Annotated in this window: 109 protein-coding genes and 1 pseudogene (2 of these 110 only partly in view); 62 read left to right on the top strand and 48 right to left on the bottom strand. The window is 43.3% G+C overall.

All coding sequences use genetic code 11. The features are described from left to right. From aroQ to ACZIX4_RS09880, 4 genes are all read right to left on the bottom strand, one after another. Window positions 1-193, bottom strand: partial view of a type II 3-dehydroquinate dehydratase gene (gene aroQ / locus ACZIX4_RS09895; protein ID WP_463335470.1) — the 5' portion only. 224 nt of this gene lie to the left of the window's left edge; 193 of the gene's 417 nt are visible here — the first part of the coding sequence; the start codon lies at window positions 191-193; its stop codon lies beyond the left edge, outside the window. A 146-nt stretch (window positions 194-339) separates the two neighbouring features. Further along, window positions 340-888 (bottom strand): porin family protein, encoded by a 549-nt coding sequence (locus ACZIX4_RS09890; protein ID WP_463335469.1) that lies wholly within the window; start codon window positions 886-888, stop codon window positions 340-342. A 31-nt stretch (window positions 889-919) separates the two neighbouring features. Then, window positions 920-1,441, bottom strand: coding sequence for a porin family protein (locus ACZIX4_RS09885; RefSeq protein WP_463335468.1), 522 nt, complete (start codon window positions 1,439-1,441; stop codon window positions 920-922). 177 nt (window positions 1,442-1,618) lie between these two features. Continuing rightward, on the bottom strand, window positions 1,619-2,896 hold the full coding sequence (locus ACZIX4_RS09880) for a PQQ-dependent sugar dehydrogenase (protein ID WP_463335467.1): 1,278 nt from the start codon (window positions 2,894-2,896) through the stop codon (window positions 1,619-1,621). A gap of 188 nt (window positions 2,897-3,084) precedes the next feature. On the opposite strand from ACZIX4_RS09880, the gene hpt reads away from it, so the two are divergent. The 4 genes from hpt (at window position 3,085) to ACZIX4_RS09860 (ending at window position 6,350) form a co-directional block, all read left to right on the top strand. Continuing rightward, window positions 3,085-3,612 (top strand): hypoxanthine phosphoribosyltransferase, encoded by a 528-nt coding sequence (hpt, locus tag ACZIX4_RS09875; protein WP_463335466.1) that lies wholly within the window; start codon window positions 3,085-3,087, stop codon window positions 3,610-3,612. A gap of 27 nt (window positions 3,613-3,639) precedes the next feature. Continuing rightward, complete coding sequence (locus ACZIX4_RS09870; protein ID WP_463335465.1) at window positions 3,640-4,215, top strand: adenylate kinase; 576 nt, start codon at window positions 3,640-3,642, stop codon at window positions 4,213-4,215. A gap of 11 nt (window positions 4,216-4,226) precedes the next feature. Continuing rightward, window positions 4,227-5,504: a hemolysin family protein gene (locus ACZIX4_RS09865; protein WP_463335464.1), complete on the top strand. Its 1,278-nt coding sequence runs from the start codon at window positions 4,227-4,229 to the stop codon at window positions 5,502-5,504. Window positions 5,505-5,639: 135 nt separating this feature from the next. Beyond that, window positions 5,640-6,350, top strand: a complete 711-nt coding sequence (locus tag ACZIX4_RS09860) for a hypothetical protein (protein WP_463335463.1) — start codon at window positions 5,640-5,642, stop codon at window positions 6,348-6,350. A gap of 99 nt (window positions 6,351-6,449) precedes the next feature. On the opposite strand, the gene ACZIX4_RS09855 is transcribed toward ACZIX4_RS09860, so the two are convergent. The 4 genes from ACZIX4_RS09855 to ACZIX4_RS09840 form a co-directional block, all read right to left on the bottom strand. Beyond that, window positions 6,450-7,583, bottom strand: coding sequence for an aspartate aminotransferase family protein (locus ACZIX4_RS09855; protein WP_463335462.1), 1,134 nt, complete (start codon window positions 7,581-7,583; stop codon window positions 6,450-6,452). A 103-nt stretch (window positions 7,584-7,686) separates the two neighbouring features. Continuing rightward, window positions 7,687-8,664 carry an N-acetyl-gamma-glutamyl-phosphate reductase gene (gene argC / locus ACZIX4_RS09850; protein WP_463335461.1) on the bottom strand — a complete coding sequence of 326 codons (978 nt, stop codon included), beginning with the start codon at window positions 8,662-8,664 and terminating at the stop codon, window positions 7,687-7,689. Further along, window positions 8,657-9,853 (bottom strand): argininosuccinate synthase, encoded by a 1,197-nt coding sequence (locus ACZIX4_RS09845; protein ID WP_463335460.1) that lies wholly within the window; start codon window positions 9,851-9,853, stop codon window positions 8,657-8,659. Before ACZIX4_RS09845 ends, argC begins: the two co-directional genes overlap by 8 nt. Beyond that, window positions 9,846-10,484: a GNAT family N-acetyltransferase gene (locus tag ACZIX4_RS09840; RefSeq protein WP_463335459.1), complete on the bottom strand. Its 639-nt coding sequence runs from the start codon at window positions 10,482-10,484 to the stop codon at window positions 9,846-9,848. The genes ACZIX4_RS09845 and ACZIX4_RS09840 overlap by 8 nt, the downstream gene beginning before the upstream one ends. A 568-nt stretch (window positions 10,485-11,052) precedes the next feature. On the opposite strand from ACZIX4_RS09840, the gene ACZIX4_RS09835 reads away from it, so the two are divergent. Continuing rightward, window positions 11,053-11,862: a 1-acyl-sn-glycerol-3-phosphate acyltransferase gene (locus tag ACZIX4_RS09835; protein ID WP_463335458.1), complete on the top strand. Its 810-nt coding sequence runs from the start codon at window positions 11,053-11,055 to the stop codon at window positions 11,860-11,862. A gap of 101 nt (window positions 11,863-11,963) precedes the next feature. On the opposite strand, the gene fahA is transcribed toward ACZIX4_RS09835, so the two are convergent. Beyond that, the gene (gene fahA / locus ACZIX4_RS09830) at window positions 11,964-13,247 is read right to left on the bottom strand and encodes a fumarylacetoacetase (RefSeq protein ID WP_463335457.1); all 1,284 of its coding nucleotides are present in this window, start codon (window positions 13,245-13,247) and stop codon (window positions 11,964-11,966) included. Between the two features lie 121 nt (window positions 13,248-13,368). On the opposite strand from fahA, the gene glyA reads away from it, so the two are divergent. From glyA to ACZIX4_RS09815, 3 genes are all read left to right on the top strand, one after another. Then, window positions 13,369-14,643, top strand: coding sequence for a serine hydroxymethyltransferase (glyA, locus tag ACZIX4_RS09825; RefSeq protein WP_411409723.1), 1,275 nt, complete (start codon window positions 13,369-13,371; stop codon window positions 14,641-14,643). Window positions 14,644-14,821: 178 nt separating this feature from the next. After that, window positions 14,822-15,397, top strand: coding sequence for a Crp/Fnr family transcriptional regulator (locus tag ACZIX4_RS09820; protein ID WP_463335456.1), 576 nt, complete (start codon window positions 14,822-14,824; stop codon window positions 15,395-15,397). A gap of 74 nt (window positions 15,398-15,471) precedes the next feature. Continuing rightward, complete coding sequence (locus ACZIX4_RS09815) at window positions 15,472-15,918, top strand: DoxX family protein (protein WP_463335455.1); 447 nt, start codon at window positions 15,472-15,474, stop codon at window positions 15,916-15,918. Here ACZIX4_RS09815 and ACZIX4_RS09810 read toward each other — a convergent pair whose 3' ends face one another. Further along, window positions 15,919-17,112 (bottom strand): serine hydrolase domain-containing protein, encoded by a 1,194-nt coding sequence (locus ACZIX4_RS09810; RefSeq protein WP_463335454.1) that lies wholly within the window; start codon window positions 17,110-17,112, stop codon window positions 15,919-15,921. It lies immediately after the preceding gene. A 206-nt stretch (window positions 17,113-17,318) separates the two neighbouring features. Here ACZIX4_RS09810 and ACZIX4_RS09805 point away from each other — a divergent pair, with 206 nt between their 5' ends. From ACZIX4_RS09805 to ACZIX4_RS09760, 10 genes and pseudogenes are all read left to right on the top strand, one after another. Next, window positions 17,319-18,161 carry a 1,4-dihydroxy-2-naphthoyl-CoA synthase gene (locus ACZIX4_RS09805; RefSeq protein WP_411409727.1) on the top strand — a complete coding sequence of 281 codons (843 nt, stop codon included), beginning with the start codon at window positions 17,319-17,321 and terminating at the stop codon, window positions 18,159-18,161. A 124-nt stretch (window positions 18,162-18,285) separates the two neighbouring features. After that, window positions 18,286-18,885 carry a PH domain-containing protein gene (locus ACZIX4_RS09800; RefSeq protein ID WP_463335453.1) on the top strand — a complete coding sequence of 200 codons (600 nt, stop codon included), beginning with the start codon at window positions 18,286-18,288 and terminating at the stop codon, window positions 18,883-18,885. Then, window positions 18,857-20,365 (top strand): PH domain-containing protein, encoded by a 1,509-nt coding sequence (locus ACZIX4_RS09795; RefSeq protein WP_463335452.1) that lies wholly within the window; start codon window positions 18,857-18,859, stop codon window positions 20,363-20,365. The genes ACZIX4_RS09800 and ACZIX4_RS09795 overlap by 29 nt, the downstream gene beginning before the upstream one ends. 78 nt (window positions 20,366-20,443) lie before the next feature. Beyond that, window positions 20,444-21,349, top strand: a complete 906-nt coding sequence (gene menA, locus ACZIX4_RS09790; RefSeq protein ID WP_463335451.1) for a 1,4-dihydroxy-2-naphthoate octaprenyltransferase — start codon at window positions 20,444-20,446, stop codon at window positions 21,347-21,349. 71 nt (window positions 21,350-21,420) lie between these two features. Continuing rightward, entirely contained in the window at window positions 21,421-22,095 is a 675-nt protein-coding gene (locus ACZIX4_RS09785) for a metal-dependent hydrolase (protein WP_463335450.1), read from the top strand. 18 nt (window positions 22,096-22,113) lie between these two features. Next, window positions 22,114-22,485, top strand: a pseudogene (locus ACZIX4_RS09780) (four helix bundle protein). After that, complete coding sequence (locus tag ACZIX4_RS09775) at window positions 22,482-23,519, top strand: o-succinylbenzoate synthase (protein ID WP_463335449.1); 1,038 nt, start codon at window positions 22,482-22,484, stop codon at window positions 23,517-23,519. The pseudogene ACZIX4_RS09780 and the gene ACZIX4_RS09775 overlap by 4 nt, the downstream one beginning before the upstream one ends. A gap of 6 nt (window positions 23,520-23,525) precedes the next feature. Then, complete coding sequence (locus tag ACZIX4_RS09770) at window positions 23,526-24,152, top strand: matrixin family metalloprotease (protein ID WP_463335448.1); 627 nt, start codon at window positions 23,526-23,528, stop codon at window positions 24,150-24,152. A gap of 204 nt (window positions 24,153-24,356) precedes the next feature. Beyond that, window positions 24,357-26,267 carry an acetate--CoA ligase gene (acs, locus tag ACZIX4_RS09765; RefSeq protein WP_463335447.1) on the top strand — a complete coding sequence of 637 codons (1,911 nt, stop codon included), beginning with the start codon at window positions 24,357-24,359 and terminating at the stop codon, window positions 26,265-26,267. Between the two features lie 127 nt (window positions 26,268-26,394). Then, complete coding sequence (locus ACZIX4_RS09760) at window positions 26,395-29,088, top strand: PAS domain S-box protein (protein ID WP_463335446.1); 2,694 nt, start codon at window positions 26,395-26,397, stop codon at window positions 29,086-29,088. Between the two features lies 1 nt (window position 29,089). Here the strand turns inward: ACZIX4_RS09760 and ACZIX4_RS09755 are convergent, their stop codons facing one another. From ACZIX4_RS09755 to ACZIX4_RS09735, 5 genes are all read right to left on the bottom strand, one after another. Beyond that, window positions 29,090-29,683 (bottom strand): 3'-5' exonuclease, encoded by a 594-nt coding sequence (locus ACZIX4_RS09755; protein WP_463335445.1) that lies wholly within the window; start codon window positions 29,681-29,683, stop codon window positions 29,090-29,092. A 6-nt stretch (window positions 29,684-29,689) separates the two neighbouring features. Beyond that, the gene (locus ACZIX4_RS09750) at window positions 29,690-31,609 is read right to left on the bottom strand and encodes a DUF294 nucleotidyltransferase-like domain-containing protein (RefSeq protein ID WP_463335444.1); all 1,920 of its coding nucleotides are present in this window, start codon (window positions 31,607-31,609) and stop codon (window positions 29,690-29,692) included. A 301-nt stretch (window positions 31,610-31,910) separates the two neighbouring features. Further along, a complete protein-coding gene (locus tag ACZIX4_RS09745) occupies window positions 31,911-32,387 on the bottom strand; it encodes a hypothetical protein (protein WP_463335443.1) in 477 nt (158 codons plus the stop codon). An 11-nt stretch (window positions 32,388-32,398) separates the two neighbouring features. Next, a complete protein-coding gene (locus ACZIX4_RS09740) occupies window positions 32,399-32,665 on the bottom strand; it encodes a hypothetical protein (protein WP_463335442.1) in 267 nt (88 codons plus the stop codon). A 20-nt stretch (window positions 32,666-32,685) separates the two neighbouring features. Beyond that, complete coding sequence (locus tag ACZIX4_RS09735) at window positions 32,686-33,231, bottom strand: RNA polymerase sigma factor (protein WP_463335441.1); 546 nt, start codon at window positions 33,229-33,231, stop codon at window positions 32,686-32,688. A 156-nt stretch (window positions 33,232-33,387) separates the two neighbouring features. Between ACZIX4_RS09735 and ACZIX4_RS09730 the strand changes: the two genes are divergently transcribed. Next, window positions 33,388-34,602 carry a sterol desaturase family protein gene (locus tag ACZIX4_RS09730; protein ID WP_463335440.1) on the top strand — a complete coding sequence of 405 codons (1,215 nt, stop codon included), beginning with the start codon at window positions 33,388-33,390 and terminating at the stop codon, window positions 34,600-34,602. Between the two features lie 76 nt (window positions 34,603-34,678). Here the strand turns inward: ACZIX4_RS09730 and ygiD are convergent, their stop codons facing one another. The 5 genes from ygiD to ACZIX4_RS09705 form a co-directional block, all read right to left on the bottom strand. Beyond that, window positions 34,679-35,512, bottom strand: a complete 834-nt coding sequence (ygiD, locus tag ACZIX4_RS09725) for a 4,5-DOPA-extradiol-dioxygenase (RefSeq protein ID WP_463335439.1) — start codon at window positions 35,510-35,512, stop codon at window positions 34,679-34,681. Between the two features lie 525 nt (window positions 35,513-36,037). Then, the gene (locus ACZIX4_RS09720; RefSeq protein WP_463335438.1) at window positions 36,038-37,462 is read right to left on the bottom strand and encodes an L-serine ammonia-lyase; all 1,425 of its coding nucleotides are present in this window, start codon (window positions 37,460-37,462) and stop codon (window positions 36,038-36,040) included. Between the two features lie 119 nt (window positions 37,463-37,581). Further along, a complete protein-coding gene (locus ACZIX4_RS09715) occupies window positions 37,582-38,226 on the bottom strand; it encodes a GldM family protein (protein WP_463335437.1) in 645 nt (214 codons plus the stop codon). Between the two features lie 19 nt (window positions 38,227-38,245). Continuing rightward, the gene (locus tag ACZIX4_RS09710; protein ID WP_463335436.1) at window positions 38,246-39,046 is read right to left on the bottom strand and encodes an OmpA family protein; all 801 of its coding nucleotides are present in this window, start codon (window positions 39,044-39,046) and stop codon (window positions 38,246-38,248) included. A 121-nt stretch (window positions 39,047-39,167) separates the two neighbouring features. Continuing rightward, a complete protein-coding gene (locus tag ACZIX4_RS09705) occupies window positions 39,168-41,357 on the bottom strand; it encodes a glutamine synthetase III family protein (RefSeq protein WP_463335435.1) in 2,190 nt (729 codons plus the stop codon). A gap of 387 nt (window positions 41,358-41,744) precedes the next feature. On the opposite strand from ACZIX4_RS09705, the gene ACZIX4_RS09700 reads away from it, so the two are divergent. Further along, window positions 41,745-41,990 (top strand): hypothetical protein, encoded by a 246-nt coding sequence (locus ACZIX4_RS09700; RefSeq protein ID WP_463335434.1) that lies wholly within the window; start codon window positions 41,745-41,747, stop codon window positions 41,988-41,990. Between the two features lie 90 nt (window positions 41,991-42,080). Next, the gene (locus tag ACZIX4_RS09695; protein ID WP_463335433.1) at window positions 42,081-44,444 is read left to right on the top strand and encodes a glycosyltransferase; all 2,364 of its coding nucleotides are present in this window, start codon (window positions 42,081-42,083) and stop codon (window positions 44,442-44,444) included. A 75-nt stretch (window positions 44,445-44,519) separates the two neighbouring features. Here ACZIX4_RS09695 and ACZIX4_RS09690 read toward each other — a convergent pair whose 3' ends face one another. Continuing rightward, window positions 44,520-45,032, bottom strand: a complete 513-nt coding sequence (locus ACZIX4_RS09690; protein WP_463335432.1) for a hypothetical protein — start codon at window positions 45,030-45,032, stop codon at window positions 44,520-44,522. Between the two features lie 88 nt (window positions 45,033-45,120). On the opposite strand from ACZIX4_RS09690, the gene ACZIX4_RS09685 reads away from it, so the two are divergent. Continuing rightward, window positions 45,121-45,714 (top strand): DUF1543 domain-containing protein, encoded by a 594-nt coding sequence (locus tag ACZIX4_RS09685; RefSeq protein WP_463335431.1) that lies wholly within the window; start codon window positions 45,121-45,123, stop codon window positions 45,712-45,714. Between the two features lie 3 nt (window positions 45,715-45,717). Here ACZIX4_RS09685 and ACZIX4_RS09680 read toward each other — a convergent pair whose 3' ends face one another. Both ACZIX4_RS09680 and ACZIX4_RS09675 read right to left on the bottom strand, forming a co-directional pair. Then, complete coding sequence (locus ACZIX4_RS09680) at window positions 45,718-46,095, bottom strand: hypothetical protein (RefSeq protein WP_463335430.1); 378 nt, start codon at window positions 46,093-46,095, stop codon at window positions 45,718-45,720. A 19-nt stretch (window positions 46,096-46,114) separates the two neighbouring features. Beyond that, a complete protein-coding gene (locus ACZIX4_RS09675) occupies window positions 46,115-46,348 on the bottom strand; it encodes a hypothetical protein (RefSeq protein ID WP_463335429.1) in 234 nt (77 codons plus the stop codon). Between the two features lie 110 nt (window positions 46,349-46,458). On the opposite strand from ACZIX4_RS09675, the gene ACZIX4_RS09670 reads away from it, so the two are divergent. From ACZIX4_RS09670 to ACZIX4_RS09645, 6 genes are all read left to right on the top strand, one after another. Beyond that, on the top strand, window positions 46,459-47,223 hold the full coding sequence (locus ACZIX4_RS09670; RefSeq protein ID WP_463335428.1) for a Rossmann-like and DUF2520 domain-containing protein: 765 nt from the start codon (window positions 46,459-46,461) through the stop codon (window positions 47,221-47,223). Next, window positions 47,207-47,734, top strand: coding sequence for a KdsC family phosphatase (locus ACZIX4_RS09665; protein WP_463335427.1), 528 nt, complete (start codon window positions 47,207-47,209; stop codon window positions 47,732-47,734). Before ACZIX4_RS09670 ends, ACZIX4_RS09665 begins: the two co-directional genes overlap by 17 nt. Window positions 47,735-47,843: 109 nt before the next feature. Beyond that, entirely contained in the window at window positions 47,844-48,755 is a 912-nt protein-coding gene (locus tag ACZIX4_RS09660) for a UbiA prenyltransferase family protein (RefSeq protein WP_463335426.1), read from the top strand. Then, window positions 48,742-49,314 (top strand): Maf-like protein, encoded by a 573-nt coding sequence (locus tag ACZIX4_RS09655; RefSeq protein WP_463335425.1) that lies wholly within the window; start codon window positions 48,742-48,744, stop codon window positions 49,312-49,314. Before ACZIX4_RS09660 ends, ACZIX4_RS09655 begins: the two co-directional genes overlap by 14 nt. An 18-nt stretch (window positions 49,315-49,332) precedes the next feature. Next, window positions 49,333-49,854, top strand: a complete 522-nt coding sequence (locus ACZIX4_RS09650; protein ID WP_463335424.1) for a mechanosensitive ion channel domain-containing protein — start codon at window positions 49,333-49,335, stop codon at window positions 49,852-49,854. Window positions 49,855-49,894: 40 nt separating this feature from the next. Next, the gene (locus ACZIX4_RS09645) at window positions 49,895-51,034 is read left to right on the top strand and encodes an acyltransferase family protein (RefSeq protein WP_463335423.1); all 1,140 of its coding nucleotides are present in this window, start codon (window positions 49,895-49,897) and stop codon (window positions 51,032-51,034) included. A gap of 50 nt (window positions 51,035-51,084) precedes the next feature. On the opposite strand, the gene ACZIX4_RS09640 is transcribed toward ACZIX4_RS09645, so the two are convergent. Further along, a complete protein-coding gene (locus ACZIX4_RS09640; protein ID WP_463335422.1) occupies window positions 51,085-51,942 on the bottom strand; it encodes a DUF2911 domain-containing protein in 858 nt (285 codons plus the stop codon). 145 nt (window positions 51,943-52,087) lie between these two features. On the opposite strand from ACZIX4_RS09640, the gene ACZIX4_RS09635 reads away from it, so the two are divergent. Together ACZIX4_RS09635 and ACZIX4_RS09630 are read left to right on the top strand one after the other, a co-directional pair. Continuing rightward, window positions 52,088-52,552, top strand: a complete 465-nt coding sequence (locus tag ACZIX4_RS09635) for an SRPBCC family protein (RefSeq protein ID WP_463335421.1) — start codon at window positions 52,088-52,090, stop codon at window positions 52,550-52,552. A 3-nt stretch (window positions 52,553-52,555) separates the two neighbouring features. Beyond that, window positions 52,556-53,842: a cryptochrome/photolyase family protein gene (locus ACZIX4_RS09630; protein ID WP_463335420.1), complete on the top strand. Its 1,287-nt coding sequence runs from the start codon at window positions 52,556-52,558 to the stop codon at window positions 53,840-53,842. A gap of 57 nt (window positions 53,843-53,899) precedes the next feature. On the opposite strand, the gene ACZIX4_RS09625 is transcribed toward ACZIX4_RS09630, so the two are convergent. From ACZIX4_RS09625 to ACZIX4_RS09615, 3 genes are all read right to left on the bottom strand, one after another. Then, entirely contained in the window at window positions 53,900-54,556 is a 657-nt protein-coding gene (locus ACZIX4_RS09625) for an HAD family hydrolase (RefSeq protein WP_463335419.1), read from the bottom strand. 72 nt (window positions 54,557-54,628) lie between these two features. Next, entirely contained in the window at window positions 54,629-55,285 is a 657-nt protein-coding gene (locus ACZIX4_RS09620; RefSeq protein WP_463335418.1) for an HAD family hydrolase, read from the bottom strand. A gap of 79 nt (window positions 55,286-55,364) precedes the next feature. Further along, window positions 55,365-55,682 carry a four-helix bundle copper-binding protein gene (locus ACZIX4_RS09615; RefSeq protein ID WP_463335417.1) on the bottom strand — a complete coding sequence of 106 codons (318 nt, stop codon included), beginning with the start codon at window positions 55,680-55,682 and terminating at the stop codon, window positions 55,365-55,367. A 145-nt stretch (window positions 55,683-55,827) separates the two neighbouring features. Between ACZIX4_RS09615 and ACZIX4_RS09610 the strand changes: the two genes are divergently transcribed. The 3 genes from ACZIX4_RS09610 to ACZIX4_RS09600 are packed head-to-tail and all read left to right on the top strand — an operon-like array spanning window position 55,828 to window position 57,245. After that, window positions 55,828-56,370 (top strand): RNA polymerase sigma factor, encoded by a 543-nt coding sequence (locus tag ACZIX4_RS09610; protein ID WP_463335416.1) that lies wholly within the window; start codon window positions 55,828-55,830, stop codon window positions 56,368-56,370. Window positions 56,371-56,400: 30 nt separating this feature from the next. After that, window positions 56,401-56,796 carry a hypothetical protein gene (locus tag ACZIX4_RS09605; RefSeq protein WP_463335415.1) on the top strand — a complete coding sequence of 132 codons (396 nt, stop codon included), beginning with the start codon at window positions 56,401-56,403 and terminating at the stop codon, window positions 56,794-56,796. Window positions 56,797-56,798: 2 nt separating this feature from the next. Next, on the top strand, window positions 56,799-57,245 hold the full coding sequence (locus tag ACZIX4_RS09600) for a sensor of ECF-type sigma factor (protein WP_463335414.1): 447 nt from the start codon (window positions 56,799-56,801) through the stop codon (window positions 57,243-57,245). A 33-nt stretch (window positions 57,246-57,278) separates the two neighbouring features. On the opposite strand, the gene ACZIX4_RS09595 is transcribed toward ACZIX4_RS09600, so the two are convergent. Next, window positions 57,279-57,896, bottom strand: a complete 618-nt coding sequence (locus ACZIX4_RS09595) for a porin family protein (RefSeq protein WP_463335413.1) — start codon at window positions 57,894-57,896, stop codon at window positions 57,279-57,281. Between the two features lie 375 nt (window positions 57,897-58,271). Continuing rightward, entirely contained in the window at window positions 58,272-59,903 is a 1,632-nt protein-coding gene (locus ACZIX4_RS09590; protein WP_463335412.1) for an NADP-dependent glyceraldehyde-3-phosphate dehydrogenase, read from the bottom strand. Window positions 59,904-60,095: 192 nt separating this feature from the next. Between ACZIX4_RS09590 and ACZIX4_RS09585 the strand changes: the two genes are divergently transcribed. The 4 genes from ACZIX4_RS09585 to ACZIX4_RS09570 all read left to right on the top strand — a co-directional run bounded on the left by ACZIX4_RS09585 (window position 60,096) and on the right by ACZIX4_RS09570 (window position 65,281). Next, complete coding sequence (locus tag ACZIX4_RS09585; RefSeq protein ID WP_463335411.1) at window positions 60,096-60,944, top strand: aldose 1-epimerase family protein; 849 nt, start codon at window positions 60,096-60,098, stop codon at window positions 60,942-60,944. Between the two features lie 58 nt (window positions 60,945-61,002). Continuing rightward, entirely contained in the window at window positions 61,003-61,407 is a 405-nt protein-coding gene (locus tag ACZIX4_RS09580) for a hypothetical protein (protein ID WP_463335410.1), read from the top strand. Between the two features lie 71 nt (window positions 61,408-61,478). After that, a complete protein-coding gene (locus ACZIX4_RS09575; RefSeq protein ID WP_463335409.1) occupies window positions 61,479-62,543 on the top strand; it encodes a hypothetical protein in 1,065 nt (354 codons plus the stop codon). Window positions 62,544-62,647: 104 nt separating this feature from the next. Continuing rightward, entirely contained in the window at window positions 62,648-65,281 is a 2,634-nt protein-coding gene (locus ACZIX4_RS09570; RefSeq protein WP_463335408.1) for a DNA gyrase/topoisomerase IV subunit A, read from the top strand. Window positions 65,282-65,354: 73 nt separating this feature from the next. Here ACZIX4_RS09570 and ACZIX4_RS09565 read toward each other — a convergent pair whose 3' ends face one another. Both ACZIX4_RS09565 and ACZIX4_RS09560 read right to left on the bottom strand, forming a co-directional pair. Further along, complete coding sequence (locus ACZIX4_RS09565; protein ID WP_463335407.1) at window positions 65,355-66,665, bottom strand: glycosyltransferase family 4 protein; 1,311 nt, start codon at window positions 66,663-66,665, stop codon at window positions 65,355-65,357. Window positions 66,666-66,680: 15 nt separating this feature from the next. Then, window positions 66,681-69,218, bottom strand: a complete 2,538-nt coding sequence (locus tag ACZIX4_RS09560) for a YfhO family protein (RefSeq protein ID WP_463335406.1) — start codon at window positions 69,216-69,218, stop codon at window positions 66,681-66,683. Window positions 69,219-69,533: 315 nt separating this feature from the next. Here ACZIX4_RS09560 and ACZIX4_RS09555 point away from each other — a divergent pair, with 315 nt between their 5' ends. The 3 genes from ACZIX4_RS09555 to ACZIX4_RS09545 are packed head-to-tail and all read left to right on the top strand — an operon-like array spanning window position 69,534 to window position 72,857. Beyond that, window positions 69,534-69,968, top strand: a complete 435-nt coding sequence (locus ACZIX4_RS09555; RefSeq protein WP_463335405.1) for a response regulator — start codon at window positions 69,534-69,536, stop codon at window positions 69,966-69,968. Between the two features lie 8 nt (window positions 69,969-69,976). Continuing rightward, on the top strand, window positions 69,977-70,579 hold the full coding sequence (locus ACZIX4_RS09550; protein WP_463335404.1) for a biliverdin-producing heme oxygenase: 603 nt from the start codon (window positions 69,977-69,979) through the stop codon (window positions 70,577-70,579). A gap of 7 nt (window positions 70,580-70,586) precedes the next feature. Beyond that, window positions 70,587-72,857: an ATP-binding protein gene (locus ACZIX4_RS09545; RefSeq protein WP_463335403.1), complete on the top strand. Its 2,271-nt coding sequence runs from the start codon at window positions 70,587-70,589 to the stop codon at window positions 72,855-72,857. A gap of 52 nt (window positions 72,858-72,909) precedes the next feature. On the opposite strand, the gene ACZIX4_RS09540 is transcribed toward ACZIX4_RS09545, so the two are convergent. From ACZIX4_RS09540 to ACZIX4_RS09510, 7 genes are all read right to left on the bottom strand, one after another. Then, window positions 72,910-73,530 (bottom strand): hypothetical protein, encoded by a 621-nt coding sequence (locus ACZIX4_RS09540; protein WP_463335402.1) that lies wholly within the window; start codon window positions 73,528-73,530, stop codon window positions 72,910-72,912. 52 nt (window positions 73,531-73,582) lie between these two features. Beyond that, window positions 73,583-74,884 (bottom strand): glycoside hydrolase 5 family protein, encoded by a 1,302-nt coding sequence (locus tag ACZIX4_RS09535; RefSeq protein WP_463335401.1) that lies wholly within the window; start codon window positions 74,882-74,884, stop codon window positions 73,583-73,585. Between the two features lie 87 nt (window positions 74,885-74,971). Next, the gene (locus ACZIX4_RS09530; RefSeq protein ID WP_463335400.1) at window positions 74,972-76,192 is read right to left on the bottom strand and encodes a glycoside hydrolase family 26 protein; all 1,221 of its coding nucleotides are present in this window, start codon (window positions 76,190-76,192) and stop codon (window positions 74,972-74,974) included. A gap of 281 nt (window positions 76,193-76,473) precedes the next feature. After that, window positions 76,474-77,649 (bottom strand): AGE family epimerase/isomerase, encoded by a 1,176-nt coding sequence (locus ACZIX4_RS09525; protein WP_463335399.1) that lies wholly within the window; start codon window positions 77,647-77,649, stop codon window positions 76,474-76,476. Next, complete coding sequence (locus ACZIX4_RS09520; RefSeq protein WP_463335398.1) at window positions 77,649-78,836, bottom strand: glycoside hydrolase family 130 protein; 1,188 nt, start codon at window positions 78,834-78,836, stop codon at window positions 77,649-77,651. Before ACZIX4_RS09520 ends, ACZIX4_RS09525 begins: the two co-directional genes overlap by 1 nt. Window positions 78,837-78,881: 45 nt before the next feature. Then, the gene (locus ACZIX4_RS09515) at window positions 78,882-80,807 is read right to left on the bottom strand and encodes a sodium:solute symporter family protein (RefSeq protein WP_463335397.1); all 1,926 of its coding nucleotides are present in this window, start codon (window positions 80,805-80,807) and stop codon (window positions 78,882-78,884) included. A 28-nt stretch (window positions 80,808-80,835) separates the two neighbouring features. After that, on the bottom strand, window positions 80,836-81,993 hold the full coding sequence (locus ACZIX4_RS09510) for a glycoside hydrolase family 26 protein (RefSeq protein WP_463335396.1): 1,158 nt from the start codon (window positions 81,991-81,993) through the stop codon (window positions 80,836-80,838). A 190-nt stretch (window positions 81,994-82,183) separates the two neighbouring features. Between ACZIX4_RS09510 and ACZIX4_RS09505 the strand changes: the two genes are divergently transcribed. The 14 genes from ACZIX4_RS09505 to ACZIX4_RS09440 all read left to right on the top strand — a co-directional run bounded on the left by ACZIX4_RS09505 (window position 82,184) and on the right by ACZIX4_RS09440 (window position 98,482). Then, window positions 82,184-83,059: a helix-turn-helix domain-containing protein gene (locus ACZIX4_RS09505; RefSeq protein ID WP_463335395.1), complete on the top strand. Its 876-nt coding sequence runs from the start codon at window positions 82,184-82,186 to the stop codon at window positions 83,057-83,059. Window positions 83,060-83,358: 299 nt separating this feature from the next. Continuing rightward, window positions 83,359-86,526: a SusC/RagA family TonB-linked outer membrane protein gene (locus ACZIX4_RS09500; protein ID WP_463335394.1), complete on the top strand. Its 3,168-nt coding sequence runs from the start codon at window positions 83,359-83,361 to the stop codon at window positions 86,524-86,526. Between the two features lie 10 nt (window positions 86,527-86,536). Beyond that, on the top strand, window positions 86,537-88,144 hold the full coding sequence (locus ACZIX4_RS09495) for a RagB/SusD family nutrient uptake outer membrane protein (RefSeq protein ID WP_463335393.1): 1,608 nt from the start codon (window positions 86,537-86,539) through the stop codon (window positions 88,142-88,144). A gap of 20 nt (window positions 88,145-88,164) precedes the next feature. After that, the gene (locus tag ACZIX4_RS09490) at window positions 88,165-89,184 is read left to right on the top strand and encodes an IPT/TIG domain-containing protein (protein WP_463335392.1); all 1,020 of its coding nucleotides are present in this window, start codon (window positions 88,165-88,167) and stop codon (window positions 89,182-89,184) included. A 121-nt stretch (window positions 89,185-89,305) separates the two neighbouring features. Continuing rightward, on the top strand, window positions 89,306-90,298 hold the full coding sequence (gene mgrA / locus ACZIX4_RS09485) for an L-glyceraldehyde 3-phosphate reductase (RefSeq protein ID WP_463335391.1): 993 nt from the start codon (window positions 89,306-89,308) through the stop codon (window positions 90,296-90,298). A gap of 20 nt (window positions 90,299-90,318) precedes the next feature. After that, on the top strand, window positions 90,319-91,569 hold the full coding sequence (locus ACZIX4_RS09480; protein ID WP_463335390.1) for a glycoside hydrolase family 27 protein: 1,251 nt from the start codon (window positions 90,319-90,321) through the stop codon (window positions 91,567-91,569). A 2-nt stretch (window positions 91,570-91,571) separates the two neighbouring features. Then, on the top strand, window positions 91,572-92,537 hold the full coding sequence (locus tag ACZIX4_RS09475; protein ID WP_463335389.1) for a glycoside hydrolase family 5 protein: 966 nt from the start codon (window positions 91,572-91,574) through the stop codon (window positions 92,535-92,537). 171 nt (window positions 92,538-92,708) lie between these two features. Further along, complete coding sequence (locus ACZIX4_RS09470; protein WP_463335388.1) at window positions 92,709-93,818, top strand: hypothetical protein; 1,110 nt, start codon at window positions 92,709-92,711, stop codon at window positions 93,816-93,818. A gap of 220 nt (window positions 93,819-94,038) precedes the next feature. After that, window positions 94,039-95,376 carry a DEAD/DEAH box helicase gene (locus ACZIX4_RS09465; protein WP_463335387.1) on the top strand — a complete coding sequence of 446 codons (1,338 nt, stop codon included), beginning with the start codon at window positions 94,039-94,041 and terminating at the stop codon, window positions 95,374-95,376. Between the two features lie 58 nt (window positions 95,377-95,434). Further along, window positions 95,435-95,941 (top strand): hypothetical protein, encoded by a 507-nt coding sequence (locus ACZIX4_RS09460; protein ID WP_463335386.1) that lies wholly within the window; start codon window positions 95,435-95,437, stop codon window positions 95,939-95,941. 82 nt (window positions 95,942-96,023) lie between these two features. Next, window positions 96,024-96,335 carry a hypothetical protein gene (locus tag ACZIX4_RS09455; protein ID WP_463335385.1) on the top strand — a complete coding sequence of 104 codons (312 nt, stop codon included), beginning with the start codon at window positions 96,024-96,026 and terminating at the stop codon, window positions 96,333-96,335. Window positions 96,336-96,616: 281 nt separating this feature from the next. Further along, the gene (locus tag ACZIX4_RS09450; RefSeq protein ID WP_463335384.1) at window positions 96,617-97,279 is read left to right on the top strand and encodes an ATP-binding cassette domain-containing protein; all 663 of its coding nucleotides are present in this window, start codon (window positions 96,617-96,619) and stop codon (window positions 97,277-97,279) included. 8 nt (window positions 97,280-97,287) lie between these two features. Further along, window positions 97,288-98,127, top strand: coding sequence for an endonuclease/exonuclease/phosphatase family protein (locus ACZIX4_RS09445; protein WP_463335383.1), 840 nt, complete (start codon window positions 97,288-97,290; stop codon window positions 98,125-98,127). Window positions 98,128-98,131: 4 nt separating this feature from the next. Beyond that, window positions 98,132-98,482 carry a hypothetical protein gene (locus ACZIX4_RS09440; protein ID WP_463335382.1) on the top strand — a complete coding sequence of 117 codons (351 nt, stop codon included), beginning with the start codon at window positions 98,132-98,134 and terminating at the stop codon, window positions 98,480-98,482. 102 nt (window positions 98,483-98,584) lie between these two features. On the opposite strand, the gene ACZIX4_RS09435 is transcribed toward ACZIX4_RS09440, so the two are convergent. The 8 genes from ACZIX4_RS09435 to ACZIX4_RS09400 form a co-directional block, all read right to left on the bottom strand. Beyond that, complete coding sequence (locus ACZIX4_RS09435) at window positions 98,585-99,004, bottom strand: protease complex subunit PrcB family protein (RefSeq protein WP_463335381.1); 420 nt, start codon at window positions 99,002-99,004, stop codon at window positions 98,585-98,587. After that, complete coding sequence (gene bshA / locus ACZIX4_RS09430; protein WP_463335380.1) at window positions 99,001-100,131, bottom strand: N-acetyl-alpha-D-glucosaminyl L-malate synthase BshA; 1,131 nt, start codon at window positions 100,129-100,131, stop codon at window positions 99,001-99,003. Before bshA ends, ACZIX4_RS09435 begins: the two co-directional genes overlap by 4 nt. An 83-nt stretch (window positions 100,132-100,214) precedes the next feature. Continuing rightward, entirely contained in the window at window positions 100,215-100,682 is a 468-nt protein-coding gene (locus tag ACZIX4_RS09425) for a DUF1801 domain-containing protein (protein WP_463335379.1), read from the bottom strand. Window positions 100,683-100,709: 27 nt separating this feature from the next. Then, window positions 100,710-101,228, bottom strand: coding sequence for a DinB family protein (locus ACZIX4_RS09420; protein WP_463335378.1), 519 nt, complete (start codon window positions 101,226-101,228; stop codon window positions 100,710-100,712). A gap of 3 nt (window positions 101,229-101,231) precedes the next feature. Beyond that, a complete protein-coding gene (locus ACZIX4_RS09415; protein WP_463335377.1) occupies window positions 101,232-103,808 on the bottom strand; it encodes a phosphoenolpyruvate carboxylase in 2,577 nt (858 codons plus the stop codon). Between the two features lie 78 nt (window positions 103,809-103,886). Then, on the bottom strand, window positions 103,887-104,366 hold the full coding sequence (locus tag ACZIX4_RS09410) for an Lrp/AsnC family transcriptional regulator (protein WP_322626403.1): 480 nt from the start codon (window positions 104,364-104,366) through the stop codon (window positions 103,887-103,889). Window positions 104,367-104,442: 76 nt separating this feature from the next. Continuing rightward, a complete protein-coding gene (locus ACZIX4_RS09405) occupies window positions 104,443-105,606 on the bottom strand; it encodes a M14 family metallopeptidase (RefSeq protein ID WP_463335376.1) in 1,164 nt (387 codons plus the stop codon). Between the two features lie 323 nt (window positions 105,607-105,929). Continuing rightward, window positions 105,930-106,538, bottom strand: a complete 609-nt coding sequence (locus ACZIX4_RS09400) for an NUDIX hydrolase (protein WP_463335375.1) — start codon at window positions 106,536-106,538, stop codon at window positions 105,930-105,932. Between the two features lie 7 nt (window positions 106,539-106,545). On the opposite strand from ACZIX4_RS09400, the gene pyrE reads away from it, so the two are divergent. The 4 genes from pyrE to ACZIX4_RS09380 all read left to right on the top strand — a co-directional run bounded on the left by pyrE (window position 106,546) and on the right by ACZIX4_RS09380 (window position 108,961). Then, complete coding sequence (gene pyrE / locus ACZIX4_RS09395; RefSeq protein WP_463335374.1) at window positions 106,546-107,187, top strand: orotate phosphoribosyltransferase; 642 nt, start codon at window positions 106,546-106,548, stop codon at window positions 107,185-107,187. A 72-nt stretch (window positions 107,188-107,259) separates the two neighbouring features. Then, the gene (locus ACZIX4_RS09390; protein ID WP_463335373.1) at window positions 107,260-107,709 is read left to right on the top strand and encodes a hypothetical protein; all 450 of its coding nucleotides are present in this window, start codon (window positions 107,260-107,262) and stop codon (window positions 107,707-107,709) included. Window positions 107,710-107,718: 9 nt separating this feature from the next. Further along, window positions 107,719-108,111, top strand: coding sequence for an SRPBCC family protein (locus tag ACZIX4_RS09385; protein ID WP_463335372.1), 393 nt, complete (start codon window positions 107,719-107,721; stop codon window positions 108,109-108,111). 133 nt (window positions 108,112-108,244) lie between these two features. Beyond that, window positions 108,245-108,961, top strand: a complete 717-nt coding sequence (locus tag ACZIX4_RS09380; RefSeq protein ID WP_463335371.1) for a DUF4241 domain-containing protein — start codon at window positions 108,245-108,247, stop codon at window positions 108,959-108,961. Between the two features lie 33 nt (window positions 108,962-108,994). Here ACZIX4_RS09380 and ACZIX4_RS09375 read toward each other — a convergent pair whose 3' ends face one another. Further along, window positions 108,995-110,815 carry an acyltransferase family protein gene (locus ACZIX4_RS09375; RefSeq protein ID WP_463335370.1) on the bottom strand — a complete coding sequence of 607 codons (1,821 nt, stop codon included), beginning with the start codon at window positions 110,813-110,815 and terminating at the stop codon, window positions 108,995-108,997. A gap of 194 nt (window positions 110,816-111,009) precedes the next feature. On the opposite strand from ACZIX4_RS09375, the gene ACZIX4_RS09370 reads away from it, so the two are divergent. From ACZIX4_RS09370 to argH, 4 genes are read left to right on the top strand one after another with little or no spacing between them, the layout of a single operon-like run. Then, entirely contained in the window at window positions 111,010-111,963 is a 954-nt protein-coding gene (locus ACZIX4_RS09370) for an N-acetylornithine carbamoyltransferase (protein WP_463335369.1), read from the top strand. Then, window positions 111,950-112,738, top strand: a complete 789-nt coding sequence (gene argB, locus ACZIX4_RS09365; protein WP_463335368.1) for an acetylglutamate kinase — start codon at window positions 111,950-111,952, stop codon at window positions 112,736-112,738. Before ACZIX4_RS09370 ends, argB begins: the two co-directional genes overlap by 14 nt. 12 nt (window positions 112,739-112,750) lie before the next feature. Next, a complete protein-coding gene (locus ACZIX4_RS09360; protein ID WP_463335367.1) occupies window positions 112,751-113,848 on the top strand; it encodes a M20 family metallo-hydrolase in 1,098 nt (365 codons plus the stop codon). A 51-nt stretch (window positions 113,849-113,899) separates the two neighbouring features. Next, window positions 113,900-115,180, top strand: a complete 1,281-nt coding sequence (gene argH, locus ACZIX4_RS09355) for an argininosuccinate lyase (RefSeq protein ID WP_463335366.1) — start codon at window positions 113,900-113,902, stop codon at window positions 115,178-115,180. Here argH and ACZIX4_RS09350 read toward each other — a convergent pair. Next, window positions 115,175-115,343: the final stretch of a hypothetical protein gene (locus ACZIX4_RS09350; protein WP_463335365.1), read on the bottom strand. Its footprint extends 1,178 nt past the window's final position; 169 of the gene's 1,347 nt are visible here — the last part of the coding sequence; the start codon falls outside the window, past its right edge — the gene reads right to left on this strand; it ends in the stop codon at window positions 115,175-115,177. The genes argH and ACZIX4_RS09350 overlap by 6 nt on opposite strands.

Here is a 115,343-nt window from a genome sequence, read left to right as displayed (position 1 = left end):
AGCTAAAGCCTACATCCTGTATTTTGGTAATCAGTTCGCCTTCTATGTTACTCTGGTAATACTGCAGTTCCGTACCGGGGTACTTCTGTTGCAGGGTAGCAAAATAATCTTCAAAGGTGGTGCTACCGTATACTTCGGGTTCGCGTTTCCCCAGCAGGTTTAGGTTAGGGCCGTTAATAATTATAATCTTCATCTTTTCGTGTTTGCTTTTTGGTATAGTAAAGATAATTAACCGAAGAATTTTCTGTAGTTACCGTACAGAAAAATTTAACAGTTATCTCCATAAAAAAACGGACAGGTACAATCCCGTCCGTTTAATAAATATTGTTCTGAGCTTTCTTAGAAGAAATTATAGCCTACTGAAAGTTGGAATACACCGTTTTTAACATCTCCTGCATATAATTCACTATCAGGATTAGTATCGTTGATGTTTGTAAGACCAATAGTATAACGTGCCTGTACAAAAAGGCCTGCAATAATTTTTGCTTCTACACCACCCGCAAGTCCAAGATCGGTGCTTTTCGCCTTAAAGTCTTCAGTGTCCTTAGTAAGGAATGAAAACTGAGGTCCTGCTACGATACTTACCTTTTCAGGAAGTATATAAAATTTAGCCAATACCGGTACATTTACATAATCCAGTTTTAAATCGGTATCCTCAACTTTTGCCCCTTGTGAAGAGTAAATAGCCTCACCTTGTATAGAGAAGCTTGGTACAAGGTTTAGTTCCAGTACCGCACCTGCATGCCAGCTTGTAACACCGTCAGTGTTTACATCGTCACCGTTAAAGTTTGCAAAGTTAGCCCCGGCTTTAATACCGAAATCTACTCCCTGTGCCTGTGCAGTGTAGGCGCCCAGCACCATCATAGCTGCAATAAATAGTTTTTTCATAATTAATAGTCTTGGTTAAATATTGTTTTTATTAGAACATTATACCTACTGAAGCCTGTACTACAGAGTTTTTAATCTCAGCTGTATCGGCTACCTTTTTAGTACCACTTACATAGCGTGCCTGCAGGAAGATATTGTCTGTAACATAAAACTCAATACCTGCCGCCAGTGCAAAATCAAACGTTTGGCTGTCATAAGATTTAAAGTTGTCACTCTCATTAATCAGCATACCAAACTGTGGGCCTGCCTGTATGTTAAAGCCTGAGGTAGGGTATACCTTGAGCATCAATGGTACATTAAAATACCCCAGCTTTATCTTCTCGTCATCGGCTTTTGCTCCCTGTACTGAATACAGTAACTCCGGCTGGAATGAAAAATACTTCCCAAAATGGTTTTCGTATACCGCTCCAACATGGTAGCTGGTAAGTACGTTAAACCCATCGGCATCATCGCCCCTGAAGTTTGCAAAGTTAAAACCTCCCTTAATCCCAAACTGGGCATGCGCAGCCAAAGTGCATACTACAGCGGCCATTGTAAAAATAATTTTCTTCATGTATGTGTATTGGTTTACCTCGCAAAAGTAGAGAAAAGGAGTGTTAAAAAGAGAAACTTTAAAACGGATTTAACCACTATTGTTAAATTTTACAGAAAATTAGTAACCTGAAGAATTGCCATAAAAAAGTCCCGCAGGTTGTAACGCACTGCGGGACAAGGGGGGAGATGTTGGGAATTATTTTTTAAAGCTCACCTGCCACAGTGTGTTGCCGCTGTCGTCGTTTATCAGTAGCGAACCATCATTCATTACGGTAACATCTACAGGGCGGCCATAGCATTTGGCTTTGTTTTCGTCTGCAATAAAACCGGTAAGGAAATCTTCCGGCGGACCCGATGGGCTTCCGTCCTTAAACGGAATAAAGATTACTTTGTAACCGCTGAGCGTACTGCGGTTCCAGCTGCCGTGCTGGCCCACAAAAACGCCGTTGCGGTATTTTTCAGGGAATGCAGTGCCGGTATAAAACGCCAGCCCCAACGATGCCGTATGCGCACCCACGGGCACATCGGGCACTATGGCCGAAGCTACTTTATCCCTAGCCTGTTCTTTCAGCCTTGGGTCTTCTATCTGCCCGTAATAGGAGTAGGGCCAGCCGTAAAAGCCGCCTTCGCGCACGCCGGTTACATAATCGGGTACCAGCCCGTCGCCCAGTTCATCGCGTTCGTTTACGGCAGTCCACAACTGTTTGGTAACCGGGTTCCAGTCCATACCCACAGGGTTTCGCAACCCCGAAGCAAAAACCTTTTCACCCGAACCGTCAAGGTTTACTACTAGTATGTTGGCACGGCGGACTTCATTCTCCATACCGTTTTCGCCTACATTACTACCTGAACCTACCGATATGTATATCTGTTTGCCATCGGCGCTGGCCAGCAGGTTGCGCGTCCAGTGGTTGTTGTACCCACCGGCAGGTAGTTCCACTATTTTTTTACCTGTACCTTTTAGTTCGGTATCGCCTGCTTTATAGGCAAATTGGTACAAGCCATCGGTATTGGCTATATAAAAGCTGTTGCCCAGTACCAGCATACCGTAAGGCTGCTCAAGGTCTTGCGCAAAAACATAACGGGCTTCATAAGTACCGTTTTTATGCGCATCGCGGAACATGGTAATGCGGTCGGCACTCATAGCGGTACCACTTTCGGCTACAAAAATATCGCCGTTAGGGGCAATATAAGTATTGCGTGGATTCTTAAGTTCACCTGCAAATTTGGTTACGGTAAAACCCTGCGGCGCGGCAGGAGTTTCATCTTCAGGCCAGTCAATTATGGTGTTGCGTTTAGTAACACTCTCAGTACTATAGGGGGCAGGCAGCGTAAGCGGGCCTATGGCGGTTTGTACCGTAGTACTGCCTTCGGCCTGTGCGTCCTGTTTTTCTTCGCGGGTTATTTTCTTTTCCTGGCAGGCGGTAAGCAGGCACAGGGCAGTGAATAGTAGGGGAAGCGAAAGGTTTTTCATAAGCGGATATGGGCTCTTAAATTTTTTTCTTCAGTCATAAATTTACTGCCATAAGTGCATAACCTCTGTTAACTTATTGAAAATTAGACTTATTTTAACATTCATAAAATTATTACAAAATAGGGTAAGCAGTATAATCGGCTGTACTACAATTAGTATATTTGTAGCTTTAAAAACCAGCAAAAACAGTGATACAGCTTCACGATAAATATTTTGTGCCGTTTATACCGGCTGCCGAAATAGATACCCGGCTAAAAGCCCTTGCCACACAGGTGGAAAATGACCTTAAAGGTGAAGTCCCCGTGTTTGTGGGCGTGCTGAACGGGGCATTTATGGTGGTTTCAGATTTTGTAAAGCACTACAGCGCCAACTGCGAGGTAAGCTTTGTAAAGGTAGCCAGCTACGAGGGTACCGGCAGCACCGGCGAAGTAAAACAGCTTATCGGGCTGAACCAGAGCCTTGAAGGCCGTACTGTGGTAATCATAGAAGACATAGTAGATACCGGTAATACTGTAGAAGAGCTTGTAAAAATGTTTACCGATAAGGGTGTAAAACAGCTGAAAATAGCTACATTGTTCTTTAAGCCTGAAGCCTATACAAAAGACATTACACTGGATTATATCGGGTTTGAAATACCTAATAAATTTATAGTGGGCTATGGGCTGGACTATGACGGGCTGGGGCGTAACCTGCCTGAAGTATACCAATTGAAATAAAATACTCTAAACTTTATATAACACACGATGATTAATATTGTACTATTCGGAAAACCGGGTGCAGGTAAAGGTACCCAGGCAGAATTTCTAAAAGGGAAATACAACCTTACGCATATTTCTACAGGCGACGTTTTCCGGTTTAATATTAAAAACGAAACCGAACTGGGCAAACAGGCCAAAGCATTTATGGACAAAGGTGACCTGGTTCCGGATTCACTTACCATAAAAATGCTTGAAGACGAAGTAGCCAAGCACGAGGGTACTGCAGGCTTTTTGTTTGACGGCTTCCCACGTACCATACCACAGGCTGAAGCACTTGATGCATTCCTTATAAGCAAAGGCTGGCAGGTAGACGCTACTGTAGCACTTGAGGCTAATGATGAGATACTGGTACAACGCCTTTTAGAGCGCGGTAAAACCAGCGGCCGCCCGGACGACCAGGATGAAACCCTGATACGCAACCGCTACGAAGAATACAATAACAAAACTGCCCCACTGGCCGATTACTATAAGAAACAAGGAAAATTCTATGAAGTAGACGGTATAGGGAGTGTAGAAGAAGTTACCGAAAGGCTTGGCCTGGTAATTGACAGTCTTAACTAAATATTTCAGGATTGGAAATAGCCATAATATTATTCCTTATTATCCTTAACGGTGTGTTCTCCATGAGTGAGATTGCGCTTATTTCTGCGCGCAAGAACCGGTTGGAAACCGCTGCAAAAAAAGGCAATACGAGTGCACAGACCGCACTGGATCTTGCCAATGCACCTAACAAATTCCTGAGTACGGTACAGATAGGTATAACGCTTATAGGTATCCTTACGGGTATTTATTCGGGCGATAAAGTAACCGACGATGTACGTGTATTTATAGAAGGCATACCGGCACTGAAACCGTATGCCGATAACATTTCGGTAGGTATAGTAGTTGTTATCCTTACCTTCTTTTCACTGGTACTGGGTGAACTATTGCCTAAAAGGGTAGGGCTTACCTATCCTGAAAGTATAGCGAAGCTGGTGGCCGTGCCTATGAAATACATAAGCATTGTTACCGCACCGTTTATATGGCTGCTTACCGTAAGTACCGACGGGCTTATGAGGATATTCAACATACGCCCTACTGCCGACGGTAAAGTAACCGAAGAGGAAATCAAGGCCATAATAAAGGAAGGTACCGAAGGCGGCGAAGTGCAGGAAATAGAGCATGACATTATGGAGCGTGTTTTCCATATTGGCGACCGTAAAGTGAACTCGCTTATGACGCACCGTAAGTCGGTTAGTTACCTTACTGCTGATTTTGACAGGGAAAAGATACGTGAAGTAATGCTTGAAGAACTTCACAGTATGTATCCTGTAAGTGAAGGTAATAACCTTGACGAAGTTAAAGGGGTGGTACTGCTGAAGGATATTTTTGCCAACTTCGACCGTGAAGGTTTCAGGCTTAGCGATATCATTAAAGAACCAGTATATCTTATAGAACATACTTCGGCTTATAAGGCGTTGGAAATATTCAAAAAAACCAAGGTGCATTATGCCCTTGTTACTGACGAATACGGTGTTTTTCAGGGGGTGATAACCCTTAACGACATCCTTGAGGCACTGGTAGGTGATGCAGCCGACTTCTACGAAGATGAGTTTAAACTCGTTGCAGAAGGGGAAGGCACATGGCTGGTAGACGGGCATTATCCGCTGCACGATTTCCTTACGTATTTCGACTTGGATGAGCTTATCAATGAATATGAGGTAACCACAGTTAGCGGGCTTATAATGACTGAGTTAAGCTATATACCTAAAGAAGGTGAAAAGCTGCACTGGCACCTTTTTGAACTACAGGTGGTAGACATGGACGGTGTAAAAATAGATAAAGTACGTGTACGCTCGCTGAAAGAGTAAGCATATAGTATTTAATAAACAAAGTGGCGTAAACTTTTTAGCTCTAAAAAGTTTACGCCACTTTGTTTATTAAAATTATCGAAAAAATGTAAATTAGCATTACTACCAACGATATCCCTTAATCTAAAAAATGAAATGAACCGAAGACAAATAGAAGAGGGAGTTACTGAAGCTTTCAGTCAAAAAGTGTATAGCGAAGGTCTTACACTGAGAAACAAGAAGTTTATCAGGGATCACTATGCTGAATACGAATTCCGTATTGGAGAGCTGAAATATCGGTTTACGATTATCTTTATAAAGCCAAATTATATAAAGGCCTGTTTTTACCTGTCTGTCTACAGTGAACCTATAACTGAATTATACAATAAATTTTTATTAGATAATAAGCTCGATGAATTTCCTTTGGTAAAAATCAACCTGAACTCCCTAATGGTTCCGGAGAATAAAGCCGGAATTTATAATTCGCCCGATGAAGTTGATATTTATATCAATGAGCATCCTGTAGACAGCAAGGAAGCCCTTGAACGCATTGCTGATGAATTTTATAGCAAAGTGTTTCTGTTTGTTAAAAATGAAGTGGTACCAAGAACTGACTCTCTCAAAAAGATAGATTATCTTTTTAATACACTGCCTTATAAAAACAATAGTGCCGATAAGCCTGAATGGACAACTTTTGCGCCTTTTCTTCCCTCGCAGTTACTACGCGGATCTTTAATGGCAATTTTTACAGATAGGGCTGATAAGAACCAGCTCTTCGATAAATATCTTTCCTATGCCTCTAAATTTGCAACAGGGCAGAAAGAAGAAATTGATATTATGAGGCATGCTATTCAGGCAAGCCGTTAGAACTGTAATATTTGAGATAGCCTGTTTTTATTTTCAGGAAATAAGAGAGCCGCTAAATTAGCGGCTCTTACTTTTTATAACAGATATTATCAATTGTAACTATGCGGTTTGAAGCGCCTTTTTAAGCCCCTTAAAAAACACATCCACATCGGCCTTTGTTATTGAAAGGGGAGGGAGGATGCGCAACAGGTTCTTTTGCGATGCATTGCCTGTGAAGATATGCTCGTTGTATATCAGTTTCTTGCGAAGCTCTGTAACATCGTAGTCAAACTCAAGGCCAAGCATCAATCCACGGCCTTTTATATTTTTAACCTCAGGGATTTCAGCGGCTTTTTCTTTAAAGTAAGCACTGATTTCATTCACGTTGGCTATCAGGTTTTCTTTCTCGATGATATCCAGTACCGAAAGCGCAGCCGCACAAGCCAAGTGGTTACCGCCAAAGGTAGTACCCAGTATGCCGTACTTTGCTTCAAACTTAGGAGAAATCAGTATGCCGCCGATAGGGAAGCCATTACCCATACCTTTTGCAAGGCTTATGATATCCGGGGTAATGCCATGCCACTGGTGTGCAAAGAACTTACCCGAACGTCCGTAACCGCTTTGTATCTCATCAAGGATAAGCACAACATTATTGTCGTTACAGGCTTTTTCAATGGTTTTGAAGAACTCACTCGTAGCCTGGTCAAGGCCACCGACGCCTTGTATGCCTTCTATGATAACGCAACTTACATCGCCTTTAGTAATTTCTGCATTAAAAGCAGCTTCGTCGTTAAGCTCAAGGAATATTACTTCGTGACCTGCATTAACAGGTGCTATTATCGATGGGTTATCGGTAGCGGCAACCGCAGCAGAGGTACGCCCGTGGAATGCTTTTTTAAACGCTATGATCTTCTTTTTACCGTTGTGGAATGACGCAAGTTTCAGTGCGTTCTCATTGGCTTCAGCACCTGAATTACACAGGAAAAGTGTAAAATCAGCATAACCTGCAAGCTCCGGTAGTTTTTTACCAAGGGCTTCCTGTATAGGGTTTTCTATTGAGTTAGAATAAAATCCTATTTTGGCAACCTGCTCGCTTACTGCCTTTACATAATCAGGGTGCGAATGCCCGGCAGAAATTACGCCGTGGCCTCCGTAAAAATCCAGGTATTCCTGGCCTTTGTCGTCCCAAACTTTAGCCCCCAGCGCTTTTACCGGGGTAATGTTATATATGGGATATACGTTAAATAAACTCATGCTTTTAAGTTTATAGTTTGTTGTTTATAGTTCATTGTTGCTCATTCCAATCTCCCCCTTTGCTTCGCCAGTTCGCTTCGCTCGTGTGGGGGATAGGGGGCTTTTAAAACCCTGCCGCTTTCAGCTTCAGTCCGGTGGTTTCTTCCAGCCCGAACATCAGGTTCATGTTTTCAATCGCCTGTCCACTGGCGCCTTTCACAAGGTTATCTATTACCGATGTTATCAGCAACTGCTTGCCGTGTTGTTCCAGGCTGATAAAACAGTTGTTGGTTTGTAGGACCAACTTCATATTGATGCTGCTTGTAGTAACTTTTACAAACGGTTCGCCTGCATAATATTCGTTATACAGCTTCACAACCGATTCAAAATCAAGTGATACCTTAGTATACAGCGTAGCAAAAATACCACGTGCAAAATCGCCACGGTTAGGAATGAAAAGTACTTCATCATCAAAACCGTTTTGCAGTTGCTGAAGGCTTTGTACAATCTCGCCAAGGTGCTGGTGGTTAAACGCCTTATAGTGGCTCATGTTGCCCATCCTCCATGGGTGGTGTGACGTAGCCGATGGCATAACGCCTGCGCCCGTACTGCCCGTTGTAGCATTAACATGAACGGTATCAGCCAGCAAGTCATTTTTAGCCAGTGGTAGTAGTGCCAACTGTATCGCGGTAGCAAAACAGCCCGGATTGGCTATGTATTGAGCCAACTTTATTGCCTCACGGTTTAATTCCGGAAGTCCGTAAACAAAGGTTTTGCCATTAAACGCAGCGTCTTTTTCCAAACGGAAATCATTGCCTAAGTCGATAATTTTAGTTGAATCAGAAAAAGCATTGGCTTGCAGGAACGCAAGTGATTTACCATGCCCCAAGCACAGGAACACCATATCAACATCAGGGTTTACCGTATCGGTAAAATTAACGTCAAGCGTACCGTAAAGATCTTCGTGTACCGAAGCCACGGGGCTACCGGCATTGGTGGTACTGTACACAAAATCGATAGTGGCCTCAGGGTGATTGGCAAGTAAACGTAAAAGTTCGCCTGCTGTGTAACCGCTTCCGCCTATGATGCCTATCTTAATCATATTTTTCGTTGTTTACGTGCGCATAAATGTTTTGCGCATTGCCTACAATCTTAATGAAGCCTTTAGCATCATCAGCTGTCCAGGCATTGTTTACCTCACCGTATTGGCCAAAGCCACTGTTCATAAGGTCATGCTCTGACTCAATACCATCAAGTGAGAAGTGGTAAGGTTTAAGGCTTATGGTCACGGTTCCTGTTACAGTCTTCTGAGTATCCTCAAGGAACGTTTCTATGTTACGCATCACAGGGTCAAGGTATTGCCCCTCGTGGAACAGCATACCGTACCAGTTGCCCAGTTGCTCTTTCCAGTACTGCTGCCACTTGCCCAACGTATGTTTTTCAAGCAGGTGGTGCGCTTTAATGATGATAAGCGGAGCCGCAGCTTCAAAGCCTACACGGCCTTTAATACCGATAATGGTATCGCCCACGTGAATATCACGACCAATGGCAAATGCCGATGCAAGTGCTTCCAGCTTCTGTATATTTGTAGCAGGCTTGTCAAATTCGCCATTAAGGCCTACAAGCTCACCTTTTTCAAAGTGAAGGACAACTTTCTCCGCTTCTGTTTTTTGCAGTTGCGAAGGGTATGCCGAATCGGGTAGGGGCTGCCCTGAAGTAAGGGTTTCCTTACCGCCTACGCTGGTACCCCAGATACCTTTGTTGATAGAGTATTGGGCTTTTTCCCAGCTGTACTCCACACCGTTCTTTTGAAGGTATTCTACCTCTTCCTGGCGGGTAAGCTTCAGGTCGCGAATAGGGGTAATGATAGTCGTTTCCGGAGCTATGGTCTGGAACACCAGGTCAAAACGAATCTGGTCGTTACCGGCACCTGTACTACCATGCGAAATGGCCTCGGCACCAACTTTCTTGGCATAGCGTACTGTTTCCAGTGCCTGGAACACACGCTCTGCACTTACCGAAAGCGGGTAGGTATTGTTTTTAAGTACATTGCCATACACAAGGTATTTAATGGCTTTTTCGTAGTACTTGTCTATAATATCAAGGTTAAGGTGGTTAGCGCTGCCCAGTTCGTAAGCACGCTTTTCTATGGCCTGCAACTCTTCTTCGCCAAAGCCACCGGTATTAATAAGTATGGTATGCACTTCATACCCCAGTTCGTTCTTCAGGTACTTAAGGCAGTACGAGGTATCTAAGCCCCCGCTGTATGCCAAAACCACTTTTTTACTCATTTTCTTTGTCTTTTTTAAGAAAAAGTGCCTGTTTTATGCTTTTAAGGCGTGTCAGCACTTTTTGGTTAAAATCGTATTTGGAATCTTCTTGTTTGTTCTTTTTATCGGCAGGGTCATACAGCATCCCTGTACAAAGGCACATTTTGTACTCTTTGCGTTGCAGTATATCGTAGTTATTGCAGCCGCTGCACCCTTTCCAGAATGAAGGGTCATCGGTCAGTTCGCTGAAAGGTACGGGCTTGTAGCCCAACTCTGAGTTGATTTTCATCACGGCAAGACCAGTAGTGATACCGAATATCTTGGCGCCCGGGTATTTTTCCTGCGAGTAGTTAAAAACCTTTTCCTTAATCTTTTTGGCAAGGCCATGGTTACGGAAATCAGGGTGTACTATAAGGCCCGAATTGGCTACAAACTTGCCATGGCTCCAGCTTTCTATGTAGCAGAAACCGGCAAATTTGCCATCGCCTATGGCTATAACAGCGTCCTTATGCTTCATTTTTTCAATGATGTATTCAGGTGTACGCTTAGCAATACCGGTACCGCGCTGTATGGCAGACTCGTACATGGTATCTACGATTTCCTGCGCAAACTTGTAGTGCTCTTCTCCGGCTATTATAATAGATATATTCATTTCAGCTTAAGAAATAAAGTATATGAAAGTCAATAAAATAAATAGGATAGTTTCGTGGGATACGGGCAGGACGGACCCACCCAAAAATAAAGCAGACCGTTACGGCCTGAAGCGCCTCGGGCTCAGGAAAGAATTAAGGTTGCTGATATAAGCAAGTTCCCCAATTACAGACGATGTAAAAACAGTTGTTGTTTTCAATTCCTTATTAAAATAAAAATGAACACTAATTTGTAAGGGCGTTTCAGCTTTATTTACGGTTGCAAATGTAAACCATTTGAAAAAATATAAGGTTAATTTTTCTTCAAAATTTATACGTTTTGCAAATACCCCATAAAAAAGCCCCCTGCGCACTTTTCTGCAACATATTCCATACAAAAAGCGCTCCAAAAATGGAGTGAGTGTAAATTTTACTGATATTTATTTTGCAAAAAAGCGAAATGAACCGGAATTAAATTTGAAAAAATATTCCCGTACATATTGGTGTTGATAATGTAATGTTGGCATAACACGCTGATGTACAGTAAAAGTATATTTGCCGGATTAGAAAATTTTTATACACCGCAGGATTATGCTGATTACCAAAGAAAAATTCTCTGAAGCTGCCGGGCTTTGTAAAATACCCCTTCCGTGGCTGCCTTCTTACCTGATGAAAGTTTTGAAAATAAACGAATTAAATATGGTTGTAAAAGAAGCCGGAGACCTTGAAGGTGCTGATTTTTCAAGCCATGTATTGCATAAAATAGGTGTGAAAGTACACGTAGACGATGCCGGATTGCAGAACATCCCGGCCGATGGTGCATTTATAGCTATTGCAAACCATCCCTATGGCGGTATAGAGTCGTTGGCAATATTAACCACCATTGCCAAAATGCGCCCGGATACGCTGTATATGGGCAACTTCCTGCTGAAACAAATTCCAAATCTTGAAAAGAGCATCATTGCAGTAAACCCGTTTGAAAATATAAAAAACGCATCGAGTATCAGTGGTTTAAAATCTACATTCCAGATACTTAAAGACGGTACACCTGTAGCAATATTCCCCGCCGGTGAAGTTTCATCATACGACTTTAAAACAAAAAAGATTACCGACAGGGAGTGGCATCCTGCCGTTGGAAAAATAATCTGCAAAGCAGGTGTGCCTATCCTGCCGATATACTTTCATGGTAATAACGGGCTGTTTTTCAGCCTTCTGAAATCCATCCATCCTATGCTGCAAACGTCTAAACTAATCTCTGAGCTTTTTAATAAAAGGGGACATGTTTTAAAAATGACCATTGGAAAACCCATACTATTGACCGCTGAAGATACCAAAAACTTTAATCCTTCAGTATTACAGCAGCTCAGGGATGATTTGTATGCGCTTAAAAATCAGCAGTAAATCCTATCTCTTATAAAATAAAAACGCTCCTAAATGGAGCGTTTTTATTTTATGTTTTTCACGTTCTCAATGACGGACGTGAAGCAAGGCAATAATGAAAATTACTTCTTATAAACCGGTGGTAATAATTTACTGCTTACTTCACCAAAGCCTATCCTAACCGTATCATTTTGACAATACCCTCTCATAATGACAGTATCGCCGTCGTTTATAAACTTACGTTCGGTGCCGTCTTTTAGCGTAAGCGGGTTCTTGCCGCCCCAGGTAAGTTCCAGCATGGAGCCAAAGCTGTCCTCAGTAGGACCGCTTATTGTGCCGCTGCCCATAAGGTCGCCACTGTTTACGCGACAGCCGTTTACAGTGTGGTGCGCCAGCTGTTGTGCCATGCTCCAGTACATATACTTAAAGTTACTGTTGCTTATTACGGTTTCCTCAGCTTCTTCGGGCTGTATGGCTACCTGAAGATTAATGTCAAATGAATGCGCGCCTTCCTGTTGCAGGTATTCCAATGGTTTAGGGTCTTGTGCAGGGCCTTCGGTACGGAACGGCTCCAGCGCATCAAGCGTTACAATCCACGGAGAAACAGACGATGCAAAGTTTTTAGCAAGGAATGGCCCAAGCGGCACATATTCCCATTTCTGTATGTCGCGGGCACTCCAGTCGTTAAACAATACCAATCCAAAAATATGCTCCTCGGCTTCCTCTACAGGAACGCATTCGCCCATAATATTAGCATCGGTAGTAATAAACGCCATTTCCAACTCAAAATCTACCAGCTTACTCGGCCCGAAAACAGGCTGTGTTTCGCCGTTTGGCAATGTTTGTCCCATCGGCCTGTGCACCGGTATTCCCGACGGAACAATAGTAGACGAACGTCCGTGGTAGCCTACAGGCAGGTGCAGCCAGTTAGGCAGCAGTGCATTTTCAGGGTCGCGGAACATTTTACCTACATTGGTAGCGTGTTCCTTGCTGCTATAAAAGTCGGTATAATCACCAATCAGCACCGGTAATTGCATTTCAATATCCGAGATGTGGAATATTACCACTTCGCGGTGGGCTTCGTTATCTTTAAGCAGGGTATTGTTTTCATCAAAAATTTCGGCAATACGGTTACGCACCAAGCGCCATGTTTTTTTGCCGTCGCTTATAAAGTCGTTGAGCGTGTCCTGCATAAACATATCGTCGGTAAGTTCTATACCTTCAAAGTAATTAAGTTGTTGCAGGGCACCAAGGTCTATGGCAAAATCGCCTATGCGGGTACCTATGGTCACCACATCGTCTTTGGTGATGAATACACCAAAGGGAATGTTTTGTATGGGGAAATCACTGTCTTTCGGTACATTAAGCCAGGATTTTCTTGTCGGATCGTTTGCTGATAATGGCATATCGTTATATTGTGTTATTTGTATGTGTTAATGTTTTATCTTTTTACCAAATATACCTTTGTCTGATTTTAAACCAAACGTTTTTTGTACTTTTGACAACAAATTAACGAAAAATTATACAATGCAACGCGACGAACAAATTTTCGATTTAATCCTTGAAGAACAGGACAGGCAAATACATGGCTTAGAACTTATTGCTTCTGAGAACTTTGTAAGCGAACAGGTGATGGAAGCAGCCGGTTCTGTACTTACAAATAAATATGCCGAAGGCTATCCGGGCAAGCGCTACTACGGTGGCTGCGAGGTGGTAGACGTTATAGAGCAGATAGCCATAGACAGGGCTAAAGCCTTGTTTGGTGCTGAGTATGCTAACGTGCAGCCGCACAGCGGATCTCAGGCCAATGCCTCTGTGTTCCATGCATGCCTTAAGCCGGGTGATAAAATCCTTGGTTTCGACCTTTCTCACGGTGGGCACCTTACACACGGCAGCCCTGTAAACTTTTCAGGACGTTTGTACCAGACTGCTTTTTACGGTGTTGAAAAAGAAACAGGACGTCTTAACTACGATAAAATACAGGAAATAGCTACTGCCGAAAAACCGCAAATCATCATTGCCGGTGCTTCTGCATACAGCCGCGATATGGACTTTGCCCGTTTCAGGGAAATTGCTGACAGCGTAGGCGCTATCCTTCTTGCTGATATTTCTCACCCTGCCGGCCTTATCGCCAAAGGGCTTATGAACGACCCAATCCCTCATTGCCATATAGTAACTACTACTACACACAAAACCCTTCGCGGGCCACGTGGTGGTATGATCCTTATGGGCAAGGATTTTGAAAACCCATGGGGCCACAAAACCCCGAAAGGGGAGGTGCGTATGATGTCTGCATTGTTAGACCTTGCTGTATTCCCGGGTAACCAGGGCGGGCCGTTGGAGCACATTATTGCTGCCAAGGCTGTTGCTTTTGGTGAAGCCCTTTCTGATGAGTTTTTCCGTTATGCCATGCAGGTACAAAAGAATGCCAAAGTTATGGCAGATGCTTTTGTGAAGCTTGGTTATGACATCATCAGCGGCGGTACTGATAACCACATGATGCTTATCGACCTTCGTAATAAGAACATTACCGGTAAAGAGGCTGAAAACGCGCTTGTAAAGGCCGAAATCACCGTGAACAAAAACATGGTTCCGTTTGATGACAAGTCGCCATTCATTACTTCAGGTATCCGTGTAGGTACTGCTGCCATTACAACCCGTGGCCTTGTAGAAGCCGATATGGAAACTATAGTTGCCCTTATAGATAAGGTAATCACTAACCACACTAATGAAGAAGTGCTGGAAGAAGTAGCCGATTCTGTAAACGAAATGATGAGCGAAAGGCCTATCTTCGTATTCTAAATTTCAGTAAAATTAATAATGGGGTGTTGTCTCAAAAGTAGTGATTACTGGCGAGTGTTCCATTTCGACGATAGGAGAAATCTCTTTAATCAACATTTTTGAGATTTCTCCACTCCGCTACGCTGCGGTCGAAATGGAACTCTTGAGACAGCCCCTTTCTTACCTACCAACCACAATTATGCAAAAACTACAACAGCTTAAAAAAGCTATAGAGAGTTATTTTCCGCTTGATGAAGAGGCATGGCACCTTTTAGAGCCTATGCTGGAAATCAAAAAAATTAAAAAAGGCACCCAACTGGTTAAAGAAGGCGAAATCGAAGACAGTATCTATTTTTTGGTTTCGGGCATCAGCCGTAATTTTTTTATGCGGAATGAAAAAGAATATACTATTGAGTTCCATTTTGAAGACGAATTTGTAACAGGCTATTACTCTATTATTACCGGTGAGCCAAGTATTATTACAGTTGAAGTACTTACCGATACAGAGGTGATAATTTTCCCGTTTGACATTATCCGTTCCAATTACCTTACAATGGTAAAGGCGGCCAACTTTGGCAGGATTATCGCCGAAATGCAATATACAAAAAGGCTTAAAAAAGAGATGGACCTGTTAGCGCTTACTGCTGAGGAACGTTATTCTAAACTATTGCAACAAAGGCCGGAACTGGTTAAGAAAATTTCGGTAAAGCACCTGTCATCCTACTTGGGTATACAACCCGAAAGCCTGAGCCGTATACGTAAAAGTTATATGTAAAAAGCTAACATTTATCACTTTCAGGGAGGAAAATATTGCTGCATATTTGTGCCGACCCCCAATATCCCTTGAAAATGAAACCGTTCTTTTTACTTTTTACGGTATTTGCCGTATCTGTTTCAGCTTTTTATATTGCCACCGGCGATTTTAATGTAACCTTCAGTGGAAGGATTGCCCTTAGTATTATGCTTGTTTTTACAGCAATAGGCCACTTTAAATTTACCGATGGCATGGCGCTGATGATACCTGATTTTATCCCGCAGAAAAAACTTTTGGTTGTGCTTACCGGCGCCATAGAGATTGCATTTGCTATATTAATTATGGCAGATGCCACACGCTACTATGCCGCACTGGCACTACTCATGTTTTTAATAGTAATATTTCCGGCTAATATTAACGCTGCCTTTAAAACCGTAAACTACGAACAGGCCAACCATGAAGGTCCCGGCCCGTCGTATTTATTCTTCAGGATACCCATGCAGTTTGTACTGTTGTTTTGGGTGTATATCTTTTGCCTGTAGTTATTCCGCAGTGTCTTCCTTATCGGGCTTGATAGGATATTTACCGAATTGCGTAGACAGCTTCCATATTTTGTATGGCTTGTACGAAAAACGGTTGCTCAGCGCTATCATGGTTACGGTATCTTTTTTCAGGGTAACGTAGCTTGTAGTATTGCCATGCCACCAGCCGTTGTGGTAAAACAGCTTTTCGCCGCTTTCCCATTCATGCATTCGTATGCCAAGGCCATAATTACGCTCGCCTTTATGCTCGTAGCTGTATCCCTGGAAAACCTGCTTAAGTAATTTAGGGTTCAGGAATTTTTTAGAATAGGTAGCCATGTCAAATTTCAGCATGTCGCGCGGGGTAGAGTAGATATTTTTGTCCCCATATACATTATCCAGGAAATCATACCCATACAGTACACCGTTGCCTTTGTATGAAAATGATGCGCTGTCCTTGTCACGCTCATAATCGAACACATAGCTGTGCTTCATACCCAGTGGTTCAAAGATTACTTCGCGCATTACATCACGGTAATTTTTGTGGGTAATCTTTTCTATAACCAGTGCCAGGACTACATAGTTTGTATTACAGTAACCGAATTTTTTATCGGGTTTAAAGTAAAGGGCAAATTTATGCTCTGCCAGCAGGTTCAGTACATCCTGGTTGTTCATCATGTGGCGGTCCCATATTGCACGGTCGTCGGCAAAATAAGCGTAGTTAGGCAATCCGCTACGGTGGTTCAGCAGCATTTTTATGGTGATTTCCTCATACGGGAATTCCGGTAGTATGCTGTTTACTTTAGCATCAAGGTCGAGTTTACCCAAGTCAATAAGCTTCAGTACCACGGCCGCCGTTAGTACCTTACTTACCGAAGCCAGGTGCAGCGGGGTATCTTCGTTTATGGAACGCTTGTCACGGATGTTGGCATAGCCGCCGTATTTTTCAAACAATATTTGTCCGTTCTTGGCTATCAGTATACCGCCGCTAAGGTCGTTCTTTGGCCAAATCTTATTATAGTATTGCTGTGCCGCAAAATGCTTGTCGTTTTTATAGGCATTGCTCAGTTTCCTGAATTTAACAGACGGCGGGGTTATATGCAACACCGTATCGGGCTTGTTATCGTCTGTATTTTCTGCCAGTGGCTTGCTTTCCTGTTTGCAGGACATCAGTAAGCCGAGTAATATATAGGGTGTGTATCTTAAAATTTTCATGTTTCGTGCCAGGGGTCGAACCGCAAATATATAGAATCAATATATTTTTTTGCAATTTGTAAAGAAGCCTTTAACATTTAAAAAACACATTTTATTGTGTAAAATGCTATAACTTTTTGAATGGCAGTTGCTTTACTTTATGATATTTTTTTATTGCCACGGCAAAATAAAAAATGCCTAATTTTACGGGTAAATTTTAAAGACCAATGGATAAAATTAACTGGCAGACCGTAAGGGAATACGAAGATATAACCTATAAAAAATTTAACGGCGTAGCCCGTATAGCCTTTAACAGGCCCGATGTACGCAATGCTTTCCGCCCCAAAACCACTTCAGAACTTTATGATGCATTTTACGATGCGCAGGAAGACACTTCTATAGGTGTAATACTGCTGTCGGCAGAAGGCCCTTCAAGCAAGGACGGTATATATTCATTTTGCAGCGGCGGCGACCAGAAGGCACGCGGCCATCAGGGTTATGTAGGCGAAGACGGCTACCACAGGCTGAACATACTGGAAGTGCAGCGCCTTATCCGTTTTATGCCAAAGGTGGTTATTGCCGTAGTACCGGGTTGGGCAGTAGGCGGAGGCCACAGCCTGCACGTGGTGTGCGACCTTACCCTGGCCAGTAAAGAACACGCTATATTTAAACAGACCGATGCCGATGTTACCAGTTTCGACGGTGGCTATGGTTCGGCGTACCTTGCCAAAATGGTAGGGCAGAAGCGTGCCCGCGAAATTTTCTTCCTTGGCCGTAATTACAGCGCACAGGAGGCTTACGAAATGGGTATGGTGAATGCTGTTATCCCTCATGCCGAGCTTGAAGATACTGCTTACCAGTGGGCACAGGAAATACTGGATAAATCGCCTACATCTATAAAAATGCTGAAGTTTGCCTTTAACCTTACTGACGACGGTATGGTGGGCCAGCAGGTATTTGCCGGTGAGGCTACCCGCCTTACGTACATGACCGAAGAGGCCAAAGAAGGACGTGATGCATTCCTTGAAAAGAGGAAGCCTAACTTCCGTAATATTAAGTGGATACCATAATTAGTTATTGGTTGTCAGTTGCTGGTTGTTGGCCTTACTCAGGTGATTTCATGATTAAGCCTTCATCTGTATAGCTTCGAGTGAAGTTTCTATCAACTGACAACCAACAACTATCAACTAAACAATGAACTTGCAAAATTTTAGTAACGAAACCATAGATACCCTACAGCTTCCGCAATACCAGGATGCTGAGCTAACACCTGTGCACCCACAATACCTGAAGGTGGTGTGGGTTAATATTGCTGTGGCTTACGGTATCATAGCTATAGGGGCGGGGGTAGCCTTTTATTTTATAGAAGAGCTACAAGCGTACTGGCTTTATATTATGCTGGGGTATGCTTTGGTATTGGTTACCAACATCATTGTACAGGTAATCAACTTCCGTATTAAGGGCTTTGCTTTCCGTGAGCATGATGTAATTTACCGTAGCGGTGCCATAAGCACTACCACAACCATTATCCCGTATACAAGGGTACAGCACGTTGCTGAACATGAAGGTGTGGTATCGCGCATGCTCGGGCTTTCGTCTATAGAAATTTTTACAGCAGGCGGTGCAGGGAGCGATATCCGTATACCCGGGCTTGAAAAAGTACACGCGGCAGCCGTGAAGCAGCTTTTGGTAGGTAAAATAGAAAAAGATATGCAGAAAGCAGCACAGGATGACCTATATACTGCTGCTACCCATGATATAAACAATGAAAATACCCCTGCCGATGAAGTATGACTTTAGCAGGCCCCAGCGGCAATCGCTTATAGGTATACTCATTATGTCGGCCGATACGCTGCAAAGCAGTATCAGGGCGTTGTTCCCGTTGGTAGTGGTGTCGTTATTCCAGGGTAAGAACAAGTATTATTATGTTATTTTGGGCTTGATAATACTGGTCGGTGCGCTGGTGTCGGGTTATTTAAAGTACCGTAACTTCACCTTTTTCATAGACGAACCCAATAGGGAGCTGGTGGTACGAAAAGGTATTTTCAGTAAGACCCGTATAGCCATCCCGCTTAATAAGATACAGCAGGTAAATATTACGCAAAACCTGCTCCAAAAAATACTGAAAGTGCATGCCCTTCAGGTTGATACCGCAGGCAGCTCTAAAACGGAAGTCACGATTAAGGCCATGACAGAGCGTTATGCTTTGTTGCTTAAGGAAAGGTTGTTGCTCGATGCTCCTGTCGAAGACGACGATACCGGTACACAGGAAGTATTTGAGAAGAAGCACAAGCCATTCATCACTATAAGCTTTGCCAGCCTTTTAAAGACGGGTATTACCAGTAATTACATCCGTAGTTTTGGTATATTGCTGGCGTTTTTTATTTCTACCTGGCAGCATCTTGATGATTTCCTGAGGTTCAGCAATACTGACGACAGTTTCCTTGATGAATACTTTAATACCGCATTTTTAATCCGCTCTATAGCAGCGATTATAGTGGTAATACTGTTCATGACGCTTTTAGTGAACCTGGGGCGCACCATACTGCGTTTCTATGATTTTAAGGTGACCAAAGAGGACAATGCGCTGTTGCTTTCGCACGGGCTGATCAATACGCGAAACACCATCATCAGGCCAGAAAAGGTGCAGATAGTAACGGTGGGGCGCAACTTTTTCCAGAAGAAATTCAATATTAACGACCTGAAGATTAAGCAGGCATCCGACCTTGAAAAAAGCAGCGACCGCAGCAAGATGCAGATGGAAATACCCGGTGTGAACGATGCCGAGAAAGACGCGCTGCTACTGTTCCTGCTGGAAAAGATGCCGGAAAGAGGCTTTGAAGTAAGGCCGAATATACGTAAGGTGATATTTGAGGTATTTAAGTTCATACTGATTCCGGTAGCATTATTTTATGGGTATACCCAACTGATGCCTGAAGCAGGTGAAGCCTTAATTTTTGCACCATTTTATGTGCTGTTTGTTGGTATACTTATTTACTTTGCATTCACGAACAGCAGGCTGTTTATTTCGCCTGATTTCATCATCCGTAAACGTGGCGCCTGGGATGTGGACAATGATATACTGATGCCACACAAAATACAGGGCGTTAAACTGCAACAGTTCTTCTGGCAAAAGTGGAGCGATGTGGGTGTCATAAAACTATATACAGCGGGTGGGCATATCAGCTTTGGCCTGGCCAATTTTACACAACTGAACCGCCTTGCCAATTACTGGCTGTACCAGGTGGAGACCACGGAGAAGGAGTGGATGTAGTTGGTGGATGTGTTGATTTGTCTATTTGTTGATTCGTGAAGCATCATTTAAAATTTATAATTCAAAATAATTAAAGAAATGTCTAATGCAAAAGCGTGGTTTGAAGCCGCACGATTAAGGACACTGCCGCTATCGGTATCGGGGATACTGGTAGGGAGTTTTTACGCCATGAACCAGTTGGGTTACATCAATTGGGGAATACTGGCACTTTCATTGGTTACTACCCTTGGTTTACAGATACTTTCAAACTTTGCCAACGATTATGGTGACGGCGTTAAAGGGACTGACAACGAGCACCGTATAGGGCCGCAGCGCGCCATACAAAAAGGTTCCATCACGGTAGCTGATATGAAAAAGGGTATCATCATCACTTCTGTGCTTACGCTGATTGCAGCTGTAGTATTGATATATGTATCGTTCGGTAAAGAGAATTTCGGGTACTCGGTATTCTTTTTCCTGTTGGGGCTGGCAGCCATTGCAGCAGCCATCAAGTATACGGTAGGCAGTGGCGCTTACGGTTACAGGGGGCTTGGCGATGTATTCGTATTCATATTCTTCGGGCTGGTAAGCGTTATCGGCTGTTACTTTTTGTATACCAAAGCCATGAACCCGTTGGTGATACTACCTGCTGTTTCGGTTGGCCTGCTGAGTGTAGCGGTACTGAACCTTAACAACATGCGCGACCAGGTAAGTGATGCCATGAGCGGAAAAAACACCATCGTAGTAAAAATGGGCCCGAAAGTGGCCAAAATATACCACTATGCGGTAATAATTACAGCATTAGCATTAACCCTGGCTTTCGCAATACTGAACCACTTTAAGCCGGTGCAGTACATTTTCCTTATTGCATACATCCCGTTGTTGCTGCATGTGAAAACCGTAGTAAAAAATACCGAACCCCGCGACCTGGACCCTGAACTGAAGAAAGTTGCCCTAAGCACATTTTTACTTTCGGTACTGCTGTGCGTGGCAATGCAACTATAAAATTTATTTTAAATTTTAAATGTAAGCCCAGACAAATAAACAAATAGACAGATTAACAAATCCACATAACAATGAAAATTACTTTCTACGGACATGCCTCCCTTGGCATAGAAACAAACGGAAAACACATTATTGTAGACCCATACATTACGGCTAACGAACTGGCTGCACACATAGACATCAATACGCTTAAAGCTGACTATATACTGCTTACCCACGCCCACGGCGACCACGTGCTGGATGTTGAGGCCATAGCCCAAAACACCGGCGCTACCATAGTTTCGAATGCTGAAATAGCAACTTACTATGGCAAAAAAGGCTTTAATGTACACCCGATGAACCACGGCGGCAGCTGGCAGTTCGACTTTGGTAAGGTGAAGTATGTAAATGCCATCCACTCAAGCCAGTTCCCTGATGGTACCTACGGTGGTAACCAGGGTGGTTTTGTGATTGAAGCCGATAAAAATATCTACATAGCCGGTGATACTGCGCTTACATTTGATATGAAGCTGATACCGCTGCGCACCAAGCTGGATCTTGCTATATTGCCTTTAGGTTCAAACTTTACTATGGATGCCGAAGACGCGGTAATCGCTTCTGATTTTGTAGAATGCGATAATGTGCTTGGTTATCATTATGATACTTTCGGCTACATCAAAATTGATCATGAAGCTACTACAAAGCTTTTTGAAGATAAAGGAAAGAAACTTACGCTTCTTGAAATAGGCGATTCTATAGAATTATAAATTAATAATTACGAATTGATGAAGGAGAATCCTGTTCGCGATAAGAGCTATGCTTTTGCTATAAGAGTAGTAAATGCCTATAAATTTTTATGTGAACAACATAAAGAATATGTTCTTTCAAAACAGTTATTACGCTCAGGAGCTTCAATAGGAGCTAACATAGAGGAAGCTATAGGTGCGCAAAGCAGAAAAGATTTTTTAGCTAAATTGTAAATCTCTTACAAGGAAGCCCGTGAAAGTCAATATTGGATAAAACTCTTAAGAGATACAAATTATCTATCGGGCGAGCAAAGTGAAAGCCTGCTTGAAGATGCAGAAGAGCTGCTGAGAATTATTGGCAGTATCCAGAAGACAATTCGTAATTTGAAATTCTTAATTAATAATTCATGACCGCTTCGTATCAAAAATACGTACTAAATTTCAAGCGCCCGAGTGGTACATCGAGGGGAGTGATGACCACCAAGGAAACGTGGCTTATTATCCTTGAAGATAACGGTAAAAAAGGGATAGGGGAGTGCGGTATACTACGCGGGCTGAGTATAGACGACCGCCCCGATTACGAAGAAAAGTTGCAATGGGTCTGTGAAAACATCCATTTGGGTGAGGCGCAGCTTTGGAAGGTGTTAAAGGAATACCCGTCGATACAGTTTGGGTTGGAAACGGCCTTCCGTTCGCTTATGGCTGATAATCCTTATATATTGTTCCCGTCGGCATTTACAAAAGGGGAGGAGAACATCCCTATCAACGGGCTTGTATGGATGGGCGATGAAGCTTATATGAAGGAGCAGATTGAGGACAAACTGGCACAGGGATTCAGTTGTATAAAACTGAAAATAGGTGCCATTGATTTTGAGCGTGAGTTAAGCTTGCTGGAATTCATCCGTTCTAATTTTACCCCGGAGCAGATTGAAATACGCGTAGATGCAAATGGTGCTTTCAGTACGGAAGATGCATTGGAAAAACTAAACCGTTTGGCTCAGTACAGCCTCCACAGTATAGAACAGCCCATACGCCAGCACCAGGCAGATACAATGGCCGGACTTTGCAGTGTAACTCCTTTATCCATAGCGCTGGACGAAGAACTAATCGGTGTATTTGATTACGCAGATAAAGAAACATTATTGCAAAAAATAAAGCCGCAATACATTATACTGAAACCAAGCCTTGTGGGAGGTATCCATGGCTGTGATGAGTGGATAGCCCTGGCTGAAAAATACACTATCGGCTGGTGGATTACTTCTGCATTGGAAAGCAATATCGGGCTGAATGCTATTGCACAATACACCTTTACCAAAGGCAATCCTATGCCACAGGGACTGGGTACCGGTGCATTATATACTAATAATTTCGACAGCCCGCTGGTTGTACAGCACGGTGAACTACATTACGATACTTCATTACCCTGGGATGTAACTATATTTTAACCACCTATGCGGAGCCTGCTGATAATACTTTCAGTTTTATTGCTGGTTTCCTGCTCGGGCAGGGAAACGGTAAGCAATACTACTGTGGTAGGTATTTTGCCCTACAAAGGCTTCCCGAAAGAAAAGGTTGATTCCGTAAAGGCGGATATAGAAAAATATTACGGTGTTTCTGTGTGTGTGCTTAATGAAAAGCCACTGCCTGAAACGGCATTTATTAATATTAAGTCACCACGCTACAGGGCCGACAGCCTTATCCGCATACAGCTTCGGCAAAAACCGGACAGCATTGATTATATCATTGGCCTTACCCACAAAGACATTTCTGCACCCCGCTACGAAAACGGAAAGATAAAAGAACCCGTTTGGAAATATAATGATTTTGGCATTATGGGCCTCGGGTATCGTCCCGGTAAGAGTTGCGTGGTTTCTACTTTTCGGTTGAAAACAGCTGATAAACAACTGCATTTTACACGGCTTAAGAAAGTAGCATTGCATGAGTTGGGGCACAACTTCGGGCTGCCGCATTGTCCGAATAAAAAATGTGTAATGACCAGCGCTGCCGAAAAAATAAAGACCATAGACAATGCCAATCCATACCTGTGCGACAATTGCAAGGCAAAGGTTTTGAAATAGAAATGTGCCAAAACTACACCCTGTTTCGGGACAGTGCAGGACAGCCAATCCCAGTATTTTCATAACTTCGGAAATATTTGGCAAAAGCCGTATGTATTTTTTGCAAACAAATAATTTAAAGGGCATTTTTTTGCGTAAACATGCCCGAAGTATTGCAAAACCTTAATATATTTACGTAGGAATAAATAAAACTAAACGAACGCAATGAGCTATTATAAAGTAGACAACCTCGAACAATATTTCAAGCACTATAATAAATCCATACGCGAACCCCGCAAATTTTGGGACCGCATAGCTGATGAAAATTTTACCTGGTACCAAAAATGGGATAAGGTAGTGGAATTTGACATGCAGGAAGCTGATGTAAAGTGGTTTATCAATGCGAAAGTTAACATTACTAAAAACTGTATCGACCGCCACCTCGCCAAAAGGGGCAATAAAACGGCCATACTTTTTGAACCAAATGACCCTAACGAAGAAGCCCAGCACATTACGTATAATGAGTTGTATGACCGTGTAGCCAAAATGTCTAACGCGCTGCGCAGCCAAGGTATAAAAAAAGGGGACAGGGTATGTATTTACCTGCCCATGATACCTGAGCTTGCTATAAGCCTTTTGGCCTGTGCCCGTATCGGTGCGGTGCATACGGTGGTTTTTGCAGGTTTTTCTGAAGCGGCACTTGCAGCACGTATTAATGACTGCGAATGTAAAATGGTTATTACTTCAGACGGTGCTTACCGTGGTAGTAAAACAATAGATATTAAAGGTATTGTAGATGAAGCCCTGAAAACCTGCCCTACGGTAGAGAAAGTGCTTTTGGTAAAAAGGACAAATGCTGCCATAAATGTGGTGGAAGGCCGCGACCTGTGGCTGCAGCCGCTGCTTGATGCAGAAGAAGCCAACAGCGTTGCAGAAATTATGGATGCCGAAGACCCATTGTTTATATTGTATACTTCGGGTTCTACAGGCAAGCCGAAAGGTATGCTGCATACTACTGCAGGCTACATGGTATATTCTGCATATACGTTTAAGAATATTTTTGCTTACGAAGAAAACGATGTGTACTGGTGTACTGCCGATATCGGCTGGATTACAGGGCACTCGTACATAGTATACGGCCCGCTGCTTAACGGCGCTACAACCGTAATTTTTGAAGGAATACCTTCATTCCCTGATTTCGGGCGTTTCTGGGAAATTATAGACAAGCATAAAGTAACACAGTTTTACACTGCGCCTACAGCCATCCGTTCGCTTGCCAAAGAAGACTGGAAGTGGGTAGACGGGTACAACCTGTCTTCGCTTAAAGTAATCGGGTCGGTAGGGGAGCCTATAAATGAGGAAGCTTGGCACTGGTACAATGACCACGTGGGCAAAAAGAAAAGCCCTGTTGTAGATACCTGGTGGCAAACCGAAACCGGTGGTATCATGATTTCGCCTATACCGTTTGTAACACCTACCAAGCCTACGTATGCCACACTACCATTACCAGGTGTACAACCTGTACTAATGGATGAAAAGCGTAATGAAATTGAAGAAAACCAGGTTGCCGGCAGCCTGTGTATAAAATTCCCGTGGCCGGGTATGGCACGCACCATTTGGGGTGACCATAAGCGCTTTAAGGACACGTATTTCTCTACGTTCCCGGGTAAATATTTTACCGGAGACGGCGCCCTTCGAGATGAAGTGGGTTACTACCGTATTACCGGCCGTGTAGATGATGTTATCATCGTATCAGGCCACAATCTGGGTACTGCACCTATAGAAGATGCCATTAACGAACACCCATCTGTAGCGGAGTCTGCCATTGTAGGCTTCCCGCACGATGTGAAGGGTAATGCGCTTTACGGTTTCATCACACTGAAAGAAGCCGGTGCATGGCGTAACCAGGACAACCTTATAAAAGAGATTAACGAACACATATCGAGCCACATAGGCCCGATAGCCAAGCTGGATAAAATACAATTTGTAAACGGACTGCCGAAAACGCGTTCGGGTAAGATTATGAGGCGTATACTTCGTAAAATTGCCGAGGGTGATTTCTCTAACTTTGGCGATACTACCACACTGCTAAATCCTGAAGTGGTAGAAGAAATTAAAGAAGGACGTATCAAATAACCGGTACAAAAAATAATAGTGAAGCCACCGGAATACGGTGGCTTCTTTTTTATAGTTAATATGGTAATTAGGCAGGTATCATTTACTTTAAATAATTAAATTTGTTAGAAGCACTAACGTTAACCAAATGAAACTACCACATGTTTTTCCTCAGGATGCAGCGTCTTTTTTGGCCGCTTCAGGGATAGGTATGTGGCAATACGATGCTGAGGGTAGTGTTGTTAACCTTAATGACATTGCGAAAGCGTTATTTGGTGCAACTTCAAACGCAGTCCCTTTTGAACAATTTATTGGTAGCTCAATTTCTCTGAAAGATGAGATAAAGGCCCTGTTTCAAAACCACATGCCTGTTGAATTCCTGTCTGATACCATAAACGGTACCGTTTTGGTAAAAGGCAGCTATGACAGTACAACAGGTGCTTATCTTGGTACAATACAGAAATACCACCATACAGAATATTCCCCGCAAAAAGATAATTTCTACCGTTCGCTGGTAGAACAGGCTTCGGTAGCGACCAGCCTTTATGTAGGGCCTGAAATGAAAATTGAAATTGCCAATAACGTTATGCTTGGCTATTGGGGCAAAGGCAAAAGTATCCTCGGATTACCTCTGGCGGAAGCCCTGCCCGAGCTCGTAAGCCAGCCCTTCCTTGGCTTACTTGATAAAGTATACACTACCGGTATTGCCCACGAAGAAATTGAAGCTCCGGCACAACTTGTTGTAAACGGCATACTTGGCACCTATTACTTTGACTATACCTATAAACCGGTGCGTAACGAAAGGGGAGAGGTATTCGGGGTGATGAATATAGCGGTAGATGTTACTGAACGTGTACTCACCAAAAAGAAACAATATGAAAGCGAAGCGCTTTTCAGACAGGTTACAGAGCAAAGCCCCGTGGCCATCGGTTTTTTAAAGGGTGAGGAAATGCGGATAGGGTTGGCAAACGATACTTTGCTAAAAATTTGGGGCAAGGACAAAAGTGTTATCGGGCTGCCGCTTATTGAAGGATTGCCCGAAATAGAAGGGCAGGGGTTCACCGAACTTTTGATGGATGTTTTTACCTCAGGTAAAATTTATAAAGGTGATGCTGCTTTGGTAAAGCTGGAACATGAAAGTGTGCTAACTAATTTTTATGTCGACTTTACCTATTCGCCATTACGAAATGAAAAAGACGAAGTTTTCGGAGTATTGGTAGTAGCCAATGACGTTACCGAGCAAATAAGGGTTTTAAAAGAAATTGAAGCAAGCGAGGAAAAATTCAGATCGGTAATCTATTCAGCCCCGGCAGCGGTTGCGGTATTTAAAGGGCCTGATTTGATAGCAGATATTGCCAACGATGAGTTTCTACGCTTTACGGGCCGCAACAGGGAAGGCTTCATAGGCCGCCCATTGCTGGAAAGCATGCCCGAAATAAGAGGGCAGGAGTCGGTTAACCTTATGCGGGAAGTGTATACAAAAGGTATTAAAACCCATCACTTCGGGCGGCAGGTAAACATAATGCGCAATGGCGTGCTAACGCAAAACTTTTATAATGTAAGTTATTCGCCGCTATATGATGCTAATGGTAACATTTATGCAGTGCTGGATATTGCTATAGACGTTACCGAAACCATAAAAGCACAGGAGGCACTCCGCGAATCGGATGCTTCTCTTCGTGGCGCTATTGAACTGGCCGACCTTGGCACCTGGAGCCTTGACCCGGTGGCAGAGCGTTTTACCTATTCGACACGGCTTAAGGAATGGCTGGGGCTCGACGGCGAACCCGAAGTACTTGACGATTCCCTGAGCCAGCTGCATGTAATTGACCAGGAGCGTATCCGTCAGGCCGTATTTAAGGCTATTGATCCGGAAGGTGATGGCTCATTCAATGAAGAATTTAGCATAATTAACCGCATTAACGGCAATGAGCGTATACTGCACGCAGTAGGTAAAACTTTTTTCGATGAAAATGGTATACCATACCTGCTTACTGGTACCGCACAGGATATAACTTCGACAAAAATAATACAGTTGGCACTGGAAACACAGGTAAAGGAACGTACTGAAGCCCTGCAGCGTGCCAATTATGAACTGGAGGAAATTAACCAAAAACTGCTGAATACCAATCAGGAGTTGGAACAATATGCCTATGTAGCCAGCCACGACCTGCAGGAACCGCTTCGGAAGATCAGTATGTTCAGCAACCTGCTAAAAGAACGTGATGCCGATAAGCGTAATGAAGTAACCATTGACAAAATCATTGCAGCATCGCAACGAATGTCATTGCTTATAAAAGACCTGCTGGAATTCTCGCGGCTTATACAACCTAATACGCGTTTTGTACCGGTAGACCTGAACCAGATGGTGCAAACCGTGACCCATGATTTTGAATTGCTTATTGAAGAAAAAGGCGCTTCAGTTATTACAGAAACACTTCCGGTAATTGATGCTGTTCCGTTGCAAATGAATCAGTTATTATACAACCTGATGGGTAATGCCCTTAAATTTACAGCGCCGGGTATAACACCGGTAATAAGGATTTCGGCTACACCGGTTAGTCCTGAAGAAGCTGCACTATACATTAAAACCCCTATGCAGGTAAGTTACTTTAAAATATGCATTGCAGACAACGGTATAGGTATTGAGGAACAATACCAAAAGCAGATTTTTGAAGTGTTTAAAAGATTACATTCCCGTTCAGAATATTCGGGGAGTGGAATAGGGCTTGCGCTTTGCCGCCGTATTGTAAATAACCATAGTGGCAGTATTTCTATACAGTCTGCCCCGGGAAGCGGTACCACATTTTCCATCTACCTGCCGCAGCACCAAAACCTGTAACTTATATTTTCAGTATTGATTTTAGTTTAATGAAAATCAATGCCGTAGTATACGCATTCCCCCATGAACTGTTTCGGTCAGCTTTATCTATTTTGAGTCCGTCACAAAGTTCATCAAGTGTAAATTTAGCATCATCGTCATTAATACCTTTCCAACGCTTAAAAAGCACACTGGTATCCATTACTTCATTTTTCAGACGTCCAAGGTCAAGGCGTTTTAGAGCCTGGTTAATCATCTCGATATCAAGGTTGATATTGTTACCCACAAGTGTAGCATCACCTATAAAATTAAGCAGCTGTATCATAGCCTCAGCTTCCACAACAGGTTCGCTTTCCGTTTTTAAAACAGTGTTAGCTGTATTGTTTTGCTTCGGGTTGATAAGGGTAACATACAGGAAGTCACCCACGGCAATGCCGTTATCTACAATACCAAGTGCTCCTATAGAAAGTATAGTATCTTCTTTCCAGTCCAATCCGGTGCTTTCCACATCGAAAACCACGTAGCGCTTCTTTTTATGTGGTGTTTCGTTATCGAAAAGCGACGCATAATTTTTCCAGAATTGTGGGCTGTTGCCTGTAAGCCATTCAAATGCCATAAATTATCAGCTTAGGTAAGTTAGCGAAAAACGGTTCTTAATCATATCCTGTACATCGGCAATAGGCTGGAAGCTGTTCTTAAGCTTGGCCTTATCCGTCTTGGAAAGTTCATTTATATTAATATACTTACCGTTAGAATCGTTCAGTAATCCATCCTCGGTACGGAAACGTTGAAGGGTATTAAAAGCTTCAGCACATTCTTCAAACAGGTCGGCATGCTGCGGTTCCAGTTCTGCCAGCTTCATAAAACGCTGGTAAGTATTGGTAATCTCGATAAGCCCTTGGCTCAAAGCTAACAATCGTCCTGCATCTACCAACGGCTTTATAGCACGGGTTTTTATATCGAACAAGTCTTTGTGTTCGCCATCAGCTTCCACCAGGAACTGCCTGAAAAAGCCCAATGCAGAAGCATTTTTCAACGTATCAGAAGCAAGGAACGCGAAGAACTTTTTGTTCCGTACAATGCCCTGGCTGATGCTTTCTTTTAATATATCTTCGATGGCGGGGAAGCCATATATAAAGTCAAAATCAAAAAAAAGCGTACTGATTTCAATATCTTTTTCCTTAGGGGTATTTATCCAATCATTATACTGTTTTATCCAGTCGGTCAATGATTTACACCATTTTGGGTTGCGTGCAATGATATTATACGGCGAAAACTCATACCCGACTTTACTTAACGACTCGGTTACAATTTCGGCAAGTTCTATAAAGTAACGTTTTACGGTATCATGCTGCTCCGGAGCCACGTCTTCAAAAACAAGCGCGTTATCCTGATCGGTACGCAGCAGTTGCTCCTTACGGCCCTGACTGCCCATATTTACCCACGCAAAACGGACAGGAGGGAGGTTGCCAATTTTTTCCACGGCAAGCTCTATAGCCCTGCGTGTCAGTGCAATATTCACTTCCGCTACTATATTGGATATGTGCGAAATAGGTATGTTTTTGTCTATCGAATTCTGTATCAGGTCGGTAAGCTTTTCGCGCACGTACTTCAGTTCCTTATTATTAGAAGCCCTGCGTGTTTGCTTAAGCAATACGCCCGGAGTATTGGCCTGTGCCTCAACCACATCATGTTCAGAAATAATACCTGTTACTATGCTGTTATCGGTGCCGTCGCGGGTAACGCAAAGGTGGCCAACTTCATGTTTCAGCATAATCATCTGGGCTTCAGCTACAGAAATATTTTCAGGCACGGTAATTACCGGGCTGGTCATAACCTCGCCGGCAGTGGCCGTAACAGGGAAGTGGCCGGTGGCAATTTTACTACGCAGGTCTTTATCGGTAATAATACCTATAGGGAGTTGGTCTTTTTGTATAATCACACTGCCCACGGCGCTGTTTGCCATAGTGCGGGCAATGTACATCAGCACATCATCCAGATTGGCTGTAATCGGGTTACGTGTATATTTTATCGGCTGGAAATACTGAATATCAACTTCCTGGTCGCTGTAAATGGTATTTTCAGAAAGCAGGCGGCCGCTGCGTTCACGTTCACGGGGGTTGCGCGTTTGCGAAGCAAAACTTTCCAGTAAAAATTCCAAAACTTTTTGGTTTGCAGAAATATACGGTTCAAATACGGCAATTGGCACCGCATATACCCAGGCTTCGTCACGGGCCTTGGCTGTCATTAGATAATCGTTCTTGGCAAAGAACGGGCGCAGGCCTAAAATATCGCCTTCATCACATTTATCTATAAGCATTTCCTCGGCATCAGATGTCAGCATAACACCAACAGCGCCGTCTTTAACTACATAAAAATCAGTGTGCACAGGTTCGCCGCCTTTAAAAAGCGCCTGGTTTTTTTGAAGGTATATGAGCCTGCAACTTTCGGCAACAGCATACAGCTCAGCTGCAGCCAGATAACTGAACGGCGGATAATGCTTTAAAAAATCGGCAACATTCTGCACAACCGGATTTGTCATGTAAAGTATATTTAAGGTTAAAAATACATATTTTAAGACAGCATTAAAAACAATACCTACAGGAATTAGCCTAATAGTTTGTTAAAGTAGGTTAGCTTTAGGGTGTATATAGTTTCAAAATTAAATATTCTATTTTACATAACATAAATTATAAGTCGAATTGGTCGGCGTATTTTGAGGGCAGGTTAGTGGCTCTATTTTACAATAAAATGATTATATAAATCTCTATTCAACTGTATATCAATAAAAAATCCTGTATAATTATACAGGATTCAAACTCAACTAAAAATAGATACAAATATTATGGCCGTGGCCCGTGTGGTGGTTTTGGCCCAAAAAGTTTTGGAAATTCCACAGCCAGTACTTTAAATGATTCCAACTGGTTTGGTTTACAGATTTTTTTAATTGCTGCAAAATGCTCAAAATGTGTGATTTCAATATCATGCTGGTAATTATTAATTACAGCGACTAAACTGTCTTCCTCATTTTGTGTAAAATCTTCCGCTAATAAGCCATACAGTTTTTCTTTTTTGTCCCTGATGGATTTATCAAGCCCGTTAATTGTAGCCCGGTGTTTTTCAATCAGAATATCGTACTGTTTTATTTGTGCAGCATCAAACTGAAGCTCGTTAATAATAATTTCCCGTGGTCTCTGCATACCCGGGCCTTCACCGGTATGCGGACCGTGTTCAGGGCCAAAGAAAATACTTCCTAATAATAACAAATTCAGTAGTATAAGCACAACAAGCGATACTATAAGTAATGTTGTTTTTTTCATCTTTTTGAAATTTAATATAACTGATTACTCGCAGAAAAAGGATTATCAGCCTGGGTTTCAGTTGCGGGTTCCTGTACAGAATTAGCTGCGCCCAAAGCGCGCAAATTGAGCAAAACCAATACTATTACAGAGGCCGCTACAAGCCATAATGTTTTATAATCAACCCTATTGGCTACGGCCTTGTCTTTTATACGTTGCAAAAGATTTTCATCCGGCTGTAGCTTCCTTAAGTTGTTTGTACTGTTTAAAACATCATCAATCCATTGTTCCTTTTCCATACTGATTTAGACGGTTTTATTTAATTTTTCCTGCGGTATTCTTCAAATTTTTGCCCAAACTTTTCCCTCAGTGCTTTTTTAGCCCGTACCTGTAACGATTCTACTGCGCCTATATTAATTCCCATAATTTCAGCTACTTCAGCATTGCCCAGGCCTTCGAGTTTCGATAATAAAAATGCTGTTTTCTGGTTCTCAGGCAAAGTATTTATTACCTGAAAAAGCATGGCTGTTTTCTCTTTATTTTCAAGCAATGCAGCCGGATGTTCAAAACTGGCAGTATTTAGGTATTCCTTTTCCGAACTGCTCTTTTTGCCAAAAACAAAGAACCTCTTTTTACTGTTTTTATGCTTTATAAAATCAAGCGATACATTCACCGTTATGCGGTATATCCAGGTTTTTACAGACGAATTTTGTTTGAAACTGCCCAGAGTATTGTGCACTTTCACAAATACATCCTGTGTAATTTCCTCAGCATCTTCAGTATTCAGCACATAATGCAACGCCAGGTTGAATACCATGATACGGTACTCAAAATAAACCTGGTTAAACGAATAGTGTTGCTGCATTTGCTGTTTGTTTCCTCTTTAGACGAAGTTATTGATTTATTCCTTCGCAGGTTTTACATTTTTTTAGGTTGAACATTTTGTTCATATTTTTTAACTCAAATAGTCTACTAATTTAGTAGAGTTTTATATTTTTGCCATACACAATAACCATCATCTATGGAACATTATAACTATCTGGCCTTTGCCATGCCTGCATTTTTCCTGTTCCTTTTTATGGAATACAAGGCGGCACAGCGGCAAAAAAAGCCCGAATTATTTAGATATGAAAGCTCTATAAGCAACGTAAGCATCGGTATCGCCGAGCGTTTGCTCAACCTGTTTGTTTCGGGTACTTTTTACGGGCTATACTATTATATATATGAGCATTACGCACTGTTCAGTATCCCGAATCACTGGTTGGTTTGGGTTGCATTGATACTTGCAACTGATTTTGTTTGGTACTGGTACCATCGCCTGGGGCACGAAGTTAACTTGTTTTGGGCGGCACACATCGTACATCATCAAAGCGAAGAATTCAACTTTACGGCAGCCGCACGTATTACGACGCTTCAGGCCATAGTACGTACCGCTTTTTGGTGCCTGTTGCCTTTCATAGGTTTCCATCCGGCTATGGTTATTACCATGCTGCTGATACACGGCGCATATTCCTTTTTTACACATACACAGCTCATTCGACGTATAAAATGGCTCGAATATGTATTTATAACCCCGTCATTACACGGTGTGCACCATGCCAGTGATGAAAAATACCTCGATAAAAACTATGGAGATATTTTCGTTTTTTGGGATAAAATGTTCGGTACATTCATGGCGGAAGAAGAACAACCAAAGTACGGCCTCACCCATCCGCTTAACAGTTACAGCTTTTTATGGCAGCACTTCCACTATTATTTTGAAATTGCCGAAAGTTTCCGCAGGGCTAAAGGTTTTAAATTGAAATGGAAAGCTGTTTTCGGCAGCCCGGCGTATATGGACCAGGACATCCGCCCAGAACTGGAAAAGCGTTTTTTACAAGACCGCAGCCTTCAACGTAAAGAATTGCGTTTTAAAGGTTACCTCGCTTTTCAGATACTGCTTTCGGTTGCCATGCTTACCTGGTTTACTTTTTATTTTAATATACTGCATGCTGAAGACAAACTGTTTACAACCGGTTTTGTATTGATAACCCTTATCAACTGCGGGGCGCTTTTAGAACAACGTAAGTGGATTTACTACCTGGAATACGGCAGATTGCTCATGTTGTCTACTTACTTTTTGTACACGCAGGAATATCCGGAATATACCTTTATACCGCTTATTGTTTTCTTTATTGCCGAAAAAGTATTTTCGGTGGGCAAGCGGTACAATGCCTATATTTTGCAGACAAGATAGATTTTTCGCAAATGTTCGTTAATAGAAAAAGTGCGCAGTTGTAATGGCTGTGCACTTTTGTTTTAGGAGGGTTCCACTACCCTATTTTTACGCCGGTCATGTTCAGTGAGCCGCCTACCAGCTTGTCATTAAAGAAGCCGATATCATCCTTGCTATCCTGTAAAGCCAGGGTATACAGCAACGGATAATAATGATCGGGCGAAGGTATGGCCAACTTTGCAGCACTACTTAGTGACTCATATTTAATAAGCTCGGCATGGCTGCGGTTGCTTATTTTTTCTTTAAAAATGCTGTTCATTTCTATGGCCCACTCGTAACCGTAGTTTGGTTCGTTCAGCCTTTGCCAGTCTACCATACGAAGGTTGTGTACCATATTACCGCTGCCAATTATCAGTACACCTTTTTTACGCAAAGCGGCAAGCTGCTTACCCAGGTCATAATGATATTGTGGCGGTTTGGCATAATCGATGCTCAGCTGTACTACAGGTATATCGGCATCAGGGTACATGTGGCGCACTACCGTCCAGGTACCATGGTCAAGTCCCCATTCGTGGTGGTCCAGCCCTACCCTTGTGGTTGTAATTAGTCCTGATGTTGCCTCTGCCAACTCCGGGCTTCCGGGAGCGGGATACTGCACATCAAACAACGCCTGTGGAAACCCGCCAAAATCGTGTATGGTACGGGGCTGCTCCATAGCAGTAACATGCGTGCCATACGTAAGCCAGTGTGCCGAAACTACTAACACTGCTGCCGGCTTCGGTATTTCTTTACCAAAGCGAGACCAGGTCTGGCTAAACTCATTGTCTTCAATACCGTTCATAGGCGAACCGTGGCCTATGAATAGCACCGGCATTTTTACATCATCCTGTCTAAGGTTGTCTGTCCAGTTTTTAAAGTTATGCAGCGACATGATTATAATATTTGTATATACAAATGTAGTAAATATTTACTCAGGCTTAGTGATTTGGCATAAAAAATAAAACGCCATGGTTTGGGTACCACAGCGTTTTAAAAACCAATCAAAAACCAATTATGAAAAAAACTTTACTTCCTTTATTTGTTGCACCTTAGTGCTTTACCGGTTTTGTTTAAGAAGCCCCGGGGCTTTCACTCATCAACATTCACCCCAGGGCGCTTTAACTTTCAAAAACCAAACCAATATGAAATTTCTAACCTCATGAATCTCAAAAGCTCTCACTTGCTTCAGGATTACATGACAAATGTACGGCGGTTTTACAGCCTTGGTGAGTATTTTAGACGAATGGCCGATTTAGTTTCGGTGAATGGCAGGTTTGTAGTTGTGAATTGTAGTTGTTGAATATAAATCATTGATTTACAAATATTTAAAATTTAAATATTTATTAAATTCACATCTTAAAACGTAAAATCCACGGGAGTTAATACCGTGGATTTGTAATGTATATGGTTTTTATTTTTAGCAGTCTGCGTTGTTTACCGTAACGGCAAGCCCGCCTTCGCTGGTTTCTTTATACTTATTATTCATGTCCTGTGCTGTCTTCCACATAGTGTCTACTACCTTGTCTAAAGGTACTTTAGCATGCTTAGGGTCGGTTTCAAGGGCAAGCTCTGCCGCATTGATGGCCTTAATCGCCCCCATAGTATTACGCTCTATGCACGGTACCTGTACCAATCCACCTATAGGGTCGCAGGTCATGCCCAGGTGATGCTCCATGGCTATTTCGGCTGCTATAAGGCATTGCTCGGGTGAACCGCCCATAACTTCGCAAAGCGCTGCCGCTGCCATAGCGCTCGATACACCTATTTCTGCCTGGCACCCACCCATGGCCGCACTTATGGTAGCGCCTTTTTTAAAGATACTTCCTATTTCGCCAGCCACCATTAAAAACTGCTTAATGTGGTTTTCGTCGGCCTGGTGATTTTCTATTACCAAATAGTACATGAGCACTGCGGGTATTACCCCTGCACTGCCGTTTGTAGGTGCAGTAACCACACGGCCTAATGCAGCGTTGACTTCATTAACGGAAAGCGCAAAGCAACTCACCCACTTTAATATCTGGCGAAATTTCACCTCAGTTTGGCGGATTACCTGTAGCCATTCCTGTGGTGAAGAATACGGCAGCGTACCTATAAGGTTGCAATGCATATCGTATGCACGGCGGCGCACGTTAAGCCCGCCCGGCAGTATGCCTTCAGTATGGCAACCGGTGTACATACATTCCAGCATGGTGTTCCACACACGCATCAGTTCGTGGTGTATTTCCTCCTCGGTACGTATCGATTTTTCATTTTCATATACCACACCCGATATGCTTTTGCCCAATGTATTACAATAGGCCAAAAGTTGGTCGGCTTTGTCTATAGGATATGGGAATGATTTGCGTATTTCTTCTTTTTCTTTTGCGACAACACGCTCTTCCTTAACTACAAAGCCCCCTCCTATTGAATAGAACGTTGAAATATATTCTGTGTCGTTGTAGTAGGCTGTAAAGGTAAAACCATTGGCATGGAATGGTAAAAAATCACGGTTAAAAACAATGTCTTCAGCAATTGTAAAGCCAATTTCACGGCTGTCACCAAGGTTCAGCTTATGGTTAACACTGATGTTGTCTATGGTTCCCGAGATACTTTCCACAGGCACATACTCAGGGTCGGCGCCACTAAGGCCAAGCATCACGGCAAGATCGGTGGCATGGCCCTTCCCGGTTAGGGAAAGCGAACCGTATAAATCTACTTTTACGCGGTGTACAGCATCAAAAATACCTTCAGAGCGGAGTTCGTTTAAAAAGCGTTCGGCACCACGCCACGGCCCCAGTGTATGGGAACTTGACGGGCCGACGCCTATTTTTAGCATATCAAAAATTGAAATACATTCGGTCATAGCAAAACGTGGCAAATGTTTAAATAAATATCAGGAAATACCACGCCCAAAAATAATTATTTTAATGAAACCACCGTTATAGATAACAAAAATTATTGATTTTGTAAAATTGAAATATTTTACTTAATTATTTTCAAAACAATTGGCTGAACTCTTCTATAACACGTTGTGGGATCTCCCCAACGAATATCATCAATTATAACTATCTTATTTTCTTTTAATTTTTTAATGAATAAAACTGCTTCTGCATTCATTCTATCTCCATCAACCCTAACATTTTTTTTGCCGTAAAAAATTGTAAAACTACGCACCTTAATATATTCTCCAAGTTCAAACATAAAATCTGAAATAGTAATTCCAACAACACTATTAATCAACTCATCTTTACTAATTGGAATTTCGGTATCGCTTGGCTCATAACCTTTTAAAATACCTGATGGTTGGCCAATTTGTTTTATTCTAAACCTTTTCTCTTCGTGCAGTATACTTCCATCCTGCATAGTCGCATCGATAGATACAATTGTCTCATTTCCTGTGCCTGGGTTTAGCATATACATTTCTTCTCCTTTTTTACGAATATCACCCGATGATACTGATACCACATAACTTACGGCACCGGGTACCACAATCTTAATGGGATTATCTATACCACGGTAAACAACATTCATTTTCTCCGCAGAAATGACGGAGATATTTTTATCTGTTATGCTATCGTTTTGCGCAAAGGCAATCATCGGAAACAGTAAAAAGAGTAAAAGTTTCATAGTTGGCCGGTTTTAAATATTACTTATTTAGTATTTCTATCTCTACCCTGCGGTTTGCTACACGCTCTTCTTCATTTTTTTCGGGCAGGCGGTATATTGGGCGGGTACTGCCAAAGCTTTTATACGAAAGCCTGTCTTTGTTTATACCGTGTTTTAGCAGGTAGGTATATACTGTTAGTGCCCTTCTTAATGATATCTGGAATTCTTCATTTTTCTGGCAGCATATATGGCCCTGTATGTCAATTTTCAGGGTTGGGTTATCTACCATGATAGAAAGTAAATCCTTCAGTATAGGCTCTGATGCGGGGAGTACGATATCGGAATTGTTGTAAAAATGCAGGTCGGGTATACGTATTTTATCCCCTTTATTGGAATTGGTAACTTTCTTTGCAAAGTCTGAAGGTTCCTTTTTTACAGGAGGAGTGGCTATTATCTCGGGTACTACTTCTTTTTCCCTGAAATACACTGTTACCCTACGGTCGGGTGCAGAATAGCCTGCTTTAGCGCGGCTCTCGCCAAAGGCTTTTTTATCGGTAGCAGATAAGTCAAAACTCTCGCTACTGCTCAGGAATCCTAATACATAAGCAATGCGCCTTTCAGAAAGGTCGATGTTATAATACTCGTTTCCTGTTTTATCGGCATCCCCTTCTAAAAGGTCTATGGAAGCGCCCGGGTGGGCTTTAACCCATTCGTACATTTTGGATGCCGATTCATCTGTGGCAACATCTTTATTAAACGGAAAGTAAACAGTAAATTTTTGTTGGTTTTGTGCAAAAGCAGTGCAGGCAGCAAATAGTGCCGGGATAAAAAGCTTATTCATTAATGGTGGTTTATTGTTACTATACAAACGATGGGAAAGCCTGTATATTTTAGTAAAAATAAAAAACCTGCTGCTAATTAAAGCAACAGGTTTGTAATAAATATGGAAGGAAAGAAATAAATTAACGTGTAAACAGTAGCTCCCTGTATTTGGTTAGTGGCCAAATTTCGTCGTCTACCAGTAGTTCCAGCTTATCACAATGCCTCCTGATTACATCAAAGTAAGGCTTCACGGTATCGCAGTATGCATGCGCATGCTCTTCGGTAGTAGGAAGTGCGTTAGCTGCTTTGCGGGCTTCAGTCATTTCCTCTACTTTAGTATTGATGCCGGCAATGTGGCCGGAAATCTCACGGATGATAGAAATCTGCTCTTTACCTACAGTTTCATATTCTGCACCAAATATCTCTTTAAGGCCTTTAACGTTCTCTATAAGGATATTCTGGTAACGGATAGCCGTAGGTATTACGTGGTTACGGGCTATATCACCCAGCACGCGGCCTTCTATCTGTATTTTCTTAGTGTATTCTTCAAGTTCAATTTCGTAACGGGCCTCAGCCTCTACATGGTTCATAATGCCAAGCTCTTCAAACAAAGCAAGTGTGCTTTCAGATACTTTGGCTTTAAGCGCCTGTGGTGTAGTCTTATGGTTGCTCAGGCCGCGTTTAGCAGCTTCTTCAGCCCATGCATCGCTGTAACCGTCGCCTTCAAAAAGGATGGCTTTGGTTTCTTTGATGTATTCCCTAAGTACGTTGAAAATAGCATCGTCTTTCTTCATGTCCTTGCCTTCTATCAGTGCATCTACAGCCGCTTTAAAGTCTTTAAGTTGCTTCGCCATAATAGCGTTAAGGATGGTCATGGCATTGGCACAGTTAGCAGATGAACCTACTGCACGGAACTCAAACTTGTTACCGGTAAAGGCAAACGGAGAAGTACGGTTCCTGTCAGTATTGTCAAGAAGTACATCCGGAATTTTACCTACAACATTAAGTTTAAGGTCGGTTTTCTCTTCAGGAGAAAGTTTACCTGAAGATACGCCTTCAAGCTCAGCAAGTACTTTTGTAAGCTGCTGGCCTACGAATACTGATATAATTGCAGGAGGGGCTTCGTTAGCACCCAGCCTGTGGTCATTACTTGCAGTAGCAATTGATGCCCTTAACAGTTCTTCATTAGAATACACCGCTTTAATAGTGTTGATGAAGAATGTAAGGAATTGCAGGTTGCTCATAGGAGTTTTACCAGGACCAAGAAGGTTAACACCTGTATCTGTAGCCATACTCCAGTTGTTGTGCTTACCGCTACCGTTTACGCCTGCAAATGGTTTTTCGTGAAGCAATACTTTAAAGTTGTGGCGCTCGCCTACTTTTTGCATTACATCCATAAGCAGTGAGTTGTGGTCTACCGCAAGGTTAGCCTCCTCAAATATCGGTGCAAGCTCAAACTGGTTAGGTGCAACCTCGTTGTGACGGGTTTTTACCGGTATACCAAGAAGCATACACTCGTTTTCAAGGTCACGCATGTAGTTAAGTATGCGTGTAGGTATAGAACCAAAATAATGGTCGTCAAGCTGTTGCCCTTTTGCAGATGAATGCCCAAGAAGCGTACGGCCTGTAAGTGTTATATCCGGCCTTGAAGCGGCAAGTGCAGAGTCTATAAGGAAATACTCCTGCTCCCATCCAAGGGTTGCGGTTACTTTCTTTACGTTTTTATCGAAATACTGGCATACTGCAGTAGCAGCCTCATCTACAGCCGAAAGGGCACGTAGTAGTGGTGCTTTGTAATCCAGTGCCTCACCTGTGTACGATACAAATACGGTAGGGATACATAGTGTAGTACCAAATATGAATGCAGGTGAAGTTGGGTCCCATGCAGTATATCCACGGGCTTCAAACGTATTACGGATACCGCCGTTAGGGAAGCTTGAAGCATCCGGCTCCTGCTGTACCAGCTGGCTGCCACCGAATTTTTCTACAGGGTCGCTGCCGTCAAACGACGTTTCAAAGAAAGCATCGTGCTTTTCTGCAGTGGTACCTGTAAGCGGCTGGAACCAGTGTGTGTAGTGGGTTACACCTTTGCTAAGTGCCCACTCTTTCATGCCAAGGGCTATATAGTCGGCAAGTTTGCGGTCAATTTTTGTTCCATGCTGTACGGCGCTTTGTACTGCCTTATAAGCTTCAGAAGTTAAAAACTGACGCATTACCTTGTCATTAAATACGTTACTTCCAAAAATTACCGATTTTTTGTCCAGTTCTTCCACCTTTACCGGTTTTCTTCCGGCAGTTTGTTTGATGGCCTCAAAACGAAATGTTGACATGAAACTATGTTATTTAAAGTTAATGTTAGATTAAAACCTGTGCAAATGTACAAATATTTATTCATTTTTCTGCCCACCCCTGTTTTTTAGAGGGGCTTATTGCGGATTTTTTTGAAGAATATGGAAAAAGCCCCTAAATTACTGATGTTGGCTTAAAATTAACATTACCCTTATATACACTTAAGGGTATTATTTCGTAAATTTAACAGGACTGTATTTGGAGTTGCAGAATTTTCAATAAAATTCTTACAACTACTAAAAATATTTTAATATTTACAAAGCTTAGTTAATTGAGTTAAATATTTGTCAATCATATTGGCTTAATTATAGGTAATCAATAATTTGGCTGTATCAAGTAAAAATGATATTCACTTAAAGCCAAATGTTATGAAAAATAGTAAACTGATTTTAGGTATTGCGGCCGGTGCTGCAGTAGCCGCCGGGGTAGCGCTTATAGTAGCTAAAAAAAGGAAATCATATTTAGCTAATGCAGAAGAAGCAAAAGAACATTACGGCAGCCGCCTGAAAAAACTTCAGCGAAAGGCACTGAAAGAATTTAAAGAATCGGGCGATAATACCGCCATGGAACGCGCAAGCCAATGGGCAGGACATATACCGGGCGGGCTTCGCTAACCCGGTAATGAAACAACAGACAAGCAAACCGTATTTCAACTAATTAATCAGTAGCATACATATAATACATTAATACACTTTCAGCACGCCATGAAGACCAGGAAAACCTTAGGAAAAAAATTCCAGCCTTACAATCAAATCATAGAGCAGCTTGCTGTTCACCATATAAACAACCAACCCGAAACCCTGCCGGAAATACTGGTTATTACCACATTTCCGCCAAGGCAATGTGGTATAGCCACCTATTCGCAGGATTTAATAAAGGCCATGAACGACCATTATGTGGATTCGTTCTCTATTAAGGTATGCGCCATAGAAAGCAGCAAGGAACAGCACACGTATACCGACCCTGCCGTAAAATATACGCTGAATACCAGCGAACCGGAGTCATATAAACAGTTAGCCAAAGCCATCAATGAAGATGAAAACATAAAGATTGTGCTGATGCAGCATGAGTTTGGCCTGGTACACGAAACGGTAGACAGCTTTAATAATTTCCTTGATGAACTCCAGAAGCCGGTATCGGTAGTATTCCATACGGTATTACCAAACCCTGACGAGGTGTTTAAAGCCAATGTACAGCATATTCTAAATAGCGCCGACTCTTTAATAGTAATGACAAACAACGCGGCCGACATACTGGTACGTGATTATATAGTAGACCGTGAAAAGATTTCGGTTATAGCACACGGTACCCACCTTGTTATGCATGGGCGTAAAGATGAACTGAAACAAAAACACGGTTTGCAGGGACGCACCATACTTTCAACCTTCGGGTTGCTTAGTTCAGGAAAAAGTATTGAAACCACACTGGATGCTTTGCCAAAAGTAGTTGACAAACGCCCTGATGTGTTATTCCTAATCATTGGCAAAACCCATCCTACTGTGGTATTAAATGAAGGTGAAGTATACCGCGAATCGCTTATCCGTAAAATTGAAGAAAACAATTTGCAGGATAATGTAATGTTCATCAACAAATATGTAGCGCTTGATGAGCTTCTGGAATACCTGCAGCTTACCGATATTTACCTGTTTACCAGTAAAGACCCAAATCAGGCCGTGAGCGGAACCTTCTCTTATGCGCTGAGTTGTGGCTGCCCTATTATCTCTACCCCTATCCCGCATGCCAAAGAAGTATTGGCCGGCGATACCGGTATCACATTTGATTTTGGCAACTCAGAGCAATTGGCACAGGCTATTAACCGCCTGTTGTTCGACCCGCTGCTAAGGGAAACCATGGTACTGAACGGCCTGCACAAAATAGTACACACTGCCTGGGAAAACTCAGCGGTAAGCCATGCCAAGGTACTGCAAAAAACTGCCCCTGAAGGCGCAATTAAGCTGGAGTACCGCAACCCTAAGGTGAAACTGGACCACGTAAAAAACATGACTACTGATTTTGGGATGGTGCAGTTTGCAAAGCTTAATGTGGCCGACCTTGCTTCTGGCTATACTGTTGATGACAATGCCCGTGCAATGATAGCCATGTGCATGCACTATAAAAAATACCGCGAAGCCGATAGCCTTAAATATATAAGCACCTACCTTAATTATATAGAATACTGCCAGCAGGCAGACGGCAGGTTCCTTAATTATACCGATGTAAATAAAAACTTTACGACACAAAACGATAACGAAAACCTGCAAGACAGTTCAGGCCGTGCTATGTGGTCATTAGGTTACCTGATTTCATTAGGCAATATTTTACCTACCGAAATGATTAAAAAAGCCCAGGCCGTATTCCAAAAGACACTGCCGCTTACCAAACACATGTATTCTACGCGCGCCATGGCTTTTGTAATCAAAGGCTTGTATTACTACAACAGGTTTGTGAAGGATGACGATACGCTTATTTTCATGAAAATGTTTGCCGACCGCATGGTACAGATGTACAGGCACGAAAGCGATAAAAACTGGAAATGGTTTGAGGGCTATCTTACGTATGCCAATAGTGTGCTACCGGAAGCTTTACTTTTATGCTATGCCGTAACAGGAAATGCAGTATATAGTGAAGTTGCCAAAGAATCGTTTGACTTCCTACTATCACAGACTTTTGAAAATGGTATGATAAAAGTGGTATCAAACCGTGGATGGCAAATGAAAGGTGAACGTTCTCAACGCTATGGCGAGCAACCTATAGATGTGGCGTATACCATCTTGGCGCTGCGAAAATTCCATGATATATACAAAAGCGAAGAATACCTTAATAAAATGGAAACGGCTTTTAACTGGTTCCTTGGTAACAACCACCTGCAGCATGTTATTTATAACCCATGTACCGGCGGCTGCTTTGATGGCCTTGAAGAACACAGCGTAAACCTTAACCAGGGTGCAGAAAGTACTTTAAGCTACCTGATGGCAAGGCTTACAATAACCAAATACTTCGGTAACCCGGATACGGTGTATTTCCGTCGTAAGGCCAGGGCTGCAAAAATATCGGAATTAAGAGCCTAAAAACCCACAATTACAACTACCTATAAATAAGTAAGGCTACCTTTCGGTAGCCTTATCTTTTTGTATGGAAACAGATTATTTCAGTTTCTTAACGTCTTTGTCCGTAAGGCCGTAAGCCTGCATAACAGCGTTATAATCTTTGTAGTTAATTGATTTTTTACCTTGTCCATTAAGGCTTCCCGGGATAATTACCACCCTGAAAACCTGGTTTTGGGTATAGGTACCTGAAGCCAGTGAAAGGTCGAAATTAGCCAGCATGTACAATTCTACGTCACTTTGTGTAAAGTTAAAATCGTAACCTATCACGTCGCCGTTATCAAAGTTGTAATTACGCGGGGTAAGTTCCCAGATATTTACGTTAGCAGCCGCATCATAACCACGCCTGTACACAAGCACCATATCGTATGGGTAAAGCTCACTGTCAAAAGTAATAAGCTGAGAGAAGCTGTTGCTGCTGGTAAAGTTGATTCCTGCAGTTTCAATAACCTGTGCTACGGTGTCCTGGTCGTAGTGATTATCATCGTCATTGTTACAGCTTGTCATGGTAAGCAGGCCGAAGGCCGCGAATAGTAGAACTATCTTTTTCATAATGTAAAAAGGTTTTTTAGTGTTGATTCATTATATCGTTTGCTAATGTATTCCAAAAAATGAGCCAAAAAATCTTTTTAGCCAAAATTTGGGAAAATTCTTTACCTATATTTGTGCTATGAGCAGCAACTCCCCTACCCTTTTTATGGTGATACTGGGCGCTACCCCGCCGGGACGTACCATAGAACAGCACGATGTTTTTTTTGGAATTGGACACGAAATCAAACAATTAAAACCTGATATGTATGATTTTTGGCCCGATGCAGGGCAACTGCACATCGACTCGTACAGGGAAATTACAAGGGTACAAAATTTTGAAATAAAAATGGTGGAAAAAAGTACGCTGCTGCCACAAAAGCTAAAGTTATTCTTCCTCAACCTGGGTGGATATTTGCCCAAAGACCCCGAAGAATACCACTTTAAGATACTGGTTGTGGCCGAAACCATGGCTGACGCCGTTAAAAAAGCCAAGCAAACAGCCTTTTATAAACAGTATGGTTTTAAAGGGGCTGAATCGCATATAGACGATAAGTACATGCTGGATGTAGATGATATGCATAACGTTGCCGACTTACTGCCTGCACATATTACCAACAGTTACAGTATACAGATTACGCCTTTAGCGATAGAAGCTACAGATGATGAATGGCAGGTGGGCTATGTAAAGTTGGGGCCGAAGTAATATTTAGTGGTAAACCCCAATGTTACGTTTTATACAATTAACAGTTGTAAGGCATATTAAAACCAGGTAAGTAACTATAAATATCAGTATAGGGATTTGGAAACCTAAATAATCGAACAATTCTATATCTACCTGAGACATCCTGTTTACAATTGGGGATAACATCAACAAAAATGACAATAGCATTACAAAGTTGTTATCTTTCCATTTTGTAAAGTTGGCAGCGATGCCTGCAACTGCAAGTAAAGCAAACAGCTGGTCGATATTACCGAAGTCAAAAGCCGTAAAAATAAGCCAGAATATAAATGGTACACAAATCATACTCCCTTTAAGAAGTATAAAAGAATATGATAAAAGTGATAGTATTCGTAAGGCTTTCATAACCATAAAGATAGTTAAACTATTTTATCTCCTTTGCCCCTTTCATAAAAAGCCAGCGCATAAAAAGCTTTTCTTCGCCATATACCTTACCGGCCTGGAATTTAGGCGACAGTATCAGCGTAACCATAAAGCTGGTGGCTGGTACCCAAAACCCGGTTAGGTTGGTATAATGTTGCACCGCAAAATAAGTAAGTATAAAAATGGGCGCAAAGCCTAAAAAGTTGTACAGCAGCGCTTTTGTTGATTTTTTCATCTGGAATATCCGGTTTACCGATGTACAAAGGTACATATATCCCTTAAAACTGCAAACCGGTATGGTGCAGCCGTTTTTATACCCCGTTTTATTTTTTTAATTTAGCCGCCATGCTATCAGTAACAGTAATAGGATCGGGTAATGTGGCGCAGCACCTTATAAAGGCATTTGAGGCTGCCTCTCAGGTATACCTTGTGCAGGCCTATGCACGCCACCCGGAAAAGCTGGAACATTTACTCCCACCGGAAAAAATCACTACTGATTTACAGGCATTGCAACCGGCAGATGTTTACATTATCAGCGTAAGCGATGATGCAATTACATCGGTAGCATTGCAGCTTCCGTTTGGCGGAAGGCTTGTGGTACATACATCGGGTAGTACCGCTTTGCAGGCTATAGATGCCCGTAACAGGCGCGGTGTGTTTTATCCGTTGCAGACTTTTTCTGCTGCAAAGGCTATTGATTTTTCCGAAGTACCCCTTTGCATTGAAGCAGAAAACACAGAGGATAACCAAACACTTTACACGCTTGCCGCTGCCCTGTCGCACAGTGTGCATTATATAGACTCGGCACAAAGGCAGGCATTACACGTAGCAGCAGTGTTTTCGTGTAATTTTGTGAACCACCTGTATGCTTTGGGTGCACGGGTATGTGAAGAAAACAACATCCCGTTTAATATACTGAAGCCGCTGATACAGGAAACCGCCTATAAAATAAATACATTATCCCCCGTGCAGGCGCAAACCGGCCCTGCCGTGCGGAACGATACACAAACACTGCAGCGCCATCTTGATTTTTTGAAAGACGGGCAGCTTAAGGAAATATATACGTTACTAACACAATCGATACAACAAACACATGAGCAAAAGCTATAAAGAGCTGATGAACGATATTACCACATTTGTTTTTGATGTGGACGGCGTGCTTACCGATGGCACCATACACGTAGCACCAAACGGCGAAATGCTGCGCAACATGAACATACGCGACGGCTATGCCATGAAAGCCGCTGTAGAAAACGGCTACACAGTGTGCATCATTTCCGGGGGAAGTAATGAAGGGGTACGCATTCGCCTGCGCAACCTGGGGATTACCGACATCCATTTGGGGGTGCCCGATAAAGTGGAAACGTTTAAAGAGTTTACCGATATTTATAACATTAACCCGGAGCAGGTACTGTATATGGGTGATGATATTCCTGATTATTTTGTGATGCAATTGGTTGGGTTACCTACCTGCCCACAGGATGCCGCACCTGAAATTAAAGGTATTAGTAAATACATTTCGCACAAAACCGGCGGTACCGGCTGCGTACGCGATGTTATAGAGCAGGTTATGAAAGTGCAAGGCAAATGGATGGAGCATTTTAATGCCAAATATGATTAGGGGTTAATTTGTGGATACGTGAATTTGTTAATTTGTACATCATTTATATTTATCCAACCAATCCAAGAATCTAATATTCTAACCATCTAATAATCCAACAATCTGAAATATGAAATTATTAAAACACTTCAATATACCCGACCTTATTTTACTGGCTGTTGTGCTGCTTGCACTAAAGCTTGGATTTTTAGACCGGCAAACCGGGCTTGTACAGGCGCTTGGTACGGGTAAATATCTTTTGTTTGTACTGGCAACATTGCTTGTAATGGCGGGCGGGTTCTTTGCTAATAACGTTTTTGGTAATGGCCGCGACTACGACGCCGACCTGAACGAAGCCAAAAGCTACAACATCTATGCGGCACTTAATGTTATAGGCATCGGAATAATATACTATTTAGCAAACTCACTGGGTAAATCCATGTTGCTTACGGGAGCTTTTATGATAACGGCAGCAGTAATGTACCTGTATGCTACCGGCATTAAACAGATTATAGTTTTGTCTAATGTGTTATTTGCATTGTTCGTGGCTTTCCCCATAATAGCAGTAGGGCTTTTCCAGTTGTACCCGCTAATTGGTATTACTGATGAGCAAACCAATGCTATAATACGCACCATCTTCAGCATATTTACCGACTTTAGCATTTTTGCTTTTGCTACGGGGCTTGTACTGAGTTTTGTAAACGACCTTGCCTATTCTGATGCGGACTATAACAGTGGTGCAAATACCCTTCCCATTGCATTAGGACGTGACAGGGCTGCCAAAATTACTATGGGGCTTACCCTGATACCGCTTGCTATGCTGGTATACTATGCCGATAAATACCTGCTGAACCTTATCTATGCATTAGGCTATAGCCTGCTGTTTGTAGGTGGTTTGTTGCTGTACGTAATCCTAAGGCTTTTCCAGGCAAAGGCACAGAAAGACTTTGTGCACATAGCAGGCATACTGAAATTGGTACTCCTGTTTGCATTGTTTACCTTAATAGTAATCAGTTTTAATATACAACATGTTAAACAATAAGCTGAAATACAAGATAGTGCTGGCTTCGGGCTCACCCCGCAGGCAGCAGTTTTTGCATGACCTTGATGTTGATTTTGAAATCCGCCTTAAGGATGTGGAGGAAATTTACCCTGATACACTACAGGGAGCAGAGATTACCGATTTCCTTGCCAAGCTTAAAGCCGATGCATTTGAGCCCGCTACGGATGAAATCATCATTACAAGCGATACCATAGTCTGGCATGAAAACAAGGCATTGGGCAAACCAAAAGACCACGACGATGCCTTTGCTATGCTTAGTACACTATCAGGAAAAACACATGAGGTGATTACATCGGTATGCCTTAAAAGCACTGCCAAAGCTCAGATTTTTCATGAAACGACAAAGGTTACATTCAATACCCTTTCAAACGAAGAAATAAAATACTACCTTGATAATTATAAGCCTTACGACAAGGCCGGATCTTACGGCATACAGGAATGGATAGGCCTTGTAGCTATAGCCCGCATAGAGGGTTCGTATGCCAATGTGGTGGGCTTGCCGGTAGATAAAGTGTACCAGGCACTGATAAATTTTTAAACAATAGCATTACCTGTTATGGGGAATTTTGAATACGGAAACGAGATATTACGCACAGTAATACTGCTGGCTGTTTTTATGATAATCAACCTGATTATTAAAAACATCACACGCCGTTTTGCTAAAGCATCACATTTATCCGAAGCTCGTACAAATCTTATTTCTAAATACATAGATGTAATTATATTTTTACTGGTTAGTGTAGGCGCTATTGCTATATGGAGCGTAAAGTCTGAAGATATTTTCAATTTTGTGGGGGCTACACTTACCGTTATAGGCGTGGCATTTTTTGCACAGTGGAGCATCCTCAGCAATATTACTTCGGGGATTATTATGTTCTTTACCTTCCCGTTCCGTATAGGGCATATGGTGCGCATACATGATAAAGATTTCCCAATAGAAGGACAGATTGAGGACATAAAAACGTTCCACACCATACTACGCACCCGCGATGGTGAAATTGTAACCTACCCTAACAGCCTTCTATTACAAAAAGGTGTGAGTATAGTACCACAAAAGGACGAAGACAGCGGGGTGTAATGTTTTTTCGGTTATCTTTACGTGTTAACTAACGAAACCAATGACCACATTTAAGCACAATAAAAACGAGGAAATAGAATCATTACGGGCGCTGGCCATACTACTGGTTATATTCAGGCACCTGCACTATTCACTACCGTTTACGGTGTATGACTACCCACAGATATTACAGGGTACATGGAGCGGTGTCGACCTGTTCTTTGTGATTTCGGGCTTTGTAATTACCCGTTCGCTTTCTAAAAATTACCAGTTGCTTACCGAAGGCACCATTACAACCGGTCAGTTTTTAGGTGCTTTTTATGTAAGGCGGGTATTCCGCTTACTGCCCGTATCATTGCTTATATTGTTTGGGTACTGGCTGTTGTGCAAATACTTCAGCATCTCTGGTATCTTTGCCGATAGCAACCAAGTCCTTGCAGAAGCTCCCTATGTTATTTTCTACGTGTATAACCTCGCCATACCTTTCCTGGACAATACAGTACTGGGCTGGTACTGGAGCTTGTCGCTTGAAGAGCAATTTTACTTTGTATACCCCTTCCTTATTTTACTCATCAAAAAGACCAGTCGCAAGGTCGCGCTTTTCTTAACCATAATCATTGCTGTCACTTTTATTGTAAGGCCGTTGTATGCTGCTAACGTTACTACAGATAAGCTTTGGCCGCTATTCACTACCCCTACCTACCTGCGTATGGACTTGCTGTTTGCAGGTTGTGTTATAGCACTGATAAACATCAATACGCAAAAATTCAGCAAACTGCAATTAGGAATACTTGTCCTGATTTCAGCAGCTATGGTAGCATTGGCAGGAGGCTTTTTAGGCTTCAGTCCAACGTTAGTATACCCAACTATACTGTTGTTCAGTTTTATATTAGTATATATTGCAGCGGCAGAAACCGGTGTTATCCCGGCTAACCGCGTACTGAACTGGATTGGCGGCAGGTCGTACTCCATTTACCTGCTGAACATCCCTATGATTCATTTTACAAACGAATGTTTTTTCAGGATTACCGGGGCTACAGTAAAAGAATCGCCGCTTTGGCAGGGTGTTGTTTCGCTTGCCTGCTCTACCCTATTGATGTTCCTGCTTGCCGAAATCCTGTTCCGTTATGTAGAAAAACCTCTTACCGAACGGGGCATCATCATTTCTAAAAAAATACTGTCACGAAACACTACCGCATAAAAAAGCAGCCTTGTTATGGGCTGCTTTTGTATAATTAAGAATGGTGCAAATTATTTCTTGCTCCAGTCCTGTATAGCGTCTTTGTTCATTTTGATGTACTCGGCGTTACCTGCTTTTTCAGCACCTTGCAGCGAAAGTTGTGCCGTTTCTATAGCGCCTTTTTTATCGCCCATTTTGTATTGTATCAGCGATTTCAGCCTAAGCATATAAAATGGTACATCTTTATCTTTTGGTGATTTTTCTATAGCTGTGTTTATCCAACCCAGCGCTTTGCTATAATCAGCATTGGTTTGGTAAAAATACTGCGCAGCCGAATAGTAATCGTTTACCGACGGGCCATTCATAGCACTTTCTATGCTTTTAAGCGCAGTAGCACGTGTAGGCACTTCAAACTTAACAGCTACCATTGTTTTTTCCCAGGCAATTTCCAGGAAAGCAAAATCCGTATCAAGGCCGTTAATACCTAACGTAAGTGTTTCCACCGGGCGGCTCAGGTATTCCGGTTTTACGGTAACACGAACCGCTTCTTTGGTTTCATCCCATTTTTCAGGCACACCCCAGTTGTTTGTATCGGTGTAGAATATTACATCCCAGCTGTCCGCTTTTGGCTGGGTATACAGCGCATACTTACCGGCTTTCAGGGTTTTACCACCTATAACCACATCATCGCTAAAAGTTACGGTAGTATTGGCATTAGCACCGGTACGCCATATACGCCCAAAAGGAATCAACTCCCCATACACTGTCCTGCCACGTGCACTGGTACGCCCGTAGTCAATTTTAACATCTGTAAGGCCTACGGTTTGTTCTACTGTGCCTCGCGGGCTGGCAAGCGGGGTTTGTATCTGCGCAGTAGCAGTAAATGTAAGGCCAAGTACCACTGCTGCTGTAAGGATTATCTTCTTCATAATGTTATATATGCTTGTTTTTATTTGCGCTGCTAAATTACTTAATATCTCGCTGACACTTGTTAAAATTACTTAAAATTATAGGTGCGCCGTGGTAAGTTACGCCGGGCAGTTTGTAATTTGCACACCTAAATCCTGTTAAAAAATGGTATACACCCTGCACCGCATACAAAAGTTGCCTGTACCCCTATCCCAACTGTGGGACTTTATGAGTAATCCCAAAAACCTTGCCGTAATAACCCCTGACAGTATGGGGTTTACAACCCTTAGTGGCGATGAGCGTAAAATGTTTGCCGGGCAGGTAATTACTTATACCATAACGCCTTTGTTTGGAATTAAATTGCACTGGGTTACCGAAATTACACACGTTCGCGAGCGTGAGTTTTTTGTAGACGAACAACGGTTTGGGCCGTATACATTCTGGCACCATAAGCACTTCTTTAAAGAAATAGACGGAGGCGTGGAAATGGAAGATATTGTACATTATAAGTTGCCAATGGGAATTTTGGGAAGGTTGGCATACCCATTTTTGGTAAAACCGAAGCTGGAGGAAACATTTAATTACAGGTATAAAAAACTGGCCGAGCTTTTCGGGGAATTTAAAGGATAATTTATGGTGATATTTTGGTACAGGCGCGACCTGAGAACGTATGACAACCACGCACTGCATGAAGCTTTGACGAGTGGCGAGCAGGTTTTGCCCATTTTTATATTTGACAAAAACATACTGGAAGAACTGCCGAAAGATGATGCAAGGGTAACATTCATTTCTCATCTATTGGATGGTATTAATACAGAACTGAAATCACACCAACGCTCATTGGCAGTGTTTCATGATACTCCCGAAAATGTATTTAAAAAGCTGCTGAAAGACCATGAAGTTACAGCAGTGTATACCAACCACGATTATGAACCTTATGCCCAAAACCGGGATAAGCAAATAGCAGAATTATTAAACACACATAACGTCGAGCTGAAAACCTTTAAAGACCAGGTAATTTTTGAACGGGATGAAGTTGTAAAGGACAATGGCGAACCTTATGTGGTATTTACGCCCTACAGTAAGCGCTGGCTGGAGTATTTTAAAAAAGCAGATACTAAAGGTTATCCTGTTTCGCTTAAAGCAGAAAACCTGGTTAAGCATGATTACCCCTATTTGTCGCTAAACGATATTGGCTTTAAGGAATCGGATATAAAACCTCAACCTTACGATGTATCGGATAAGCTTATCAATCATTATGAAGATACGAGGAACTTCCCGGCTATTGACGGTACGTCGCACTTAGCCCCCTATTTACGTTTCGGGGCAGTCAGCATACGCGAAATAGTTAAAAAAGCAGATAACAGCAATAACCCTACGTTTTTAAAGGAACTGATTTGGCGGGAGTTTTTCATGCAGATATTATGGCATTTCCCGCATACGGTTACCAAGGCATTCAGGCCTGAATATGACAACATAAAATGGCGTTACAGCGAAGCCTATTATAAGAAATGGTGCGAGGGTAAAACCGGTTTCCCTATGGTAGATGCCGGTATGCGCGAGCTGAATGCTACAGGGCATATGCACAACCGTGTACGTATGGTAGTGGCCAGTTTCCTGTGTAAGCACCTGTTGCTGGACTGGCGTAAAGGTGAGGCTTATTTTGCTGAAAAGCTGTTGGATTATGAACAGTCCAGCAATATAGGCAACTGGCAGTGGGCAGCAGGTACGGGTGTAGATGCTGCACCTTATTTCAGGGTGTTTAACCCAAGCGAGCAGGTAAAGAAGTTTGACAAAAACCTGGAATACATCCGTAAATGGGTACCTGAATTTGAAGAACTGACCTATACCCCTATGGTAGACCATAAGGAAGCCCGCGAACGCGCACTTAAAACCTATAAAGAAGGATTAAACAGATGAGTTTTCAGTCGCAGTCAGCAGCCTTTAAACACTGTAAACTGCGACTGAAAACTAAAACTATTTCAGGTTTTTGATTTTCTCGTAGCTCAGTTGGCTGAAATCAGTAATTACTATATCGGCCAGCGAGGTGTCTTGTGTTGTTTCTTCCTCGCTTTTATAGCCAATGCAAAATACCCCGGCAGCCTTGGCGGCTTTTACACCGTTTGTGCTGTCTTCTATAATTACACACTCATCGGCAGTGAAGCCTGATTTTGCCACCGCTTCGAGGAAAATTGCAGGGTGCGGTTTTGAAAACTCAAAGTCCTGCCCGCTGATTTTATGACTGAAGTAAGGGTTTAATCCAAAACGGTTAAACACCCTCTCTATCTTTACTTTAGATGATGATGATGCAAGTAAAATCACAACACCGTTATTGTGCAGGTCTACTATCAAATCCTTTACACCCGGCATTAGCTCCAGGGTTTCATCGGCATCAAATTCGTCGCAATAATAGTCCAGGCATTGTTGGAGTAGTACATCTTCGGCAACCTCTACGCCGTAGATGTTTTTTATCTTCTGGATGATGTTTACATCGCTGTTCCCTATAAATGTAGAGTATACCTCATCAGATACATTTATACCCAGCGATTCATAAAATTTACTGTTTGCTTTGTGGCTAAGGGGTTCAGTATTTACCACTACCCCATCCATATCAAATATTACTGATTTTATCATTTTTAAAAGCTGCTGAGCCACTGAGAAACTTAGCCTCTTAGCTCTTTTATATCATTATTAAACTGTATTAACTTAAACAAGGCCTTTTACCTTCTCCGCATTAAGCTCATCAAAATGGCTGATAACCATATCAGCTTCGCTAAGGTTTTGTGGGGCGGTATTGGCACTTTTGTAACCAACGCAAAATATACCTGCCGATTTAGAAGCTTTAATACCATTCGCACTATCTTCTATGACAATGCATTGTTCCACAGGCGTGCCTGATAGTTCGGCAGCTTTAAGGAAAATTGCAGGATGCGGTTTGGATTGCGGAAAATCTTCCCCGCTTACCGTATGCGTAAAATACTGGTGCAGCCCAAAACGGTCGAACACGCGCTTTATGGTAACCTTAGATGCCGACGAAGCCAGTACGAGTTGTAAACCATTGGCATAAAAATCTTTAATCAGGTTAAAGACACCCGGTAGCAGGTCAAGGTCTTCCTTGGTATCAAAAACCTCGTTAAAGAAATCGCGCTTGCTTTGTATCAGGTCTTCCACGGCATGATCCAGCGCAAAGGTTTCTTTAAGGCGCTGATAAGTATTCTTAGTACTCAGCCCCGTAAATGTTGCGTAGAGTTCGTGGGGTACATCTATGTTAAGATGCTCGAAGTGTTTGTAGTAAGCAAAATAGTGTAGCGGCTCGGTGTCTACAATTACACCGTCCATATCAAAAATAACTGTTTTTACCATAATTGTGTGTAAAGCCCAAAAATACAATATCCTTTACGATTAGTAAAGGATATTGTATAAAGTTTTTGGTTATTTAACCTTAGTAGGCAAGGCATTCTTCAGCACACTCGCGGCAGGCTATGGCACATTCGTGGCAGTGTGCATGCATGTTTTCAAAACGGCTGCACTCTGTAGCACAGGTGCTGCACATGTCGGCACACAGGTTCATAAGGTGCTGGCTGTATTCTGATCCTCTTTCTTCAAATTTTACGCAAAGCATACAAATTTCAGCACAGTCACGGCACAGGGCTATACACCTCAGGTGTTCTTCCTTCATCATTTTAATACATTCAGTGGCGCACATTTCGCATGCTGCAAAACAGGCCAAGCAGGCATCAATCATTGCATTATTCTTCATAACTGTTTGTATTTAAAGTTTGTATCTTATAAAGTTACAAATCACCAAAAGGCAGTTATACTAATATCTTGTTAAAGCTGTACAGTGTTATAAGCTTTAAACCTTTTAATGTATCTTTAGTCTTACCTATAAACAACAAAGGATTTTGCAGGACGAAAAGGCTTTTATAGCACAGCTTTTACACCCCGGTACACGCGATGCGGCTTACAGGCAGCTGGTAAACCAGTATGGCAGGCCGTTGTATAACCACATCCGGACTATAGTAATAAGCCACGATGATGCCGACGATGTACTGCAAAATACTTTCATTAAAGTGTACAGCAACCTGCAGGGGTTTAAAGGCGAAAGCAAACTGTTTTCTTGGATGTACCGTATAGCTACTAACGAAGCCATAACCTTTATTAACCAGAGGGCGAAAAAAAGCGGCATAACAAGTGAGGAAGTTTTGCAAAAAGCGGTGGGCAACCTCATCGCCGACGATTATTTTGAAGGCGATGCGCTCCAGCTGAAATTGCAACAGGCCATAGCTACCCTGCCTGAGAAGCAGCAACTGGTATTTAAAATGAAATATTTCCAGGATATTAAGTACGAGGAAATGTCGGAAATACTGGGTACGAGCGTGGGTGCGCTGAAGGCATCGTATCACCATGCCGTAAAAAAAATTGAAGATTATATAAACAGAAATTAAACCATTTGTTAAAACAGCAGTCAAAACGATATGAATGATTTTAAGATAGATGAAACGGATAAACTGAAAGCAGGTTTTAAAGTACCGGACAAGTACTTTGACAACCTTGCCGACAGGATAATGCAGGCTGTACCACAGCAGGAAATAAAAGTGGTGCCGCTGTACAAGCGGAAACCGGCCTGGTTTGGCGCTGCAGCTTCTTTTGCTGTTTTGGCAGGCGGGGCTTTTTATTTCCTAAATAACAGGGCAAGCCCCCAGCCCGATGCGGCTGCTATAGAAAGCTACCTGGTGTACAATACAAACATTTCGGCATACGACCTGGGGCAACACCTTGACGATGCCGATTTTGAAGAACTGGAAGGCTCTATGGCCATAAGCGATGAAGCAATTGAAGATTACCTGTTAAACAATACTATATCAGAATAGCCATGAAACTAAAAAACCTACTATTACTGCCCGTACTGTTGTTTACCGTATTTACACTACAGGCGCAGGACAAAAAAGAAAAGCATGAGCAAATAAAGGCCCTGAAGGTTTCGTTTTTCACCACAGCGCTGGACCTGACACCCGATGAGGCTGCTAAATTTTGGCCTATATACAATGCGTACGACGAAAAACAGTATAAGATACGCCACGAAAAAATGCGTCCCATTTTAAAGCAAATGAAGGATGACGGGCTTGATAAGATGTCGGCCAAGGAAGCTGAAGCAAACTTGTGCAAATTGGAAGCCGCCGATAAGGAACTATACAACCTGAAGGCTAAACTGGTAGAAGATTTAAAAACGGTTATAAGCCCTATAAAAATACTTAAACTGAAGAAGGCCGAAGAAGATTTTAAACAAAAGCTGCTGGAACAGTTTAAAAAGAAAGAATAACAAAAAACTCCGCGACTTACATCGCGGAGTTTTTTATTTCAGCAGGAAGTTTACCCCAAAGTTAAAGGAACTCCTTACTGTGGTATTATAGTCATCATACGGCTGCTGGTATATTTCTGTAAACCCTGCCTGCCCATCGTATTCAAAATACAGGCGTACCATATTACTCACAGGTATTTTTACCCCAATGCCAAAAGCAGCACCGGCATCTGTTTCATTAAAATCCTGTTTTACATCTACATTGTAGCGGGTGTCTTTAGCATTGGTAAGGAAACCTATGTACGGACCAAAATGCAGGTACCAGTTTTTTGTAGGCCCAAAATGCCAACTGGCCAGTACCGGCACGGTAACATAATCCATTTGTATGTTGGTGTCATAAGTATTACCATAATAATCAGTAAACAGCACGTCATTAAAACCTTTACGGTCATAAATGCCTTTAACTTTTATACTCCAACTGTGGTTTATATAAAAATCAAGCCCTACCGCTGCGTTAAAAGCACTCCTGTAATCATACGCACCGTAGTAATCACTGTCTACAGTGGCAGAGTTGTAACCAATGTTTAATGATGCTTCTATATTGCCCCTGCCCTGTGCCAAAACAGGTAGCGTAGTGATGAGGCCTCCAAGTAAAAAGAAGAGTTTTTTCATATGAATGGTTTTATTGCTGTAAGCAATAGCAAATTCAATGCCTGTTTTATTTTTTTAGGATACGGCACAAAAAAAAATTTCCTGTAAACAAGCGTTTACAGGAAATTAACAAAACCAATCAAAACCAATTTATGAAAATTTTACTTTTCATTCCACTAATAAGCATGTATCCCATCAGTACTTATTAGCTTCCTGACAAAAGTACTACACATTACAAACTTCAATGCCTTGTTTTAGGTAAATGGCAATAAAGTGTCGACGAATGGTAAAAATCTTTAGCCGTGCAGTATCTTAAAAATATCAGGAATCAATAAAACGGGGTAAGAAAAAGGCTGCCCGTAAGGCAGCCTTTGTTAAAATATTCTTAAAATTTTATCAGAATATATAATCTGTACTTAAGAAATTAGATTTATGGTCGTACACAATACTATTCAGCAATTCCTTATTTGTATCGGTAGCTTTTGCCGCTACAAGCGAACGGATAGAGAACGACCTAAGGGCATCAAATACTGATAGTGTACCTTCGGCGCTGTCTTTCCTTCCGGTGAAAGGGAAAACGTCCGGGCCACGCTGTGCCTGGCAGTTGATGTTTACACGGCTTACCAGGTTTACAAACGGGTCTATAAGGCTGGCCACCTCCTGAGGGTCGTTACTAAAGATACTTACCTGCATACCATGCGAAGCATTCACCTGGTAATCTATAGGCTCTTCAATATCTTCAAAAGGCACAACCGGGATTATAGGCCCGAACTGTTCTTCATGGAAAAGCTTCATATCACTGTTTACAGGATAAACCACAGCCGGGAAAAAGAACGAACCTTCGCTGTAACCGCCATTTTCGTTGATTACCTTAGCACCTTTGGCTTCAGCATCTACTATACATTCTTGCAGATAAGCCGGCTTATCGGCTTCAGGCAGCGGGGTTATTTTTACGCCGCTTTCCCACGGAAGCCCAGGTTTAAGGGCCGATACTGCCGCACTAAGTTTGGCTGTAAATTCTTCCGCAACTTCTTTCTGTACAAAAATAAGTTTAAGCGCGGTGCATCGCTGCCCGTTAAATGACAATGCACCAAGTATACATTCGCTTACTGCCACATCAAGGTCGGCATTTTTGGTAACAATAGCAGCGTTTTTAGCATCAAGGCTTAGTATGGCACGCAGCCTGTTTACCTTAGGGTGCTGCTTTTTAAGGCCATTTGCCACCTTGCTCGACCCGATGAACGCAAGCACGTTTACCTTACCGCTTTCCATAACCGGGGTAATAATTTCAGATCCCTTACCGTACAACGTGTTTACAGTCCCCTTAGGGAACGCCTCTTTAAAAGCATTCAGTAATGGGTAGTGTGCCAATACACCGTGTTTCGGCATCTTGAATAATATGGTATTACCCATTATCAGTGCAGGGATAAGGGTAGTGAATATCTCGTTTAGCGGATAGTTAAACGGCCCCATGCTCAGCACCACACCTAGTGGTGCACGGCGTATTTGCGCCAGCGTACCTTCAGCCAGCTGGAAACGCGACGATTCCCTGTCAAGGTCTTTCAGCGCACCTATGGTATCGTTGATGTAATCTACCGTACGGTCAAATTCTTTAGTAGCATCGGCAAGGGTTTTGCCTATTTCCCACATTAGCAGTTTTATAACCAGGTCGCGCTGCTGTATCATCAGGTATACAAATTTCTGCATACACTTTATACGGCCTTCTACCGACATGGTAGGCCACTCGCCCAACCCATTGTTATAGGCAGCCACGGCAGCATCAAGCGCTTCCATAGCTTCTTTAGGTGAAGTTTTAGGGATACTGCCCACCACTTTACGCTGCAGGCCATCGGGGCCGGGTATGCATACCGGCGAATAAATAGTATCTACAGTCCCGTTCCAGGCTACACACTCACCGTTTACAAGGTATTCACGCTGGTGTATTTCCGGTATCCTGTATTCTTCAGGGATTTGGGTCTCATCTTTAAAAAGCGGCGCACTGCCGGCTTTCCAGTTTGTTTGCTCCATAATTGTGTTATTAGAAATGTATGGTTATTTGTACACTAAAATTACAAAACAACACAATACGGAATACATATTTTTAAGAAAAATGCAGCAAACGTTGTAGGAAAATTTTACAAGGATTTGTATTGTTATATTTATTTGCAATGAACAATAGATTTGATATTTTAGCACACACTAAAAACAAAAAACCAAAAGATGTCTGTAACCATAACAAACGGTACGTTGTCGGCAAGCATTAACCCAAAAGGCGCCGAACTATTTTCATTAAAAAAAGGCGAACAGGAATATATATGGGAAGGCAACCCCGACTTTTGGGGCAAGCACTCGCCGGTGCTTTTCCCAATAGTGGGCACCCTGAAAGATAACACTTATACATATAATGGTACAGCATACAACCTTTCAAGGCATGGTTTTGCAAGGGATAATGTATTTGAACTAGTGAGCAACGAAGGTAACCGCGCCGTATTTTCCCTTAAAGCTTCGGATGCTACCAAAAGCGTTTACCCGTTTGATTTTGAACTACAGCTTATTTATATCCTTACAGAAGATACCCTGAAACTGGAATACAATATAATAAACCACGGCACTGATGCTTTACCTTTTTCTATAGGAGCGCACCCCGCCTTTGCCCTACCCGGAGATTTCAATTCGTACAGCCTGAAGTTTGAAAAAGACGAGCCACTGCTAAGCACAGCCTTGGAAAACGACCTCCTGTCTGAACAACAGGTTACTATTGATTCAGAAAATGGTACTGTACCGTTACATTATGCGCTTTTTGAAAACGATGCACTTATTTTCACGGCACTTGAAAGTAAAAGCATTACGATAGAAAAAGAAGGGCAAAATTATATAGAGGTTGGCTTCGCCGATTTTCCACACCTGGGTATCTGGACAAAAGTGGACGCTCCATTCCTTTGTATAGAGCCATGGCAGGGTTACAGCGACAATAACAACGCCACAGGTAATATACTGGAGAAAGAAGGCATACTGCTGCTGGCACCTTCTAACAACTATACTGCTGCATTTACAGTAAAGGTATTTTAACACGCTACGCAACCCTAAGGGCAATTTTGTATCTTTATTCCAAATAATAACCAAACAGATGAAAATAAAAACACTAATAGCAGCACTAAGCCTAACGGCTTTAATAGGCATATCGGCATGCAGCCTTGGCGATGACAAGCCGTATTGTTTTGCAAGGACCGGCGGACCGGCTACAACCGTTAGTGGCCCGGCCACAACTACGATTAATACCGCAATAACGTTTAACGTTGTCATTAAAACGTATAACAGCTGTGCCGTATTCAACAGCTTTAGCGAAACTACCGGTTTCCCCAAAAATATTACAGCCATAGTAGATTATGACGGTTGCGAATGTACGCAGACTGAAAGTACTATTACAAAAGAATACTCATTTACAGCCAGCGCAGCAGGAACTTACGAACTCCGTTTCCAGACTGCCGACAGTTCAACACCTATTGTAAAAACTGTTACGGTTACAAATTAAAGTAATACGAATCCCGCAAATTTTGCGGGATTTTTTATTTTTACTGCTTTACTTTCTGAAGCATTATTTCCATGAAAAAACCAATCACCAATAAACTTCTGCTCCACATTAGCCTTTCGCTGTTTTGCATAAATGAGATTCTCCGCACCTGGAATATTTATTTGTTCGGTGTCCAGATGCATGAACCTGTAAACTATGTTGAAAAGACAGGTACATCTGCGGTTGTTTCTTTGTTACTTTTTTTGGTTGTTATGATGCTTAAGCCACTATCTGTAAAAACTACGGGATTCACGGTATCTTTACTACGAACTATTTTTACCGCCTTAGCAACGCTAATTGTACTGCCGCTTTTTCAGAGTTTAATTTGGGGAGTAACTGTTTCCTGGTTTATGGACATAGTCTTATATCTTGCCATTTGCGCTATATTGTACCTCCTCTTTGTATTTTCGCCGTGGTTTGCAGGCCATGTCATAGGTGTCCGCCAGGATAATTCTTCTGAAAATATACATCCGTTAACAATAGAAGAAGTTGCAAATACAGTTATAAAAGCGCTTATTTTATCCTCAGCAGGTTCAGGCATTATTTCCTTTATATACTTGTATGCCTATCCATCGAATGATTTTTTAATGATGCCCGAAAAGCTTAACAGGTATATCATTCTGAATATTGCTGAACTCGTTATTTTAAGCAGCCTTTATTTACTGGTACATAAATACCCTGTAAAAATCAGTTTTTCACACATTACAACGTACTCTATTGTTGAGTTCCTGATGAAAATTTTGGGTATTTATGTTATGCTGGAACATTTAGATTCTTATTTTTATTTACTGCAAAATATTTCTTTTCAATACCTGAAATATGTTCTCCCAACAGTAATCATTGCATTGCTACTGCTGAATCCCGAAAAGATATTAAGGCTACTTAAATTATCACATCAGGATATAGATGGCAAACAGGCGTTTACAATAACATTGCGTTTTTTTGCTATAATACTCATACTTAAATACCTATTAGACGGAATATATCAGCCGTACGGTTATTTTAGTAATATCTACTTTAATTCCGTATTAGTTACATACGCATTAATAGCGTTTTTTGCACCGAAAATTTCAGGATTATTTCGTGAGTTAAAATAAGCAGGTTTTCATTTTTCGACCCTTTTTAATATATTTGTAAAAATCGTGTTTTTACTTAGGAAACACAGGGATTTTTCGACCTAACAAACACAAGGAGGCAATACATGGACGAAGAACAATTAGAGCCTTTAGAAGGTGGTGAAGGCCACTTTCATCCGCCGGGGCACGAGCCCGAAGCCGGTGAAACCATTACGAAAGTCACCGGCATGTACAAGGACTGGTTCCTGGACTACGCATCGTACGTAATCCTGGAGCGTGCCGTACCCGCCATTGAAGACGGTTTTAAGCCTGTACAGCGCCGTATTATGCACTCACTTAAAGAACTGGACGACGGACGCTATAATAAAGTAGCTAACGTGGTGGGGCATACCATGCAATACCACCCACACGGTGATGCCAGTATAGGCGATGCCATGGTGCAGATAGGCCAGAAAGACCTGCTTATAGATACCCAGGGTAACTGGGGTAACATACTTACCGGCGATGGGGCTGCTGCTTCGCGATATATCGAAGCAAGGCTGAGTAAATTTGGCCTTGAGGTATTGTACAGCCCTAAGATAACCACATGGCAGCTGAGTTATGACGGACGTAAAAATGAACCGGTAAACCTGCCGGTGAAGTTTCCGTTGCTGCTTGCACAGGGTGCCGAAGGTATCGCAGTAGGGCTTTCTACCAAAGTATTGCCGCACAACTTTAACGAGCTTATAGATGCTTCGATAAAAATACTGAAGAACAAGCCGTTTACCATATACCCCGACTTTCCTACTGCCGGTATAGCCGACATGACCAACTATAACGACGGTATGCGCGGTGGCCGTGTGCGTGTGCGTGCACGCATCAGCCAGCTAGATAAAAGTACACTGGCCATAACGCAGATTCCGTTTAGTACCAATACCGGTACGCTTATAGACAGCATACTGAAGGCCAACGAAAAGGGCAAAATTAAAGTCAAGAAAATAGAAGACAACACGGCTGCCGATGTGGAAATCCTTATCCACCTGCCACCGGGGGTGTCTCCCGATAAAACTATAGATGCACTGTATGCCTTTACGGCCTGCGAAACCTCTATAGCACCGCTGGGATGTGTGATTGAAAACCACAAACCGTACTTTGTAGGCGTTAGTGAAATGCTGCGCATCTCTACCCATCGTACGGTAGACCTGCTGAAGCGAGAGCTGGAAATTGAGTTGGGCGAGCTGGAAGAGCAATGGCACTTCCTTTCGCTGGAGCGTATTTTCATAGAAAACCGTATCTATCGCCTTATTGAAGAGGAAGAAACCTGGGAGGGCGTTATCCGCGCTATAGATGAAGGGCTAAAGCCGTTTACCAAGCACCTGAAGCGCGCCGTTACTGAAGAGGATATTGTACGCCTTACCGAGATCCGTATTAAGCGTATTTCTAAGTTTGATATTGACAAAGCCCAGGAAAAGCTGGAAGCATTGGATGGCGAAATAGAACAGGTAAAATACAACCTTGCACATATCATCGACTTTGCTGTAAAATACTTCCAGAACCTGAAAGATAAGTACGGCAAAGGCCGCGAACGCAAAACCGAGATACGTAACTTCGATAATATTGAAGCTACTAAAGTGGTATTACGAAATACCAAGCTTTACGTAAACCGTGAGGAAGGCTTTGTAGGTACCGGACTTAAAAAGGATGAGTACGTAGCCGACTGTAGTGATATTGATGATGTAATAGTCTTCCTGCGTGACGGCAGCATGATTATCACGAAAGTAGATGTGAAGACGTTTGTAGGCAAGGATATTATACACGTAGCGGTGTTTGACAGGAACGACAAGCGTACCATATACAACATGATATATCGCGACGGTAAAAACGGCCCAAGCTATGTGAAGCGTTTTAACGTATCAGGTGTAACGCGTGATAAACCATATGACCTTAGCGCCGGAACGAAAGACTCTATGGTGCTGTATTTTAGCGGTAACCCTAATGGTGAGGCTGAGGTTGTAACGGTGCTGTTACGTCAGGTAGGCAGTATTAAAAAGCTGAAGATAGACCTTGATTTCGCAGCAATAGCCATTAAAGGCCGTGCTTCAAGGGGTAATACGGTTACCAAATACCCTATTAAGAAAATTGAACTTAAAGAAAAGGGAATCAGCACACTAAAACCGAGAAGGATTTGGTTTGACGATACCGTACACCGCCTGAATGTAGATGCACGCGGTGAGTTGCTGGGTGAGTTTAAACCTAACGACAGGCTATTGGTTATCAACCAAAATGGCAAGCTGAAAACCATAGTGCCGGAACTTACCACGCATTTTGACGATGGTATGATAGTGCTGGAAAAATGGAACCCTGATAAGCCCCTTTCGGCGATTTATTATGATGGTGACAAGCAGCGTTATTATATAAAACGTTTTGTGGTGGAAAACGAAAACAAGGAAGAAACCTTTATTTCAGACCACCCGGATTCGCGCCTTGAAATTGTAAGTACCGACTGGAGGCCTGTAGCGGAAGTGATTTTCCCTAAAGTAAAAGGTGTGCAAAAGGAAACGATAACCGTAGACATTGAAAGCTTCATCACGGTAAAAGGTATAAAAGCGCAGGGCAACCAGCTTACTACCGATAAGGTAAAAGAAATTAACCTTCTGGAATCATTACCGTATGAAGAATCCGAACCGGCAGAACCTGAAGTTATTGCAGACGAAACGGAAGGTGATGAACCATCAGTAAGCCTGGATGATGACGGACAAATCACTTTAAGTCTTGATTAAAACAAAAACAGCTAAGACACTATAAATCAATAATTTTAAAAGCTGATTGAAATCATATTTCAATCAGCTTTTTTTATTTCTTAAGCAACTCTGCCAGTTGCCCGGTAAGGTTCTTTCTTGAATAGTATTGCAAGCCTATAGCATGCGATTTCAGGCTGCCGTTTTGGTATTCGGCAAAGTATTTTAGTAGGGTATCTTTAATTTTCTGCTTCTCGTTATACAAAGCAAATACACCCGTATTGGTAGTACGCATTATCTCGGCAAAATCAGCACCGTCAGGGCCAATAGCCAGTATCGGGCGGTCTGAAACCATGTATTCAAACAGCTTGCCAGGTATAATGCATTTGGTTTCTTCACGGTCTATTTCCACCAACAAAAGCACCTGGCTTTTGCGTTGGTGGGCAACAGCTTCGGCATGTGGCACGTAGCCAAGGTTATTTACATAGCCATTAAGCCCGTTTTGTGCAATGCTGTCCAACACTTCACGGCTCACCGCACCTATAAGCTTCAGTTCAAAACTTTGGGCGAAAGCCTCATTTTCACGGGTAAGTTCGCTTAACGCCTGCCATAGCGCCTGCGGGTTACGCTCACTAAGGAACGAACCGATGTGCGCCAGTGTAAACTTTTCGTCTAATTGCTGTTTTGCTATGTTTTCCACGTCGTAACCGTTAGTAATAACGGCAATGGGCTTAGCAGTAAGCGCTTCAAATTCCTTCTTGGTAGTAGGGCTGGTAACCAATACAGTATCGGCAGTATTCAGCACCTGTTTTTCTAAATCCTTATGCTTTTTTTCTGCGGAAGCGTTAAGCTTTAGCTCTTTGTGGTAGCCAATGGTTGTCCATGGGTCACGGAAATCGGCAATCCACCTAACGTTTACCTTTTCTTTTAGGCCAAGGCCGATAAGGTGCAGGCTGTGCGGCGGCCCGGTAGTGATAACCGTGTCAATACCGTTTTCCTGTATGTATTTCGACAGGAATTTTATAGATGGTTTTACCCAAAGTACACGCGCATCTGGGATGAACAGGTTGCCCCGCACCCACAACATTGCACGCTGTAAAAAAGATTGTTTCTTTTTATCGGGGATGATGCCGCTGCTTATTTTTTTCGTACTCCCCTTACTGAACATGGAAGCCCATGCGTAAGGTTCGGTTATGCGCTGTTTTAGTATGGTTACATCCGGGTTTACCTCTGCAAGAAGCCCTTCATCCACTAACGGATAGGTAGGATTTTCAGGGATGTACACCACAGGCTGCACCCCGAATGAGGGCAGGTATTTTACAAACTTCAGCCAGCGCTGTACACCGGGGCCACCCGCAGGAGGCCAGTAATATGTAATGATTAACACGCGCCCCCTAACCCCCGAAGGGGGAATTTGCTCACTCATATCCATAAAATATAATTATGGTTTATTAGTTTCCGGGGTTTTCTCCCCTTTTAGCGAGCGGTTCTCAAACCATATGCCACCACCCAGCAAGCCCAGGAATAGCACAAAGCTGATCAGGGTTATGGTGCTGCCGGTTTTTACAACCTGTGGTTCAAATTTAAACTCTACACTGTGCTTACCTGCCGGTATAGGCATGGCGCGCAGGGTATAATCGGCCTGGTAGTGCGTGGCAGGCTTACCGTCTATGGTAACGTTCCAGCCTTTAGGGTAATACATTTCGCTGAATACGGCAAAACCTTCGTGGCTGTTATTAGTGGTATAACGCAGGTGGTTCGGCTCGTACGATTCCAGTGTTATGGTTGCAGTACTGTCTTTTACAAATGTAGTTTTGGCAGCTGCCTCAGGAAATTTCTCCTTATTCACCACGGCAACATTTTTCACATCCAGCTTTTCAACCGACTTAAATTCTTCGTCAGCCGTTGCAACCGGTTTCACTGTGCTTACAAACCAGGCCGGGCCTGCTGCAAACGGGTTGGTTATAGGCAGGTAATCGCCCTGCTGCCCCTGCATTATCAGGTATTTCACGTTTAGCATGTCCAGTACAGGTACAGCACTTTTCAGCTTCAGGGTCTCTTCATCAAGGTTATTGAATATCGGGGCAAAAGCATCTTTCTTACCGCTTTCGAATGTGTAGGTAAACAGTTCGTCCATCCTGCGTGGGCGCACGGCACTGTACCCCCCTACCGACTGGTGGTAGTATGATGTACGTCCCTGCATCCTTCCGCCCGGTTCGTACACGCGGAAATGGCCATCGTCTTTTAATATAAATTCGTCGGCACCATTAGGCTCAAACGGCACAGTCATCTTACTTTCCGATACGAAATCATCAGCATTTACATATTTACGGTCCACAGTATACAGGTCGCCCACAGCAAGTACACCTATAATGACTACGGCAACCGTTTCGCTAAGTTTTTGCTTATATGCAAAATACAGCACCGCCACAGCAGCCAGTACAAGGAACAAAGCACGTGTTAGATCGGCTGTAAACATATCCATACGGGTTTCCTTAAGCGCCTGTATGTAACCTGCGCCGTATTGCTGGAAGCCCTGTGGGCCAAGGATGTAGTTTGTTGCAAAAGCTTCGTCGTCAGCTTTTTCAAACGCAAACGAACCTTTCAGTATAAACAGTACAATCAGTAACCCGCCTACTACAGCACCTGATTTCCACAGGTTTTTAAACTGCTCTTCTTTGGTCAGTTTAAAGAAGGTTTGCAGCCCCATAAAGGCCAATACCGGTATACAAAGTTCCAGTATAACCTGCATAGACGATACCGCACGGAACTTATCGTACAGCGGCACGTTTTCTATAAAGAAATTGGTAAGCCCCGAAAGGTTTTTACCCCAAGATAATAATAGTGTTAGTATAGCCCCCGCAAGGAAAGCGTATTTAATTTTACGGTTATCGGCAAAAAGCGCAAACACCGCCAGGAAAAACACCACAATACCTATATAAGCAGGTGCTTCTACAATTGGCTGGTCGCCCCAGTAATACGGCACGTTTTCAGATATTTGCTTTGCCTGGTCAGCCGGCAGGCCAAGGTTGATAAAGTAATCGTACACTTTATTTTCACCTTTAACCGTTTCGTGTGTACCACCGCCGTAAAGCCTTGGCACCAAAAGGTCAAGGCTTTCGCCAATGCCATAGCTGTACTCAGTAATATAGCTATAGTCCATAGCAGCGCCCGACGTTACCGGGGTACCATCGGCCTTAAAGGTAAGCTCGCTCTTGCCACGAATACTGTAATTTGTAAACTCAGACGTAGCCATCAGGCTGGTAGCATTAAGCCCCAGCGCCACTATACCTGCAAGCGCAAATACGGCAACAGAGGTACCAAGGTGCTTATAATCTTTAGTTTTAACAATATCTACAATATAGTAAATGCCTATGCACAGTAACAGGAACAGCAGGTAATACGTCATCTGGAAGTGGTTGGCGTTTATTTCCAGCGCAGTAGCTATCAGGGTAAGCAACCCTCCCGCCACATAGCGCTTACGGAATACCAATATAATACCTGCTATTACTACCGGCATATAGGCTATGGTATGGGCTTTGGCATTGTGCCCCGCCCCAAGGATAATAACCATATAGGTACTGAAACCAAAGGCCAGCGCCCCGAAGAACGCCTTAAGCGGATCGAGTTTCAATACACGCAGCAATACAAAAAAGCCGAGGAAATACAGGAACAGATAGTCGGCAGGGCGCGGCAGGAAACGGATAACACCGTCCAGCTTTTTAATGTAATTGTGCGGATAGTTTGCCCCCATCTGGTAAGTAGGCATACCACCAAAGGCATTGTTTGTCCAGTACGGTTCGGCTTCGTGCTCCTTACGGAAATCGTTTTGCTCCTTGGCCATTCCTGTATATTGTGCAATATCCGATTGGAAGAAAGCCTTATTGCCCTGCAAAACCGGGTAAAAATAAAGCAGTGAAACCACAATAAAGCCCAGTACGGCCAGTAATTCAGGATAAAACCTTTTTATATTTTTCATGTGCAAAAGTTTGCTTAGTTTGCTGATGGTAAAAAACGGCGTGAAGATACTTATTTTCCCTAAAACGGCAGAAACCACGGTTATATTTTAAACAAATTTACAGAATACCCCTGCACAACGCGTCCTTTTTTGCTGATTATCTTTATATATAGCACAGTGTGTTTCAGGCTGGAAAACTCTAATAGAGCCGGGCCCTACATCATTTAACAAATATTTTGGAGGGTTAAACATCCTTAATTACGTTATTAGCGGTGTATTAATAGGTATATTTGCTATTGTACCTTGTTGTTTGAACTTAAAAATTCATATCCCCAGATGAAGAAACTGATTATTTTTTACACCGACGACGACCTGGAAGACCTGGATTTCTTCAGTGAGATTGTAGACAGCCTTGGAGAACAGTATGACGTAGTTACCCAAAACAACGGCGAAGAGCTGCTACATGCGCTTAAAAACCCGCCGCCACACCCCTACCTTATTTTCCTGGATATAAACATGCCGGGCATGAACGGGCTGGAAACGCTTAAAAAATTAAGGGAAAACGACAACCACAGGCTAATGCCGGTAATTATGATATCTACGTCTAATGATACTGCCATTATAGAAAAGGCGCGGCTTTATGGCGCTACGTATTACCTGCCGAAATCGGGTGATTTTGAAAAGCTTAAAAACTCCATAATCCATGCACTGTCTATAAACTGGGGTACTTTTATTCCCACTGATAAAAACTTTGTATATAATTTTCACTAACAGCCCTCATGGAAAATACCGTAACTGAAACCAATTTTTTAAATAACCTACGCCAGTCTACCGCTACGTCACACACCGCCCTTGAGACGCTGCCCGTGTCTGAATCTATACTAAAGGAAGATGTAACCGATGAAGAGTATGCACACTACCTTGCGCTAATGCGTGATGTGGTTAAAGATGCCGAAGAGAATATTTTCCCCGCATTGCAGCCTTATGTGACAGATATAGCCGAGCGTAATAAAACACACCTTATAGAAGCCGACCTTAAAAAGTTAGGCATCGACTTATCCGAAAGCCAAAAACCGGTATCGGCAGGTGTGGAAAACCCTTCGGCTGCGTATGCTATGGGCATACTGTATGTTATAGAAGGCTCGTCTTTAGGCGGCAGGGTAATACTGAAAAACATAGCCAAAACCTTAGGCCATACCGAAGAAAGCGGCGCTGCTTACTTTAGCGGCTACGGCAACCTTACCGGCAGCCGCTGGAAAGGCTTTTTGGCAGACCTGGCCGGTTTTGAGACTAAAAACGATGCCGGCAGCGAAATTATAGCCGGGGCTAACTATGCTTTTGAAGCCATTCACAGGCATTTTAGCAGCAATGGCAACCGATAACGGATTTATGAAGATAAGGGATATAGTAAACCGCGATATTGTAAACCTCACCAATTGCGAACAGGAACCCATACACATACCGGGCAGCATACAGCCGCACGGTTTTTTGCTTGGCATAAAGAAAGAATCGCTTATCATCGATTTTTGCAGTGCCAATACGGCGGAGTACCTTAACCTGTTCCATACGCAACTGCTGGGGCAAACCTTTGGTGCGGCCTTTGGCGAAGACAATGCAAAAAAGCTGACCGCTTATGCAGGCAAAGGGCTCATGCTGGGCAGCAGCCTGCTGAAGCTGCAACTGTGCGGGGTAGATTTTTTGTGTACCATGCACCTTAACGCACAGGATATTTACATACTGGAAGGCGAGCCCGAAGGCTTCAGCCACCAGGAAGCCAGCGAGGTATACGACCAGACATCGCAGTTTTTGGGCTACATGCACGAAACGCATACGCTGAAACAACTGTGCCAGCTTGTGGCCGAAGGTACGCGTAAAATTACCGGGTACGACCGCGTTATGGTATACCGTTTTGATAAGGACTATAACGGCGAGGTATTTGCCGAAAGCTGCCGCGATGACCTGGAGCCGTTCCTTGGGCTGCACTACCCGCATACCGATATACCGCCACAGGCACGCGAGCTGTACAAAATAAACCTGTTGCGCCTTATTACAGATATTGACTATACCCCTGTACCTATCTTTACGCAGGACGATGCCGAAAACAAAGCACTGGACCTGAGCTTGTCCATACTGCGCAGCACATCGCCCATACACGTACAATACCTGCACAATATGGGGGTGGGTGCCACGCTTACCATATCGCTCATGCACAAAAAGCAGTTGTGGGGGCTTATAGCCTGCCACCACTACTCGCTTAAAAACCTTAGCCCTGAAATAAGGCTGGCAGCCAAGTTGCAGGGGCACTTTATTACTTCGCAAATTGATGTAAGGCAGTCGTCTGAAGAATACGAGCACGCCCGTAAGACCACACTGGCGCTGGAACGTATGAACAATGTGCTCCTGCATAAGGAAAACGACCTGCAACAGATTGTGGCCAACCCCGATATACTGGCTTTAACCAATGCATCGGGAGCCGCTGTGGTGTTTAACGGTACCGTATATAAAAGCGGGCTTACCGCCGATGACGAAAAAATAAAGCAACTGGCCTCATGGCTGGCTACTTATACCAATAACGGCAGTTTCAGTACAGAGAAAATCACCGCGTACCTGCCGGAATTTAAAGGCGACTGCGAAACCACGTCGGGTATTGTTTACCATTCGCTGGATATAGACAGTAACAACTGTATTATATGGTTCAGGCCTGAGACCAAAACAGAGGTACACTGGGCAGGTGACCCACAAAAATCTATCATCAAAGATGAAAAAGGGCTTTCGCCAAGACGTTCGTTTGCGCTGTGGAAAGAAATTGTAGACTGCATCAGCAAACCGTGGCTGCGCCCGGAGCTGGATGCGGCGGCTTCTTATGCCTACAGCCTGCAACGACAGATAAACCTGCTGATTATAACCCAGGAGGAAGAAAAATACCGCAAACTGAGCGAATTGCTCAGGGAAACCAACAACGAGCTGGAGAACATCAACTGGATAAGCACGCACGACCTGCAGGAGCCATTGCGCAAAATACAGCTTATGGCATCGCGTATACTAACCCGTGAACGTACATTGCCAGAGACTGTGGAAGATTCTATAAGGCGTATGAATGCATCGGCAAACCGTATGCAGAACCTGCTGATAGACATACTGAAATATACGCGCCTGCGCCATACGCACGACAACCTGGAAACGGTAGACCTTGCCGAACTTCTTGAAGAAGTGAAACAGGATATGGCTGAAACCATAACCGAAAAAGAGGCTATAGTTACCATAGGTGCATTGCCGCATGTGCAGGGCATTCCTTTCTTGTTGAAGCAATTGTTTTTCAACCTGATATCAAACTCGATAAAGTATGCCGATGAAGTGCGTAAGCCTGAAATAACAATTGCCCATGAAGGCCTGAAATATCTTGAAGGTTCGAGTGAGCTTTACCACACCATAACGGTTAGCGATAACGGTATGGGGTTTGACCAAAAATACGCTGAGCAGATTTTTAATATTTTTACCCGCCTGCATGCCCTGCCCGACCAGAAGGGATCTGGTGTGGGGCTGGCGCTTTGCAAGAAAATCATGCAAAACCATAAAGGCCAGATAACCGCCAGTTCCATGCCCGGGTTCGGTACCGAAATATGGGTCTATTTCCCGGCGGAGGCTGAAGGACACAGTTAAAATTTAAGGCCGCTTATGCGGCCTTTTATATTTATATTATTTCCGGACAAGACTATTCTAATCTTTTGAACCTATTATCCTTCCATACAAAGATTTCAGGTTTCGTCTTTCTTGAATTTTGGTCTGTTTCATCAAGCGATGCATCAATCAACGAAGTCGCGTTTGCTATCAATAAATAGCTGTCTTTATTGTAGGCAAAACCATAGAAACCATCTACCCTGTCTAATTCAGCAGTATCGATTATCTTTCCATTTTCGCGGTCTACCATAAATAGAAAACTACACATAGCGCCACAACTCTTTTCAATTACAGTATATTTCCCTCCAAAGTTGATGCCCCGTTTGCAACCTTCAGTAATAAAGTCTACATACTCTTTATCTTTTGCAAATGGATTTCCTGTAAAATCAGGCGCTTTAAGCGTTCCGCTATATAAATTAGCTTTATAAGATTCAAAAGAATATTTAGCCACATACGGAAAAACTTTATTAACCCGAAGAAGGCTGTCTTTCCTGATCGTCTCTTCTTCTTCAGCAGTAAATGCTGATTTGGGTGTATCAGTATAAACAACCACAGAGTCGGTTAAAGGCTTTTTAGCAGCTTCGGTTTTTCCAGAAGGATTTTTACAGGATTGAAGCAACATTATTGCCAAAACAGCAGCGAAAACAGATTTCATATAATAGTCAATTGGTTTATCAAATATAAACAAAAAAAGAGCCTTTCGGCTCTTACTTACGTATTGCTACGTTATACTTCTTAATCATCTTCAGCATATCTGTATCGGTACTGAAAACCGTATTAAGCCCCTGTGGTTCTTGCGGTGGGTCGGCAGTAAATGCATCACCTTTTACCCAGTGACCCTGTGCCGGGTTATTTTTACCCGTGCCGCCATATCCCCAAAAGTTTAGCGCCGTAAACGCTTTGTGCTGTTTAATACTGCTTTCCAGTTTATCAAAAATGGCTTTGTAATACGCTTCACGGTCTTTGGCAGGTACATTCCTGTCCAGGCTCTCGCCTTGGCGCGGCAGGCCAAATTCTTCCAGTACCAATGGTTTGTGCAGGCGTTCGGCGACAGCGATATGTTGGTCAACGTATTCCAAGGTCTTGCTGATGGCTATAGGCAGGGTTTTGGCAGCATCTTCGTGCTTATACCAACCCCAGTTTTTCGGCCAAATGTGCATTGTAAGGTAGTCGATTTTCGGGTTATTGTGGGTACGCTCGTATATGGCAATATCATCTGCCGAACCCGCCTTGCCCTCGCTACCGGTGCAGATAAGGTGGTAACTGTCCAGCTCGTCTATGGTGTCAACCACATCAGTAAGCCAGTTGGTAAACGCACCTTCGTTATCAGCAGTAAACACACGCGGCTCATTGCCCACCTGCCATGCCATAATGGTGTTATCCTCGGTATACTTCAGCTTGCTGTAGGCATTGGTACGGCCTATTATTTTGGCAATGTGCTGCTTCAGCGCTTCACGGCACGGTTCGCATTTGTGGAACTGCTTTACATAGTCCATAAACTGCGGCCAGGTATTCGGTGGGATGTTCGGGTTGGGCAACTTCCCATAGCCGTTCCACTCCAGGTATTGCGCCATGCCCCCACTCCATTCCCAGTTGTTGGCCAGGTACAGCACGGCGTACATATTACGCTTGCGCAGTTCGTTGAGCAGATAATCAAGCCCTTCGAGCAAATCCTCATCATACACTCCCTGTTCCGGTTGCAGGGCAGGCTTTACGGTAAAATCCTGTGTACCGCCCTCTGCCCCTACCAGTATGCGGAGGTTGTCAATGCCATTTGCTTTCAGTTCGTCCAACTCTTTGGCAAGGCGGGTACGGTCGCCCACGCTTTTACTTGCCAGCAGGCTGCCGTACCAGTAGTTGGCACCTATATAATGGTATGGGGAATTGCCTTTGTAAAATTCGGTTCCCTTTACGGTAATGTGTTCCGGGCCTTTTGTTTTCTGTGCCGAACACGATACCCCAAATGATACCGCCGTTATGGCCAATGCGGTTTTAAATACGTTTGTCATATATATTATCTCTTACGGGTTTAAAAGTGAGGGCGCGGCTTTCCTCACAAGCCACGCCCCACGAAAAACATTAACCCAAATCTTAACCTATTCTGTAATGGTGTACATAGCAGGAATATTATCCTGCAACACCGACGCGCCTTTTTGTGTAAAATTCACAAAGTCCTGCGTATTGCTTTGCCCCGAGGGCGGAACATAATAACCGTCGAGGTTGTTGTTCCAGAACATTACATACGCCACCTGTGCATCATACTGCCTAAGGGCGCCGTACATGTTCGTATTAAAAAATCCTGCTATAGGGGCGGTGGTAGCCGTAACCCTGTAACCTGTTTCGGTCATAGCGCATATCTTTACTTTGTCTTTGGCTATATCGCTTACCATTTTCAGTTTATTACCGGCATTGGTAACACCTGTAGTGCTGCCGGTAAAATCGCCGTAGTTGTCCATACCCAGTACATCTACATACCCATCGCCGGGATAGCGTTGCAGGTATTGTGCCGATGCGGTATAGCTGTTATCGGGTGAATAGGCATACAGCACATTGTGCACCCCTTTGGTATCGCGCAGGTAGGTTACCAAAAACTGCCACGCCTGCTTGTACTGATCAGCCGTACAATATGCTGCACCCCACCAGAACCAGTTGCCGTCAAACTCATGGAACGGGCGGAAAATAACGGGAATCAGCTTACCGTCGTTACCTTTCAGGTTGTTCAGCACATCGGCCACTTTATCAAGCTTTTGCTTAAAGTAATCGTGGTTGGCACCTCCCGGTAATATACTGGCAAAGGCCGTTGCTTTCTCCTGTGCCGTCATATCGGCGGCGTAAAAAGTTTCACCGTGGTAAGGCTCGCGAAAGTGCCAGCAAAAGGTATTTACCATGCCTTTATTGTACGCTTCCTTAGCATCATCGGTTATAATGATTTCCTGCTGGTAAAACCAGTTATCGGGCTGGCCGGTATTGTTATTATCGGTAATGAACATAAAGTCCGAACCCAGCAATGCCGGGTCACTCCCCGTAGCCTTCTTAATATCTGAACTGCCCGCCGCATCCTGGTAAAAACCGTTGAATGCATCCTGCTGCCCTATAAGGTATTTTGTTTTTTGCAGTTTCCTCAAATTGTAAAAGAGCGCTACCGTTTCGGCAGTGGCATTTGGGTCGGCCATATAGGTACGCACGTTTGCCGCTGTCATCGGGTCGTCATCCACCACTACAGGCGGAGTAGTATCGTTATTGCTGTCACTGTCGCTACTGCATGATACAGCCAGTACCATACCCATAGCGAGCAGGCTTACAGTAAATTTTTTCATGTCGTGTTAGTCGTATTATGCCTAAGAATAAGGCACTAAGTAAATCTCATTTAACGTATGCAAATTACAGCATCAATCGTTTTCGTAATGCTGCTATTTTGTCAAAAAAAGGTATTATATTTTCAGGAGAATTATGGTTGTGATAAGCAACTACCTAAATGTAAAGCATTCACTCATAGACCACCCTGTCATTGCGAGGCACGAAGCAATCTCATCATGCATTTTAGTAACTTTATGAGATTGCTTCGTGCCTCGCAATGACACACAATATTGGATAAGCTCTACAACCGCTTAATCAGTTCCAGGCATGCCCTGCTGTTGTGGTACGGGCATTTCCAGAAACCGGCTTTGTCTTTTTCTATCAGCTTATAGCCTGCATCTACGCCCCATATCCATTCGCCGTTTGTGGTGTCGAGTATGTGCTGTTGTACAAACTGCCAGTTACGCGTTGTGGCATCCATGTATTTTGCATCACCCGTAAGCTGCCATGCATTCACCATACCTATCAGGAACTCGCTTTGCGGCCACCAGTGCTTTTCGGTGATAAGGTGGTCTTCCTGTGGGTCGTATTCGTACCAAAGGCCGCCGTCGGCTTCATCCACACCTTCAAAGGTGGCATCGGCCATAATAACAGCATGTTTTTTATAAATGGCTACCAATTGTTCATCGCCAATCACTTCGGCACACCATTGCAGCAGCCAGGCCGCTTCAATATCATGACCGTACGAAATAACATCGGGCTTTTCTACCCATTCCTCATTAAAGAACAGGTGCAGGTGCCCGGTTTCGATGTCCATAAAATGGTTGTTTATGGTAATCAGCAGCTGCGATATAACGCTTTTTAAACCGGCATCGGGCCAAACGCGGTACAGGTTGGCATACCCTTCCACTATATGCAGGTGGGTATTCATGGTCTTTTTTTCATTGGCGTCCTTATCGCTCAGGCGAAGGTCGTCAATGGGTTGCCAGTCGCGGGTAAAGGCTTCCAGGTAACCCGAATATTCTTTGTCAAAACTGTACTCCTCAATCTTTTTGTAAAGGCTGATGGCAAGTTGCAACGCATCTTCATTTTGGGTAACCGAATAATATTCGGTCAAACCATAAATGGTAAACGCCAGCGCATAAATTTGGTTTTTGGTATCCTTAGGCGAACCGTCGGCATTCACACTCCAAAAGATACCGCCATGTTCCTTATCATAAAAATATGTGGCAATGTAACGGTATGCGCGGTGTGCCAGTTCCAAATGTGCTTCGTTTTTGGTAACCGGGTATGCCGCAGCAAATGCCCACAAAATGCGGGCATTCATTACGGAGCCTTTTTCGGCTGAAAAGTCTTTGTGTTCGTTACAGTCTATGGCGCCTATAAAGCCACCATTAACCGTATCTGTAGTGTTTTTTTCCCAATACGCCAGTATGCTGTCCAACTCATGGCGCATGGCTTCTTTAAGCTGTGCCATTATAGAAACTTCTTGTTGCTGTCTACAAGATCAATGATGGTTTGTACCGAACCTGCCGAAGTAAAGGTATCTTCAGGCGTGTTCATCACATAATCTACCAGTTTTTCGATAGTAGAAACCGCCACATGCATACGCGTATCAGACGATGCGTAGTAAATGTACACGGTACCGTCTTCATCGGCTATCCAGCCGTTAGAGAACAATACATTGCTTACATCGCCCACACGCTCCTCACCTTCCGGAGCCATAAAATAGCCCGCCGGGTGGTGGATAACCTTGTCTATTTCATTAAGGTCAGTCATAAACATATACAGCGTATAACGCAGGCCTGCCGCAGTATTACGTACGCCGTGTGCCATATGCAGCCAGCCTTTATCGGTTTTAATTGGCTCAGGGCCAAGGCCGTTCTTCAGTTCATAAATGGTATGGTACACCTTGCCACAAATGATTTTTTCATCAAGCACCTCCGGGTTTTCCATCTTATCTATGAAACCAAGGCCAATACCGCCGCCGCTGCCTACATCTATAAAACCGTCCTGAGGGCGTGTGTATACAGCGTATTTGCCATTTACAAACTCAGGGTGCAGCACCACATTGCGCTGCTGGCCGGTATTGCTTATAAGGTCGGGCAGGCGCTCCCAGTTGATAAGGTCTTTGGTACGCACTATACCTGCATTGGCTATAGCCGAACTGGTATCGCCTTTAGGGGCATCCGGGTCTTTGCGCTCGGTACAGAAAATACCGTACACATAACCGTCTTCGTGCTGTATCAGCCTCATATCATACACGTTGGTATCGGCGTTGCCCTCTATCTGCGGTATTACAACCGGTTTGTCCCAAAAGGTAAAATTATCAATACCATTAGGGCTTTCTGCAATGGCAAAGAACGACTTACGGTCTACCCCTTCCACGCGTACAGCCAAAATGTACTTACCATTCCATTTTGTAGCACCGGCATTAAACGCGGCATTAAAGCCTATACGTTCCAGCCCGTGCGGATTGGTTTCGGCATTAAGGTCGTACCTCCAGTGCAGCGGCACGTGTGCAGCCGTAACCACCGGGTTTTTGTAGCGGGTATAAATACCGTTGCTTACATCAGCAGGCTCATTCTTCTTCTCTGTCAGTTCGCGGTGGGCTTTCGCCAACGCTTCGTAATTTGGTATCTTAACCGTGTTTTCAGTAATCATATCCAATACCCTTTTTAGTTAATTGGTGCAATTGTTGTGTTTTTTTTAAAAGTCGGTGAGCCTGTCCCACCATGATTTTTTCATTACGGCAAAAATTACTGCCAGTAAAACCAGCACCGTAAAGAACCCGGTCCATTTACTCAGGATAAAATACATAGGCAGCAGCGTAAGCAGTATCTGCCCGGCAATACCCATAGCCACGTTCGCCATGTTGGTGCCAAAGTTTCTGTTCCGTTGTAGGCCCGGGTCCTCTTTCTGTGCAAGTTCGTGTATGGGTTTCCACATACCCCACGGCCTTACGGTTTTGTAAAAATTCACCAGCGTTTCTGTATTTGTCGGAGGCGCCGCGTAAGAACCCAAAATACAGGCGACCAACTGTATTACAAAAAACACCGGGAAAAAGTACAGCATACGGGTTCCGTCAAAGAAATGGCTTATGCCCGTTACCGATAAGAATGGAGGTATGGCGCTGGCGATGATACCCGCCAGCATTCCCCAAAAGAAACCGGTAGCATTAAAGCGCCACCAGTACCATTTGAGTACATTAGCACACACAAAGCCCCCATACAGCCCTGCGGTGATAATGTTGAATATCATGTTTACGTCTTTAATAAAAAGCCCAAGGCCCACACCCAGTATCACCATAAGCGTACCCGAAAGGTATCCCATACGGATGATTTGTTTACGGCCTGCATCGGGCTTAAAGTATTTAAGGTAAATGTCGTTTACTATGTAGGCCTGCCCGGCATTAAGCGTTCCGCTGAAGTTGCTCATAAACGCCCCAAGGAAACCGGCAAGCACAAGGCCCACAAGGCCCACAGGCAGGTATTTGTTTATTACCGCAGGCATAATGCTCTCAAAGTTTACACCGTCGGCAGTGTGGTTCAGGTCAAGGTCTTTAAAGTACAGCACGCCCAGTATACAAAGCCCCATGGTCATAAAATAACGGATAGGCAGCAGTATGATGGATATGAAACCACTCATTTTACTGGCTTCCTCGGGCGATTTGGTACTTAATATCTTCTGGCAATCGTAGTTAGGTGCAGGCCCTGCAAGGCTTTTTAGCACCCCACTGAAGAACATCATGGCTACCACAGCCGAGAACAGCTTATAACCGTCGTGTTCCAGTTTTACCTGGGCATCGGCCAGTATATTTTGCCAATCAAGCCCCAGTTCGGCACCAAACAACGGGCTGTCCCAACCTATAGGCATTTTATCTGTAAATACGATACCGCTGTCGGCAAGTGCCGTCATGGCTATGGTACCCACAAATAGTGAGCATACAATCATAATCATGTACTTGATGAAATCGGCCAAAACGATACCGTGCATCCCCCCTACGATACTGTAGAATGTAGCTACAATACAGATACTTACCCCATAGAACTGAGCCGTAAAGTGCTTGGCATCCAGTAATGCAGTTTTATATTCGGCTGAACCTATGGCAAACTGCTCTACATGCTGGTCTAAGAATGGCACAGCAGCTTTTATAGTATCATACGGAATGAATATCTCAAGGAATTCGCCCACACCCACAAACGCATAGGCCATATAGCCAACACAAAGCATCAGTGCAAAAACCACTACTACAGCATGGCTGCTCTGAACTCCTTTATCGGTAAGGCCGAAACGTGTGCCCAACCATTCGGCACCGGTGGTAGCGTTGCTTCGCCTGAGCCATTTACTCAGGAACACCATAAGGAACACCTGGTTAAACACCGGCCACATCCACGGGATCCATACGCTTTTAAAACCGTATAAAAACGCCATGCTTACCAGCAGCATGGTACCGCTGATATCGAACATATCACTGGCATCACTAAGCCCAAGCATGTACCACGGGAGCGACTTGCCCCCCATAAGGTAGCTGTCTTTGCTGCGCTTAGCGCGGTTTTTCATTACTATGCCTATGGCCACCATCAGTATAAAATAGGCGGCAATAATAGAGAGGTCTATAGCTGTAAGTCTCATTATATCTTCGGGTCACGCCGTGGCGTGATTATTTTTTATAAAGGTTGAATTTGGTTACTTCTTTCTGGAACAGGGTTTCGGGCTGCTTGTAGTATTTTATAAAATCAGCCTCATATTTGTGGCCTTTGTATGGCGCATAATAATGCATACGCGGCGGATCCATGTGTTCGTTCCAGCCATGGTTGCGCCACACCAGCACATACGATATTTTTTTATCACCAATGGCATTGGTAAGGGTTTCTGTCCACCATGTGGCATACTGTATCTGCTCAAAACCTGTTTCTGCAATAGCCGAAAGCTTATGGTGCTCGCGGGCAACTTCATCAATAATACCGGTAAGGCGCTTGGTATCGGTGGCAAATTTTTCACGTTTTTCTGCTTCTTCCTCACCCTGATAAATATCAAAACTCACCATATCCACGTACTCATCACCGGGATAGTATCCCATAAAATCGGCTTTGGTCTGTACGTTGGCATCGCTGGTATTGTATACATACAGCAGGTTGTGTACACCCTTGCTTTCAAAGTAATTCACGGTGAATTTCCACAGTGCTTTAAACTGCTCGGGAGTGGTAGTATTTTTGCACCACCAGAACCAATTCCCTGTAAACTCATGGTACGGACGAAAGAGTATCGGAACCAACTTACCATCCTTCCCTTTCAGTGTAAGGAAGTACGCAGCAGCATTATCAAGCCAGCTTTTAAACAGTTCGTGCTTGGTGCCGCCCGGCAGTACCGAAGCCACCGTACCCGGCTCGTTGTTCCAGGCATCTTTGCCGGTAAGCGGGTTGTTCATGTGCCAGCTGAAGGTGTTTACCCCACCCCTGTCGCATACCATTTCCACAAACTGCTTCTGCTTGTTAAACGGCACACCATCAAGGTCTTTTTCTTCTTTATTCTCAGTACGACCAAGGTCCCAGCCGTATACCGCAGGGTAATCGCCGGTTACATCTTTTATGTCACTGCGCCCGTCTTCGTAACGCCAGTTTACACCATACGCCAGTGCATCCTGGTGCCCGAACATGTACCCTTTTTCGCGTGCTTTAAACAAATTTTGGTACAAAGCCACGGTTTCGGGAGTAGCTTTTTTGTCGGCCGGAAGCTGCGCTACAGCAGTCGTCTGTGAGGTGCCTTTGCACGATACAAGAAAAATTCCGGCTATAATTATGGCAATATTATTTTTCATCTATATTTGCATGTGCTTCAAAAAGAATTTTATAAGATTGTAAAATTCTTAAATTATTTGATTGATAATTCCCAACAGTATAATTTTATCAACCCTTTTTTGATAATGCCAAAGATATGACCGGCACACAAGAAGCGTTAATATTATTTTATCATTATTATAACAAATTATAACAAACGTTGTAGTAACTATGGACAACCAGAAATTCCACCGCGAAATACCCCCACTTTCTAAAGACGACAGCTTCCTTGTTTTCGACAGGCACAAGGACAGTTTTGAGTTCCCCATACACTATCACCCTGAATATGAGATAAATTTCATTTTGGGCGGAAAGGGCGTAAAGCGCATAGTAGGCGACCACATAGAGGAAATAGACGATGTGGAACTGGTACTGGTTGGCCCTAACCTGCCCCATGGCTGGGAACTTTATAAATGTAAAAATAAAGACATAAACGAAATAACCATACAGTTTCACAACGACCTGTTTGAAGATTCGTTTCTGCACCGCCGCATCATGATGCCCATCCGCGATATGTTTAACCGCAGCAACCACGGCATACTATTTTCAAAGAAAACCGCTACCGAACTTGCCGAACGCTTCCGACGCATCAGTAAGCTGGACGGAATGGACTACTTCCTGGAAATTATGTCGGTACTGCACGATATGGCCAATTCGCGCAACCAACGTTTGCTAAGCAACTACAGCGTGGACAGCGATGTGTTTGAAGACAGCGATAAAATGAAGCTGGTATACGAATACATACAGAAGAACTTCAGCGAAAAGATAACCCTTGACGATGTGAGCAATGTGGCCAGCATGAGCCCGGTTTCGTTTAACCGTTTTATAAAAAAACGTACTAACAAAACCTTTGTAAATTACCTGAACGACATTCGCGTGGGATATGCCGCCCGATGGCTTATAGAAAAAGACCTCAGCATAAGTGAGATTGCTTATAAAAGCGGGTTTAACAATATTGCCAACTTTAACCGTATTTTTAAAAGCATAAAAAAGACCACCCCAAGCCAGTATCGTGACGAGTTCCACGGCATGAAGCGCTTCCTGTGATACATTTTTACTGACAAAAAAATACAATACTGGCTTTGCTTCGGTTATAAACAACAACAGGTTAATATGTTTATTTTAAACACATTAACCTGTTTTTTATTTATAGCTATATATTAAAGTATAAAAGTTACGCAAACGTTAGAGAAAATATTATTGCTAAATGATAAAATAATATTAACCACACCTTAACCTTACTACTAAATTTGTTATTGTCAATAAAAGAACCCTAAAATTATTGATAGCTAAATTTCTAACCTTAATAATTGCGAATTAGTAGCTAACCAAACACGAATTTTACTATGGGTAACAAACTACACAAAGTTACAAAATGGTGTACACAAGGAAAAGCCCTGTTCTACCTTATGGTACTGTGTTTTGCAGGAACCATGCATGCACAGCACAAGGTAAGCGGTGTGGTATCTGACGATAAAGGGATGACCATACCGGGGGTAAATGTAACCGTAAAGGGCGCCCAGGGGGGCGTAGTAACCAACCTTGACGGTGAATATGCCATAGACGTGCCGGAAAACGGCACACTGGTATTCAGCTTTATAGGCTTTACAACCGAAGAAGTAGCCGTAAAAGGCAAAACAAGCATTAACGTAAAAATGACCGAAACCGCAAAAACACTCGATGAAGTGGTGGTTATAGGTTACGGTACGCAAAAGAAAGAAGACCTTAACAGTGCGGTGTCGTCCATCCGTACAAAAGACATTGAAAACCTGAAGCAGACTACTGTAGACCAAATGATACAGGGTAAGGCATCGGGTGTATCTGTAACCAACAACTCAGGCCAGCCGGGTAGCGCGGTGTCCATCCGCGTGCGTGGTACTACCTCTATATCGGGCACTAACGAGCCTCTTTATATTATAGACGGTGTGCCTATATCAGGAGACGGTACTAACATTTCTACCAGCGGAAGGCCTATTGGCGGTAACGACTTCAGCAGTGGCGGTGGAGCCGGTGCCAATGCCGTAAGCCCGCTTTCTATGATTAACCCGAACGACATACAAAGTATCGACATCCTTAAAGATGCCTCTGCAACCGCTATTTACGGTTCGCGTGGTGCTAACGGGGTTATCATTATCACTACAAAATCGGGTAAAAAAGGCACCGGCAAGCTTAGTTATGAGGGCTACACATCGGCTGCAACTATTTACAAAAAACTAAATGTACTAAACCTTAGGCAGTATGCACAACAGCAAAACGAGCTTTCTACGCTATATGGCATACCCCAGGATCAGCTAAGGCCTGAATTTGCCCACCCTGAGCTTTTAGGCGGCGGTACTGACTGGCAGGACGCTGTATACCGTACAGCTATAACCAAAAGCCACCAACTGTCATTTTCGGGCGGTAGCGATACCAGCAGCTACTATATTTCAGGAGGTCTTTTAGACCAGGAAGGTACACTGTTAGGTTCGGGCTACAAACGCTATACCACCAGGATTAATACAGATAGCAAGGTGAAAGACTGGCTTAAAGTAGGCACTAATGTTAACGCAGCCATAACTAACGAAAAGCTTACTATAAACCAAAGTTATGGTGGTATCATTAGCAACACCCTGCTGCAAGCCCCGGATATACCCGTACGCAACCCTGACGGGTCTTTCGCCGGGCCGACTGACAACAGCATGAACGCTACGTACTTTAACCCTGTGGCGGAAGCACTTGTTAAAGACAATAAGCTGATTCGTAAAAACTTTTTAGGCAATGCATATGCCGAAGCCAAAATATTAGAAGGGCTTAGCTACCGTATAGAAGCAGGTGCTAACACCGAGTTCAGCGAAAATACCGACTTCACTCCTACCTACGCATGGGGCGTACAGACAAACCCAAGTGCCGACCTTGTAGAAAGAAGGCAAAACTGGTATTCGGTAAACATAAAAAACCTGCTTACTTACGATAAAATGTTCGGCAAGCACCACATTACCGTTTTGGCAGGACATGAAGCTAACGACAGCCACTGGGAAGGTATAATTGCCACTACAATGAACTTCCAGACCAATGACCCGCATACAATAAACCTTGCCGATCCGGACCAGACTAAAACTACCGGTTACAAAGGAAGCGCTTCTATTACTTCGCTATTTGGCCGCGTTATTTATGACTTCAATAACAAGTATAGCGTATCGGCCTCTATAAGGCAGGACGTATCCTCGAAATTTGACCCTACCACCGATAACCAAAAGGGATATTTCCCTGCAATAAGCGGATCATGGAGGATAAGCAGCGAACCGTTTATGGAAGGTACCAAAGATTATCTGGACAACCTGAAGCTGAGGATAGGTTATGGTGAAACCGGTAACCAGCAAATACCAAATAACCGATACAGTGCGTTGCTAAACCAGCAGAACTCTAGTATTGGTACTGGTTTCTTACCGGCAAACATTCCGAACCCGGACCTTTCATGGGAATCTATGCAACAAACCAACCTTGGTATAGATATCGGGTTCCTTAACCGATTTACTGCTACTGTTGAATTTTATAAAAAGACCTCTAAAGACTTTCTATTCCAGGTGCCACTACCTGCCTACCTAACGGGTGGCGGTGCACAATATGGTGGTATGGATGCGCCGTATTCTAACCTTGGCTCAATGGAAAACAAAGGTTATGATATAACACTTAACTACAATACCAAAGGCGAATTTGTATGGAACTCTACACTTGTATTTTCACGCTACAAAAACAAGCTTACCAGTATAAACAGTAGCCTGAACCTTAAACAGGCGGTTAACATGAACGGTTACCAGCCGTATGACGTAACCAATACAGAGGTGGGCCACCCAATAGGTATGTTCTACGGTTATGTGGCACAAGGCCTTTACCAAACACAGGCAGAAGTAGACGATGCCCCTATAGGTGCCAGTGGCGATGCCCCTCAACTGGGCGACGTAAAATACAAAGACCTGAACGGAGATGGTAAAATTGACGCTACAGACCGTACACTTATAGGCAATCCGCATCCTGATTTTACTTTTGGTTTTACAAACACATTCAGGTACAAGAATTTTGACCTTTCGGTATTCTTACAGGGCAGCGTGGGTAACGATGTTATGAACCTTGTGTGGAGGAACGGTACCACAAACGCGCAGCTATATGTAAACCAGCTTAGCGATGCCCAAAACTACTGGACACCTGAAAACACAAATACTAACATTCCAAGGCCGGTAAACAACACCAGCCATGATAACCTGCTTATATCTACACGCTACATAGAAGACGGTTCGTACATGAGGATACAAAACCTTACCTTAGGCTACTCACTGCCTAACGACCTTATCTCTAAGATAAAAATGTCGAGGGTACGCCTTTACGGCACAGTTAGTAACCTGCACACCTTTACCAAGTACAGGGGTTACGACCCGGAAATTGGTTCATATAACCAAAACCAGCTGCTTACAGGTATAGATAACGGAAGGTACCCTACCCCAAGGACGTATTCTGTTGGTATAAACGTAGAATTCTAAAAATTGAAAAATGAAAATGAAAAGTCTTTTTAAAGGATATAAAATTCTTTGTGCAGCTGCAATAGTAGGGCTAGCTGTTTCCTGCACCGACGAGTTTACAAACCGTCCGTCTGAAGATGCCATAAGCCTTGATGCTTATTATTCTAACAATGCCCAGGTAGAATCTGCAACAAATGGTATGTACTGCCGTACATGGTTCCAGTTTGCCAACAAGTTTTTCTATGCTGTGGCCGAAGTAGGCTCGGGTAACATGTATACGGCATCGGCAGACGTAGCCGGTATGCGTACCTTCAGCCTTAACGGATCTGACCCGGAATTGTTAAACGGCTGGTCATCGCTATGGGCTAATGTGGCACAGGCCAACAACATTATTAACTTCCTTCCTGCCAGGGTAGGCCCGGAAGTGAGTGAGCAGGTGCTTAACAATACTGTAGGCGAGGCATACTTTATGCGTGCCACGGCATACTTTTACCTGGTAAGGCTTTGGGGTGCGGTGCCTATCATAGAAAACAACCTGGACTATGTAACCACCCCACAAATAAACACTAACAGGCCAGAGGACGTTTACACGCTTATTGAAAAAGATTACCTTAAAGCCATAGAACTGCTAAACGAAAAGGTAAGGACTTCTACCTATACAGATAATGCCCGTGTGAGCAAAGGTTCGGCACGTTCGTTCCTTGCCAAGGTGTACCTGTACCAACACAGGTATGCCGAGTCTAAAGCTATGGCCGAAACGGTAATAAACAGCGGTGAATTTAAGTTGGTTGGTGGTAGTGAACTGCCTAACAAATCGTTCCACGACCTGTTTACTTTCCCTAACAATAATAACGAAGAATCTATATTCGCTATACAATGGGTGGTAGACGGTAACTACGGTTCGGCAAACAATGCCAACACACAATTTGGTATCAGCACCGGTACGCTTACTACATCAAATGCCAGCTACGGCGGCGTGTTTGGCCCATCTATGGATGCTCTTAATATATGGGATCCGTTTGACGTAAGGAGGAAACAAACCATAATGATGCCGGGCGACCAGTACAACGATATACTGGTACGCGTTAACCCGGGTACAGGATGGACAACCCAAATGGGCTTTACCGTACCTTCAGCCGACCAGATTGGTGGCCAGGGTACCGGCGCAGCCATTAAAAAATACGTAATAGGTATTGTAAACGGCGGCGAAACAGGCGACCTTGACGGATGGAACATGTTTGAAAACAATACTTACCTGATGCGCTATGCGGAAGTACTGCTTATCCATGCCGAAGCTACCCTTGCAGGTGGCAGCAGCACCAGCGATGCCGGGGCACTGGCTTCGTTTAATGCAGTACATGAAAGAGCCGGGCTTGAGCCCGTAACCAGCCTTACGTTTGATGATGTTTTCCAGGAGCGCCGCAAAGAGCTGATGTTTGAAGGTGATTATTGGTTTGACCTGTGCAGGCTGCCACGCGCCCAGGCCACGGCTATTATAGCTGCACAAAACAGGGGTAACCAGTGGACTGCCGAGTACTACACTCCGCAGGAAAGTGATTTCTACCTGAAATACCCGGACAACGAGGTTTCTAAAAACCCTAAACTGCTTGATGCACCGGTACCTTATAACTTTGAATAACAGTATAAAATTGTATTGAAATGAAAACTAATAAATTTAAATTCCTGTTCGGCTTACTGGCACTGTTTGCCACTACGCTGTTCATTTCGTGCGACGACGATAACAGTTCGGGCGGGTCTCCGGTTATAGAAAGCGTAAGCCTTGCCCAAAACGATTCGCTTGTAGAATACGGTTTTGCAGACAACATGTATATTATAAGGGGTAAGGGCTTTACCGGCACCCAGAAAATTTACTTTAACGAAACCGACACTTATTTCAACGTCAACTTTGTTACAGACCAGGTTATCCTTGTTACCATAGACCGCAGCACACCGTATGAAAATGCTTCGAGTGAGCTTAAGGTGGTAACAAAAACCGGCGAGGCTATCTACCACTTCCCGGTATTACCTCCGGCACCAAGTATACAAAGCTTTAACCCGGTTAATGTTGCAGAAGGCGAACAGTTTACCATTTACGGCACCTATTTCCTGGACCCTACAGTAACCGTGGGCGGCATAGAGGCACAGGTAGTTTCTAATACGCTTACGCAAATTGTAGCCATAATGCCTGCCGGGGCTACTAATAAGTATGTAACGGTTTCTACCACATCGGGTGAAGACGAGTGGGATACTACTGCCGTAGGTACCGCTATCTATGACGATGTGTATTACAATTCATGGAACTTTGAAGACTGGAACAACCAGGTGTACGTAACAGATCAAACCAAAGCCTACCAGGGTACTACCTTTTTTAAGAAAGACATAGAAGGCTGGGGCAACATCCAGGGCAACTGGGGCTGGCAGGAAGGTATGAATAACTATACCGGTATCCACTTTGCCGTACGTTCGGACGATGTGGGTAAACTGGTTTGGATATTTAACGGAAGCGGCTGGGGCGATGCCACCCACGCTATTATAACCGGCACAGAGTGGACTGATGTACGGATCACCTGGGCACAAATGGGCGGTGTACCTGCAGCAATGCAAAACATATCGTTCCAGGAGTTTAGCGGTGCCACACACACGTATTACTTTGACAACTTTGGTTTTACAGTTGATTAACATATTTTATAGGGTAGGCTGAAACATTACCCTCTGCATTCCCCGGAGGTTTTTTCCGGGGAATGTTTTTATGTGGCAAACATTCGTACCTTGTGCATGTTAACCAAAACCTCATTTTACCATGACAACCTACACACCGTCTGCCACGCGCTATAACGACATGCAGTACCGCCGCTGCGGAAAAAGCGGCCTGAAACTGTCAACACTGTCGCTGGGCCTTTGGCACAACTTCGGCCACGTAAACGACTACGACAATAGCCGCCGTATACTGCACACAGCCTTTGACAACGGTATTACCCATTTTGACCTTGCCAATAACTACGGCCCGCCTCCGGGTTCGGCTGAAGAGAATTTTGGCAAAATATTGCACAGCGACTTTGCCAGTTATCGCGATGAGCTTATTATTTCTACCAAAGCGGGCTATACCATGTGGGACGGCCCTTATGGCGACTGGGGCAGCAAAAAATACCTGGTATCTAGCCTGGACCAGAGCCTGAAGCGCATGAAGCTGGATTATGTGGACATCTTTTACCACCACCGTATGGACCCTGATACGCCACTGGAAGAAACTATGGGCGCACTGGATTTAATTGTAAGGCAGGGAAAAGCACTCTACGCAGGTATAAGCAACTATAACGCACAGCAGGCGCAAAAGGCCATTAACATACTGAAACAACTGGGTACACCCTGCGTAATCCACCAGCCAAAATACAGCATGTTTGTACGCGACCCTGAATTTGGCTTGCTTGATGTGCTGGGCAATAACGGAGTGGGCTGTATACCCTTCTCGCCTTTGGCACAAGGGCTGCTTACCGACAAGTACCTGAACGGCATACCGGCCGACAGCCGAGTAGCCACAAGCGGGCAATTTCTTAACGAAAGCCACATTACGCCCGAAAGGATAGAAAAAATTAAAAAGCTGAACGAAATAGCACAGCAACGCGGGCAAAAGCTGGCACACATGGCGCTGTCATGGATATTAAAAGATGAAAGGGTTACATCGGTACTTATAGGTGCAAGCAGGCCGGAACAGGTTACTGATTCGCTGCAATGCCTTAAAAACATCCACTTTACACAAGAGGAATTATATGCCATAAACGACATATTGAAATAACACACAAAACAAACTCAAATATGAAGCAATGGATTACTGCACTTTTTGCGGCCTCTATTAGCCTTACGGCTATGGCACAGGGCAACAACTACGTGCAGGATTATACAAAATACGAGGGCCTGGCCCTTACCCCGCCCATGGGCTGGAACAGCTGGAACAAATTTGCCTGCAATGTAGACGAAAACATGATAAAGCAAATGGCCGATGCTATGGTAAGCAGCGGCATGCGCGATGCAGGATATACCTACATTAACATAGACGACTGCTGGCACGGCGACCGCGATGCACAAGGTTTTATACATCCTGATGCGAAACGTTTCCCGTCGGGGATGAAAGCGCTGGCCGACTATGTACACAGCAAAGGGCTTAAACTGGGTATTTACAGCGATGCAGGCAGCCAAACCTGTGGCGGAAGGCCGGGCAGCCGTGGCTATGAGTTCCAGGATGCGCAGCAGTATGCCGCCTGGGGTATCGATTACCTTAAATACGACTGGTGCAACACCGAAGGCCTTAAAGCCGAGGGTGCTTACAAAACCATAGCCGCTGCCCTTAAAAAAGCAGGCCGCCCTATTGTACTGAGCATTTGCGAATGGGGTAATGACAAGCCCTGGGAATGGGGCCCTGCTGTAGGACACCTGTGGCGCTCTACCGGGGATATTTACAATTGTTTCGACTGCGTAAAAGACCACGGTACCTGGAAAGCCTGGGGTGTAATGCAAATACTGGACAAGCAGGAAGGCCTGCGCAAGTACGCCGGGCCGGGCCACTGGAACGACCCCGATATGCTGGAAGTAGGCAACGGTGCACTTACGGTAAACGAAGACCGTGCACACTTTACCATGTGGGCTATGTTGGCTGCTCCGCTTATTGCGGGTAACGACCTGCGCAGCATGAGCAAGGAAACTACCGAGGTGCTTACCAACAAAAATGTTATTGCCGTTAGCCAGGACAAGCTGGGTATAGAAGGTTTTAAGGTATCGGCTAAGGACGAGCTTGAAATCTGGGCGAAACCGCTACAGGGTGGCGACTGGGCCGTTGTGTTCCTTAACCGTGGCACTACTGCACAAAAAGTGGAATTTGACTGGCTGAAGAATGAAATTAAAGACGACATCTTCAACCTGCAAACAGGCTTTGCCACGAATATCTATACCCTAAAAAACCTTTGGGATAAAAAAGATAAAGGTTCTGCCACTACCAAAAAAGCCTTTAAGGCCGAAGTGCCTGCTCACGATGTGGTAGCACTGCGCCTTACCCTTACCAAAAAGAAATAACCATGCTGAAGCACTTTAAAATATCTGCCGCTGCACTGCTGTTTTCACTGGCCTGTTTTGCACAGGTTAAGGAACACGGACAGCTGAGTGTAAAGGGTACCCAACTGGTAGACCAAAACGGCAAGCACGTTATGCTGCGTGGCATGAGCTACGGCTGGAGCAGCTTTTGGCCAAGGTTTTACAACGCAAAAACCGTGAACTGGCTGAAGGACGACTGGAACGTAAACATAGTACGTGCTGCCATAGGCGTGGAAATAGGCAGCGAGGGCAAAACCTATAAGGAAAACCCTGCTTTTGCCAAGAAATGCGTAACTGATGTGGTAGATGGTGCCATTAAAAGCGACATCTATGTAATCATCGACTGGCACAGCCACAACGTTAATTTGGAGGAAGCCAAAGCGTTTTTTGACGAAATGAGCAAAAAGTACTGCAAGTATCCTAATGTTATTTACGAGGTATTCAACGAGCCGGACGAGGAAACCTGGCCTCAGGTAAAGGCATATTCTGAAGAGGTGATTAAAGTTATCCGCAAGAACGACCCTGACAACATCATATTGGTAGGCTGCCCGCACTGGGACCAGGACATTAATCTGCCTGCCGCCGACCCTATAAAAGGGTATACCAACCTGATGTACACAGTACATTTTTACGCAGCTACACACAAACAGTACCTGCGCGACCGTACTGACGAAGCCATTAAAGCGGGATTACCTGTATTCATTTCAGAATGTGCAGGGATGGAAGCTACCGGCGACGGCCCGCTTGACCTTGCCGAATGGCAAAAATGGATCGACTGGATGGAAGCCCGTGGCCTGAGTTGGGTTACATGGTCGGTATCCGATAAGGATGAAACCTGCAGTGTGCTCTACCCTACTGCCTCATCTGACGGCAAGTGGAAAGACAGCGACCTGAAGGAAAGCGGAAAACGCACCCGCGAATACCTTCGCAAACTAAACGGAAAACCATAAGTTAAGTTTTTATACACAGTTGAGTTAGTAGTTAGACTAAGCCGCCCTGATAGGGCGGTTTTCTTTTTTACAGAAAATATCAGGTACATTTTTTATTAAGAAAATTATCCTGTAACCAACCTTTTCCTTAAGAAGTACATCTTAATACTATATCCTTACATTTATAAACACATGAAATCTTCCATATTTAAAATACTAATATTACTCTCAATAATTATAAGCTCTTGTAGTACCGAAAAACAAACAGGTAATAATATTAGTTTTAAAAGTATGATTGATACCATACGAAAGAACAATTATCGCAAAGATACTATTCATCTTCCGGTACTTTTCGAGAATAAAGACTTTTCAATAATGCTTAGTGATTCACCTGTACATTTTAACCTAAAAAAAATAAAGGTAAATAATCCTTTTGGAGGCACCTACCCTTTATCATATTCAGTTATATATAATGACCGCTTAATAACGCTTTTTGACAAAGGCTTTATTTGCCTTTCTCTCGACAACTTTAAGCGCGACACTAAGCTTGAAAAATTACTCAACACAAAAGACTTTCAGTATCATTGGATATCAGAAGATAAATTAGTTGCCAAATCAGGAGAAAAGAGCTATTATCTTAATTCAGAAAATGTTTGGCAAGAATACAGACAAGATGTTCCATTCCAAAACACCAGAAAATTATTTGAAGATAAAACCTATATTTCTTTTTGTGATTGTTTTGGTGAATGGGGAGGCACAATTTATTTCTACAATAGAGAAACAAAAAAAATTCATTTTACAGAGGCTACGTGTGCTAACACAATGTACAAGAAAAATAGAACCTATTATGTACTATCAAATTTGGGGCATATGCATGGAAATACTGAGCTAAAAGGAATAACGGACATAGAAAAGTTACCTATAATATCATTAACAGAAGTAGGTAAAAGAGTAGATGGAGAAGCTTTAGGTTATAAAGATAAATCAAAGACAGCACAACAAATTTTTGATTTTTACGACATACAATTCTTTTCTTCATTTACAATTTCCGACAGGACATTATATCTTGCTCGTTGGAGGGAAATAACATTTTTAGCAGAGGTACAAGGCACTACCATTAATGTTGTCAACCCATTATTTAATACTGATATCTACACCCATCGACCATTAACAACCGAATACGGTGAAACTAAACTTATAAATTTGGATTTCTACGGAATAGCTGAAAGAAGTGAAGTTGGATGTATTATAATAAAAAATGGTCTGTTGACAATGCTTAATTGGAATGACTCAGATCAATAATTATTAAACACTTAGTTTTTAAAACTGTGTCGCTTTAATACAGCCTTTTTGCAGATGAGCCAATGCACCCCAAGGCAGTTCAGAAAAATGAACAGAAACCGGTAATTAATTAAAATAAACTGTTGATTTACAAAAAATTACCATTACAACCACTAATCCAAATAAAAAGCCTAACTTTGCAGGCTAATTTTAAAGCCGCAACATAGCGGCATTACACTGAATGAAGTTTGAAGATTTAAATTTAATAAGCCAGTTGCAGCAGGCGCTTGCCGATGAAGGCTATGAAGCCCCTACCCCGATACAGCAACAGGCCATACCTATAATAATAGACGGCAAAGACCTTGTGGGCTGTGCGCAGACCGGTACCGGAAAAACCGCTGCTTTTGCCATACCCATTATAAACAACCTGCATCCTATTGTAGGGGCAGCCAAAAAGGTAAAATACATACGCGCACTGGTAGTAACCCCTACCCGTGAGCTGGCACTGCAAATAGCCACCAACTTTGACGCTTACGCGAAGTATACCAACATACGTACGCTGACCATCTTTGGCGGGGTGAACCAAAACCCACAAGTGGACCAGCTTAAAAGCGGTATCGACATACTGGTAGCCACTCCGGGCCGCCTGCTTGACCTGCACAAGCAGGGATTCATCAACCTGGACCACCTGCACCACCTGGTGCTGGATGAAGCCGACCAGATGCTGGATATGGGCTTTATAAACGATGTAAAAAAGATTATAAAGCTTACCCCTGAAAACAGGCAGACACTATTGTTTTCGGCTACTATGCCATTGCCAATACGTGAGCTTGCTGACAGTTTCCTTACCAAGCCTGAGTATGTATCGGTAACGCCGATATCGTCTACCGCCGAGAAGGTAAAACAACAAGTTTATCTTGTGGGCAAGGAAGATAAGCGAAAGCTGCTGTACCACCTGATACGTAATGAAAACCTGAACAACGTACTTATCTTTACCCGTACCAAGCACGGTGCCGATAACGTGGTTAAGGCACTGAAAAAGCACGGCGTGGAAAGCGGTGCCATACATGGCGATAAATCGCAGGGTGCACGTCAGCGTGTGCTTGATGCATTCAAGAATAAGGAAATCCCGGCACTTGTGGCTACAGATATTGCCGCGCGCGGTATAGATATAGAAAGCCTGCCGTATGTAATAAACTTTGACCTGCCAAACATACCCGAAACCTACGTACACCGTATAGGCCGTACCGGACGCGCGGGCAACAGCGGCCTTGCCATATCCTTCTGCGGGCGCGATGAGCTGCCTTACCTTAAGGATATAGAAAAGCTTATAGGCCAGAAGATAAAGGTTATAGACGGGCACCCTTACCCTTACGGCGAGGAAATCAAACCTGAAGGCGCCAAACCCGATTTCAGGAATAAGAAAAAGGCTCCTAACAATAATAAGCCTACCGGTGGCTCCGTTAGTAATAACAACAGCGGTGGACGTACAGGAAAATCAAAGCCGGGCAACTCGAACACAAATTCAAATTCGAGGAAATCGGCAGAATCGAAAAAAAATAAGAAACGCTGGTACTAACCGGCGTTTTTATTTTACAGGAATGTGTATTTTAGCCGCGTAAAACAGCACTATCAGCATGAGACAACTTGCGTTTATATTCTTTTTTATTTCAGGCGTTGCCTTTGCCCAAAATACCCCCTCTAAAGCAGCAGCAAGCGAATGGGATGTACTGGACAAAGCTTTTTTAAGCCTTATTGAAGCCCTGACCAAAGGTGACCAGGCCAAATTTACAGGCGTGGCCCTGTCTAAAATAGAATGTGCCGAATGCGCCGAAGCAGGCGATTATAACCCAAATAATTTCTTTGTACCTTCCGGTGAATATTTTACGATAATAAAACAAAACTTTACCCAATCGGCCTTGTATAAAGCATTGGCCAAACGCGGTTACGGCTTCAGCTCTGCCGTTATGAAAAACATGAAGGTGGCTGGCCAAAAAACCGTTGCCGAAACAAAGGTATATGATGTGTGGGTAGATACGTACCTGCCGGGCGAGCTTTCTAAAGGGCATCCGGGTATGCGACAGGCTTTCCGTTTTGTTAAGGTAAACGGCAAGTTTAAATTTTACGGGATTATCAATCCTTAAATTAAAGGATTATCTTAAAGTAACTATATTCTTCAAGTGCCAATATATTTGTATATTTGGGTATAACCGAAATATCAAAACCATGAGCATCAGTTACCACTACGCTACAGTAGCGAAAGCCATAGACGAACTTCGGGCTAAGGGCTTTGAAGAAGATTTTAACCTGGAAGACAACTACCTTACCAGCCGTGCAGGCCGACTTGGCGACGCAGAATTTGACATAGAACATATTTATTTCTACGAGGGTGAAAGTAACCCTGATGATGAGGCTACAGTATACGGCATAGCATCTACCACTGGTCATAAGGGTGTACTGGTTACCGGTAATGATGTGCTTACTAACAATGCAGATAGCAGCATCATTAAAAAGCTGTTATCCCACCACAATAAATAATTGTCTGATTGAGGGTATTCTTCAACTTTTACGTAACGGTAAACCTCTTTGGCGTTATTGCTGCACTTATCGTTTCTGCAGTATCGGGGTTTAAATATTTCCCGCCAATATTTTGTACGTTCGGCACCCTTACCGGGCTGCTGTGTTATGGTTTTTATTTTAAGCACCAGTATTATTTCTATTATAATCTGGGGTATACCAGGAAAAAACTGGCATTGCATACTTTTATTATAAATACCGTCGTTGCTGTATTGTTGCTGCTATTAGCAACGTTATTTTAAATGGAAAAACTGGTTATATCGGGCTTGTGTAAATCTTTTGGCAAAAAAGAAATTTTAAGTAACGTAAGCCTTGAGCTGAAATCTAAAGGAATCACAGGCATACTGGGGCGAAACGGCTGCGGAAAATCTACCCTGCTAAAAATACTTTTCGGTACCGAAAAGGCAGATACTATCAGCATTACGTATAACGGAAGGCTTATTAAGCAACAGGATATTATCCCACAGCAAATTATCAGTTACCTGCCGCAGCATCCTTTTCTGCCCGCACACCTCAAAACACGCGACATTATCCCCCTGTACCATGACGATGGTGAAATACAGGACCGTATTTTTTATTCGTACAACATGCACCGCCTGGCAAATACACCTGCCGGTAAGCTATCAATGGGCGAACTGCGTTATTTAGAACTGCTGCTCGTGGCCTACCTGCCCCACCCTTTTATGTTGCTTGATGAGCCTTTCAGTATGGTAGAACCACTTTATAAAGAAAAGATAAAAGAGCTGCTAATCGAACTCTCTAAAAGCAAAGGCATTGTGTTAACTGATCATTATTATACCGATGTTTTAGAAATAAGCACGTACAACCTTTTACTGAAAAATGGTAACTTTATCCCTGTCCTGAACGAACAAGAACTAAAACAAAACGGGTACCTGCCCGGATAAACAAAACCATGAAAAAAATATTATTGGGGCTGTGCCTTACTGCGGCATGCCTTACCGCTGCTGCGCAAAATACTGCCAGGGTAATGACCTATAACCTGAGGCTTGATACTGCCAGCGACGGTGAAAACCGCTGGGATAACCGCAAAAACCTGCTGGCAAACCAAATACGTTTCTATGAACCCGACTTTATGGGGGTACAGGAAGCCCTGCCTCAGCAAATGCATTACCTGGACAGTACCCTTGTAGCCTATGATTTTATAGGTGTGGGCCGTGATGACGGTAAAGAGAAAGGTGAGTTTTCGGCAATATTTTATAACAAATCAAAATATAAGGTGGTGCAGCAAAGTACCTTCTGGCTATCACAAACACCGGATAAACCGGGGTTGGGCTGGGATGCCGTGTGCAACCGTGTGTGTACTTACGGGCTGTTTGAAAACCTGAAGACCAAACAGAAAGTATGGGTGTTCAATACGCATTTTGACCATATAGGGAAAGTAGCCCGTATGGAAAGCTCTAAGATGATACTGGCAAAAATAAAAGAACTAAACAAGCAAAACCTGCCGTTTGTGCTTACGGGCGACTTTAACCTTACCGAAGATAACGAAAGCATACAGCGTATTGTATCTGAAATTAACGACAGTAAAAAAGTAGCCAAACTGGTATATGGCCCTGACGGAACATGGAATGCGTTTGATTTCAGCAAGTCGGTTACTGATCGTATCGATTATATTTTTGTACCAAAAAAAGGCGTAACAGTAAATAAGTATGCTGTACTGAGCGACAATAAAAACGGGCGCTACCTTAGCGACCACTTAGCCGTGCTAACCGACCTTACCTTTGAAAAATAACAAAATGGAACAAACACTAAACAGCCTGATTACAGATAAAGGCTTCGAACAATATAGTACAGAACTGGCAGCACGTTGTGAAGCCGAAGGGATTGATTATTCTTACCAGTATAATTCACCAGGAGATACGCTGACAGTATGGATGAACTTCGGCAACATACCGGCTACTGTTGAAATAACCACCGAAGGTTTGGCAACTTTCAATTACTTTAAGGGTGGGCTTAAGAAAACGGAAAAGTTCAGGAATTTTACCGCAGAGGATTTCCATATACTTACAGACCACGCTTTCCTGTACCTGCGCGACCGCAATTTTGACCATCATAACGAATGGCATAGTAAGCTGGAAACGGTTTAAAAAATATTCTTCCATTTCGACTGAAGTGAAGCGAAATGGAGAAATCTCTTTTTTGGCTGAGATTTCTCGACTCCACTGCGTTTCGCTCGAAATGGAAGTTATTTATTTCACTACAAGGCTCGTGGCCTTGGGGATTTCAATAATACTGTACGGGGCCGATAGCGCCATGGTAGCCATACCCCCCGAAGGCGATGTTTTGCTGGTACTTACCGTAGCCACACCATCTTTTATGTGTACGCCGGTAACGGTAATACTATAACCGCCGGTACGTTTCTGTCCCATAAACACAGCTACGATGCTGTGTTTTGCAAAGTCAACTTGCGGGATTTCTTCAAGGTTCAGTTCGCTGTACAGCACCTTCAGTTCTTCTGTCGAATTAACAAGTATGCCTGTTTCAGTATCAAGGCCACCGTAGGTTTCCTGTTTTACCACAGTATAATCGGCATGCACCTTCTCCTCTTTTTGTGCCGAGCAGCCGGAGATAAGGGCTGCCATAGCCAATGCAAAAATTAATTTTTTCATACAAATTGCTGTTTTAGTGCCCTGCGATAAATGTTCTCGTACATGGGCATGATTTTCTGGATGTCAAACTCGCGGGCATTCTCCATAGCATTGCGCTTAAAGGTAGCCAGCCTGTTATCATCAGACAAAATGTATACCGCTTTTTCGGCCATGTACTCCACATCGCCCACATTGCCCAGGTAACCCGATATACCTTCGCGGTTCACCTCAGGCAGGCCACCGGCATTGGTAGAAATTACAGGCACGCCCAGCGCCATGGCTTCCAGTGCTGCAAGCCCGAAGCTCTCGGTTTGCGACGGTAATAGGAACAGGTCGGTAAAGCACAGTATCTCATTGATTTCATTACTGTTACCAAAGAATACTACCTTATCACTGATACCCAGCTGTTCGGCCAGTTTTTCGGCAGGCTCACGCTCAGGGCCATCGCCTACCATCATTAGTTTAACAGGGATTTTTTTCTGTATCTCGTTGAATATTTTTATTACATCGGGTATGCGTTTCACCTCACGGAAGTTACTAATGTGGGTTACTATACGCTGGCCGTCGGCGGCAATGGCATTGCGCTTGCACGGCAATCCGTCTTTTTTCTCCTTAACTTCAATAAAATTCGGTATCACAAAGATTTCCCTTTTTATATCAAAAAGCCTGTAGGTATCATCCTTTAGGTTTTGCGAAACCGAAGTCACCACATCGCTGTGGTTTATACTGAAGCTAACAGCAGGCTTATAAAAAGGGTGATTGCCCACAAGGGTAATATCGGTACCGTGCAGTGTGGTAACCATCGGGATGCGTATGCCCTGCTCCTTCAGCATTTTCTTAGCCATATAACCCGCATAAGCGTGCGGAATGGCGTAGTGTACGTGCATCAGCTCTATGCCGTGCAGCTTTACCATGTCTACCAACTTGCTGCTCAGTGCCAGTTCGTAAGGCTGGTAATGGAACAGCGGGTATTCCGGTACGTGTACTTCGTGGTAGTGGATGTTAGGGTTCATTAGTGCCAGGCGCACCGGCTGGCGGTAAGTTATAAAGTGTATCTCGTGCCCACGGCGTGCCAGTTCCAGGCCAAGTTCTGTGGCCACAACACCGCTTCCGCCAAAGGTGGGATAACATACTATTGCGATTTTCATAAATTTCGAATAAAATACCCTACGAAATTAGCGAAAAAAAACGGCATAAAGCCGTTTCCTTATATTAATTGATTTCTATACGTCTATTTAGATTTGCTTTTGCCCAGCATTTCTTCGTATTTGGCTATCCATTGCTCCGGTGTCATTTTGCTAACCAGTTCTGCCACAAGCTCAAACGGAATGTTTTCAGGCTTTTTAAAGCGTATACAGCTTTTGCCCATATCCAGCTTGGTTTTACTGTGCTTAGGGTATTCGCCTACAAACCAGTCGTACAGCGCAGCATCAGAATATATGCCCATGTGGTACAGCGCTATAAAATTCTTTTGCGATGCAATGCTAAGGAACGGCAGCGGTTGCTTCGGGTCGCAATGATACCCGTTAGGGTATGTACTGTGCGGCACAGACCAGCCCAGCATACCGTAGCCCATACCGGCCTTAAAACCTTTAGGTAACTTGGTTTCTATAATTTCATAGAGCCTTTGCATGGCAGCCTTACGGTCTTCCGGAAGCGATTCAAGGTATTCCTGCGGTGTAGCGGCAGTAGAGGTCATAGCGTTAGCTTTAAAATTCGGGCAAAGTTACAAATATCTTTCTTTAAAGATTTTTATGTGGTGGTTTTGGTGCCCTATGATAAGGAAACCAAGCGCCCGAGCCGATACCGTATAACCACTGGCCGTACCGGTATGCAGTAACTCCTCCTCCCGGAATGACTTAAACATAAAAATGGTAGACTGGCGTACCATAGACAGTTCGGTAAGCAATTCCTGCAGGTGGCGCCTGTCGGCCTGAGCCGAAACAGCGTAGTCGTTTTCTTCAAAACCGGGTAACGGGGTCTTGTCGCCACGGGCAATACGAAGCGCACGGTATGCAAAAATACGCTCACTGTCTATAACATGCTGAATGATGTCTTTTATGGTCCATTTACCCTCTGCATAGCGGTAATCATATTTATCCATAGGGATATCGCGTACAAAATGGATAAAATTATGCAGGCTTACCTCCAGTTCTTCGGCAAGGCTCCATTCGTCGCTTACCAGCTTTATGTAGCTTTCCTGGTACGGGGCATATTCGCCCGGCTGAATATCGGTTATTTTCATTCTTTAAGCTGAGTTGCGGCTGGCGTTAATGTTGCCAAACAGCGAACGGGTTACTATCTTCTCATAGGTTTCCAGCAGGCTTTCATCGCCTTTACCGGCTTTAATCTGGCGGATTTTAATCAGCGCATACTGTTGTATGGTAAGTAGTGGCAGTACAATATTTTCGCGCATTTTTATCGATGCCCAGCCGTCAGGGTAGTTCTCCATCAGCTCGCTGTACCCCGAAATTTTAAGCAATAAGCGCCTTGTTTCCTGGTATTCATCGTAAATGATTTGCCAGAAATCGCCAAACTCAGGGTCGTTTTTCATATACGCCGTAAGCGGAAAGAACGATTTGCTCAGCGACATCATACTGTTCTCAAGCAACGTACGGAAGAACAGCGATTCCTGATACAGGCTGGCTACCTCTTCCCAACGGCCTTCTTTTTCGTAATGCCCCAGCGCATGCCCCACCCCGAAGAAACCCGGTACATTTTGCTTCAGCTGTGCCCAGCTGCCCACAAACGGTATGGCACGGAGGTCGCCAAAGTTAAGCTCACCGCCGGTGTTGCGCTTGCTTGGGCGGCTGCCTATATTGGCTTTAGAATAATAGTTTAGCGTACTCATGCGTTCCAGGTACGGTAAAAACTTAGGATGCCCCTTAAAGGCCATGTATTTTTCGTAGCCCAGGTGCGCCATGGCATCCATAAGGTCTTTTTGCCCCGGGGTAAACTGCTTGTCCTCTTTTTTAAAGACACCGTTTGTAATACCGGCACTCAGCAGGTTTTCCAGGTTAAAACGGCAACTGTCTATGGTCCCGAAGTTAGAACTTATGGTTTGCCCCTGTACGGTAACCTGAATTTCGTTATTGTCTATGGTAGCGCCCAGCGAAGCATAAAACTTGTGGGTTTTTCCGCCACCACGTGCCGGTGGGCCGCCGCGTCCGTCAAAAAATATCACTTTAATACCGTATTCCCTGGCCATTTGGGTAAGGTTTTCCTTGGCACGGAAAATACCCCAGTTGGCCATAAGGTAACCACCGTCTTTGGTACCGTCGCTAAAGCCAAGCATTATGGTTTGGGTACTGCCACGGCGTTTCAGGTGTGCGGCATATTTTTCATTTTCATACAGCAGCTTCATGGCATGGCCTGCCTCTTCAAGATCGTCCACGGTTTCAAAAAGCGGCACTATATCTACCGTAGGCTCATCCCAGCCCAGCAACCCAAACATTTTCAGCAGCTCCATAACATTCAGCGCACTTTCGTTGTTACTTATAATGTAGCGGTTGCTGCCCAGTTCGCCATTGCGTTCCTGTATGGTTTTTATGGCAAGGATAGATTCCAGCGTGCGACGGGTGTTTTCGTCTTCAAACTGCTCCGGCGAAATCTTAGCATCAATACCGTTCAGCGCTTTTAACTTATCTTCTTCATCAAGGTTGCTGTACTCTTTGGTAAACTGATGATTGTCTTCCAGATGTTTTATAACATCGGCAAATACGGCATTGTGTATATGGCTGTTTTGCCTTATATCCAGCGATGCAAAATAGAAACCAAACAGGTTTACTTTATTTATCAGCTCATCTATTTCGTCAAGGTAAAGCGACTGGTGATGGCTTATAACTAAGTCCTTGATTTCAGTAAGGGTTGTTTTCAATTCTTCGAGGGTAATATATATATCTCCTTTAGAATAGAAAACCGACCTGTATACCTTGTCTTCTAATTCGGTAATTATTTTATGTACATTATTAAATGTAAGGTGCCTTTTCAGCCTCTTAATATCATTATAATAACATTTTAGTATTGATGTACGTAGCCTGTCGGCCACCTTCAATGTAATTTCATTGGTTACAAACGGGTTACCATCGCGGTCGCCACCCGGCCAAAAGCCAAATGCTATAATCGGTTCGGGCAATGTTTCCCCTTTATAAAAGGCATCCTGCACGTAAGACGAAATATCGCCGGCAGCTTTATAAAACACATTTTCCAGGTACCACAGCAGGCTTACCGCCTCATCAAACGGGGTAGGCTTTTCTTTGCGTATAAACGGGGTTTTGCCCAGCTGGGCAAGCAGCGTTTTTATTTCACTAAGGTTATTGTTCTTAATTGCAGCAGTAAGGTCGGTAATTATACCCAATACCTCGTCAGGATAAAACTGTGTGGGGTGTGCCGTAAGCACGGGGCGAATGGCAAACTGCTCTAAAAATTCGCGCAGTTGCGGCATCTGCCCGCTGTTTTCTGCCTTTTCACGGGCTTCACGCAGTGTACCGCTTCCTTCAAGATTATTTAGCCCTGCAAAAGCAGCGTCTTCAATAGCATCAAACAGTACCACCTGGCGCTCTACATATTGTATAAAGCGGAACATAAGGCTTATCTCTTCCGATTCAGGCACATCCTGAAGGTACTTGTCCGAGAAATCTTTAAAAATCTGTTCGGGGCTGTTGCCTTTTTTAAACCCTTCATCGCATATTTCAGAAAACAATGGGAGTAATACCCCGGTGTTGTCTATATCTGTAAAAGGAAGGGTGATAAAAATACTGTTGAAAAGCTGGTATTTAAGGCGTACGTTTTCATTAAAACGTTCAATTCTTGTGGCAGGATACATGGTTCTATTTTTTTGCTGAAATTAATAAAAAACCCCCATGTAAAAAACATAGGGGTATTAATCTTTTTATAAATAATCTTACAGATCTTTAAAGATGGTGTGCATCAGCCTCTTCTTGTCGTTGATGCTTTCTTCAAGCGAAATCATGGTTTCAGTCCTGTATACACCCTCAATGTCGTCTATCATAAAGATTACTTCTTTAGCGTGCTTGGTATCTTTAGCCCTTATCTTGCAGAAAATGTTGAACTTACCTGTTGTAACATGTGCCACAGTTACGTAAGGTATTTCATTTATCCTTTCAAGGACAAATTTAGTCTGCGACGTGTTGTGAAGAAACACACCCACATAAGCAATAAAAGAATAACCCAGTTTTTCGTAATCAAGAGTAAGTGATGAACCCATTATGATACCGGCATCTTCCATTTTTTTAACCCTTACATGGACAGTACCTGCCGAAATAAGCAGTTTTTTTGCAATATCAGTAAACGGTACCCTGGTGTTGTCAATCAGCATATCCAGTATCTGATGGTCAACTTCATCTAAACGAAACTTGCTCATAAATGTGTGTTTTTAAGGTTTATTGTATCTGGTATTAGGTCGAATCATTTTAATATTCTACAGTAAAACGAAAAATTTAACTTAAAATTTCCTGTCCGTTGATGAATTTTCTGTCTTCTCCTATAAAAAAGTCAGCTTTTTTATCAATTTCAGGTGTTTTGCCACTCTCCTCGCTGTAAAAAAATGCCTCATTACAGTCAAATTCTGCGTGGCCAAAGTAACCTTCCAAATTGCCTATTTCTCTTATAAACGCTCGAAAAATTACAGATTTGTCAATTAAAACTTCCTTATACTGTACTGCAAAATTCGTGATTTTTTCTTTATTTTCATAATTTATTTTAACTTTTTTATACATCATATCATAAAATACAATCTTATTTTGAGGAATATCAAAATATTTGTTGTTTGCACTTGAAGCTATAACGTTTTCGTTAATTGTGTGAAATCCTGAAAATAATGCAAAAAATATAAATTTGCGTGTAATCTCACGTTCATAATCGCCCGGGTAGTGCCCCGCCTCAAATAAAATTGTAGGCACACCAAGCGACTGGAACATATCGCCAATGCAGTTAATATTAAACGAATCGTCAAACCTGCCCACCTGCCCAGGAATGTATTGCTGCAGGGTTTCGTTCATGGCTGCAATAACGTCTATGGCTGTTTGGCGCACTCCGTTAATTTCCCTTTCTTCATTAAATGAAGGTGCCAAAAATGATACCGTGGCGGGTTTTGGCCTGCCCTCCCCTACACCAAATATGGTACGCTGGTCGTGCATGTTATAGCAGTAATGGGGCTTAAACTTTTCAAAGGCACCACGAAGCAGTTTGCTTTCGGGCTGGGAAAGGTTTAGCGAATCACGGTTCAGGTCTACCTTGTTAGCGTTTTCGCGGGTATACAGCCTGGCCCCGTCTGGATTTACTATTGGTAATATATAAAAGGTGAAATGCGCCAGGAATGCTTTGGCTGTATTATCTCCCGAAATAAGGAAATTCAAAAAGTCGAAAACCGCCTTGGTTGTGGTAGATTCGTTGCCGTGCATTTGCGACCAGATGAATATTTTGGTACTCCCCTCTCCGGCTACTATATTATATATAGGCAGGCCTTCGGCAGAATGTCCTTCAATACCTACGGCAAAATGCGGCTTGAATTTTTCCAGTAAAGGTTCAATGTTTTTATTGGTTATATAGCGCCCGTGCAGGGAATTCTCTTTAACGCTCTGGTAAATGGCTTCTAAATTCATTGGGATTATTTGTACTGTGCAAATTTATTGCAAAAAACTACAGCTTTTATTAGCGCAGTTACATAAAACGCAAAACAATTACACAAAACCGATGAAATTTGTAATATCAATCCATAAAAAAACCCCGACTTATTTTATAAAAAATAGAGCCGGGGCCATTAACCAATAAAACAAACACAAATTATCTTTAAACCTTCTAAAAAGTTTACTCAATCTTATCTGGCAGCAACATCAGTTATTACTGATATTTCTATACCATAAAATTACAACGGCATAGTGTTAAAAACTAACAACTAATCGTTAAAGTGTTCTTAAAAAGATAATTATAATTGTTTTACACTGCCTTCCTCCTCAAAAAGCAGCTTTATATTTTCATATGAGTTTTTCAATGCCTCTTTAATCTGTGCCGGCTTCAGCCATGCCACCTTTTCTATACCTTCTTCTGCCTGGCCTACAAGGGGACCGTCAAAATTAGTTTTCATTTCGTACCAGTGCGTTATTTTAAGGCGGTACGTTCCGTTCCTCTTAAATACGTGGTAGGTTTTTTCCAGCTTACGGGTTATTTTAAGCCCGCCCACACCGGTTTCTTCCTCCACCTCACGCATGGCGGTATCTTCTATCTCTTCATGCTTTTCTATACCGCCTTTGGGCAAATCCCATTTGCCGTTGCGGAGTATAAAAAGTACATCGCCCCACTTATTATATACAAGGCCGCCACCTGCTTTGGCTACAGGTATGCGCTCTTTAAGCACTTTAAGCGCCTGCTTTTCATCAGGATGGTACAAAAAAGCCTTGTCTATGCGATTATTAAACATCTTTGATATAAGTTGCTCTATATCAATACTCTCTAAAAGAAATAACTGAAAATCAGTTTCCTTCTCTACGGTAGAGGTTAAAAAAAGCGGCTTATCGTTTACAAAAACTTTATACATTTGCGGTATGATTATAAACACAGACACAGCTAAAAAAACAGCCGAGTTGCTGTTGCAAATAAACGCAATTAAATTAAATCCCAAAAATCCTTTTACATGGGCTTCGGGATGGAAATCTCCAATTTATTGCGACAACCGTATAACCCTTTCATTTCCACCGATACGTAACTATATACGTGAGGAGTTTGCCAAGTTTATAGAAAAAGAATATGGCAAGCCCGATGTGATAGCAGGTGTGGCCACCGGGGCTATAGGCATAGGTATGCTTGTCGCCGAATATATGGGGCTGCCGTTTGTATACGTACGCCCTGAGCCTAAAAAGCACGGCCGCCAAAACCAAGTGGAAGGCTTTTTGCAAAAAGGACAGAATGTGGTAGTTGTAGAAGACCTTATAAGCACCGGAAAAAGCAGCCTGCAGGCTGTGGAAGCGCTACGTGAAGCCGGTGCAAATGTAAAAGGCATGGTGGCTATTTTCAGCTACGGTTTTGGTGTGTCTGAAGAGAATTTTAAAAGTGCCAATGTAAACCTGCATACGCTGGGCAACTATGAAAACCTGTTGGAACTTGCCGTGGCGAAACAATACATTACTGAAGCCGAGCAGGATACCCTTAAAGACTGGCGCATTTCTCCGGACACATGGGGTAATTGATTTTTTTCTTGTTTAAAAGATTTTTTTCTTTATATTTGTTATCAATTATAAAACACTTTAAATTAATCAACCATGAAAAAAATCTTTACACTATTAGTGTTTTTGTGCACAATTTCAATTTATTCTCAAACCCTGGATAAGGAAGGTGTTGAGATAGGACGTGCACAACAGTTTGGCGCGCCTATTGAGGCTCAACTGACAAAAAAAGACAATGTCTACAAAATCAGTTTCAGGGACATCAGCTTTAAGACTGTTGACTATTATGTAGATTTTGAATTTAAAGATGAAAACGGCAATCTTGACACGCTTTATGCGATGATTGAAAAAGGCTTTGAGGAAATGCCAAAAGACAGTATAGAGGTTACATTTGCTAACAGGACCGTATATCTTAAATTTACACGTTTTGTTGGTGCAAAAGTACTTGCATTTGTATGTACCAAGCCCGGAAATGATGAAGAATTAATATTAAGTAACTTCATTGCTAAGAAACAAGTAGATAAGTTATTTGGTAAGAAAAAATAATACTATAAAATGAACTTAGATAGCCCGAAAGTAACAGTACAAAAACCGGCACAATATATTTTTGATGCACTTACCGATGTAAAAAACTTCGAAAAGCTAATGCCTGAAAACATAGCAAAATTTGAAGTTATTGGTGAAGAAGCATTCATTTTTGCCTTGAAAGGCATGCCCGAAATAAAGCTGAAGCTTAAAGACAGGCAAAGCCCTAACAAGGTAGTACTGGGTGCTGCCAGCGATAAACTGCCGTTTACACTTACTGCTTTTATAGATGCGGCAGATGAGAACAGCAGTACCGTACAGCTAAAATTTGAGGGCGAGTTTAATGCCATGATGGCCATGATGATAAAAGGGCCTATAACAAAATTCATAGAAACCCTGGCTGTTAATATGGATAAGTTGTAGTAAACCAACAAAATACTATTAAATCCTTCCGGCTGTACCGGGAGGATTTTTTTATTGGTTAAAGTATAACAAACTGTTGTGCCTTGCTGTAAAAAAATGTGTACTTTTAAATTACAAACAAAAATTCCAAATTATGGGAAATGTAAACGATTTTGAACTTCCTTTCGATTTAGCGTCTGAAATGGACGATATGGAACTGGTAAAAATACACGCAGGCGATGTAAACCTGCCCACCGGCCGCATAGTTGTTGCCGACCCGTTTTTTGCAACGGAACAGGCCGCCTTTGCGCGTACCGTAGAGCCGGACAAATACCCGGTGTACATCTACCTTTCTGAAATAGAAAAGCTGCACTACCGCATAGCCTATGCAAAAATAGCCTTCAGGCCCGAAAAAGCTGTACGCTGGATACTGGCACTTACCGAAGATGTGAGTGCTGAGGAACTGGACGACCTGGGCGTAGACGAATTTTACGGTTTCCCGGTAGAGAGCGGGCTTTGCGGCTTTATGGACGAAGAAACGCTTGAAGAGTTTACAGAAAAGCTTGAAGCCCTGCACGAAAGCGACCCTGATTATAACTATTATGATACCGTACTGGCAGATGAGTTTCGCGAGTATTCGGGTAAAAACACGTTTTCACGCGAGCTGGGCGACTGGAATGACCACCATGTAGCGCCCGACAGCGATAACAACATTATCATGTTTGCCGCAGGAAACGGCGAAGGCTACTACCCGGCCTACTGGGGCCTTAATGAAAAAGGTGATATTACAGAACTGGTTGTTGACTTCCTTTTAGATGAGGATTTTGATGACGAGGATTTTGAAGAAGAAGACTTCGACACCGAAGAATAGAACAAAGAGGTTGCCCTAATCAGGCGACCTCTTTTACTTTAATGTATTCAGTACTTCCATAAATTCGGCTTCAGAATTTTTAGCCAAAACCAGAGAACCGAAGCTATTGATGTGGTTTTTATTGTAATACATCAGTGTATCATGATAAAACGGGGCGTCTTTAAAAGCATCATTTTTAGATAAATCTATAAAATGCACATTGGCATACTTCTGTTCCAGCCAATGCATATCCTGGTTTTCTTTGCGCTGGCGAACCGTATATTGCTGTGTAACATCTTTTCTTTTAAGATACCCCCTGTTCACTCTCAGTGGGTCTTTATCCAGTATGGGGAACGGCGTTACCAGCAGTAATTGTTGCCCTGGCTTCAATGCTTTTGCCATGTCTTCAAGTGCGGTTGTCAGTGACGGCACCATTACCCACGAACTCATTGCCATGATAATAACCTTGCTTTCCTGTATCTTTTTTGATGTTATTGGCAACGCCCTTAACGCTTCCTCATAATCGCCGTACCTGCCTCTCTTTTGTACTTCCTCTTTATCTATACCGTTTATCGCAGGATAACTATTGGTTGTAACAGTACTAAACGAAAAATGGTGCTTTTTGCCAAGGTAATCCAGGTAAGGCTTCAGGCACAGGGCATGGCTGTTGCCTATAAGCACAATTTCGGGTTGAGTGTTTTTATCGCCAAGCACCTCGGCTTTGCCGGTATTGTGTGATTTCATCCCGAAAACAGGCCCGGCATACTCAGTCGGTATGGTAGAAAAGTAACGGTTTACCGGCAGCATCGTAAAAAGTAATACACCAACACCCACCACAATTGGCACCATACCAAACCAAAAGGCACGGGGTTTTGTCTTGCGCAGCGTATCTTCCACCAATGCAAAAGACAACCATGAGAGTATTGCAGTAGATAGTATGATTAAAATATATTGGCCAACACTAAATGCACCTCCGGCATTGTAGTAACGCATTAAGGCAATCACCGGCCAGTGCCATAAGTAGATGGAATACGATAACATTCCCAAAAACACAAAAGGCTTTTTGCTGAGCAACACATTTACAGGTGTTGTTTCCCAAAGCAACAGCAACACCGTACCTATGCAGGGAAACAACAGGAATATTCCCGGGAAATGGTTTTGATCAATAACAAAAGCCCCAACACATAACAACAGTATACCGGCATAGCCGGCGTAGGGCTTTATCGGCTTAAGCTTTTCTGTCAATTCCTTGTGTTTTAAGGCCAGCAATACCCCTGCGCAAAATTCAGGGATGCGTACCGGCAGTGCATAATAGGCCCAGGCAATTTTGTGGGCGATTTCCGTTTGGTAAATACCGAATGTAAACAACCCCGCAGTAATTACTGCTATAATCCCAAACCTGTATTTTTTTGGCGGAAGCAATAACAATAACGGCAGCAGCAAATAGAATTTCATTTCGTTGCCCAAAGTCCAGGTATGCAATAAAGGGCGCTGTTGCATGGGAGCACCGAAATAAGAGTTCATGCCGGCGTATATCCTGTCGGAATCGAATATGGCCGCATGGAGAAACTCGCGCCTAAAGCTATCCATATCGCCGCCAATGAATACAAACACGCCTACTATAGCAGTAACTATAAGCATTACATAATATGCCGGGACTATCCTCTTTATCCTTTTAAAATAAAATTGGACAATGTTAAAACCACCTTGCTCCTGCTTATTTATAATGATGGACGATACCAAAAAACCCGAAAGCACAAAGAAGATATCTACGCCTATAAAACCAGCCGGAAGCCAGGCTTCATTCAGGTGGAACAAAAAAACAAAAATGACTGCCAGTGCCCTAAGCCCCTGTATATCTTTCCTGTACTCCATGCAGATTTTTCTCTTTGATTTTAGGTTTTGCCAAAACTACAAATTATCCCTTCAGCAACAAGCAAAATTTAATATTCGGCCTGTATTTTATAACAGTTTCCTTCCCAAAAATACCGTAGTTTTTAAGTATATTTGACGGCAAAAAATTTACTTTTTCCCTATGTAAAATGCATGGGTTAAAATACACACATTACATGAAAAACTTCACATCGGTAGATGACATACAAGACCTTAACGGCCTTGTGGCTTTGGCCAAAGCGGTTAAAGCAGCTCCCTTTGCCAACCGGGAACTGGGCAAAAACAAAATCCTTGGGTTACTGTTTTTTAACCCGAGTTTAAGGACAAGGCTCAGCACGCAGAAAGCCGCGCTGAACCTGGGCATGTCGCCTATTGTAATGAACCTGAATACCGAAGGATGGACACTGGAGTTTGAAGACGGCGTTGTTATGGACGGCGCCAGCAGTGAGCACATTAAAGAAGCCGCCCAGGTGGTTTCGCAGTACTGCGACATCATAGCCATACGCAGCTTCCCTACCCTTACCGATAAAGAAAAGGATGAGGAAGAATATGTAATCAGTGCGTTTAAAAAATACGCTTCAGTGCCGGTAATAAGCCTTGAAGGCAGTACCGAGCACCCGCTTCAGGCTGTAGCCGATGCACTTACCATAGAAGAATACAAAACCAAAGCCCGCCCTAAGGTGGTGCTTACCTGGGCGCCGCACCCGAGGGCGCTTCCGCATGCTGTGCCTAATTCATTTGTAAAAGTGATGAAGAAGGCCGATGTGGATTTTGTAATCACCTATCCTGAAGGGTATGAACTGAACCCTGATTTTACAGCAGGTGTTGCCATTACCCACAACCAGGATGAGGCATTTAAGGATGCCGATTTTATCTATGCCAAAAACTGGAGCAGTTATATTGACTATGGTAAAATAACGAGCAAAGACCCATCATGGACCATAACGCCTGAAAAAATGGCACTGACCGATAACGGTAAGTTTATGCACTGCCTGCCGGTGCGCCGTAATATGATTGTTACCGATGCGGTGCTGGACAGCGATACGTCTATCGTTATCCCGCAGTCGAACAACCGCACATGGGCTGCACAGGCCATTTTGACTAAAATACTTGAAGATGCGGGAGAATAAACCTAAGCTGACCGTTGTAAAAATAGGTGGCAACGTAATAGACAATACCGGTGCACTGAAAAGCTTCCTGGCCGATTTTGCTGCACTTGAAGGCCATAAGATACTGGTACACGGTGGTGGAAAAATTGCGACCAAAACCGCAGAGGGACTTGGTATTACAGCCGTTTTCCACGAAGGCAGGCGCATTACCGACAAGCCAATGCTGGATGTTGCGGTGATGACCTACGCCGGGCTTATCAATAAAGACATAACTGCACAACTACAGGCACTTGGCAGTAACGCTATGGGCTTTACCGGAGCCGATGGCAACCTTATCCTTTCTGAAAAACGTAAGAATGCTGCGGTAGACTTCGGTTTTGTGGGCGATGTACTGGCGGTAAATGCTGATTTACTTCAGGTTTTGGTACAGCAAAATGTGGTTCCCGTATTTTGTGCCATAACGCACGACGGCAACGGCCAACTGTTGAATACCAATGCCGACACCATAGCCAGCACGGTAGCGGTAGCCAACTCACAATATTTTGACGTAAGGCTGATGTATTGCTTTGAGAAAAAAGGTGTGCTTATGGACAGCGAAAATGAGGATACCGTAATAAAAAACCTTACTTTTGAAGCCTACAAGACACTACGCGGCGAGGGTATAATACACAGCGGCATGCTGCCAAAACTGGAAAACTGCTTTAACGCTATAGATAAAGGGGTGACACAGATAGGCATAGGCAGCCCTGAAATGCTGAAAGGGAACAGCATTTATACACTGGTAACCGCAGGATGAAAACACAATTGCATGAGTAAAACAACCATACAAACACTAACACAGGAAGCCATAGCCCTGCTGAAGCAGCTTATCAGTACGCAGTCTTTTTCGTCTGAAGAAGAAGGTACGGCGCTGCTTATAGAAGCATGGTTTACACGATACGATATTCCATTCCTTAGGGAAAACAACAATATTTGGGCATTCAACAAAAACTTTGAAGCAGGCAAGCCGTTGCTGTTGCTTAACTCGCACCACGACACGGTAAAACCCAACCAGGGCTATACCCACAACCCACTGGAACCAACAGTGGAAGACGGTAAGCTTTTCGGGCTGGGCAGTAACGACGCCGGTGGATGCCTTGTTTCACTGATTGCTACATTTACGCATTTTTATGACGCGGAAAACCTGCCGTATAACCTTGTTATTGTGGCTTCTGCAGAGGAAGAAAGCAGCGGCCCTAAAGGACTAAACAGTGTACTGAAGCATTTGCCCGACTTAGAATTGGCCATTGTAGGCGAACCTACCGAAATGCAGCTCGCCATAGCCGAAAAGGGCCTGTTGGTACTTGATGTAGCCGTTTGCGGCACACCGGGCCACGCAGCACATCCTAACGATGATGTGAGCATATACAACGCCATCCCCGTTATAGAGTGGTTCCGCGATTACCGCTTTGAAAAGGTAAGCGAGGTACTGGGGCCAATGAAAATGACCGTTACAGGCACCGCAGCAGGCAAGCAGCACAACGTTATCCCTGCCGAATGCAACCTTGTGGTAGATGTACGTGTAAACGACTGCTATACCAACATTGAAGTACTTGAAATCATCCGCGCTGAAATCGCTGCAAAATTTGGCGATAAGGTAAAAGTGAACCCTCGTTCGCTGCACCTTAACTCATCGCACATAGATAAAGACCACGCGCTGGTACAGGCCGGTGTGGCCCTGGGCAGGACTACTTATGGTTCGCCTACGCTAAGTGACCAGTCGGTACTGAGCTGCCAGTCGCTGAAGCTGGGACCGGGTTATTCGCCCCGTTCGCACAGCGCCGATGAATTTATATTTTTACATGAAATAGAAGAAGGTATTGATTTGTATATCAAAATATTGACTTCCTTTCTTAAACAGTCTTAGTTTACGTTTCGGCAAGAACCTGAAACTTTAAACTTTAAACACAAATTAAAAATGAAACTTTGGGATAAAGGTATACCTACCGATAAAAAGACCGATATATTCACCGTAGGCAACGATCGCGAACTCGATCTTGTACTGGCTCCGTATGATGTTATAGGCAACATTGCACAGGCGAAGATGCTTGCTAAAGTGGGACTGCTTACCGAAGCCGAGGCAACCGACCTTGTACTTGCACTTGAGGAGATATTGGCCGACATCAAAAAAGGTGACTTTACCATAGAAGATTTGTTTGAAGACGTACACAGCAAAGTAGAATACCTGCTGATAGAAAAGCTGGGCGATACCGGCAAAAAAATCCACACGGCACGTTCGCGTAACGACCAGGTTCTTACAGATATACACCTGTATATTAAAGCAGAACTTCAAACCATAAAAGCGCAGGTTAAGGAACTTTTCGACCTGCTTATTGCGCAAAGCAGGCAGTACCAAAACATACTTTTACCGGGTTACACCCACTTTCAGGTGGCTATGCCGTCATCGTTCGGGATGTGGTTTTCAGCCTATGCCGAAACACTGATAGACGATGTTACACTACTCAATGCAGCGCTTACCGTAGCCGACCAGAATCCACTGGGTTCAGCGGCGGGGTACGGCAGTTCCTTCCCTGTCGACCGTACGTTTACGACTGAAGAAATGGGCTTTGCCACACTAAAATACAACTCTGTTGCTGCGCAAATGAGCCGTGGCAAAGTAGAGAAAACCACTGCCTTTGCACTGGCATCGGTAGCGGGTACGTTGGCTAAGCTTGCGATGGACATTACACTGTACCTGAGCCAGAACTTCAATTTTATAAGCCTGCCACAGCATCTAACCACCGGCAGCAGCATTATGCCGCACAAAAAGAACCCGGATATTTTCGAGCTTATACGTGGCAAATGCAATAAAATACAGGCACTTCCTTATGAAATAACCCTCATAACCAACAACCTGCCAAGCGGTTACCACAGGGAATTCCAACTGCTTAAGGAAGGATTGTTCCCGGCACTGCAAACCCTGAAATCGTGCCTGGAAATGGCGCATTATTCGATTAAGGAAATAAAGGTTAACGAGAATATACTGGACGATAAAAAGTATGATTACCTGTTTACTGTAGATGCACTGAATGAGTTGGTTACCCAAGGCATACCATTCCGCGATGCGTACAAAATTGTAGGCGGCCAGGTAGACGAAGGCACCTTTGTATCGCCAAAAGCAACGAACCATACACATGAGGGCAGTATCAACAACCTATGCCTTGATGAGATTGTAACTAAAATGGATAAATCCCTATAAACTAAACCTGAACCCGAAATAAGCATCGGCCTGGTGGGTATTACTGTTATTAAAGACAGCCGTTAACAGCGAACCCGAACCGATGTAAAAACCCCCGTAACGCAGGCCAAGCCCCATAGCAAAACCTGAGATTTCGCTGTCGCTTATGGGTAAAAAGGCTTCA

Source organism: Flavobacterium niveum, from assembly GCF_055231775.1.
The sequence above is the reverse complement of the archived record's forward strand: the minus strand, read 5'-3'. Positions and strand labels throughout refer to the sequence as shown.

Bases quoted from the DNA above. Each gene is read 5' to 3' on its own strand.
- ACZIX4_RS09445 (WP_463335383.1), top strand. From the start codon at position 97,288: ATGAAAAAAATATTATTGGGGCTGTGCCTTACTGCGGCATGCCTTACC.
- ACZIX4_RS09600 (WP_463335414.1), top strand. From the start codon at position 56,799: ATGAAACTAAAAAACCTACTATTACTGCCCGTACTGTTGTTTACCGTA.
- ACZIX4_RS09530 (WP_463335400.1), bottom strand. From the start codon at position 76,192: ATGAAAAAATTTACTGTAAGCCTGCTCGCTATGGGTATGGTACTGGCT.
- argH (WP_463335366.1), top strand. From the start codon at position 113,900: ATGAAACTTTGGGATAAAGGTATACCTACCGATAAAAAGACCGATATA.
- ACZIX4_RS09540 (WP_463335402.1), bottom strand. From the start codon at position 73,530: ATGAAATCTGTTTTCGCTGCTGTTTTGGCAATAATGTTGCTTCAATCC.
- glyA (WP_411409723.1), top strand. From the start codon at position 13,369: ATGCAACGCGACGAACAAATTTTCGATTTAATCCTTGAAGAACAGGAC.
- ACZIX4_RS09420 (WP_463335378.1), bottom strand. From the start codon at position 101,228: ATGAAAATAACCGATATTCAGCCGGGCGAATATGCCCCGTACCAGGAA.
- ACZIX4_RS09835 (WP_463335458.1), top strand. From the start codon at position 11,053: ATGCTGATTACCAAAGAAAAATTCTCTGAAGCTGCCGGGCTTTGTAAA.
- ACZIX4_RS09665 (WP_463335427.1), top strand. From the start codon at position 47,207: ATGAGCAAAAGCTATAAAGAGCTGATGAACGATATTACCACATTTGTT.
- ACZIX4_RS09760 (WP_463335446.1), top strand. From the start codon at position 26,395: ATGAAACTACCACATGTTTTTCCTCAGGATGCAGCGTCTTTTTTGGCC.
- ACZIX4_RS09710 (WP_463335436.1), bottom strand. From the start codon at position 39,046: ATGAATAAGCTTTTTATCCCGGCACTATTTGCTGCCTGCACTGCTTTT.
- ACZIX4_RS09390 (WP_463335373.1), top strand. From the start codon at position 107,260: ATGAAAAAAATCTTTACACTATTAGTGTTTTTGTGCACAATTTCAATT.
- ACZIX4_RS09510 (WP_463335396.1), bottom strand. From the start codon at position 81,993: ATGAAAAATAATATTGCCATAATTATAGCCGGAATTTTTCTTGTATCG.
- ACZIX4_RS09465 (WP_463335387.1), top strand. From the start codon at position 94,039: ATGAAGTTTGAAGATTTAAATTTAATAAGCCAGTTGCAGCAGGCGCTT.
- ACZIX4_RS09625 (WP_463335419.1), bottom strand. From the start codon at position 54,556: ATGATAAAATCAGTAATATTTGATATGGATGGGGTAGTGGTAAATACT.
- ACZIX4_RS09515 (WP_463335397.1), bottom strand. From the start codon at position 80,807: ATGAGACTTACAGCTATAGACCTCTCTATTATTGCCGCCTATTTTATA.
- ACZIX4_RS09650 (WP_463335424.1), top strand. From the start codon at position 49,333: ATGGGGAATTTTGAATACGGAAACGAGATATTACGCACAGTAATACTG.
- ACZIX4_RS09645 (WP_463335423.1), top strand. From the start codon at position 49,895: ATGACCACATTTAAGCACAATAAAAACGAGGAAATAGAATCATTACGG.
- ACZIX4_RS09805 (WP_411409727.1), top strand. From the start codon at position 17,319: ATGGATAAAATTAACTGGCAGACCGTAAGGGAATACGAAGATATAACC.
- ACZIX4_RS09490 (WP_463335392.1), top strand. From the start codon at position 88,165: ATGAAAACTAATAAATTTAAATTCCTGTTCGGCTTACTGGCACTGTTT.
- ACZIX4_RS09615 (WP_463335417.1), bottom strand. From the start codon at position 55,682: ATGAAGAATAATGCAATGATTGATGCCTGCTTGGCCTGTTTTGCAGCA.
- ACZIX4_RS09640 (WP_463335422.1), bottom strand. From the start codon at position 51,942: ATGAAGAAGATAATCCTTACAGCAGCAGTGGTACTTGGCCTTACATTT.
- ACZIX4_RS09795 (WP_463335452.1), top strand. From the start codon at position 18,857: ATGAAAATACCCCTGCCGATGAAGTATGACTTTAGCAGGCCCCAGCGG.
- ACZIX4_RS09470 (WP_463335388.1), top strand. From the start codon at position 92,709: ATGAAATCTTCCATATTTAAAATACTAATATTACTCTCAATAATTATA.
- ACZIX4_RS09495 (WP_463335393.1), top strand. From the start codon at position 86,537: ATGAAAATGAAAAGTCTTTTTAAAGGATATAAAATTCTTTGTGCAGCT.
- ACZIX4_RS09620 (WP_463335418.1), bottom strand. From the start codon at position 55,285: ATGGTAAAAACAGTTATTTTTGATATGGACGGTGTAATTGTAGACACC.
- ACZIX4_RS09380 (WP_463335371.1), top strand. From the start codon at position 108,245: ATGGGAAATGTAAACGATTTTGAACTTCCTTTCGATTTAGCGTCTGAA.
- ACZIX4_RS09385 (WP_463335372.1), top strand. From the start codon at position 107,719: ATGAACTTAGATAGCCCGAAAGTAACAGTACAAAAACCGGCACAATAT.
- ACZIX4_RS09655 (WP_463335425.1), top strand. From the start codon at position 48,742: ATGTTAAACAATAAGCTGAAATACAAGATAGTGCTGGCTTCGGGCTCA.
- ACZIX4_RS09740 (WP_463335442.1), bottom strand. From the start codon at position 32,665: ATGGAAAAGGAACAATGGATTGATGATGTTTTAAACAGTACAAACAAC.
- ACZIX4_RS09715 (WP_463335437.1), bottom strand. From the start codon at position 38,226: ATGAAACTTTTACTCTTTTTACTGTTTCCGATGATTGCCTTTGCGCAA.
- ACZIX4_RS09535 (WP_463335401.1), bottom strand. From the start codon at position 74,884: ATGACAAACGTATTTAAAACCGCATTGGCCATAACGGCGGTATCATTT.
- pyrE (WP_463335374.1), top strand. From the start codon at position 106,546: ATGATTATAAACACAGACACAGCTAAAAAAACAGCCGAGTTGCTGTTG.
- ACZIX4_RS09705 (WP_463335435.1), bottom strand. From the start codon at position 41,357: ATGTCAACATTTCGTTTTGAGGCCATCAAACAAACTGCCGGAAGAAAA.
- ACZIX4_RS09630 (WP_463335420.1), top strand. From the start codon at position 52,556: ATGGTGATATTTTGGTACAGGCGCGACCTGAGAACGTATGACAACCAC.
- bshA (WP_463335380.1), bottom strand. From the start codon at position 100,131: ATGAAAATCGCAATAGTATGTTATCCCACCTTTGGCGGAAGCGGTGTT.
- ACZIX4_RS09860 (WP_463335463.1), top strand. From the start codon at position 5,640: ATGAACCGAAGACAAATAGAAGAGGGAGTTACTGAAGCTTTCAGTCAA.
- ACZIX4_RS09560 (WP_463335406.1), bottom strand. From the start codon at position 69,218: ATGAAAAATATAAAAAGGTTTTATCCTGAATTACTGGCCGTACTGGGC.
- acs (WP_463335447.1), top strand. From the start codon at position 24,357: ATGAGCTATTATAAAGTAGACAACCTCGAACAATATTTCAAGCACTAT.
- ACZIX4_RS09590 (WP_463335412.1), bottom strand. From the start codon at position 59,903: ATGGAGCAAACAAACTGGAAAGCCGGCAGTGCGCCGCTTTTTAAAGAT.
- ACZIX4_RS09455 (WP_463335385.1), top strand. From the start codon at position 96,024: ATGAGCATCAGTTACCACTACGCTACAGTAGCGAAAGCCATAGACGAA.
- ACZIX4_RS09440 (WP_463335382.1), top strand. From the start codon at position 98,132: ATGGAACAAACACTAAACAGCCTGATTACAGATAAAGGCTTCGAACAA.
- argB (WP_463335368.1), top strand. From the start codon at position 111,950: ATGCGGGAGAATAAACCTAAGCTGACCGTTGTAAAAATAGGTGGCAAC.
- ACZIX4_RS09800 (WP_463335453.1), top strand. From the start codon at position 18,286: ATGAACTTGCAAAATTTTAGTAACGAAACCATAGATACCCTACAGCTT.
- ACZIX4_RS09890 (WP_463335469.1), bottom strand. From the start codon at position 888: ATGAAAAAACTATTTATTGCAGCTATGATGGTGCTGGGCGCCTACACT.
- ACZIX4_RS09675 (WP_463335429.1), bottom strand. From the start codon at position 46,348: ATGAAAAAATCAACAAAAGCGCTGCTGTACAACTTTTTAGGCTTTGCG.
- ygiD (WP_463335439.1), bottom strand. From the start codon at position 35,512: ATGTCGCTGCATAACTTTAAAAACTGGACAGACAACCTTAGACAGGAT.
- ACZIX4_RS09595 (WP_463335413.1), bottom strand. From the start codon at position 57,896: ATGAAAAAACTCTTCTTTTTACTTGGAGGCCTCATCACTACGCTACCT.
- ACZIX4_RS09885 (WP_463335468.1), bottom strand. From the start codon at position 1,441: ATGAAGAAAATTATTTTTACAATGGCCGCTGTAGTATGCACTTTGGCT.
- ACZIX4_RS09575 (WP_463335409.1), top strand. From the start codon at position 61,479: ATGAAAAAACCAATCACCAATAAACTTCTGCTCCACATTAGCCTTTCG.
- ACZIX4_RS09480 (WP_463335390.1), top strand. From the start codon at position 90,319: ATGAAGCAATGGATTACTGCACTTTTTGCGGCCTCTATTAGCCTTACG.
- ACZIX4_RS09775 (WP_463335449.1), top strand. From the start codon at position 22,482: ATGACCGCTTCGTATCAAAAATACGTACTAAATTTCAAGCGCCCGAGT.
- ACZIX4_RS09770 (WP_463335448.1), top strand. From the start codon at position 23,526: ATGCGGAGCCTGCTGATAATACTTTCAGTTTTATTGCTGGTTTCCTGC.
- ACZIX4_RS09570 (WP_463335408.1), top strand. From the start codon at position 62,648: ATGGACGAAGAACAATTAGAGCCTTTAGAAGGTGGTGAAGGCCACTTT.
- ACZIX4_RS09505 (WP_463335395.1), top strand. From the start codon at position 82,184: ATGGACAACCAGAAATTCCACCGCGAAATACCCCCACTTTCTAAAGAC.
- ACZIX4_RS09670 (WP_463335428.1), top strand. From the start codon at position 46,459: ATGCTATCAGTAACAGTAATAGGATCGGGTAATGTGGCGCAGCACCTT.
- ACZIX4_RS09425 (WP_463335379.1), bottom strand. From the start codon at position 100,682: ATGACCTCTACTGCCGCTACACCGCAGGAATACCTTGAATCGCTTCCG.
- ACZIX4_RS09845 (WP_463335460.1), bottom strand. From the start codon at position 9,853: ATGAGTAAAAAAGTGGTTTTGGCATACAGCGGGGGCTTAGATACCTCG.
- mgrA (WP_463335391.1), top strand. From the start codon at position 89,306: ATGACAACCTACACACCGTCTGCCACGCGCTATAACGACATGCAGTAC.
- ACZIX4_RS09880 (WP_463335467.1), bottom strand. From the start codon at position 2,896: ATGAAAAACCTTTCGCTTCCCCTACTATTCACTGCCCTGTGCCTGCTT.
- ACZIX4_RS09700 (WP_463335434.1), top strand. From the start codon at position 41,745: ATGAAAAATAGTAAACTGATTTTAGGTATTGCGGCCGGTGCTGCAGTA.
- ACZIX4_RS09410 (WP_322626403.1), bottom strand. From the start codon at position 104,366: ATGAGCAAGTTTCGTTTAGATGAAGTTGACCATCAGATACTGGATATG.
- ACZIX4_RS09755 (WP_463335445.1), bottom strand. From the start codon at position 29,683: ATGGCATTTGAATGGCTTACAGGCAACAGCCCACAATTCTGGAAAAAT.
- ACZIX4_RS09750 (WP_463335444.1), bottom strand. From the start codon at position 31,609: ATGACAAATCCGGTTGTGCAGAATGTTGCCGATTTTTTAAAGCATTAT.
- fahA (WP_463335457.1), bottom strand. From the start codon at position 13,247: ATGCCATTATCAGCAAACGATCCGACAAGAAAATCCTGGCTTAATGTA.
- ACZIX4_RS09820 (WP_463335456.1), top strand. From the start codon at position 14,822: ATGCAAAAACTACAACAGCTTAAAAAAGCTATAGAGAGTTATTTTCCG.
- ACZIX4_RS09370 (WP_463335369.1), top strand. From the start codon at position 111,010: ATGAAAAACTTCACATCGGTAGATGACATACAAGACCTTAACGGCCTT.
- ACZIX4_RS09565 (WP_463335407.1), bottom strand. From the start codon at position 66,665: ATGAGTGAGCAAATTCCCCCTTCGGGGGTTAGGGGGCGCGTGTTAATC.
- ACZIX4_RS09405 (WP_463335376.1), bottom strand. From the start codon at position 105,606: ATGAATTTAGAAGCCATTTACCAGAGCGTTAAAGAGAATTCCCTGCAC.
- ACZIX4_RS09375 (WP_463335370.1), bottom strand. From the start codon at position 110,815: ATGGAGTACAGGAAAGATATACAGGGGCTTAGGGCACTGGCAGTCATT.
- ACZIX4_RS09525 (WP_463335399.1), bottom strand. From the start codon at position 77,649: ATGGCACAGCTTAAAGAAGCCATGCGCCATGAGTTGGACAGCATACTG.
- ACZIX4_RS09475 (WP_463335389.1), top strand. From the start codon at position 91,572: ATGCTGAAGCACTTTAAAATATCTGCCGCTGCACTGCTGTTTTCACTG.
- ACZIX4_RS09500 (WP_463335394.1), top strand. From the start codon at position 83,359: ATGGGTAACAAACTACACAAAGTTACAAAATGGTGTACACAAGGAAAA.
- ACZIX4_RS09580 (WP_463335410.1), top strand. From the start codon at position 61,003: ATGAAAATAAAAACACTAATAGCAGCACTAAGCCTAACGGCTTTAATA.
- ACZIX4_RS09435 (WP_463335381.1), bottom strand. From the start codon at position 99,004: ATGAAAAAATTAATTTTTGCATTGGCTATGGCAGCCCTTATCTCCGGC.
- ACZIX4_RS09855 (WP_463335462.1), bottom strand. From the start codon at position 7,583: ATGAGTTTATTTAACGTATATCCCATATATAACATTACCCCGGTAAAA.
- ACZIX4_RS09460 (WP_463335386.1), top strand. From the start codon at position 95,435: ATGAGACAACTTGCGTTTATATTCTTTTTTATTTCAGGCGTTGCCTTT.
- ACZIX4_RS09690 (WP_463335432.1), bottom strand. From the start codon at position 45,032: ATGAAAAAGATAGTTCTACTATTCGCGGCCTTCGGCCTGCTTACCATG.
- ACZIX4_RS09810 (WP_463335454.1), bottom strand. From the start codon at position 17,112: ATGAAAATTTTAAGATACACACCCTATATATTACTCGGCTTACTGATG.
- ACZIX4_RS09815 (WP_463335455.1), top strand. From the start codon at position 15,472: ATGAAACCGTTCTTTTTACTTTTTACGGTATTTGCCGTATCTGTTTCA.
- ACZIX4_RS09450 (WP_463335384.1), top strand. From the start codon at position 96,617: ATGGAAAAACTGGTTATATCGGGCTTGTGTAAATCTTTTGGCAAAAAA.
- ACZIX4_RS09635 (WP_463335421.1), top strand. From the start codon at position 52,088: ATGGTATACACCCTGCACCGCATACAAAAGTTGCCTGTACCCCTATCC.
- ACZIX4_RS09550 (WP_463335404.1), top strand. From the start codon at position 69,977: ATGGAAAATACCGTAACTGAAACCAATTTTTTAAATAACCTACGCCAG.
- ACZIX4_RS09695 (WP_463335433.1), top strand. From the start codon at position 42,081: ATGAAGACCAGGAAAACCTTAGGAAAAAAATTCCAGCCTTACAATCAA.
- ACZIX4_RS09400 (WP_463335375.1), bottom strand. From the start codon at position 106,538: ATGTATAAAGTTTTTGTAAACGATAAGCCGCTTTTTTTAACCTCTACC.
- ACZIX4_RS09870 (WP_463335465.1), top strand. From the start codon at position 3,640: ATGATTAATATTGTACTATTCGGAAAACCGGGTGCAGGTAAAGGTACC.
- ACZIX4_RS09840 (WP_463335459.1), bottom strand. From the start codon at position 10,484: ATGAATATATCTATTATAATAGCCGGAGAAGAGCACTACAAGTTTGCG.
- ACZIX4_RS09720 (WP_463335438.1), bottom strand. From the start codon at position 37,462: ATGACCGAATGTATTTCAATTTTTGATATGCTAAAAATAGGCGTCGGC.
- ACZIX4_RS09360 (WP_463335367.1), top strand. From the start codon at position 112,751: ATGAGTAAAACAACCATACAAACACTAACACAGGAAGCCATAGCCCTG.
- menA (WP_463335451.1), top strand. From the start codon at position 20,444: ATGTCTAATGCAAAAGCGTGGTTTGAAGCCGCACGATTAAGGACACTG.
- argC (WP_463335461.1), bottom strand. From the start codon at position 8,664: ATGATTAAGATAGGCATCATAGGCGGAAGCGGTTACACAGCAGGCGAA.
- ACZIX4_RS09415 (WP_463335377.1), bottom strand. From the start codon at position 103,808: ATGTATCCTGCCACAAGAATTGAACGTTTTAATGAAAACGTACGCCTT.
- ACZIX4_RS09585 (WP_463335411.1), top strand. From the start codon at position 60,096: ATGTCTGTAACCATAACAAACGGTACGTTGTCGGCAAGCATTAACCCA.
- ACZIX4_RS09735 (WP_463335441.1), bottom strand. From the start codon at position 33,231: ATGCAGCAACACTATTCGTTTAACCAGGTTTATTTTGAGTACCGTATC.
- ACZIX4_RS09745 (WP_463335443.1), bottom strand. From the start codon at position 32,387: ATGAAAAAAACAACATTACTTATAGTATCGCTTGTTGTGCTTATACTA.
- ACZIX4_RS09605 (WP_463335415.1), top strand. From the start codon at position 56,401: ATGAATGATTTTAAGATAGATGAAACGGATAAACTGAAAGCAGGTTTT.
- ACZIX4_RS09520 (WP_463335398.1), bottom strand. From the start codon at position 78,836: ATGATTACTGAAAACACGGTTAAGATACCAAATTACGAAGCGTTGGCG.
- ACZIX4_RS09555 (WP_463335405.1), top strand. From the start codon at position 69,534: ATGAAGAAACTGATTATTTTTTACACCGACGACGACCTGGAAGACCTG.
- ACZIX4_RS09680 (WP_463335430.1), bottom strand. From the start codon at position 46,095: ATGAAAGCCTTACGAATACTATCACTTTTATCATATTCTTTTATACTT.
- ACZIX4_RS09545 (WP_463335403.1), top strand. From the start codon at position 70,587: ATGAAGATAAGGGATATAGTAAACCGCGATATTGTAAACCTCACCAAT.
- ACZIX4_RS09660 (WP_463335426.1), top strand. From the start codon at position 47,844: ATGAAATTATTAAAACACTTCAATATACCCGACCTTATTTTACTGGCT.
- ACZIX4_RS09730 (WP_463335440.1), top strand. From the start codon at position 33,388: ATGGAACATTATAACTATCTGGCCTTTGCCATGCCTGCATTTTTCCTG.
- ACZIX4_RS09785 (WP_463335450.1), top strand. From the start codon at position 21,421: ATGAAAATTACTTTCTACGGACATGCCTCCCTTGGCATAGAAACAAAC.